This is a genomic window from Haloplanus sp. C73 (assembly GCF_051195115.1).
Taxonomy (GTDB): Archaea; Halobacteriota; Halobacteria; order Halobacteriales; family Haloferacaceae; genus Haloplanus.
Window position 1 is genome coordinate 107,910 of record NZ_JBNTJZ010000007.1, and the last position, 89,761, is coordinate 197,670.

Annotated in this window: 86 protein-coding genes (1 of these 86 running past the window's edge); 42 read left to right on the top strand and 44 right to left on the bottom strand. The window is 57.2% G+C overall.

Annotated elements, in window-relative coordinates; all coding sequences use genetic code 11:
- A protein-coding gene (locus ACQUSQ_RS13105) for a heavy metal translocating P-type ATPase (protein ID WP_004594578.1) crosses the window boundary here: on the bottom strand, window positions 1–1,884 show its 5' portion. The gene continues 489 nt to the left of window position 1, outside the view; 1,884 of the gene's 2,373 nt are visible here — the first part of the coding sequence; the start codon lies at window positions 1,882–1,884; its stop codon lies beyond the left edge, outside the window.
- A gap of 362 nt (window positions 1,885–2,246) precedes the next feature.
- Between ACQUSQ_RS13105 and ACQUSQ_RS13110 the strand changes: the two genes are divergently transcribed.
- Together ACQUSQ_RS13110 and ACQUSQ_RS13115 are read left to right on the top strand one after the other, a co-directional pair.
- Window positions 2,247–2,543 (top strand): PadR family transcriptional regulator, encoded by a 297-nt coding sequence (locus ACQUSQ_RS13110; RefSeq protein ID WP_004594579.1) that lies wholly within the window; start codon window positions 2,247–2,249, stop codon window positions 2,541–2,543.
- A gap of 68 nt (window positions 2,544–2,611) precedes the next feature.
- Complete coding sequence (locus tag ACQUSQ_RS13115; RefSeq protein WP_430506197.1) at window positions 2,612–3,499, top strand: hypothetical protein; 888 nt, start codon at window positions 2,612–2,614, stop codon at window positions 3,497–3,499.
- A gap of 321 nt (window positions 3,500–3,820) precedes the next feature.
- Here ACQUSQ_RS13115 and ACQUSQ_RS13120 read toward each other — a convergent pair whose 3' ends face one another.
- From ACQUSQ_RS13120 to ACQUSQ_RS13140, 5 genes are all read right to left on the bottom strand, one after another.
- On the bottom strand, window positions 3,821–6,103 hold the full coding sequence (locus ACQUSQ_RS13120) for a copper-translocating P-type ATPase (protein ID WP_099254158.1): 2,283 nt from the start codon (window positions 6,101–6,103) through the stop codon (window positions 3,821–3,823).
- A 131-nt stretch (window positions 6,104–6,234) separates the two neighbouring features.
- On the bottom strand, window positions 6,235–6,432 hold the full coding sequence (locus tag ACQUSQ_RS13125; protein WP_049938511.1) for a heavy-metal-associated domain-containing protein: 198 nt from the start codon (window positions 6,430–6,432) through the stop codon (window positions 6,235–6,237).
- Between the two features lie 145 nt (window positions 6,433–6,577).
- Window positions 6,578–6,973 (bottom strand): hypothetical protein, encoded by a 396-nt coding sequence (locus ACQUSQ_RS13130; RefSeq protein ID WP_430506194.1) that lies wholly within the window; start codon window positions 6,971–6,973, stop codon window positions 6,578–6,580.
- A 137-nt stretch (window positions 6,974–7,110) separates the two neighbouring features.
- On the bottom strand, window positions 7,111–7,386 hold the full coding sequence (locus ACQUSQ_RS13135; protein ID WP_004515576.1) for a DUF7521 family protein: 276 nt from the start codon (window positions 7,384–7,386) through the stop codon (window positions 7,111–7,113).
- Window positions 7,387–7,389: 3 nt separating this feature from the next.
- The gene (locus tag ACQUSQ_RS13140; protein WP_095638028.1) at window positions 7,390–7,740 is read right to left on the bottom strand and encodes an ArsR/SmtB family transcription factor; all 351 of its coding nucleotides are present in this window, start codon (window positions 7,738–7,740) and stop codon (window positions 7,390–7,392) included.
- 114 nt (window positions 7,741–7,854) lie between these two features.
- On the opposite strand from ACQUSQ_RS13140, the gene ACQUSQ_RS13145 reads away from it, so the two are divergent.
- On the top strand, window positions 7,855–8,415 hold the full coding sequence (locus ACQUSQ_RS13145) for a DoxX family protein (RefSeq protein ID WP_430506193.1): 561 nt from the start codon (window positions 7,855–7,857) through the stop codon (window positions 8,413–8,415).
- A gap of 30 nt (window positions 8,416–8,445) precedes the next feature.
- Window positions 8,446–8,844 carry an SHOCT domain-containing protein gene (locus ACQUSQ_RS13150; protein WP_430506192.1) on the top strand — a complete coding sequence of 133 codons (399 nt, stop codon included), beginning with the start codon at window positions 8,446–8,448 and terminating at the stop codon, window positions 8,842–8,844.
- Between the two features lie 11 nt (window positions 8,845–8,855).
- Here the strand turns inward: ACQUSQ_RS13150 and acnA are convergent, their stop codons facing one another.
- The 4 genes from acnA to ACQUSQ_RS13170 form a co-directional block, all read right to left on the bottom strand.
- Window positions 8,856–11,639, bottom strand: a complete 2,784-nt coding sequence (gene acnA / locus ACQUSQ_RS13155; RefSeq protein WP_435069749.1) for an aconitate hydratase AcnA — start codon at window positions 11,637–11,639, stop codon at window positions 8,856–8,858.
- 96 nt (window positions 11,640–11,735) lie between these two features.
- The gene (locus ACQUSQ_RS13160) at window positions 11,736–12,011 is read right to left on the bottom strand and encodes a DUF7521 family protein (protein ID WP_435069751.1); all 276 of its coding nucleotides are present in this window, start codon (window positions 12,009–12,011) and stop codon (window positions 11,736–11,738) included.
- Window positions 12,008–12,307 (bottom strand): DUF7521 family protein, encoded by a 300-nt coding sequence (locus ACQUSQ_RS13165; protein ID WP_123538928.1) that lies wholly within the window; start codon window positions 12,305–12,307, stop codon window positions 12,008–12,010. Before ACQUSQ_RS13165 ends, ACQUSQ_RS13160 begins: the two co-directional genes overlap by 4 nt.
- A 2-nt stretch (window positions 12,308–12,309) precedes the next feature.
- Window positions 12,310–12,660: a winged helix-turn-helix domain-containing protein gene (locus ACQUSQ_RS13170; protein ID WP_123538927.1), complete on the bottom strand. Its 351-nt coding sequence runs from the start codon at window positions 12,658–12,660 to the stop codon at window positions 12,310–12,312.
- A 164-nt stretch (window positions 12,661–12,824) separates the two neighbouring features.
- Here ACQUSQ_RS13170 and ACQUSQ_RS13175 point away from each other — a divergent pair, with 164 nt between their 5' ends.
- Window positions 12,825–13,439 (top strand): cupredoxin domain-containing protein, encoded by a 615-nt coding sequence (locus ACQUSQ_RS13175; RefSeq protein WP_123538926.1) that lies wholly within the window; start codon window positions 12,825–12,827, stop codon window positions 13,437–13,439.
- 24 nt (window positions 13,440–13,463) lie between these two features.
- Here the strand turns inward: ACQUSQ_RS13175 and ACQUSQ_RS13180 are convergent, their stop codons facing one another.
- The gene (locus ACQUSQ_RS13180) at window positions 13,464–14,030 is read right to left on the bottom strand and encodes a hypothetical protein (protein WP_276591981.1); all 567 of its coding nucleotides are present in this window, start codon (window positions 14,028–14,030) and stop codon (window positions 13,464–13,466) included.
- A 121-nt stretch (window positions 14,031–14,151) separates the two neighbouring features.
- On the opposite strand from ACQUSQ_RS13180, the gene ACQUSQ_RS13185 reads away from it, so the two are divergent.
- Window positions 14,152–14,889: a S16 family serine protease gene (locus ACQUSQ_RS13185; RefSeq protein ID WP_123538925.1), complete on the top strand. Its 738-nt coding sequence runs from the start codon at window positions 14,152–14,154 to the stop codon at window positions 14,887–14,889.
- Between the two features lie 55 nt (window positions 14,890–14,944).
- On the opposite strand, the gene ACQUSQ_RS13190 is transcribed toward ACQUSQ_RS13185, so the two are convergent.
- The gene (locus ACQUSQ_RS13190) at window positions 14,945–15,142 is read right to left on the bottom strand and encodes a heavy-metal-associated domain-containing protein (RefSeq protein ID WP_123538924.1); all 198 of its coding nucleotides are present in this window, start codon (window positions 15,140–15,142) and stop codon (window positions 14,945–14,947) included.
- 134 nt (window positions 15,143–15,276) lie between these two features.
- On the opposite strand from ACQUSQ_RS13190, the gene ACQUSQ_RS13195 reads away from it, so the two are divergent.
- The 8 genes from ACQUSQ_RS13195 (at window position 15,277) to ACQUSQ_RS13230 (ending at window position 22,187) form a co-directional block, all read left to right on the top strand.
- On the top strand, window positions 15,277–15,867 hold the full coding sequence (locus tag ACQUSQ_RS13195; RefSeq protein WP_123538923.1) for an AsnC family transcriptional regulator: 591 nt from the start codon (window positions 15,277–15,279) through the stop codon (window positions 15,865–15,867).
- 94 nt (window positions 15,868–15,961) lie between these two features.
- The gene (locus tag ACQUSQ_RS13200) at window positions 15,962–18,568 is read left to right on the top strand and encodes a heavy metal translocating P-type ATPase (protein WP_266088406.1); all 2,607 of its coding nucleotides are present in this window, start codon (window positions 15,962–15,964) and stop codon (window positions 18,566–18,568) included.
- Between the two features lie 17 nt (window positions 18,569–18,585).
- A complete protein-coding gene (locus ACQUSQ_RS13205; RefSeq protein WP_420841102.1) occupies window positions 18,586–18,810 on the top strand; it encodes a DUF7123 family protein in 225 nt (74 codons plus the stop codon).
- Complete coding sequence (locus ACQUSQ_RS13210; RefSeq protein ID WP_435069753.1) at window positions 18,759–19,808, top strand: DUF63 family protein; 1,050 nt, start codon at window positions 18,759–18,761, stop codon at window positions 19,806–19,808. Before ACQUSQ_RS13205 ends, ACQUSQ_RS13210 begins: the two co-directional genes overlap by 52 nt.
- 2 nt (window positions 19,809–19,810) lie before the next feature.
- Window positions 19,811–20,275 (top strand): hypothetical protein, encoded by a 465-nt coding sequence (locus ACQUSQ_RS13215; protein ID WP_266088402.1) that lies wholly within the window; start codon window positions 19,811–19,813, stop codon window positions 20,273–20,275.
- A gap of 5 nt (window positions 20,276–20,280) precedes the next feature.
- Window positions 20,281–21,012, top strand: coding sequence for a DUF1405 domain-containing protein (locus tag ACQUSQ_RS13220; protein ID WP_266088476.1), 732 nt, complete (start codon window positions 20,281–20,283; stop codon window positions 21,010–21,012).
- On the top strand, window positions 21,009–21,743 hold the full coding sequence (locus ACQUSQ_RS13225) for a CPBP family intramembrane glutamic endopeptidase (RefSeq protein ID WP_435069755.1): 735 nt from the start codon (window positions 21,009–21,011) through the stop codon (window positions 21,741–21,743). The genes ACQUSQ_RS13220 and ACQUSQ_RS13225 overlap by 4 nt, the downstream gene beginning before the upstream one ends.
- A 135-nt stretch (window positions 21,744–21,878) precedes the next feature.
- Window positions 21,879–22,187 carry a cupredoxin domain-containing protein gene (locus tag ACQUSQ_RS13230; protein WP_435069756.1) on the top strand — a complete coding sequence of 103 codons (309 nt, stop codon included), beginning with the start codon at window positions 21,879–21,881 and terminating at the stop codon, window positions 22,185–22,187.
- A 50-nt stretch (window positions 22,188–22,237) separates the two neighbouring features.
- Here the strand turns inward: ACQUSQ_RS13230 and ACQUSQ_RS13235 are convergent, their stop codons facing one another.
- A complete protein-coding gene (locus ACQUSQ_RS13235) occupies window positions 22,238–22,759 on the bottom strand; it encodes a metal-dependent hydrolase (protein ID WP_435069757.1) in 522 nt (173 codons plus the stop codon).
- A 387-nt stretch (window positions 22,760–23,146) separates the two neighbouring features.
- On the opposite strand from ACQUSQ_RS13235, the gene ACQUSQ_RS13240 reads away from it, so the two are divergent.
- Window positions 23,147–24,184 carry a formyltransferase family protein gene (locus tag ACQUSQ_RS13240; RefSeq protein ID WP_435069758.1) on the top strand — a complete coding sequence of 346 codons (1,038 nt, stop codon included), beginning with the start codon at window positions 23,147–23,149 and terminating at the stop codon, window positions 24,182–24,184.
- A gap of 506 nt (window positions 24,185–24,690) precedes the next feature.
- Here ACQUSQ_RS13240 and ACQUSQ_RS13245 read toward each other — a convergent pair.
- Window positions 24,691–24,984 (bottom strand): hypothetical protein, encoded by a 294-nt coding sequence (locus ACQUSQ_RS13245; protein ID WP_435069759.1) that lies wholly within the window; start codon window positions 24,982–24,984, stop codon window positions 24,691–24,693.
- Between the two features lie 780 nt (window positions 24,985–25,764).
- On the opposite strand from ACQUSQ_RS13245, the gene ACQUSQ_RS13250 reads away from it, so the two are divergent.
- From ACQUSQ_RS13250 to ACQUSQ_RS13275, 6 genes are all read left to right on the top strand, one after another.
- Window positions 25,765–26,400 (top strand): plastocyanin/azurin family copper-binding protein, encoded by a 636-nt coding sequence (locus tag ACQUSQ_RS13250; RefSeq protein ID WP_435069760.1) that lies wholly within the window; start codon window positions 25,765–25,767, stop codon window positions 26,398–26,400.
- 86 nt (window positions 26,401–26,486) lie between these two features.
- Window positions 26,487–27,050 carry a TATA-box-binding protein gene (locus ACQUSQ_RS13255; protein WP_435069844.1) on the top strand — a complete coding sequence of 188 codons (564 nt, stop codon included), beginning with the start codon at window positions 26,487–26,489 and terminating at the stop codon, window positions 27,048–27,050.
- 64 nt (window positions 27,051–27,114) lie between these two features.
- Window positions 27,115–27,405, top strand: a complete 291-nt coding sequence (locus ACQUSQ_RS13260) for an NADH-quinone oxidoreductase subunit J (protein ID WP_435069761.1) — start codon at window positions 27,115–27,117, stop codon at window positions 27,403–27,405.
- A 129-nt stretch (window positions 27,406–27,534) separates the two neighbouring features.
- Window positions 27,535–27,837, top strand: a complete 303-nt coding sequence (gene nuoK / locus ACQUSQ_RS13265) for an NADH-quinone oxidoreductase subunit NuoK (protein ID WP_435069763.1) — start codon at window positions 27,535–27,537, stop codon at window positions 27,835–27,837.
- A 315-nt stretch (window positions 27,838–28,152) separates the two neighbouring features.
- Complete coding sequence (locus ACQUSQ_RS13270; protein WP_435069846.1) at window positions 28,153–28,530, top strand: methyltransferase family protein; 378 nt, start codon at window positions 28,153–28,155, stop codon at window positions 28,528–28,530.
- Window positions 28,527–29,702 carry an NAD(P)/FAD-dependent oxidoreductase gene (locus ACQUSQ_RS13275; RefSeq protein WP_435069765.1) on the top strand — a complete coding sequence of 392 codons (1,176 nt, stop codon included), beginning with the start codon at window positions 28,527–28,529 and terminating at the stop codon, window positions 29,700–29,702. The genes ACQUSQ_RS13270 and ACQUSQ_RS13275 overlap by 4 nt, the downstream gene beginning before the upstream one ends.
- Here the strand turns inward: ACQUSQ_RS13275 and ACQUSQ_RS13280 are convergent.
- The 3 genes from ACQUSQ_RS13280 to ACQUSQ_RS13290 all read right to left on the bottom strand — a co-directional run bounded on the left by ACQUSQ_RS13280 (window position 29,691) and on the right by ACQUSQ_RS13290 (window position 33,113).
- On the bottom strand, window positions 29,691–30,686 hold the full coding sequence (locus ACQUSQ_RS13280; protein ID WP_435069768.1) for a universal stress protein: 996 nt from the start codon (window positions 30,684–30,686) through the stop codon (window positions 29,691–29,693). The two genes, ACQUSQ_RS13275 and ACQUSQ_RS13280, sit on opposite strands and share 12 nt — an antisense overlap.
- 256 nt (window positions 30,687–30,942) lie before the next feature.
- Entirely contained in the window at window positions 30,943–32,130 is a 1,188-nt protein-coding gene (locus ACQUSQ_RS13285; protein ID WP_435069770.1) for a cystathionine gamma-synthase, read from the bottom strand.
- Window positions 32,127–33,113, bottom strand: coding sequence for a PLP-dependent cysteine synthase family protein (locus tag ACQUSQ_RS13290; protein WP_435069772.1), 987 nt, complete (start codon window positions 33,111–33,113; stop codon window positions 32,127–32,129). Before ACQUSQ_RS13290 ends, ACQUSQ_RS13285 begins: the two co-directional genes overlap by 4 nt.
- Before the next feature lie 369 nt (window positions 33,114–33,482).
- Here ACQUSQ_RS13290 and ACQUSQ_RS13295 point away from each other — a divergent pair, with 369 nt between their 5' ends.
- From ACQUSQ_RS13295 to ACQUSQ_RS13335, 9 genes are all read left to right on the top strand, one after another.
- Window positions 33,483–33,977 carry a DUF411 domain-containing protein gene (locus ACQUSQ_RS13295; RefSeq protein ID WP_435069774.1) on the top strand — a complete coding sequence of 165 codons (495 nt, stop codon included), beginning with the start codon at window positions 33,483–33,485 and terminating at the stop codon, window positions 33,975–33,977.
- A gap of 52 nt (window positions 33,978–34,029) precedes the next feature.
- Window positions 34,030–34,401, top strand: a complete 372-nt coding sequence (locus ACQUSQ_RS13300) for a hypothetical protein (protein WP_435069776.1) — start codon at window positions 34,030–34,032, stop codon at window positions 34,399–34,401.
- A 7-nt stretch (window positions 34,402–34,408) separates the two neighbouring features.
- Window positions 34,409–35,290, top strand: coding sequence for a class I SAM-dependent methyltransferase (locus ACQUSQ_RS13305; protein ID WP_435069778.1), 882 nt, complete (start codon window positions 34,409–34,411; stop codon window positions 35,288–35,290).
- Window positions 35,291–35,635: 345 nt separating this feature from the next.
- Window positions 35,636–35,776, top strand: coding sequence for a YHS domain-containing protein (locus tag ACQUSQ_RS13310; RefSeq protein WP_435069779.1), 141 nt, complete (start codon window positions 35,636–35,638; stop codon window positions 35,774–35,776).
- Window positions 35,777–35,871: 95 nt separating this feature from the next.
- Window positions 35,872–36,465, top strand: coding sequence for an AsnC family transcriptional regulator (locus tag ACQUSQ_RS13315; protein WP_435069781.1), 594 nt, complete (start codon window positions 35,872–35,874; stop codon window positions 36,463–36,465).
- 12 nt (window positions 36,466–36,477) lie between these two features.
- A complete protein-coding gene (locus tag ACQUSQ_RS13320; RefSeq protein WP_435069783.1) occupies window positions 36,478–37,116 on the top strand; it encodes a MaoC/PaaZ C-terminal domain-containing protein in 639 nt (212 codons plus the stop codon).
- Window positions 37,117–37,463: 347 nt separating this feature from the next.
- The gene (locus ACQUSQ_RS13325) at window positions 37,464–38,087 is read left to right on the top strand and encodes an ATP-binding cassette domain-containing protein (protein WP_435069785.1); all 624 of its coding nucleotides are present in this window, start codon (window positions 37,464–37,466) and stop codon (window positions 38,085–38,087) included.
- Window positions 38,080–38,817: an ABC transporter permease gene (locus ACQUSQ_RS13330; RefSeq protein WP_435069787.1), complete on the top strand. Its 738-nt coding sequence runs from the start codon at window positions 38,080–38,082 to the stop codon at window positions 38,815–38,817. The genes ACQUSQ_RS13325 and ACQUSQ_RS13330 overlap by 8 nt, the downstream gene beginning before the upstream one ends.
- Window positions 38,814–39,566 (top strand): ABC transporter permease, encoded by a 753-nt coding sequence (locus ACQUSQ_RS13335; RefSeq protein ID WP_435069789.1) that lies wholly within the window; start codon window positions 38,814–38,816, stop codon window positions 39,564–39,566. Before ACQUSQ_RS13330 ends, ACQUSQ_RS13335 begins: the two co-directional genes overlap by 4 nt.
- A gap of 137 nt (window positions 39,567–39,703) precedes the next feature.
- Here ACQUSQ_RS13335 and ACQUSQ_RS13340 read toward each other — a convergent pair whose 3' ends face one another.
- The 8 genes from ACQUSQ_RS13340 to ACQUSQ_RS13375 form a co-directional block, all read right to left on the bottom strand.
- Complete coding sequence (locus tag ACQUSQ_RS13340) at window positions 39,704–40,432, bottom strand: plastocyanin/azurin family copper-binding protein (protein WP_435069790.1); 729 nt, start codon at window positions 40,430–40,432, stop codon at window positions 39,704–39,706.
- Window positions 40,433–40,692: 260 nt separating this feature from the next.
- On the bottom strand, window positions 40,693–41,046 hold the full coding sequence (locus ACQUSQ_RS13345; protein ID WP_435069792.1) for an SHOCT domain-containing protein: 354 nt from the start codon (window positions 41,044–41,046) through the stop codon (window positions 40,693–40,695).
- A gap of 6 nt (window positions 41,047–41,052) precedes the next feature.
- Entirely contained in the window at window positions 41,053–41,469 is a 417-nt protein-coding gene (locus ACQUSQ_RS13350; protein WP_435069794.1) for a DUF302 domain-containing protein, read from the bottom strand.
- A 100-nt stretch (window positions 41,470–41,569) separates the two neighbouring features.
- The gene (locus ACQUSQ_RS13355; RefSeq protein ID WP_435069796.1) at window positions 41,570–41,917 is read right to left on the bottom strand and encodes an SHOCT domain-containing protein; all 348 of its coding nucleotides are present in this window, start codon (window positions 41,915–41,917) and stop codon (window positions 41,570–41,572) included.
- A gap of 62 nt (window positions 41,918–41,979) precedes the next feature.
- Window positions 41,980–42,297, bottom strand: coding sequence for a hypothetical protein (locus ACQUSQ_RS13360; protein WP_435069798.1), 318 nt, complete (start codon window positions 42,295–42,297; stop codon window positions 41,980–41,982).
- A gap of 267 nt (window positions 42,298–42,564) precedes the next feature.
- Window positions 42,565–43,320: a DUF7546 family protein gene (locus ACQUSQ_RS13365; RefSeq protein ID WP_435069800.1), complete on the bottom strand. Its 756-nt coding sequence runs from the start codon at window positions 43,318–43,320 to the stop codon at window positions 42,565–42,567.
- The gene (locus ACQUSQ_RS13370; RefSeq protein WP_435069801.1) at window positions 43,295–43,888 is read right to left on the bottom strand and encodes a helix-turn-helix transcriptional regulator; all 594 of its coding nucleotides are present in this window, start codon (window positions 43,886–43,888) and stop codon (window positions 43,295–43,297) included. Before ACQUSQ_RS13370 ends, ACQUSQ_RS13365 begins: the two co-directional genes overlap by 26 nt.
- Window positions 43,889–44,013: 125 nt before the next feature.
- Window positions 44,014–45,408, bottom strand: a complete 1,395-nt coding sequence (locus tag ACQUSQ_RS13375; RefSeq protein WP_435069802.1) for a permease — start codon at window positions 45,406–45,408, stop codon at window positions 44,014–44,016.
- Between the two features lie 327 nt (window positions 45,409–45,735).
- Between ACQUSQ_RS13375 and ACQUSQ_RS13380 the strand changes: the two genes are divergently transcribed.
- Complete coding sequence (locus ACQUSQ_RS13380) at window positions 45,736–47,202, top strand: amidohydrolase family protein (RefSeq protein WP_435069804.1); 1,467 nt, start codon at window positions 45,736–45,738, stop codon at window positions 47,200–47,202.
- A 29-nt stretch (window positions 47,203–47,231) separates the two neighbouring features.
- On the opposite strand, the gene ACQUSQ_RS13385 is transcribed toward ACQUSQ_RS13380, so the two are convergent.
- A complete protein-coding gene (locus ACQUSQ_RS13385; protein WP_004048660.1) occupies window positions 47,232–47,756 on the bottom strand; it encodes an ArsR/SmtB family transcription factor in 525 nt (174 codons plus the stop codon).
- 201 nt (window positions 47,757–47,957) lie between these two features.
- On the opposite strand from ACQUSQ_RS13385, the gene ACQUSQ_RS13390 reads away from it, so the two are divergent.
- Genes ACQUSQ_RS13390 through ACQUSQ_RS13400 form a run of 3 tightly spaced genes read left to right on the top strand, consistent with a single transcriptional unit; the run spans window position 47,958 to window position 50,779 of the window.
- Window positions 47,958–48,173 (top strand): heavy-metal-associated domain-containing protein, encoded by a 216-nt coding sequence (locus ACQUSQ_RS13390; RefSeq protein ID WP_004048661.1) that lies wholly within the window; start codon window positions 47,958–47,960, stop codon window positions 48,171–48,173.
- Between the two features lie 4 nt (window positions 48,174–48,177).
- Window positions 48,178–50,097, top strand: a complete 1,920-nt coding sequence (locus ACQUSQ_RS13395) for a heavy metal translocating P-type ATPase (RefSeq protein ID WP_435069808.1) — start codon at window positions 48,178–48,180, stop codon at window positions 50,095–50,097.
- A 28-nt stretch (window positions 50,098–50,125) separates the two neighbouring features.
- Window positions 50,126–50,779, top strand: a complete 654-nt coding sequence (locus ACQUSQ_RS13400) for an FmdE family protein (RefSeq protein WP_092635479.1) — start codon at window positions 50,126–50,128, stop codon at window positions 50,777–50,779.
- Window positions 50,780–50,811: 32 nt separating this feature from the next.
- Here the strand turns inward: ACQUSQ_RS13400 and ACQUSQ_RS13405 are convergent, their stop codons facing one another.
- From ACQUSQ_RS13405 to ACQUSQ_RS13470, 14 genes are all read right to left on the bottom strand, one after another.
- A complete protein-coding gene (locus ACQUSQ_RS13405; protein ID WP_092635508.1) occupies window positions 50,812–52,047 on the bottom strand; it encodes a phage integrase SAM-like domain-containing protein in 1,236 nt (411 codons plus the stop codon).
- A 273-nt stretch (window positions 52,048–52,320) separates the two neighbouring features.
- A complete protein-coding gene (locus ACQUSQ_RS13410) occupies window positions 52,321–52,728 on the bottom strand; it encodes a hypothetical protein (RefSeq protein ID WP_435069810.1) in 408 nt (135 codons plus the stop codon).
- Window positions 52,725–53,543 (bottom strand): ParA family protein, encoded by an 819-nt coding sequence (locus tag ACQUSQ_RS13415; protein WP_435069812.1) that lies wholly within the window; start codon window positions 53,541–53,543, stop codon window positions 52,725–52,727. Before ACQUSQ_RS13415 ends, ACQUSQ_RS13410 begins: the two co-directional genes overlap by 4 nt.
- 356 nt (window positions 53,544–53,899) lie before the next feature.
- Complete coding sequence (locus tag ACQUSQ_RS13420; RefSeq protein ID WP_435069814.1) at window positions 53,900–57,535, bottom strand: UvrD-helicase domain-containing protein; 3,636 nt, start codon at window positions 57,533–57,535, stop codon at window positions 53,900–53,902.
- The gene (locus ACQUSQ_RS13425) at window positions 57,528–60,584 is read right to left on the bottom strand and encodes a PD-(D/E)XK nuclease family protein (protein ID WP_435069816.1); all 3,057 of its coding nucleotides are present in this window, start codon (window positions 60,582–60,584) and stop codon (window positions 57,528–57,530) included. The genes ACQUSQ_RS13420 and ACQUSQ_RS13425 overlap by 8 nt, the downstream gene beginning before the upstream one ends.
- Window positions 60,585–60,823: 239 nt before the next feature.
- A complete protein-coding gene (locus tag ACQUSQ_RS13430; protein WP_232590534.1) occupies window positions 60,824–61,096 on the bottom strand; it encodes a hypothetical protein in 273 nt (90 codons plus the stop codon).
- Window positions 61,097–61,295: 199 nt separating this feature from the next.
- Window positions 61,296–62,735 (bottom strand): hypothetical protein, encoded by a 1,440-nt coding sequence (locus ACQUSQ_RS13435; protein ID WP_435069819.1) that lies wholly within the window; start codon window positions 62,733–62,735, stop codon window positions 61,296–61,298.
- On the bottom strand, window positions 62,716–63,984 hold the full coding sequence (locus tag ACQUSQ_RS13440; RefSeq protein ID WP_232590532.1) for a hypothetical protein: 1,269 nt from the start codon (window positions 63,982–63,984) through the stop codon (window positions 62,716–62,718). The genes ACQUSQ_RS13435 and ACQUSQ_RS13440 overlap by 20 nt, the downstream gene beginning before the upstream one ends.
- 137 nt (window positions 63,985–64,121) lie before the next feature.
- Window positions 64,122–64,457 (bottom strand): hypothetical protein, encoded by a 336-nt coding sequence (locus ACQUSQ_RS13445; protein WP_232590531.1) that lies wholly within the window; start codon window positions 64,455–64,457, stop codon window positions 64,122–64,124.
- Between the two features lie 56 nt (window positions 64,458–64,513).
- Complete coding sequence (locus ACQUSQ_RS13450) at window positions 64,514–68,461, bottom strand: helicase-related protein (protein ID WP_435069821.1); 3,948 nt, start codon at window positions 68,459–68,461, stop codon at window positions 64,514–64,516.
- A 17-nt stretch (window positions 68,462–68,478) separates the two neighbouring features.
- Window positions 68,479–71,367, bottom strand: a complete 2,889-nt coding sequence (locus tag ACQUSQ_RS13455) for a DUF1156 domain-containing protein (RefSeq protein WP_435069822.1) — start codon at window positions 71,365–71,367, stop codon at window positions 68,479–68,481.
- Window positions 71,368–71,373: 6 nt separating this feature from the next.
- A complete protein-coding gene (locus tag ACQUSQ_RS13460; protein WP_066419074.1) occupies window positions 71,374–72,015 on the bottom strand; it encodes a DUF7680 family protein in 642 nt (213 codons plus the stop codon).
- Window positions 72,015–75,314, bottom strand: a complete 3,300-nt coding sequence (locus ACQUSQ_RS13465) for an ATP-binding protein (RefSeq protein WP_435069823.1) — start codon at window positions 75,312–75,314, stop codon at window positions 72,015–72,017. Before ACQUSQ_RS13465 ends, ACQUSQ_RS13460 begins: the two co-directional genes overlap by 1 nt.
- Window positions 75,307–75,534 (bottom strand): hypothetical protein, encoded by a 228-nt coding sequence (locus ACQUSQ_RS13470; protein WP_004594467.1) that lies wholly within the window; start codon window positions 75,532–75,534, stop codon window positions 75,307–75,309. The genes ACQUSQ_RS13465 and ACQUSQ_RS13470 overlap by 8 nt, the downstream gene beginning before the upstream one ends.
- Before the next feature lie 227 nt (window positions 75,535–75,761).
- Here ACQUSQ_RS13470 and ACQUSQ_RS13475 point away from each other — a divergent pair, with 227 nt between their 5' ends.
- From ACQUSQ_RS13475 to ACQUSQ_RS13485, 3 genes are all read left to right on the top strand, one after another.
- Window positions 75,762–75,947, top strand: coding sequence for a hypothetical protein (locus ACQUSQ_RS13475; RefSeq protein ID WP_232590525.1), 186 nt, complete (start codon window positions 75,762–75,764; stop codon window positions 75,945–75,947).
- On the top strand, window positions 75,934–78,435 hold the full coding sequence (locus tag ACQUSQ_RS13480; RefSeq protein ID WP_232590524.1) for an AAA family ATPase: 2,502 nt from the start codon (window positions 75,934–75,936) through the stop codon (window positions 78,433–78,435). Before ACQUSQ_RS13475 ends, ACQUSQ_RS13480 begins: the two co-directional genes overlap by 14 nt.
- A gap of 222 nt (window positions 78,436–78,657) precedes the next feature.
- Window positions 78,658–79,686, top strand: coding sequence for a Cdc6/Cdc18 family protein (locus ACQUSQ_RS13485; protein ID WP_435069827.1), 1,029 nt, complete (start codon window positions 78,658–78,660; stop codon window positions 79,684–79,686).
- Window positions 79,687–79,704: 18 nt separating this feature from the next.
- On the opposite strand, the gene ACQUSQ_RS13490 is transcribed toward ACQUSQ_RS13485, so the two are convergent.
- Window positions 79,705–80,391 (bottom strand): SOS response-associated peptidase, encoded by a 687-nt coding sequence (locus ACQUSQ_RS13490; RefSeq protein WP_435069829.1) that lies wholly within the window; start codon window positions 80,389–80,391, stop codon window positions 79,705–79,707.
- 182 nt (window positions 80,392–80,573) lie between these two features.
- Here ACQUSQ_RS13490 and ACQUSQ_RS13495 point away from each other — a divergent pair, with 182 nt between their 5' ends.
- From ACQUSQ_RS13495 to ACQUSQ_RS13510, 4 genes are all read left to right on the top strand, one after another.
- Window positions 80,574–82,019, top strand: a complete 1,446-nt coding sequence (locus ACQUSQ_RS13495) for a ribonuclease H-like domain-containing protein (RefSeq protein ID WP_435069831.1) — start codon at window positions 80,574–80,576, stop codon at window positions 82,017–82,019.
- Between the two features lie 273 nt (window positions 82,020–82,292).
- Window positions 82,293–83,237 carry a hypothetical protein gene (locus ACQUSQ_RS13500; RefSeq protein WP_435069832.1) on the top strand — a complete coding sequence of 315 codons (945 nt, stop codon included), beginning with the start codon at window positions 82,293–82,295 and terminating at the stop codon, window positions 83,235–83,237.
- Between the two features lie 2 nt (window positions 83,238–83,239).
- Window positions 83,240–83,545, top strand: coding sequence for a hypothetical protein (locus ACQUSQ_RS13505; protein WP_435069834.1), 306 nt, complete (start codon window positions 83,240–83,242; stop codon window positions 83,543–83,545).
- Between the two features lie 2 nt (window positions 83,546–83,547).
- Entirely contained in the window at window positions 83,548–85,716 is a 2,169-nt protein-coding gene (locus ACQUSQ_RS13510) for a type B DNA-directed DNA polymerase (protein ID WP_435069835.1), read from the top strand.
- A 139-nt stretch (window positions 85,717–85,855) separates the two neighbouring features.
- Here the strand turns inward: ACQUSQ_RS13510 and orc4 are convergent, their stop codons facing one another.
- The 3 genes from orc4 to ACQUSQ_RS13525 all read right to left on the bottom strand — a co-directional run bounded on the left by orc4 (window position 85,856) and on the right by ACQUSQ_RS13525 (window position 88,833).
- Window positions 85,856–87,088 carry a DNA replication protein Orc4 gene (orc4, locus tag ACQUSQ_RS13515; RefSeq protein ID WP_092893736.1) on the bottom strand — a complete coding sequence of 411 codons (1,233 nt, stop codon included), beginning with the start codon at window positions 87,086–87,088 and terminating at the stop codon, window positions 85,856–85,858.
- A 713-nt stretch (window positions 87,089–87,801) separates the two neighbouring features.
- Window positions 87,802–88,455 carry an HNH endonuclease gene (locus ACQUSQ_RS13520; RefSeq protein WP_435069837.1) on the bottom strand — a complete coding sequence of 218 codons (654 nt, stop codon included), beginning with the start codon at window positions 88,453–88,455 and terminating at the stop codon, window positions 87,802–87,804.
- Window positions 88,456–88,509: 54 nt separating this feature from the next.
- Window positions 88,510–88,833 (bottom strand): hypothetical protein, encoded by a 324-nt coding sequence (locus ACQUSQ_RS13525; RefSeq protein ID WP_010904196.1) that lies wholly within the window; start codon window positions 88,831–88,833, stop codon window positions 88,510–88,512.
- A gap of 138 nt (window positions 88,834–88,971) precedes the next feature.
- Here ACQUSQ_RS13525 and ACQUSQ_RS13530 point away from each other — a divergent pair.
- On the top strand, window positions 88,972–89,761 hold a 790-nt coding region (locus ACQUSQ_RS13530), incomplete at its 3' end, for a MarR family transcriptional regulator (protein ID WP_435069840.1).

The window sequence follows — 89,761 nt, forward strand, 5'->3', positions numbered from 1 at the left end:
CTGCGTGAGTGTGTCATCCCAACCTGCCCGTGGTTCGTCCCCCACGACGACGACGCCCTCTGCATGACCGTCACGACCGACGACGACCGGAAGGTGACCGGCCGTTCGTGCCTCTGCGGCACGCGTCTCGATCTGCTCGCTCACCGACCACCCAAGTTCCGCGAAGAGATCGAGATTCCCGACGAGAACGCGCGTGTCCTCGACGACTCCTTCGACGCCGGTCGCGTGGCTCGTGAATTCGGTGATGTCCGCTGCGTACTCGTGGTCACTGCCATCGGCAACCCCCCCATCGGCTCTTGAGCGATCGCCCTCCTGATTCCTTTGTGCAAACGTATTCACGATTGCGTCGGCCGCTGGGTGGGATGCTCGCTGTTCGAGGGCCGCGACGGTTTCAAGGAGATCCGACGGTGCATCCACCTCGAGGACATCCATCTGGCCGGTCGTGAGAGTCCCTGTTTTGTCGAAGACGACGACGTCGACGTTCCGAAGGCGCTCGAAGACTGTCTCGTCGAAGATGACGATGCCCCGCTCTACCGCTTGTTCGATACTGGTTGCCACCGAGAGCGGGGTTGCCAGGCCAAGTGCCCACGGACATCCCACTAAGAGAACTACCAGCGCCGTCAGGACGGCGACGGGAATACCAGTCCCCACCAGAAGCGACCCCAATCCAGCGAGTACCGCCCCACCGACGACGACCGGGATGATGACTGACGCGAGCTTATCGGCCTGCCGCTGGACACCGTGATCCCCACTCTGGAGATTCCAGACAGAGGTGACGAGGCGATCGATACTACTGGTTGTCCCATCGCTCACCGTGAGGACAGCAGCCCCATTTGTGACGACCGCCCCGCCGACGACCTCGTCCCCAGCTTGTTTCGATACCGGGAGCGACTCGCCCGTCACGATCGCTTCATCGACCGTGCACTCACTCTCAGCGAGAACACCATCGACTGGGATGCGTTCGCCCTCACGGACGAGAACCCGTTCCCCGGGTTCCAGACTGTGTACGTCGACCATCGTCGTCCCATCGGCGCCATACCGCCTGGCTTCGGTGACGTGGGAGATAGTGAGATTCGTCAGGCGATCCATCGCTCGCTGCTTGCTCAGTGATTCGTAGAAGATGGCGGCCACCACACTCGCGGCAACCACGATCGTGAGGTCGTAGAAAACGTCGAGTCGACCGAGGAGAAAGGCAATCGTGCTGTACACGTAGGCGCTCACCACGGTGATCGCGACGAGAAAGTCCGTATTCGGCTGTCGCATCTTCAGACTGACATACGCACCCTGTAACAGCGGCAGGCCGGTAAACACGAGGACGACACCCGTCAGAACGAGAAAGAGCGGGAGGATCAACAGGCCATCTCCACCGCCGATCCCGGACGTACTCGCGTACATATCGAGCGTCCCCTCACCAAAGAACGACGAGAGCTGCGCCGGATAGAGGAGGACCGCATATGGGAGGAGCATGAACGTCCCGAAAATGACGCCAGCAGCGTAACGGAATCCCAGCACCTCGTCAATCCCTCGTTCATTCGGCTCGTCCGACCGGCGCGACTGTCCGATTATAGTCGGTGTGTCATCGCTCCCTCCAGCACGGAGGGTTGCCGAATAGCCGAGTGTACTCAGGGTATCACAGAGAGTTTCCTTCGAGACGCGATCAGGGTCGTATGTGATACGAACCGTCTCGGTGACGTAGCTTGCTGCCACGTCTACAACACCCTCGCAGTCCTCGGCGACTGATTCAAGAAATGCTTCACACGTCGCACAGTGCATCCCGTCGACCTGAAAGAAAGCTCGTTCCTCAGACCCTAATCGAGGGGTATCCGCATCGCGTTCGCCCGCCCCAGCACCGGACTCGCGCATGGGGTCGTCTGTCGGGTCCATCCGACTGTGGACTCCATCGCCACCGAGTACTCGATGGACGTTTCGACATCCATCACAGCAGAAGACGGTGTCGTTCTCACCCACGACTCTATCGTCAGGGACAGCCCTACCACAAAGCGCGCACGTGGAAGATGAGGATTGAGATGAAGACACAATTGATTACCACCGGCTGACAGCTGACCGAGCACAGCCATGGAACCTCAACGGCGACCTCGGCCGAAGCGCCATTACCGGTGATACAGAGGCATGGGTATTAAGCGCTGTTTGGAGACGAGTGTACTGGTAGATATCCTCGATCCGAAGCTCTGCTTCTGAGTACCAGAGAGAACATATGCCATCCCTCAAAAATAGGGAGCAGACGGATGCACGATCTAACCGGGTTCCAGCGGGACGTCTTGTACGTTATCGCCGGGCTCGAGGAACCACACGGGCTCGCAGTAAAGGCCGAACTCGACGACTACTACGAACAAGAGATCAATCATGGGCGGCTCTATCCAAACCTCGACGACCTCGTCGGCAAAGGCCTCCTGGAGAAAGGTGAACTCGACAAACGGACGAACGTGTACACGGTCACACAACGCGGAGTGCGGGAGATCGAGGCGCGACGTGAGTGGGAAAGCCAGTATTTAGAGGACGTGAACGCACCCACTACGTCGTAGAACCAGGCGAGTAGAACTCAATATCAAAGCGGGACTGCTTTACCCACTTCCCACGAATACGCATTGAGATGGCTCGGCTCGTCTTCTATCATCACCCACAGGCCGAGAATTTCTCACTCAAATATAGCTCGGCATCGGTAGCAGAGATCCGGTCTCAGCAAGAGCAATCCGACGAGTCGACAAAGCTCATCGGGTACCCCTTCGAAGCTCCGGTCTATGTGCTCTATGAAGGCGATTCAGAGATCGAATCAGCGCAAGATATCGACTTTGATCAGGAATGGCTGAGCGATCGTATTCGTGACCTCCCCCGTGCTGGGCAGGTTGTCGCATTCCGATTAGTAGAGTTGCTCGAAGCCGCGGTCGATGTTCGAGATGAGGATGAGTTCCGGCTCTACAAGGAGTTCGAACCACAAAAGATCCAGCAGGCACTCGATCACGTCTCCTGGGAAGCACCGCTTCCGACCGTCGCTGGAGAGGTGATGTCGAATTTGATCCTCCGACATTCCCTCCCGAATGCGAATCATCGAACTGGCATCGCGATGCTGCAGTTCTGTATTGAGAGTGTGGACCCGGATTTTGAGATGCCACGAACGCACGTCGACGACGATTCCTGGCGAGAGTGGGTCGATCCCTATATCGTCGATTCCAAACGGCTCATTACTGTCCGCCGGAACAACCTCCGTTTCAAGCAACTCGAAGAGCTGGACGTCGACCTCGTCGAACGGAAAGATGGGATCCAAATCCGGTTAGCCGAGTTCGAGCTGGATATGCACTGGCGAGAAGCCCTCACAGAGTATGCTGGGCAGCACGAATCCCACTGTACGGACTTCGCGCAGGCAGTTCTCGAACGAGCAGGACGGGACGATCTACTTGACCGTCAAGGACCAACGAAACAAGAGTTCATCACGTATCTGGAGAACGGACTGGTCGAACGAGACTTCAGAGAAATGTTTTGATCAGTCGCGAAGCTCGGCGACCGACTGACCAACCTCACGGACGTGTTCACTTCGCTCGAGGTCGAGTTCCTCGGCGAGGTAGTCAACCGTCTCTTCGAGGCTCATATCGGAATGAAGTCCGTCTAACGGTATAAACCTAGTGCTGGCGCAACAATGTCGCCCATCAGAGGAAGCGTCTGTGTATACCAAACTTCGCACCCCTCGGGATAACTGTGGAATCGGTGACCGCATAGCGATACCCACCGAAATCACGCAGTGTCGCCATTTGCTGTCCATTAACCGAACTCAATTGAAAGAAGCTCCGAAGCGATCGGGAGCGTTTCAGTCTGCAGGTTGTGCGTCAGTCGCTGGTGTCCCGCTTGGAAGCTCGGGGATGGACAGGTCCACGCGGCGGAGCAGCTGAGCGTTGATCGCGACGATTACTGTACTCAACGACATCAGAAGTGCACCCACAGCGGGGGACAGCAGAATCCCAATCGGTGCCAACACGCCTGCTGCGAGCGGAATCGCGAAGACGTTGTAGCCGGCGGCCCAGACGATGTTCTCCTGCATCTTCCGGTAGCTCGCCTTACTGAGCTTCACCAGCCGAACGACGTCCATCGGGTTGTTCTGCACGAGAATAACGTCGGCCGACTGGACCGCGACGTCGGTGCCACTCCCGATCGCAATGCCGACGTCGGCTCGCGTCAGCGCCGGCGCGTCGTTGACGCCGTCGCCGACCATCCCCACGAGTTTGCCCTGGTCCTGGAGTTCCTGGACTTTCTCGTCCTTGTCTTGGGGTAGGACCTCCGCGAACACCGTGTCGATGCCCAGTTCGTCGGCGACAGCGTTGGCGACGTCCTGGGAGTCCCCAGTCAGCATCGCCACCTCGATGCCCAGATCGTGGAGGGCGTCGACGACGCGGAAACTCTCCTCGCGGATCACGTCGGCCATCGCGAAGGCGGCGATCAGCTCTCCGTCACGAACGAGATACACCACAGTCTGGGCGTTCTGACCGGCCTCGTCAGCGAAGTGCTGGAGATGGTCGGGAATTTCGCTATCGAGTTGGGCCAACAGGTTCGGGCCACCGACGTACACCTCGTTTCCGTCGACATTCGCCCGGACACCCTTGCCTTTAATCGCCTCGAAGGCTGTCGCGTCAGGAGTAGTTACATCTCGCTCGTCGGCGGCCTCACGGATCGCTCGGGCGATCATGTGTTCGGAGTCACTCTCGACGGCTGCCGCCAGCCCGAGCGCGTCGTCCTCGTCAACGCCGTCGACGGTCGCCATATCCACGACGCCGTGTTCACCCTCAGTAAGCGTCCCTGTCTTGTCGAAGATGATGGCATCCAAGTTCCGCGCGTCCTCCATCGCAATTCGGTCGCGGACGAGCATCCCGTTGCGCGCTGCAAGTGAGGTGTTGATCGCGACGACCAGCGGGATGGCGAGCCCGAGGGCGTGTGGGCAGGCGATGACGAGCACCGTCACGACTCGCTCGATGACCGTCGCGTCGAACGAGACTGCGACCGTCCACGCAATCGCGGTCACGACTGCCGCCCCGAGCGCGACGTAGAACAGCCAGCCGGCCGCCCGGTCGGCCAACACTTGCGTCTTGGACTTGCTCTGTTGAGCTTCCTCGACGAGGCGCATGATGCCCGCGAGTGTTGTCTCCTCGCCCGTCGCACCGACGCGAACACGGAGACTGCCGTCGCCGTTGATGGTGCCGCCGATGACCTCGTCGCCAGGCTCTTTCGAGACGGGCTTGGACTCGCCGGTGATCATCGACTCGTTGACGTCGGAGTCACCCTCCTCGACGGTGCCGTCAGCAGGGACACTCGCGCCCGGCCGGACGAGCACGAGATCGCCTTCCGAGAGCTCACTGACGGGAACTTCTTCGGTCTCCCCGTCGTCGGTGATACGCTCGGCGGTGTCTGGCATCAGTTTCGCCAGTTCGTCGAGCGCGCTGGAGGCCCGCCGGACCGACCGCATCTCGATCCAGTGGCCCAGCAGCATGATGTCGATCAGCGTGACGAGCTCCCAGAAGAACGCCGACTGCGTCGGGAAGACCACGCTCGCGAGGCTGTAGACGAACGCGACGGTGATCGCCATCGAGATGAGCGTCATCATCCCCGGCGACCGATCTTTCAGCTCCGGTACCGCCATCTGGAGGAACGGCATCCCACCGTACGCGAAGACGATGACCGCGAAGACGGGGTTGATCCACTCGCTGCCCGGGAACGCGGGGACGGAGAACCCGAGCCACTCCTGCAGCATTTCGCTGTATAGCAGGACTGGGATCGACAGGAGCGTCGAGACGAAGAAGCGCCGGCGGAACATCTGCTCGTGGCCCTTGTGCATCCCGCCATGCCCCTCACCGTGGCCCTCATGGGAACCGTGGTCGTGTCCTTCGCCCTCGTGTCCAGCGTGCTCGTGCTGCTCGTCGAGCACTGTCTCACTCTCCGCAGCAGGGTGTGCCTCTTCTTCCAGTAGGTCCTGTTCTACCCGCTGCTCGTCCGACTCGGCGTCCGATTCATCCTGCTCGCCGTGTTCGTGCTGGTGACTGCTGTCGTCCTGCTGGTGTTCCCCTCCAGGGAGATTCTCATTTGTATCTTTGTGGTCGTCCATAGCCCATATTCTCTGTAGAGGTGGATCCGCTGGCCCCCTGAATCTTCCCCACTGAACTGTACAGCAGGACCAGCGTAGCGAAGCTTCAAAGACAACGGTTGGCCGTTGTCTCGGAGTGGTCCGCGCGATTCTCAGGCGTAAGCGGTGTACCCGGCGTCTTCGACGGCCTCCACGAGAGCTGTGACATTTGCCTCACCATCGACGCTCGCCTGTTCGCTCTCCCTGTCGACGGTCACGTCAGTCACGCCGGATACCTCTTCGAGGGCCTCTTCGACCGTCTGCTCACAGTGACCGCACGACATTCCTTCCACGGTGATGGTCGTCGTCATACAGAGGTACATACGGCTCCCTCTCTTTAGCGGATTTCCCCTTCGATTATACTGGTCTCTTGGGGGTCAAACTTTAGATTCCAAGTGATACGTGCAGCCGAAACGAACCAAATTTCAGATTCAGCAACTGACGATGCGGGAAGACTCAGGTACCGTTGTGGCGCTCCAGATACGTCTTCGCCGCTAAAAAGACGTATAGTGCGCCGATAGCCCGAATACCCGAGCGGAATCGCTCGTTCCATTCGACCGACTCCGGACGCTCGTACAGGAACGCGGTGGCAAATCTTCGATACAGATCGGGAAACAGGAAGACGATAGCGCCGAACACACCGGTAAGATTCATCAGCCACGCGTATGCTCGCCCATTGAGGAGGGAAATCGCAGCTATCAGAACGCCCTCAGACCGGATAGCTGGGCGGACCCACCCTCTCACTGTTCCCTCGTCTGGATTCGAAATCGCGAGTTTCTCGAAGAGCTCGACGATTTCGTCCGGGAACAGCGCTGAGATAGCGCCGAGGACACCGACGAGTGTTCGAATCATACGATATGGTACGACCGATATGGATATAACTCCCACTGCGACGCTACACTATCGAGAACGAGGGGAGTCCGAACAGTAGCGGCTTCGAACCGGGCACGACGCGCAAAGGCCGCTTGTCGAATGGGCGTCCTGAATCCTTATGGATTCGGGGCATACAGGGCGTAGAGGATAGACAGCATCCCGGCTGCGGTGACGAGTGCTGCGACGAATCCTGCTTCGAAGATCGACACCTGGAGGAGTTCGAAGAGGACGCCTTCAAGGAGGCCGCCAAGCCCGACCAATGCGAAGCCGGCGGCGACGTACAGGAGTAACTGCGTGTGATGTCGTTGGTACCCGCGATAGGCCTGATATGCGATGACCAGTGCTAACGCGGTCGTGAACAGTTTGCCGATGACGAATAGCGTGTGTTCCATAAGTCAGTCTCCCCGCATCTCCTCGAAGATGGTCGTAATCCGGTCGGCGGGGTCCGCCCGGACATCGATCTGGACATCGAAGCCCTCTGCCTGGAGGAGGACTTCAATACGTTCGAGACGAGCCTCGTACTCGCTGTAGTGCCGTCCTCCGGGGTCGACGTGCGTATACTCTTCGAGGAGGCCCTGCTCGACGAGGCGGGTGACACGGCGCGAGACGGTCGGGCGTGACATGTCACATTCATCGCTGAGTTCCTTCGCAGACAGTCGGTCGGTCTTCGTCGCCACGAGGATGTCGCGAGCGTACTCGTCGTCGAGTGTAGCGAAGATTTCCGACGGGTCGGACTCCTCGGTCACACGTCTCTACTCGCGACAGGAGCGTAATATAGCCCGCCGATTTTCTGACTCAGAACGCCGGCTCGCCGTTATATCGTCTCTGCCTCCGTACTGATAGTTGAAGGTGCAATAACTATGTCCACACTCGACTCCGGCATGAATCAGCTCGAGAGCAAAATCGGCGGACTGACCGTTGGCGGGAAGGTCCACAGCCTCAGTGCGTGGTTCGTACTCGCGCTCCGCCTCATGATGGGCTACGCGTTCGCATATTCCGGGTTCACGAAGATCACCGGTGAGTTCGGGGCCGGCGGCTACCTGTCGAACGTCGCCGCGACCAACGGCAACCCCCTCGCGGGCCTGTTCGCGTGGATGGGGTCGACGCCATGGTTCGTCGAGTTCGCGAACGTCGCCGTCCCGTGGGGCGAGCTGTTCATCGGCCTCGGCCTCCTCGTCGGCGCGTTCGTTCGCCTTGCGGCGTTCTTCGGTGCGCTCATGATGCTCATGTTCTACTTCGGCAACTGGGACATGGGTCACGGGTTCATCAACGGAGACTTCGCGTACATGCTCGTGTTCCTCGCGGTCGCCGCGTTCGCCGCGGGCCGCATCCTGGGCCTCGATCAGTACATCGAACAGTACGACATCGGCGGCGAAGCGCTCGTCGAGCGCTACCCCCGACTTGAATACATCCTCGGCTAACCACGCCGAACTCTCTTCAGGAGTACAATTATGCAAAATCCAATTCAATCACGCGGTATTCGTTCCCTGGGACTCATCGTCGTCGGTGCACTGTCGCTGGCCGTCGTCGGCGGGATGGCCCTGACGCATGCGACTGTCCCGGATGCAGTGATGTGGGGGTGGCACGACGGAATATGGAATGACGGCCATATGACCGGGTGGGGTATTTGGGGCTGGGGAATGATGCTGGTCGGCCTGCTGTGGATGGCTCTCCTCGTCGCCTTGCCCATCTATTTCGTCTACTGGCTGGCAATCCGGTCACAATCGGACGGGAGCACTGAAGACAACGCGCTCGCGGTCCTCCAGGAGCGGTACGCCCGTGGGGAGATCGACGATGAGGAATTCGACCGCCGCCGCGCCCGTCTCACGCCCGACGACGGCCGTTACTGACCGCGCTGTCGTTACTGAGTGAGGAGTTGTCTAAGGACGTAGTGGAGGATGCCGCCGTGTTCAATATATGTCACGGCAGCCGGCGTTCCGACCTGTGCCGTGACTGGGAACTCGACAGTCGAACCGTCCTCACGCTCGGCGATAACGGTCAGCTCATCCATCACCTCGAGACCGTCATCGAGACCGCGGATCGTGAAGACCTCCGACCCATCCAGCCCGAGAGATTCCCACGAGTCGCCCTCATCGAACTGTAGGGGGAGAACACCCATACCGACGAGGTTGTCGCGGTAGATACGCTCGTAACTCTCGCCGATGGTTGCGCGGACACCGAGTAGATCCGTTCCTTTCGCTGCCCAGTCACGACTCGACCCTGTCCCGAGCTCCTCGCCCGCCATCACGATGAGTGGGGTGCCCTCCTCGCGGTAGCGTTGGCTGGCCTCGAAGACGGTGGTCTGCTCATCAGTCGGGTGATGAACCGTGTAGCCGCCCTCAACATCGTCGAGCATTTCGTTCTCGATACGGACGTTGGCGAACGTCCCCCGCATCATCACCTCGTGGTTGCCCCGACGCGCGCCATAGGTGTTGAACTCGTATGGCTCGACGCCATGGTCGAGCAGCCACTGGCCGGCAGGGAGATCAGACCCGAACGGGCCAGCAGGACTGATGTGGTCGGTAGTAACGGTATCGCCGAGCGTCAGCAGACAACGTCCGTCATCGATATCGGCGACACCGGGTTTCTCTACCGGGAAGTTCTGGAAGAACGGCGGTTCGCGGATGTACGTCGAGTCGTCGTCCCATTCGTAGACGTCACCGCTGGGCGCGTCGAGAGCAGCCCATCGCTCGTCGCCTTCGAACACGGAAGCGTACTTCTCCTCGAACATCTCGGGAGAGACGTTCTCGTGAATTGCTGCCTGCACGTCCTCTGCATCGGGCCAGATATCAGCCAGATACACCGGCTCACCCTCCTCGTTGGTACCCAGCGGCTCATTTTCAAGATCGATGTCCATCCGTCCTGCGAGCCCATAGGCAACCACGAGCGGCGGGCTCGCGAGATAGTTCGCACGGACCTTCGGGTGGATACGCGCCTCGAAGTTACGGTTCCCCGAGAGGACGCTCGTCGTCCAGAGGTCGTGGTCGTCGATTGCCTGCTCGATGGGATCGGGAAGCGGCCCAGCGTTACCGATACAGGTGGTACAGCCGTAGCCGACGACGGCGTACCCGAGCTCTTCGAGATACGGAAGCAGCCCCGATTCTTCGAGATACTGCGTGACGACACGGCTACCCGGTGCGAGACTCGTCTTGACGTACGGCGGGACGTCTAGGCCTTTCTCGACGGCGTTCTGGGCGAGCAGTCCAGCAGCGATCATCACCGACGGGTTCGACGTGTTCGTACAGCTCGTGATGGCGCTGACGAGGACGTCTCCGTGTCCGATTTCGACCGTCTCACCGTCGAGGTCGACCTCGACACGTTTGGTTAACGGGTGCAGTTCCGATTCGGGTTCGACCTGAACGCCACCGTCGGTCTCCGCATCAGCTGCACCACCCTCACCGAGCCACCGCTGCAAGGCGTCCTCGTCGACATCATCGAGGTCGTCCTCGAACTCCCCGTGGAGAAGTCCCCGGAAGCTCTGTTTCACGTCCCCCATCGGAATCCGGTCCTGTGGCCGCTTGTGTCCGGCCAGACTCGGTTCGACTGTCGAGAGGTCGAACTCGACGACCTCAGTATATTCTGGTTCCTGTTCCCCGAACAGCCCTTGGGCTTCGAGGTACTCGCGAACGAGGTCGACGTGGTCGGGATCACGCCCGGTGAGTTCGAGATACTCGAGCGTCTGCTCGTCGACCGGGAACATACTGATCGTCGAGCCCTGTTCGGGCGCCATATTGGCGATCGTGGCCCGGTCGGGGACTGTGAGATTCTCCACACCGGGACCGAAGAACTCCACGAACCGGTCGACGACGCCGACCTCGCGGAGTCGTTCGGTGATGTGGAGCACGAGATCCGTAGCCGTCGCGCCCTCGGGTAATTCGCCTTCGAGACGGACGCCGACGACCTCGGGGAGTTTCATCGTGACCGGTTGACCGAGCATCGCCGCTTCCGCTTCGATGCCGCCGACGCCCCAACCGACCACACCGATGCCACCGATCATCGGGGTGTGGCTGTCCGTGCCGACGAGCGTGTCCGGCAGGAGCCAGTTCTCGCCGTTTTGCTCGCGGGCGTGGACGACCCGACCCAGATGCTCGAGATTCACCTGGTGGACGATACCGGTTCCCGGCGGGACGACGTTGAAGTTCTCGAAGGCGTTCTGCGCCCACTTGATCGCGCGATACCGTTCGGCGTTTCGCTCGTACTCCAGTTCGACGTTCTTTTCGTAGGCGTCCTCGGAGTCGAAGTAGTCGACCTGGACGCTGTGGTCGATCACGAGATCAATAGGAATCTCCGGTTCGACCAGGGTAGGATCCCGGTCTTTGCGGTCGACTTCGGATCGAAGGGCCGCCAGGTCGACGACCGCGGGCACGCCGGTGAGATCCTGTAGGACGACTCGTGATGGAGAGAACGGAACCTCTGCGTCCGGTACGTCTGGCTCCCAGCCAGCAGCATTCCTGACATCCGCCGCAGTAACGGTTTCGCCGTTGGCGTTTCGGAGCACCGACTCGAGGAGGATACGGATGCTCACCGGGAGCGTGTCGAGGTCACAGAGGCCCTGTTCTTCGAGTGCTCGAAGATCGGCTATCTTGTACGTCGTCCCGTCGACGTCGAGTTCGCGGACAGCATCGAATGGGAGCGGATCAGTCACAGTAGTTGAATATGTGATAGGCAACGATATCAATCTCCCCCCGAATCCGATTCGATGGGAATCAGGATTCAGTTTTCTGTGAGGATGTCCCTGGACTCACCGAATAAAAGACCAGAGGAGGACAGTGAATCCACATACCAACGCGACGGATTCAGCGATATGAACCTGTGTGAGTGTTAATGCTGAAAATTGATAGAGAAACCCCACTATGAGGACGCCGAGTGTAATGAATCCGAAGCCGATCGTTGCATCACGTAAGTATCGAGTCTGTTCCTGACGATAGGCGCGAAAACTGATTGTTGTCGTCGCAACGCCCAATAAGAGGAGAAAGACACGGACTCCAATTAGCGTAACTTCCCACCCACTAGTCATGAGTCACCCCCTCCATCTGTCGGTTGAGACATTCGTCCGTATAACGAGTAGAGGATGATAAGCATGCCCACCGCGACAATAGCAGTCTGAATCGTCCCGGCCACGAAGATGGACAGCCCGACGACGTCGAAGAGGATGCCTTCGATTACGGACCCGACACTGATGAAAAGGAACCCGATAGCGACGTACAGCATCGGTTCGCTACCGTGGACTCTGTACCCACGAAACGCTTGGTACGTTATTAGCAGTCCCAGTCCGACTGTGACGAGCTTTGCGATGACGAGTTCGATGTGCATGATTAGGTGTCCCGGATGTCGCTCCAGATCCGCGAGAACCGCTGTGCGGCGTCCTCACGAACGTGCATCTTCACGGCGATGGTTCCATCTTCGACGTCGACGTTGAGGTGGTCGACGTTCGCTTCATAGACGCTATGATGGCTCCCGTCGGCCTCCATCTGTGTCCGTTCGACGAGCAGGTCGTGGGCAACCATATCCTCGACTCGGCGATAAATCGTCGAAAGAGCAACGTCGCACTCTTCACTCAATTCCTTCGCCGAGAGTGGTTCACGGCTCGTCGCGGCCAGAATCTGACGAACCCGCTCCTCTCCGAGGAGCTCCAACAGTTCGTCAGCGCTGTCGTCCGTGGACACAGCTATTCCTCGCAATACCAGATGCTTTCCCGCCGAGACGTAAGTAACAGCCAGATTTGCGTGGCGTGCAAAACAGGTCTTCCACCTTTTTCCACAGCTCTCATACGTCCATCTGTGAGGTGACCCACGCTATGACAACTAATTCAGGACTAACGCGTCGGCGGATGCTCCAATTGACCGGCGGTGCAGCTGTCGTTGGGCTCGCGGGATGTACCGGGACGCAAACAGACGATAGTGGCGGCGGGGCAGACAGTACCTCCACAAGTACTGAAGAGGGAAGCCACACCGAGGACGGCGGTGAATCGGGGCACAACGATGAAGGTGGCCACGATGAAGCTGTCGGTGCACCGAGCGATTCGGTTGATGTCTCCATGATCACCGAGGACGGGGGGTATCACTTCGAACCGCACGTCGTCCGCGTTAATGTCGGCGGGACGGTCACGTGGACCAATGAGAGCGGCAGCCACTCGACGACGGCCTACCATCCAGACAACGACCAACCCCAGCTCGTTCCTGATGGGGCTGCATCATGGGATAGTGGCCTTCGCTCGGAGGAAGGCGCGACGTTCGAGCACACCTTCGAGACCGAAGGTGTCTACCACTACTACTGTACGCCCCACGAGTCGCTCGGCATGCTCGGGAGCGTTATTGTCGGTGATCCGGACCCGCACGAACAGGTCGCGCTCGAAGACCCGCCCGCTGATAAACCGGAGACCGTCCGCGAGAAACTCACCGAGCTGAATGAGATAGTTCGGACGGCGCTCGGCGACGACCACTAATTACCACTTCGACTACGTTCTTTATTAGATGAGGAGATTGAACACGACGTGAGCCAGCCCAAGGACGAGATAGCCCCCCAGAAGTAAACCGAGAGTTCTCCGGGATAGAGACGGTAACCCAACGGTATCGGTTCCGTGGATTCGCTCGCCGAGTGTGTAAACGAAGCGTCCTGCCAGCAGCGCGAACGGAAGATGAACGAATAGTAGGGGGAGGAGTATGGAATCGAACTGGGCGGTCCTTTCGAGACGGGACAGATACTCGAGTTTGAGGACCAGTTCTAACCCACCAACGGTGAGTCCAGATGCGACAGTTGCAAGGAGTCCCTCAGTTTTTGAGAGCAATCGATCTCGGGCGTAGCTCCAGACGTAAAAGACGAGTATCAAAGGGAGCAATCTGACGAACGCTTCCTCGATGAAGCCAGCGAGCCACATCCAGAGTCGAGAAGTTGTCGCTGATAGTAGTACGAGTTCAACCCGATAGGCGATTAAAACACCGAGGGCTGTCACTAGAGCACTGAAAGTCGCGAGCCCGAAGAGCGACCGGTACCGAGCGGACACGCTCGACCAATAGCGGTCCAACAAGATAGTCATGGGGACTTTCTCGCAGTGACAGTTGTTTTGCCTCGGCACCCTGACGACACCACTCTTATACCCATACGCGTGTTACCTGTTACCACAGGATCTGTCATCTGCCACAATAAGCTATTCCAGCATGGGCTCCTCAGAACAAGGCGACACATGCGATTCCGCATCTGGGCCTAGTGGCGACATCGTTGATCGTATTGAGCGGGAGGTCCTCTCCCGACGGGCGTTTCTTGCTGGAGTTGGTCTTGGATCGATAAGCGGTGTCGGGGCAACAGTCACCCTTACTCGAATGGATACAGGCTTCCAGTCGCTGGCGACACTGGCAGGTGGGGCGACGACCCCGTTGGATACTCGGTACTATCTTCCAGCGGTGGACGCAGATGGCGCTGGCCTTGTCGTCGAGACCACCTTCAAATTCGCTGCTGGCGATGGTGAGTTGTTCGTCAATCTGAACGGGATTGAACTTCGACACGACCTCCAGCGCGCACTTGACGAAGCAAAGCAAACTGCGACTCGTCTCACCGGACGATCGTTGGCAGATATAGCCATACACGTATCGTTCGTGTCACCCGAGTCCGACACCCTTGCACTCCAGGGGAAAAGTTGGGAGGCTGGCCTCACAGTCGCACTTATCGCTGGTCTCCGTCAGCAGCCGTTGTCGTCTGAGACACTCATTACTGGAATCGTTGACGACAATGGACACCTGCTTCCAGTTGGCGGAATCGAAGCAAAAGCCCGGAGTGCTCGGGCGTTCGGAGCGACCGAATTAGTCGTTCCGAGCGGTGCCGATTCAGGCGGAACTATCGAGGGGGTTCGTCTGACACCGGTTGAATCGGTCTCAGACGTACTCGATCGACTGTTCTAACGGTATATTCCGCTGTGACAGAGTGTCGCTGCCCTTCAGTTGTGGCGTGGTCGGATTACGCAGACGCGTCGTATCCAGCGTCCTTGACGGAGCTGACGAGTGTATCTGAATCAGCGGACCCCTCGATCGTCGCAGACTCGGCGTTTCGATCAGCAGTCGCCGCGGAAACGCCCTTGACATCTTCAAGTGCGTCTTCGACGGTCTGTTCGCAGTGTTCACAGGTCATCCCTTCGACGGTGATGGTCTGGCTCATAGCCATCTACAGATAGAGGATGTGCTTCTATGTGGTTTTCCACTTAGAAGCAAATGTATTCTCCACCCCTAATCCCAACCTTCCAAAGTTTATAGTGCGTAACAATAATGTATCCAGCGTAATGAGGCAGTAGTATGCGCAATCTGGACGAAACCGATCTGGAGATACTCTCGTTACTGGCCGAAAACGCCCGCCGTCCATTCAGTGCGATCGGGGAAGAAGTTGATTTATCAGGCCCAGCTGTTTCCGACCGGGTCAAACGATTACAGGAAGCAGATATTATCAACAATTTCACAATCGACGTAAACCGGGCGCACCTTCGGGCCGGGGTTCCTGTGTTCATTCAAGCCGAAATCGAACCGGGATCACTCGAGGAGGCCCGCACGCGAGTTCGCGGATCGGATGGCATCGAACACGTCTTTGCGACAGCCGAAGGCGATCTCTGGTTCTATGCCCGTGTTGAGGCACAGAACGTCCGCCAGTGGGTAGACAGCCTTTTTGATGGTCTTGAGATATCGGGATATTCAGTCACCTTGATCGACGAAACTGAATGGACACCTTCAATTGACGGCGTCGAATTTGCCCTCACCTGTACCGAATGCAACAATACCGTCGACAATGAAGGTGAGACGACGCGCATCGATGGGGAGATCTATCACTTCTGTTGTCCGTCTTGTCTCGCACGATTTGAAGACCGCTATCAGCGGCTCGAAGAGGGAGTATAGTACGCTCTTTGGATTCCAAATTTCATTGGGGTCGATAACCACCATCTCGCAACAGTAAACCGCCTAAACATAGACCCCGTATAGTAGAACGAGCATGACAAGCCGAACAACTCATCTCGACATCACGGGGATGTCCTGCGCCAACTGCTCGGCGACAATCCAGGACACTCTCGAATCCCTTGACGGAGTATCGGAGGCGGATGCGAACTTCGCCACCGACGAGGGGTCCGTCACCTACGACCCCGACGAGGTATCGCTCCAAGAAATCTATGACGCGATCGATGAGTCCGGCTACGGCGCAGTCTCGGAGACGGTGACGGTTGCCATCTCCGATATGACCTGTGCTAACTGCGCCGAGACCAACGAAACCGCTCTCGAGAGCACACCAGGTGTCATTAACGCGGAGGTCAATTACGCCACCGATGAAGCGCAGGTCACGTACAACCCTGCGGAGGCGTCACTCGATGCGATGTACGATGCCATCGAGGACGCTGGCTACTCGCCCGTCCGCGAAGATAGGGACGACAAAGAGTCGGGCCAAGACGCACGTGATGCTGCCCGGCAGGCCGAGACCCGGAAGCAACTCAGACTGACCCTGTTTGGGGCAGTGTTGTCGGCGCCGCTGCTGTTCTTCCTCATCGACAGTTACCTCCTCGGCGGCACCATCGTCCCCGAGACCGTCTTCGGCGTGGAACTCGGCTGGGTCGAGTTCCTCCTCGCAACACCGGTGCAGGCGCTTCTCGGATGGCCGTTCTACAAGAACTCCTATAAGGCGGTGGTGAAGAACGGCCGCGCCAACATGGACGTACTGATCGCCCTCGGCTCGACCACGGCGTATCTATACTCTGTGGCAGTCCTTGCCGAGCTCATCGCGGGTGGGCTCTACTTCGACACGGCAGCCCTCATCCTTGTGTTCATCACCTTGGGTAACTACCTCGAAGCTCGGTCGAAGAGTCAAGCTGGCGAGGCCCTCCGGAAGCTCCTCGAAATGGAAGCCGAAACGGCGACTATTGTCCGCGAGGACGGCAGTGAAGAAGAAGTTCCGCTTGAAGATGTCACAACGGGTGACCGGTTGAAAGTCCGTCCAGGTGAGAAAATCCCAACAGATGGTGTCGTTGTCGATGGTCAGTCCGCCGTTGACGAGTCGATGGTCACTGGAGAGTCTGTCCCTGTCGAGAAAGAGGAAGGCGATGAGGTTGTCGGCTCGACGATTAACGAGAACGGGGTCCTTGTCATGGAAGCGACGAAGGTCGGCGAGGATACGGCACTCCAGCAGATCGTGCAGACTGTCAAGGAAGCACAGTCGAGCCAGCCTGATATCCAGAACCTCGCGGATCGTATCTCAGCGTACTTCGTGCCCGTGGTCATCGCGAACGCCCTCCTGTGGAGTATCGCCTGGTTCCTCTTCCCCGAAGCGCTCGCTGGCTTCGTCGACTGGCTCCCGCTGTGGGGGCAGGTCGCTGGCGGGCCCGCGCCGGTCGGCGGGACTGTTTCGGTCTTCGAATTCGCGATCATTGTCTTCGCGTCCTCAGTGCTCATCGCCTGTCCCTGTGCGCTCGGGCTTGCAACCCCGGCTGCCACGATGGTTGGGACGACGATTGGTGCGCAGAACGGCGTCCTGTTCAAAGGCGGTGATATCCTCGAACGCGCCAAGGACGTCGATACAGTCGTCTTCGACAAAACGGGTACGCTCACCGAGGGTGAGATGGAACTCACCGACGTGGTCGTCTTCGATAGCGATGGAAATGCGGTGACTGATGGAGGTGAGCCGGCACCAGATGGTGGACAGCTCAGCACTCGTGAGCGCCTCTCTGAGGATGATGTGCTTCGGCTGGCGGCGATAGCCGAAAGCGGCAGCGAACACCCGCTTGCCCAAGCAATCGTCGAAGGGGCTGAAGAACGCGGACTAGACGTGACTGAGCCCGACGACTTCGAGAACGTCCCCGGTCACGGCATCAAAGCAGTCGTTGGTGACAGCGAGGTACTAGTCGGTAACCGCAAGCTGCTGCGGGACAACGGCATCGACCCGTCTCCCGCCGAAGAGACGATGGAACGCCTCGAAAATGAGGGGAAAACGGCGATGCTCGTTGCCTATGAGGGCGAACTCGTGGGTGTGGTCGCCGACGCCGACACAGTGAAAGAAAGCTCCAAACAGGCTGTCACAGCCCTTCAGGAGCGCGGCGTCGACGTGATGATGATTACGGGCGACAACGAGCGAACTGCCCGTGCAGTCGCCAAACAGGTCGGCATCGATCCGGAGAACGTCCGTGCAGAGGTCCTCCCAGAGGACAAGTCCAACGCAGTCGACAGTATTCAAGACGAGGGCCGGCAGGCGATGATGGTCGGAGATGGCGTCAACGACGCGCCGGCACTCGCGGTCGCACACGTCGGGACAGCCATCGGCTCGGGCACGGACGTCGCCATCGAGGCTGCGGACGTCACGCTGATGCGCGACGACCCGCTCGATGTGGTGAAGGCGATCCGTATCTCGGACGCGACACTTAAGAAAATCAAGCAGAACCTCGTGTGGGCGCTGGGGTACAATACGTCGATGATTCCGTTAGCATCTCTCGGCCTCCTGCAGCCAGTGCTCGCTGCAGCAGCGATGGCGTTCTCCAGCGTGTCGGTACTGACGAACAGCCTGCTATTCCGTCGATACACGCCCGATCACGACTACAAGCTCCTCGGGTTCCTTCGCTAACCGCTACCTCTATATCAATGTCGAATATTTCCCGCAAAACCGTCCGGAGGTATCTCGTCGAAACGGCCAGTACAGAACCGACATACCTTCGGGCTCGTGAGATCGCCAGTGACATCGATGGCTCGCCCAAAGCTGTCGCACAGTATCTCAGCCAGCTCCAAGACGACCTCTCATCTGTTTCACTCGAACAATGGGGGCGCTCAAAGAGTACAACGTGGCGCTTGGAGGTGAACGAGTCGTGAGTACTGTCACGCGACGCGTAGAGACTGCCCTGCCGGAGACCGGCACACGTGAATGGTGGACACTGTATCTGCTCGCCCCGCTCGTCCTTGTCGGGGCGGGCCTCCTCGTATTCCCCACGCTGGTCTACGACCGGTTCATCTGGCAGTACCTCTGGGAGCCAGTCATCGCCGATGCGGCTAGTCAGCCAGTCACGCACGAGGGAATTCGTGCTGTCCGGGGATACAACGCTGTAAATACGGTGACCTATCTCGCGGCGGTCGTGTACAGCCTCCCTGGACTACGGGCATATCTCGACCAGCTCGATGTCACGTTCGACGCACGCCTGGCTTACGGATTCGCTCCGATCATTATCGCCGGCGGGGCGATGCGCGCCCTCGAAGACATTGGCCTGCTCGGGGACTACGCAGTGTGGTTCATCACGCCGTCGATTTACTTCGTCGTCACAGCCGTTACCGTCCTCGCGCTCGGCGTCGGTGCACTCGTGCGTGACATGGATGTCGCTTCGATCCCGCTAACAGTCGGGCTTGTCGGGTCGGTGTGGGCTGTCGGTGCCGTCGGGTGGGCAGTTTGGCACGGTCTCTCGACGTCGACCCCGCTCCGCCTGTGGGTTCCTGTCGCGACGACGGGGATTGCTCTCGGCGTGACCGCACTCTACTACTGGGGTGCGAGTTTCGCTAATGTCGCACACCTTCGAAACCCGCTAATTCTGCTGGCCGTCTTTGGCCAGGTGTGGGACGGGGCGCAGAATCTCATCGGTGTGACGTTCCTCGGCTACTCTCCCAAGCTGGTCGTCACGAATCTCGTGTACCAGGCGACTGGATTCTCCGGATCGACGTTCGTCCTTAAGCTCGTCGTGACTGTCGGCATCGTATGGTATCTCGCTGATGCGAAAGACGAGATGAATCACACGTGGTGGTGGCTTATGACGTTCTTCATCGGGGCGATCGGGCTCCCGATGGGTGTACGCGGGTCACTTCGGATGATGCTCGGGGTCTAACAATGGACTCGATGAATACGAACACTACGACACGGCAGTACGGTGCGGCAATCGCCCTAGTTTCGGGACTCTATTCGCTACTCTCGGTGACTGGCAGTAGCGGGATGATGAGTTCGAATAGTGGCCTCTTGATGGCGATCCTCGGTGTGGTTGTCGTTGTTCATGGTGTTGTGTTGCTGACGCCCTACGCAGACCGACTAGGAACTGCGAGCGGTCCGCTAATGATCGCTTATTCGCTGCTAATGTTGCTTAATCAGGTTCTGGTAGGAATCACCGGAAGCTCAAACTGGGGGATGGGAATGAGCGGCGGTATGGAATCAGGGATAAACGGTGGTATGGAGGGAAGCATGGGTTCGACGATGACCGCAGGAATGGGATGGGATCTCGGGATGGTCGCCCTGGCATTCCTGATGCTCATCAGCGGGCTCATTATGACGAATCGAAGCACAGACGATTCCGGGATGTGAACGTTATGTCATCTCCAACACGGTCAGCTCGTCTACCTGCCTACGTAGCACCACTCCCACAGCGTCTCGAGGACCTCGCACTCCACTACGCGTGGGTTATAGTGGCGATCAATCTCGCGGGGACCGCGTTCGGATTCTGGTACTATCGCTTCCAGTTCGCACAGACCCCACTCGTGATGTGGCCGTTCGTTCCCGATAGTCCCGGAGCGACGCTGTTCATCGCGCTCAGCCTTGCCGCGTGGAAATTGGACTACGATGTCGAATGGCTCCACATGCTCGCCTTCTTCGGAAACATCAAGCTCGGCCTCTGGACGCCGTTCGTCCAGCTGTTTCTCAATGGGGCGGGCGGCATCGAACCCTGGCTCTACTGGTTCCTCATTGTGAGCCATCTTGCGATGAGTCTGCAGTCGTTCCTGATCTATCGCTATGCCGAATTTCCGGTCGGTGCGGTCGCTGTCGCCACCGTTTGGTACGGACTTAACGACGTCGTGGACTACTTTGCGCCCCTCGTCGGAGAGTTCCATCACACGTTTCTTCGGGCCGAACTCGTCGGCACGACACTTGACCATTCACTACGAGCCCACGATCTCGCCGCAGCGGCAGCAGTCACGCTTACACTCGCGGCGACGTTCCTGGCCCTCGCCACACGGGTGAAGAAAGTCGAAGTTCAACGGTCTCCCGCCCCGCTTGGAGGCGACCCACCAAACGACAGACCTGACGGAGGGGGTGAGTCATGACGACACTGCAAGAACGGCTCCGTGCCGTGGGAGTAACCATCGGGATCGGATTCGGGAGTCTCGTAGCTGGAGCGCTGCTCCTAACGGTCGTGTCACAGTTGCTCTCTCTGGTCGGAGTTCAGCTCCAGAATCGACCAGCGTTGCGTCTCGGCCTGAGCACGGTATTACTCCAGGGGGTGGCGTTCGGAGGCGTCGCGCTCATCTATTTACGGATCAGCGAACGAGGTGTAGGCTTCATTCAACTACGTATTCCGACACGACGAGATATCGGATGGTTCATCGGAGGACTCATCTCGCTACTGATTACGGTTCGCGCGCTCTCAGCGATTATCGCGTATCTCGGATTCGAGCAGGCCACCAATCAGATCATCGAGGTCGGCCAAGAAGCCCCAGCTGTCTTCCTGGTACTGATCCCACTCTCGTTCCTGTTGGTCGGTCCCGGTGAAGAACTTCTGCACCGAGGGGTCATCCAGGGGACGTTGCGAGAATCCTTCCACCCGGCTCGGGCAATCATCTTGGCCAGCCTCATCTTTGCGATGGTACACGTCTTCTCCCTTCAAGGAAACGGGAAATTCGTGTACATCGGTGTGGTCTTCACCCTTGCACTCGTGCTCGGGGTGGCATACGAACTCACGGATAACCTCGCTGTCCCAGCCCTCATTCACGGGGCGTACAATGCTGTACAGTTCGGCATAGCATATTATACAGTCACACAGGGTACTGCGTTCTAGAAGCGACTCATGGCACTGAACGCACTCTCCAGACGCACTGTGCTCCGTCGAAGTGGCCTAGCTATCGGGGGAGGAATGGTAGCCCTCTCGGGATGTCTCGGCGGACGCAGCGGTTCCTCAGGACCGACTGTGACGATGACCAGTGACCTACGGTTCGACCCAGCAGAAGTAACAATCGAATCCGGAGAGACCGTCACGTGGGAAAACGACAGTAACGTTCCTCACACGACGTCAGCCTACAAGCAATCACTTCCAGAGGGAGCGGCGTATTTCGCCAGTGGAGACTACGAATCGGAACAGGCTGTCCGTCAAAGTACATCGGCACGCGGATTTCTCGAGCGGGGCGAAACGTACCAATATACATTCGAGGTTTCTGGGACGTATCGATATTTCTGCCTTCCACACGAGGAGAATGGGATGATCGGAAATGTAATTGTAGAGTGATTCGAGACTCGCGAAGATACCCGATAGACGAGAGCAGAAATTCCACGATTTTATCGGCTTTCAGCCTGGTTGGAAGGCAGACCTGGTTTCCCGTCGTAAACCCACAACCCAACGCCAAGGACGGTGAGCAACATCTGGAGGATGACATATGGTGTCGGTCTAACCAACGCTAGTAATCCTCCGATTGAATCGATATGATGGTAGTCCGTAATCAGCGGCCAGTAGACAAACACGACCGGTTCTTCATGAATAATCTGTGAGTCGACGAGGTCTGCACCGATATGTGAGAGATATCCGAAGACAGACGCGGCCCCGAATTTCCACCGATTTGCTCGGCGTGTGACGTAGAGAATCACCAGGCTAACGAGAGCCACCATGAAGAATGAGTGTGCGACAGAGCGGCTCGGTAGCGATGTTACCACGAAGGAAAGCGGCTTATCGACGATATCAGGGAGTAATGCAGCCCCCACGACTGCCAAAACATCGATATCGCGAGGTCGGTCAGTAGAACCAACGGCGAGAACACCTCGGTACGCGAGATAGGCAACTGCAGCGTGGACCCAGAAGAGCACACTCAGACCTATCGCCGGAGGTATTTAACGCTTCGAGCGTGACCGCTCATTTTCATCGTATGAATCAGCCTTGGACTGAATAGTTTCCCACTCAAAGTAGAGCAGTTCGAGTCCAAGAACGGCGATCGTTACGACAAGAACAACACTAAACACGGCAAGTTCCATCATCGAAAGACTACAGGAAGTTACCAATGGATACTCCACACCAATCTCTGAAATCATTAAATCGCGACCAATGGCTGGCGATAGATGGCTGCTGGGTTTTATTGACGATGGTGTCATTTTCTATACCGACGGAACGATTGCTTCCACCCCCAGGGTTAGCATAAACCACCGTATTCAGACTCAGGTAAGACGTTCACAATTGGACGCTGGACTAAATAGAACATGATTGCAGGGACCAATTCGAAACTTGAAGTCGCTGTCCTTGTCAGTGACGAGTATATCGAGAAGTGGCAACGGAACGCGTTAGCTACGCTTGTATCGGAACCAGATATCGATATAACTCATATCGTAATTAACGATCGGAAGAAGGCTCCCGACTACAGATGGGAGTGGATGACGTTCACCTGGAATGCACTCGAACAAATCCGCGCATATCCACTCTGGTCGCTTGTTGGTGTTGCCCGACTTCTAACGCCAACCCCCGATTATAAACGACCCGTCCACATCGACTCAATCGAAGGGCTCTCGAACGCTGAACGACTCACCTGCTCGCCTCAACCTGATGGTGAGTTTTGGAACACACTCCCGGAGGAAACCGTAGACCACATCGAAAACGTCGACATCGTCGTGCGGTTCGGCTTCGGGATGATAAAGGGACGAATACTTACAGCACCAAAGTACGGCGTTCTCAGCTACCATCCTGGAGACATCCGCAAGTATCGCGGTCAGCCTGGTGGTTTCTGGGAGTTTCTCAATGATGAAGACGAGATGGGGGTGACGGTACAGCGGCTTAACGAAACACTTGATGGCGGTGAGATTGCTGCGCTAAAGCGTATTGACATCAGTGGAATGAATACATGGCAGGAAATCAAAAAGGAGGTGTACTCCACGGCAGAGAGTATGTTGGTCCCGGCCGTTCGGACGCTCACAGACCCCGACAAGACCGTCGAACGGCCTGATCAGATCGGAGCTCTATATACGATCCCAGAGGGATGGGCCGTGTTAAGATACATGGTTAAGAACACTCGCGGACGAATACAGAGCTATATCGCCCGAAGGATGCCGTCACCCAGCCGCAAGTGGCGTCGTCCGGGTTTCTTAACCTCTCTATTACTCGCTGGGCTACTAGTCGTTGGAACGCATCCACTTTTCACCCACCACGACGTCGTCCCCATCCATATTGAGCAGATTGTTGGACTTGTGATTGTTGCGCTCAGTACTGTTCTACTCTTTAGCAACGACCATCACCAGATCACATAACTCAGGTTTCGTTCAAGCCATCAAGCGGACCTTGCTGCGGGGGTAAGAAACTACTCCGTTCCCTCGCCTTGCGTACCTGCGCCGTTCGCTTTTTTGGAAATGTATACTTGAACGAGACTTCCCCTGTTGTATCACAAGACGGGAGTGGGATGAGGTTGCTTTCTCACGGTTTGACGGCGTCAACAGCGTAGTCTCGGGGTCAGAATATGCAGTAGCTGTAGCCGCCGATGTTGTGTGAATAGTTAGATATATTGTATTTTCTCTTGGGTAAGTAACTATATCGATGCCTCTCCTAGATACGTCCTAAAAAAGGGGCAAGCGGCGAGCCCTAACTCGCCGCCTGCGTTAGGTAATGCACGATGCATTTTCGAGTGAGCTCCCGGAACTTGCCATGCTCAGTTCTCGCTCATCGTCTCAATCCTCGATCGATTCATTTAGGCTACTTGTCATTGGGGCCAAAACAAATCTGATGCGGAACCGCGACTCAAACGAGTTGCTGCTCAGATTTAGAAGAGCGAGTAGAACCACGCTTCGGTATCCGGGTGGAGACCACCCTGAACGGCGTGGACCGCTGCCGCTACCGAAACAGCAAAGACTGCGTGAACCAGATGCGTCGGAGCCCAGTCAACCAGTACTGCACTCGTTCCAACCACTACGGCCCAGAGTGCTCCAAAGCCGATTCTGAAAAAGAACGGACGCTGAATCACCAATACAACGTCTCGATAGAGGAGCGCATAGCAAAAGAGCGCAAGCCAACCAGCGACGACTATCGAGAGGAGTGAAAGCAGTAGTACGGTCATCGCAGCTCTCCTCCCGAACATCCAAGTCGGGGATGAATGTATCCGAGTCTGCCGATTACTGCTGCTATACCGAGAATAGCCCCTGTTTCAATCGTGGCAAACAGGCTATGCGAGAGCGGCGTGAGCATCCCGAGATGAGCGAGCCCGAACAGGAGGCCAGCGAGTGGGACACTAACGAGTAGTCGACCATATTCTCCCCTGTACCGGTGCCAGATTGCGGGTGTTCTCACCGCAATATACACAGTACTCACGAGAATTACTCCCATCGAAACAGCGCCGCCTGACGAGCTGAGCATATGTCTACCTGCTCCAGCTAACTTCAAATCTGTTCCCCCTCATCGGCGACGTGCGAGCTCAGGTTTTGATAGTAACTTCAAAACGCCCCAAATGGGTGAAAGTTGATTTTCTGACAGCGTATTCATATAGGGGGAACCTTTCGGATTGAAGCTTCCATACCAACGGAACCTGACACCAACAGGCCAGATGAAGGCAAATTGGATTTTTTCGTTGTTCCGCTTCTCACACATCATTCGACTCCACTGATTGTCCGATATCATAGCCGAACTATCGAAAGACCACGCCCTCTGAGTCTGATATTTCCTAACAGAAATCCGAATGAACAGGAAGCACGTATATTGATGTAATAATGCCCATCCACTCTGCTGGTGGCCAACCCAAGCCAGAAAAGCCGTTATTGACGCCACAACGCGCTCTACGAATGGATTGCCTTCCCGAAGCCGCCACCAATAGCCTAATTATAAAACCCATCAGGATAGAATAATGAACCGTCGAACATTTCTACAAACAGCAGGAGGGGTCGCAGCAGCAAGCACCCTCGCACAACCGACCACCGCACAAGAAGCAAACACGGTCCAGATCACGATGGACGGTGGAAACTTCTTCATCGACCCGGTTGGTCTGTATGTTGAACCCGGTGAAACAGTCACGTTTGAAATTGGTGCGGGAGCACCGCATTCCTCGACAGCCTACGAAGATCGCATCCCGAGTGATGCAGAGGCTTGGGACAGCGGATTACTACAAGAAGGGGAAACATTCGAACACACATTTGATGTTGAGGGAACGTACGATTACAACTGTTCTGCACACGTCTCGTTAGGACAGGTCGGTCGCATTGTCGTCGGTAGTCCTGGCGGTCCGGCTACGGAAAGTGAGATTCCAAACACCCCTCCGAGCGGACAAGTGCCAGACAGTCAAACGGTCGTTGATCAAGGGTCGATTGCGTACCCGTTTACTGGCACCGCAAGTGGTGGTGGTGAGAGTGGTGGTGGACAACCAGCACCGCAGGTGCCGGACAGCGCAAAAACCCTTGGTATCGCAACATTCGGTGCAATGGTGAGCACGCTCGGATTGACTTACGTCTTCATGAAATACGGTGGTGATTATGGTGTTGAGTAGAATCGCACCTGACTCGAGCACGTCCTGTCGAGGATTGAGTGAGCTTAGTGAGGGGAGTAGAAGCTACTGTGACAAGTCAAAAAACCATGTCTGAATCGAAAGAAACGCTCGAAATCCAGAACGTGGTAGCTTCAACCGAACTAAGTCAGGAACTGAAGCTAGAGCAGTTAGCCGACGATCTTCCCACTACAGAATATCGGCCAGAGTCCTTCCCGGGGCTGATCTTCCGCACCCAATCACCCAAAGCAGCCACGCTTATTTTCCGTTCCGGGAAAGCTGTCTGTACTGGTGCAAAAAGTGTTAGAGACGTTAATAAGGCGCTAGAAGTCGTTTTCAACGAATTACAAACACTCGGAATCACTATCGAGAGTAGCCGTGAAGTACAAATCCAGAATATAGTTTCAAGTGGGGATCTCGATCATCGACTGAATTTAAACGCTATCGCAATTGGAATCGGGCTGAAGAATATTGAATACGAGCCGGAACAGTTTCCTGGTCTTGTTTACCGACTAGAGACACCAGACGTCGTAATATTACTGTTTGGAAGCGGAAAGGCAGTGGTCACGGGGGCAACCAGTATTGGGGAAGCTGAGCTGGCATTCGAGACTGTAGAATCGGAATTACAGGAGTTAGACCTGATAAACAAATGATGGCACCCAAAGAATCTCAGCCAAAGTGGTCGCGTCAATATAGCAATTGCTGGGGTGGTGATAGATGACCCAACATCTCGAACTGCTTGTGTTCGTGTTTTTCGCATTGGTCACTCTCGGAAGTGCCCTTGCGATGGTTCTCGTTGAGGATATGTGGCACTCCGCGTTACTAATGGGGATAACACTTCTGAGTATTGCAGTACATTACGTGATGCTCCAGGCTGAGTTTGTCGCTGCAATGCAGGTCCTCGTGTACGTCGGCGGTGTACTCATCCTGATCAGTTTCGCTGTGATGCTCACACGAAAGGGACCAACGTCTGAAGTTCAATCTCGAGGTGCTAGCAACGATGACTAAATTGCTCTCTTTCCAAAATGAAGCAGGTCCTTTCAAACGGGGGCGATCTCGAGGTATGGTGGCCCAGAACCAGCAGTTGGCCTCCCGTCGGTGGAAAGCAGTTCGAGACATAATGTGGGTGATGTACTAATGATTCCAGTTCAATACTACCTATTACTGTCGGCAGGACTGTTCAGTATCGGATTATTTGGGATTTTGACCCGGCGAAACGCGTTAATGTTCTTGATGTCCGTCGAACTAATGCTTAATGCAGCTAACATAAATTTTGTTGCCTTCTCATATCAATGGGGGAATCTCACAGGGCAAACGTTCAGCCTCTTTGTCATAGCCCTCGCTGCTGCGGAGGTTGCCGTCGGACTTGGAATCATTCTTGTCCTGTATCGGAATTTCAAGGGTCTCGATGTCACAAAGGCGGCAACGATGCGTTGGTAATTTTCAAAATATATGATTCATAATATACCGAACTGGAACGGGACGATTGCCCATTCTGGAGGGTGGGCAATCGCGTTGATCGTTATCGTGCTAGTTTCGTGGGTATTCTATCGCTATTTCGCACCGCAAAATTGGCGGGAATGGGCTGGTGCTGGAGTTGTACAGGCCTTCGTAATCGCGTTGTACGCTGAAATGTTTGGCTTCCCATTGACAATTTACCTACTGATTCGCTACTCTGGCCTAGATCGCGAGTATGTCAGCGCAAATCTCTGGTCTACATTGGTTGGCGTAGGTGAGACCGGTATGATTATCTCTATGACACTGGGATATGGGCTGGCATTCGTTGGAATTGGCGTCTTCATTCAAGGATGGAGGCAAGTCCATCAGGCGCGACAAGATGATCAGCTGGTTACTAATAGCCTATACAGCGTAGTACGACACCCACAATACACTGGCTTGTTCATTGCTCTTTTCGGTGAAGGAATTATTCACTGGCCAACAATATTTTCGGTCGGTTTATTTCCTGTTATTGTTCTGACGTTCACATGGTTAGCACGAAAAGAGGAACACGAAATGTCCGCCCAGTTTGGAGATCGCTACCGGACATATAAACAAGACGTTCCGATGTTCGTTCCCCATATTGGACAGTGGCGTCGGTTTCTCAACGAATCACGATCAGGACCTAACCAATGACCCAATCATCCAGAACTGCGATAATAGGAGGGGGAATGGCCGGACTTGCAGCAGCAGCAGGATTTGACGACGCTGGATTCGACGTCGAACTGTATGAGCGCCAGTCCTACGAGAGCAAACGCGTTAATTGCGGAGAAGCGATGACAGTAGTATCAAAGATCCCGCTCGAGCCGACTGTAGAGAACGGCTTTCTCAATCCGCTGCCAGCGATGGAAGTGGAGGTGTATGACGGAATCGACGCCGATCGCCGACGCATTGGAACCGGCACTTTTCCCGCTTCGGATACATATATAACGGACCGAAATACCGTTGAGCAGTCGTGGGCAGAACAACTCTCAGAGAACGGTGTTAGCATTCATGAAAACCAGTCAATCACCCGGGCAGATTTCCACGAGTTCACTGAAGAGTATGATCTTGTCGTTGATGCAACCGGTCAGCCATCACTATCTAGCAAAGCGCTCGGAACAACTGACGAGTATTCAGGATATATGGTTGCGCTCAACAGTGACGTTGAAGGAGACTTTACCGAGCTATACCCGAACAGCCGGATTGTTCTAGAGAACTATACCGGGTACTCGTGGGCATTCCCGAAGACATCGCAACGAGCCAACGTTGGTATCGGCTGGACGGTCAGTGATCGGCCTCGTGATTATATGAATGCTTTTAGAGAAGCGTGTGAGCGGAATGGGTGGCCGATCCCGTCGCAAGAACAGACGAACGTCGCCATCATCCCGGAGGGACCCAGTCTCGATCCCGACAGAACCTATCTACCGGAGCATTCCGTCGTACGGGTTGGTGATGCTGCGGGGATCGCAAACCGACTCACTGGAAAAGGAATTTCACAGGCCGTTGAATCAGGATATTTGGCCGCAGAGCTGGCTAAAAACGGCCAGTTGCACAAGTATCCCGACAGCTTATATCAGAGGATGAAAACGGAGTATGTATTCGCCACTGTTGTGAGATATTTTCTTGAAACTCGAAATTCGAAGGTTCTGGGAGCAGCAATTCGTGCCGCTGCCGGGATCGATATTGAAAACGTTGACCGGTCTCCGAGCACAGTTCTACTGCGTCTCCTTCGCCACCCTGGTTTATTCGTTTGTATCTTCTCGAGACGACGAGTTTTAAACCGTGTCTATGGGGGAATGACCAACCAGTGGGAGTTAATTGATTGACTTTCTTTTCTGGTTGGACTTCCGAAGAAACGTGTACGGATGCTTTTTCAATTCCGCTGTCGGGCGGTTAATCGTCAACACAGGGCAATCTGCTTTTTCGATCACTCGATCTGAAACACTCTCCTGTAATAGTCGGTGAATGCCAGTCAATCCTCGTGTCCCCATTGCAACAAGGTCGATGGTATTCACCTCTGTATATTCGAGGATCTCCTGCTGAGGTCGACCATAACTCAACGTAGTTCGGACAGGAACGTCCAAGGTTGCTGCCTTCTCCGCAATGTCATCTAAGAGTCTATTTCCCCGCTGTTCCCAAGCGTCAGTAACCTCTCCCCACGTGAATCCAGGGCGACTCACATAGGACTGTTCGTCAATAACAAGAAGTCCATGTAGGGTCGCATTATGCCGTTTGGCAATTTGTAGTCCATGTTTGAACGCAACAGACGCCTCATCATACCCATCCGTAGGCACGAGAATATCGGTGAACTGGCTGGTAAATGAACCCCCAATCGGATCAGAAGTGTCCTTATCAGGTATCGTCAAGACAGGAAGAGGAACATTTTGAATAATATGACTTGAGACGTCTCTCCGAAGAACTCGTGCTAATCCACTTTGTTCAGATTTCTGGTGTACAAGTAAATCAATATCATTCTCTTCAGCGTACTGCTGAATAACACTTGGAGGGCGCCCACTATCTACTGCTGGTATCACATTGAGTCCGAACGAGTGGGCCTGATCCACCACGGGTTCAATTACCGCTGCTGCGTCCCACTCTGCTTGATTAGTGACTTGTTCGGATTCCAGTTCTGTGCGGTCCTCATCTTGAATAAATAGTACGTGGAGGGCCGCATCATATGCTTTTGCAAGTGATAGACTGTATTGGACCACTGAGTCCACGACGTCAGTTTCGTGGAGTGGAATGAGTATCTGGTCGTACAGGTTGATATCCGGACCTTCTCGAACTTCTAGACGGGTGGTGGCGCTCATATATATCTATACGTAACGACGATTTACCGCGTTTTCTGTTAAGAATCGAAACCGCGTGAACAGTCTCCAAGGTGAGGGTTCGAGACTTTTATTTTGGATAACTCGCCTTGATATCCTCCTCCGGCTCAAGCCGGAGGAATCCTAAGCGTTGGAATATAACACTCCTATTTGATAAAGGTGCGAGATCAGGAATATCTGACGCACAGAAATACAAGAGGAAGCCTACAGCCCCACAATAGCAGTATCCGCTAAGAAATCACGACTGCTCTGCGGCTGCGAAAGCCTGTTCGAGATCGGCCCGAAGGTCGGTAACGTCTTCGAGGCCGACGCTTATGCGGACAAGGTCGTCAGTGATACCTGCGTCCTGTCGTACCTCACGAGGCACTGACGCGTGAGTCATCGTTGCAGGCTGTTCGATAAGACTCTCGACGCCCCCGAGGCTTTCCGCCAGCGTGAACACCTCGGTCGCGGAAACAAGTGTCTCCGCCATCTCCAGCGTGCCGTCGAGTTCGAAGCTCAACATCCCCCCGAAGTCGTCCATCTGCGTAGCGGCGAGGTCGTGTTGCGGGTGGGAATCCAAACCTGGATAGTACACTCGGTCGACAGCTGGATGGGCGTCGAGCCACGCCGCCAGGTCGCGGGCGTTCTCACAGTGTCGCTCCATCCGGACGGAGAGAGTCTTCGTTCCACGGAGGATAAGGAAACACGCGAACGGATCCGGCGTCGCCCCCACGCTGTTCTGATAGAATCCCAACTGCTCGTCCAGACGCTCGTCGTCGGTTACGAGCGCGCCGCCGACAACATCAGAGTGGCCGCCGAGGTACTTCGTCAGCGAGTGAGCAACGATATCCGCGCCCAACTCTAGGGGGCGCTGGAGATACGGCGTTGCGAACGTGTTGTCCACGGCACAGAGAGCGCCGCGATCGTGAGCAATTTCCGCGATGTCCGCGATATCGACGACCTGCATAAGTGGATTCGTGGGCGTCTCGAGCCACACGAGTTCCGTCACCGGGGTGACTGCCTCTGCGACTGCGTCGCGGTCGGTCGTGTCGACGAAGTCGAACGCGAGGTCGTAATCCTCGTAGACCTGCGTGAATAGCCGATGGGTCCCGCCGTAGACGTCTTCGCCGACCACGACGTGATCGCCTGCTTCGAGCAGATTCAGGACAGTGTTGATCGCGGCCATCCCGCTGGCGAACGCCCGCCCGTACGCTCCGCTTTCGAGGCTGGCGAGGTTGGCTTCCAGTGCTGCCCGCGTCGGGTTGTCGGTCCGTGAGTACTCGTAGCCACGGTGATCGCCGGGCGCGTCCTGGGCGAACGTCGAGGAGGCGTAGATGGGCGTCATGACTGCCCCGGTATCCCGGTCCGGACGCTGGCCTGCGTGGATCGCCCGCGTGTCGAACCGGCCAGCGTCGTGCGTCTCGTCCCGCTGGTCGTCGCTCATGCTTTCCCCTCCCAGGTCTCGAAAGAACCGTAGATGTGCTTCGAGAGGTACCGTTCGCTGCCATCGGGAAACACCGTAACGACAGCCGGTGCTGGGAGTTCGAGTTCATCAGCCGCGGCCTCCTCGGCGACCTCGCGTGCAGCGACGCTCGCCGCACCCGAACTGGAGCCGACGAGATGCCCCTCCTCAGCGGCGAGTCGGTTCACTTCGGCATGTGCGTCCCGGTCGCTAACCGTCCGAATGTCGTCGATCGCATCTGGATCTAACAGTTCGGTCACGTCCGGGTCGTGTGTGCCGATGCCTTCGGTCTTGTATGGTGTCTCTTCGCGTTCTCGGTTCAGGAGTTCGCCAAACGTCGAGCCCTCCGGTTCGACGGCTACGACGTGGACGTCGGGGACACGCTCGCGCACGGCCCGAGTGATTCCCATCAGCGTCCCGCCGGAACCGACGCCCGCAACGATTGCGCCGACGTGCTCGCCGAGCGTATCGAGGATTTCCTGGCCCGTCGTCTCGTAGTGGGCCTCTACATTCAACGGCGTCGAAAACTGCTGCGGAACGACAGCATCCTCATGTTGGTCGGCTATCTCGTTGGCCGTTTTGGCCGCTTCGCTCATCCCCGCATCACCGGAGACGTGAACGATCTCCGCACCGAGCGCGGCCATCAGTCGTTCTTTCTCCTCGCTGAACCCGCGGGGAACGACGAAGATCGTCTCGAGGCCGAGTCGAGCGGCGGCAATTGCCATTCCGATGCCGGTGTTTCCGGCTGTGGGCTCGACGATCGTGCCGCCAGGTGGAATATCGTCGCGTTCGAGGAGTCGTTCGAGGATGTGCTTGCCGAATCGGTCTTTCACGCTGCCGCCGGGATTGAACGTCTCCAGTTTCGCGTAGACGGAAACGTCGCTAGGCGTCGCGTCGAGTTCGACGATCGGGGTGTTGCCGATTGTTTCGAGGAGCGATGCGTCGGAGTCGGTGTGACGAGTCATCTCTCTGGGTCATATGGGGGCACTCTGTGGCCGGTACGCTCGCTGACGGAAATTCGTCAACAACAGCAACAGCCCGAAGACCCAGCGCAGAAACAGTCCGCGATGATCGCAGTACGAGAGTGCAGTCGCTGTGTCACCCGCCGCTGCCGGCGGGACGCCGAGCCGTGATCGCGGGCACGCCATGATAGAACGGTCACGGCAGTTCCCTCGACCGATGGGGCTCGCCTCATAAGAAGGACTATGAGGCGCTGTCTTTTGTGGTTTCCTCTTTGAAACTGAAAGTCAGCACCGCCGTCCTACCCGAATCCGTTCTCAATGCGCAGGAAAGGTCGACGTACAATAAACACCCCCGACCCAAGTGACGAACATATGGAACGGGCCGTACCTCGCCGCGGACTACTACGGGTCGGTGCGACGACAGTCGCACTCGGAATCGCCGGCTGTTTAGGATCATCGAGTGAGGATGAGTGGGATATCGAGGGAACACTGTCAGTGACGAATGCTCAGCAATACTCTTCACCAGGCTGTAGCTGTTGTGGACGATATGCATCGTATCTGCGTGAATATCTCGACACGACACTCAGGGAAACCGAAACCGAGGACGTGACGGATCTCAAACGCCAACACGGTATTCCATCGGATTTACAAAGCTGTCACACACTCGTCCTCGACGAGTACGTCGTCGAAGGACATGTCCCTGCCGGGGCTATCGCGACGATGCTCGATGAAGAGCCGCCGATTGACGGTATTGCGTTGCCCGGTATGCCAGCCGGATCGCCAGGAATGGGCGGAACGAAATCCGACACATTCACCGTCTACAAACTCGGCGGCGGAAAGACAGGCGACGTGTACACCAAAATCTGAGCAGAATACATCTGGTCAAGATACTTTGGGACGGCAGTCGATACTCTGAACGATGATTCGACGACTCCTCCATGATCTCGGGTATGTGCTCGCGCACGTGCTTTTTCTCGGCGCGAATACACCGGACTCGGTCGTCACCCGTCTTCGAGTCGCGTATCGTCTCGTCGGTGTCCGGATTGTCGAGACGCCACAGGTTGATTCGGTCGAACGGACAGTCTTCCTGTGTCCGTACCGGAATCTGGGCACCACCTGGTTCGGGGAGAAGTGGATTTGTCACGATATCTTAGACCGCGTTGACGACGGCTACGTGACGTATCTCCGTCGGCACAAGGAAATCGACTACCAGCGTCCTCGCGGATGTGCCGACCTCACGTACTGCGACGAGTCCGAGTACTGTTACTCGGAGGTTTCCAAACTCAAGTAGGTGACTGATGGATCAGAATACAATCCGCGAGCGCATCACCGACCAGTTCTCCTACCGCGGCGAGCGAGCTGATATCTGGCGGGCGTTCGACCTCCTGCTCGATACTGACGAGTTCCTCAATCTCGGCTACTCGGAGTGGTACCAGCCACATATTGTCGGCTCGAGTCAGCGCCGCCTCGTCACGGAAGTCGGCTCAATGGTCGCGGCGTACCTACCCGCAACAGACGGAGTACAACTTCTGGATGTCGGCTGCGGTCGGGGGGGTCCAGCCCTCCACCTCGCCGATCGGTTCGGCTTCCACGTTACTGGTATCGACCTAGTTCCGTACAACGTCCAGATGGCAACCGAGAACGCACGCGATATGCATCTCGATTCCCAGTTCGTCGTCAGTGACGCGACACAACTCCCGTTCACGAGGGACTCGTTTACTGCGTGTACGGCAATCGATGCGCTCGTATACCTCCCCGACCGGAATCGCGTTTTCGCTACTGTTGCAGATACTCTCAAACCCGAGGGGGTTCTCGTAGTCTCCGATCTCGTGATGCAATCTGACGTGACTGAAACGGAACGGAGATTGGTCGATTCATTTGCGGATGCGTGGGATATGCCGTCGTTAGGTACTGTTGAAGAATACAAAGCCGCTCTCGACGAGACGAGTTTTGAGGTCAAAGCGGTCGAGGATATCACGAAACACAGCGTCGGACGCTTCCGAAAGTGGACGACGCTGTACCTCCAGCTACTCGCGAGTCCGCTTCGGACCCTTATTGAACGACTGTTGGGAGCGTGTGATCTCGATCCCGCAGCGACTACCGAACAGGTAAGGGAGGCTCACCACGCGCTGCCGTTCCTGCGACACGTTATTTTCGTTGCGGAAATAGAGGCAGCTTGACTGCTGCGCACACTGTGCGAGAAAGAACCGAATCGTCACGTTAACGCTTGAACGTGCCACAGACGTAGGTTGACCTGAGGAGCCTTCGCTGCCCGTGATTGTCGTGAGTTGGATTGGGAACCATAGATTAGGATTGGTCCATACTCCGTTATATAGGACGCAGATAGGAATCCGTTGGTACACTCGAAGGATAGTTCGGGATTGTGAGTTACCGATCCTTGATTCAGAGGGCGGAAAAGACAAACCATGCAATACGGCTCAAATCGCTCGGTACCTCGACTTTGGATTGCTAAGGACAAATTGCTTGATTTAGGGGCTCATACGTACAACGTGGGGTGAACCCGAATGGCAACTGATCCGGTCTGTGGAATGGACGTCGATGAAAGCGATGCAGCGGCTACAGCTGAGTACGACGGTCAGACGTACTACTTCTGTGCCGAGGGCTGCAAGGAGACGTTCACCTCGACACCAGAAGACTACGTCTAACCGTCATAGTCGTAGAGGCACCCCACACCTGCGTCGTAGCTCCCCCCACACACACCCCCCGTTTCCCTGATTCCCTTCCCCCTTTCCGCCTTTCGATGACCCAACCAGAAATTGACGACACGAATCGAGAAATCCTCCGTCTCTTAGCGGAGAACGCAAGGCAGCCATATAGCAATATTGCTGAGGCAGTAAATCTTTCAGCACCCTCCGTTTCAGCACGCGTCCGTCAGCTGGAGCAAGAAGATGTCATTCGTCGGTTCACTGTTGATCTCGACCTCACACAGTACGAAAACCGGATACACGTCATGGTGCGGCTCCAGTCTGAACTCGGGAAGACAGATTCACTTCGAGAATCGATCCTCGAGACCCCATACGTAGAACACGTATTCACAACTGCTGAAGGCGAGATCGTGGTTGTTGCGACACCACCGCGGACTTCGATCGGAAACTGGGTACAGCAAAGTCTACCACTGAGTGACGTGCGGAGTTACGACGTGCAACTGCTGTCGAGCGCGACCCGCTCAGCCTATTCCACCAGAACTGCATCCGTACTTACCTGCGCACACTGTGGAACCACTGTCGGCGAAGATGGACTAGCTACCCGCGTTGATGGGTCACTCCAGCAGTTCTGTTGTAAAGACTGCGAGACCGCGTTCAAAGGAGAGCACGAGAAGCCTCAAGAAAAGTAGAATCACAGATCAATGCCTGTTGACCCCGTCTGTGGGATGGAAGTCTCACAGGAAACCGCCGAACCGACTATCGAACACGACGACGACGTGTATCACTTCTGCTCGGAAGACTGTCGAGCGTTGTTCGAGGAAGTTCCTGAGAAGTATACCGAAACGCCACATCCGCATCTCATTGAATCGGGAGGAATGACGCTCCCTCGGGTGCCATACGGTCGAGCCGCTGGAGAGTTCGATCTCTCGATTGCCGACCCGTCTTCACTTAGCACGGGAGATAGCGTTCGCTTCTCGAAGACGATCACAGACGAGGATGTCAGGAATTTCGCAGAGGCGACCGGGGATACAAACGCGGTCCACCTCAACGAAACCTTCGCTGAAAAGACCCGGTTTAGCCACCGTATCGCTCATGGAACGCTCGTATCGGGAATGATTAGTGCTGCACTCGCGTGTTTCCCCGGATTCACGATATATGTTTCCCAGAGCCTGGAGTTTCGTCGACCAGTCAGTATCGATAACTCTCTGACGGCCCGGTGTGAAATCACCGAGGTTCTCGACACCGACCGGTACGAACTTACAACACAAATCGAGGAGGAGAGTGGAACCCTCGTTCTCGATGGGTCAGCCACAGTTCTGGTCGATTCGCTACCGGACTGAATCCGACATGACTGTCGTTGCTGGCCACGGCGAAATTACCAGATCTTCGTGACTTCGGTTGTAGGCCAACTCGGAGACCCTTCTTATCGGAGCGAGTGTTCGATTCGATAAACCCGAAAAACACGGCTATCACGGAGTAATTCGAAGGAAGTACTACTATTCAGTATCTCGATGATAATCTCATTTTGGATTTGAAAGAGTAATCGCGGTGAATTAGAAGCGTGTACAATTGGCTGGCTATGGGAGCATCCACAACTACTGCGCCAGAAGGGAACAGTACTGAGGTACTCGTTCGTGCGGAGGGAATCGAAAAAACGTACGGGTCGACACTACCATTCACACGATCTGTGACTGTCCTGACCGGTGCCGACCTCAAAATTCGGACGGGAGAAATCGTCGGGATTGTCGGCGCGAACGGGTCAGGAAAATCCACGCTTATGAACATCCTCGTTGGTGTGCTCGAACAAGATGGCGGAACAATCGAACGGACGGGCACGGTCGGCTGGTGTCCGCAAGAACCACTGCTTTACGACCGCCTGACAGTCGCAGAGACGTTCCGACTGTTCGGTGCCGGATACGGAATGACCGCCGAAGAAATCGACGAGGCCAAACACCGCTTCGCATCGAAACTCGAGTTCGAGCAGTACCTTGACTACCGAATCGACCAACTCAGCGGTGGGAACCGGCAGAAAATCAATCTCAGCATCGCTCTGATGCACGACCCGGATGTCCTCATGCTGGACGAACCCTACACCGGGTTCGACTGGGAGACGTATCTCACGTTTTGGGATCTTGCCGAGGAACTTGCTGCCGACGGAACAGCTGTCACGATGATCTCACACCTGATCGAGGAGCAAAGTCGTCTCGACCGCATATACGAGGTTCGTGACGGACAAGTCTACGACGTGACTGACCAGGAGAGCGCGACCGCAGTGACGACCGGTGAACAGAAGGAGGAGACCGATGAATAGGGTTCGAACCGGGATCCGGGCGAACGTCTCCACCTTCCTAAGAACGCCTCTGAATGTCGTCTTGGCACTTCTCCTTCCGATTGTCGTTATCGAAGGCTGGGGACAAGCAATGGCTGGGTTGCCAAGTATGCCGACAGTCGAGGCGATTCCAATCGATCTAGGTCGCCTCCTCGGCGCGATATTCGGGGTCGCCATCATCGCCGGCCTAATGGGCCTCGCGCAGATGATTAGTGCGCGTGCAGCCGATCGGCGACTCGTTCAGACAGGCTATCCACCCCGAACACTGCTTGCGACTCGATTAGCGACGCTCGGAGGGGTCACCGTCGTCGTGGCTGCCGTGAACTACGGCGTGCTCTGGCTGACGATTTCACCGGAAGCCCCTGTCTTGACGTTCGTATTCCTCGTCCTTGCAGGCCTCGTCTATGCGTTTCTCGGCGCACTCGTCGGGGCGCTCCTTCCGCGACTGTTCGAAGGGTCACTTGTCGTGGTGTTCCTCGCGATGATGGACGCGTTTCTCAGTGGCGACAGCCCGCTGGCCGCCGACGTTCCCGAGTTCGTGGAATACTTCCCGCTCTATCATCCGAAGGAACTCCTTCAGGAGGCGATGTTCCAAGGCACATACGCGACGGGTGATCTCGCCTTCGTCGGCGGTTATCTGCTAGTCCTGCTCGTGCTCGTCACCGCAGTGTTCGGAGTGACGATGCGCACCAGTGGTGGGTGGTCCGCATGAACCGCACGACAACGGCGTTCTCAATCGGTATCAAAGAACAGGCGCGTAACTACGTCCTCGTCGCGCTGCTGGTCGTCTTACCGGTCTCGTTCATCACGTTAGCGTTCGCAGTCACCCAAGATGTCGAGATGCCGGTTCGAACGCTCGTCAACGGTGAGACGGCGACGGTGATGAGGGGGATGCCGGAGGTCCACGGCGTGATTATGACGCCGATCACGAGCGCCCTCATCGCTGGACTCGCCGGGTTGTTCCTAATGCGAGAAGCCAAGGACACGGACGGTCGTCTGGCAGTCGCTGGCTATCATGCACGGCAGGTCATCGCTGCGCGGTTTGGGGTCCTCACAGCAATCACGCTCATTGTCACCGGCGTCTCAGTCGGTGTGATGCTCATCGATTTCCAGCCTGAGCATCTCTGGTGGTTCGTCGCAGCGATGCTCGTCGTCTCGGTCATATATGGTCTCATCGGGATGCTCGTGGGGGCCGTCTTCGACCGCCTAGCCGGGATGTGGCTGATGCTGATTGTCCCGATGCTGGATATCGGGCTGTTCCAGGATCCGCTGTTCATCCAGTCCGAGCCCGAATGGTGGATAAAACTATTCCCCGGCTATTGGCCCGTCCGTATGATGGTCGATACCGGACTCACAACGGACGTAGATACGGCTCTCGCGATGGTGTGGGCTACTGGATACCTCCTCCTCGTAGCCGCCCTCACAATCGGCGTTTACTACCGGGCCACACAGGGGAAGTGACTACAGGAAAAATCGTTCCCAAATCGAGCTGGGCCAGTATTATGAAGTCGTTAGGAACTCGAAGATATCCGTGATGACGAGACCTCCCAATCCGCAAATTGCTTGACTCAGATCAGTTCATCCTCTCTCGGTAGGAATTAATTGGAGACGTCCTCATCAGCTGCGTCCAGTCGCTCACGGCGGCGTCTATATTCTTCCTCGTCAATCTCGCCTCTAGCATAGCGATCCTGAAGCACTTCTCTGGCTGAGTGGTCAGTACTCGAGCGAGCGCTGCTTCGATTTCGAAGCCAGTAGAGTGCGCCACCAAGAAGACCCAGCATTCCGAGCGCCCCACCAACAACTGGAGGCCCTCCAATCCCTCCTCCACTGCGGCCGTTCATCATCCCGTGGCCGCCCGGACCCATCATTCCACCACCAGTGTTCCCGCTCCCATCAGTGCTCGAACCGTAGGCTACGGCTCCCTGCTCGACGATTGATTCATTCGATGGGACCTCACCATCCGGGATCGGACTCTCCTCCGCTGGCCCACCAGGACTCCCAACAACGATCCGCCCGACCATACCAATCGACTTGTGCGGGATGCAGTAGTAATCATACGTTCCCGGAGTTTCGAACGTGTGTTCGAAGCTTCCGTCCGAGATCGTTCCACTATCGAAGGCGGAAGCGCCGTCCGGAATGCGATCTGAGTACGCCGTGGCGGAATGTGCACCACCCGCGAGTTCGAATCGAACAGTCGTCCCGGAGTCGACACGCAAACCGATTGGGTCGAAGTAATTGCTGCCCATCTCCACGACGGGGGTCTCCTGTGCGTTCGCTGTCCGAGTGAAGCCCGTGCTGGCGACTGCGCCGGCACCGACGATTCCCAAGAATTGTCGTCGACTATGATGTGTCATGATGGCTGGATCGTTCTATGAGTGGTTAGCTACACGCGACACCGATGCGAGGGCAGATTCCGTACGTATCTTACTACGTGCTTGTCGTTTACCCTCCTTACTACTCACATTCATATGCTGAGACGGGTGTCATACATTCGATTCAAAAGGTTTTCTCCTGTCGAATATTTGGCTTCGACACCGTTCGTTCGGTCGACAGGTGCTCGAACAGGCGAACGTGGTTTAGGGAGTGGTCACTCTGATTGTTCGAGTCTCGCCCGTCGGGCTTCGAACTCTTCGTCCGTGAGATTGCCACGAGCGTACGCTTGACGTAGCTCTTCCATCGCGGGATTGTGAGACGTCTGAGTGTCGTTCGCCCGCCGGAAGATGAGATAGCCACCGCCCAGAAGTACAAGGACGAAGGTGAGCGGGATTAACATCCCGGCGAACGGCCACCAGCCGCCTGTACTACCGTACTGGCCCATCATGCCCCCGTATCCCATCATCCCACCGAACCCAATCCCCATCATGAGCAAAGGAAGGATGATGAACGCTCCGAGTACGAGGAGCAGTAACGTCGTCGTGTCCAGTTGATTCGATGAAACCATCGGATATCATGCCTCCGACGCGGATCCGAATTCGTCTGTAACGGCTGCCAGTACGCGGTCGAATCGTTCGTTGACCTCGGTCGCGATGGAGTCAAGCGCGTCGTTATCAGCGATCCCGACCAGCTGTTCCGGGTCGACCGCACTTACCACAATATCACCGTCATCATTCTCGTAGACGATGACGTTACAGGGCAAGAGCGTGCCGAGTTCGGTTTCCGCACTCAACCCTTCGTATGCCAGCGGGGGATTACACGCACCGAGGATACGATACTGACGGAACTCCTCGCCGAGTTTCTCCTTGAGCGTCGCCTGAATGTCGATGTCACAGAGGACACCGAATCCCTCATCTTTGAGTGCACCGTTCGTTGCATCGACGACATCGTCGAACTCACCAGTAACGGTGGTCTGTATTGTGTATTCCATGGAATATCGTACTCCGCTAACGGAGTTAATCGTTTGGTCTCGCCGCGGCAGTTGGCGGGAGTGTTTCCAGACGGGACTCCTTCTATGTCGGTCATGTGAACTACTCGAGTTGCTTCCGTCGACGGTCGAACTCTTCGTCGGAGAGTTCACCGCGGGCGTAGCGCTCACGGAGAACCGCAAGCGGCCGACTATCATCTCCCCCAGAATCGCTGTTGAGGAGTGAGTAGGCGAGATAGAGCGGGACGGCAATCAGGAGCCCCATCCAGAGGAGACCCCAAAGCCCCATTCCACCGCCGAAGAGCCCCCAGCCGCCGCCACCCATCATACCGCCACTGTGGCCTCCACCACCGTGAGCGGCTGCGGTACCCGATGCCGCAATCAACAGCGGAACCGCAAACAACGTAATCCGACGCGTCGTCCGTCCGAGAGTGCTGGTGTCGTGTGTCATTGTGATCGTTGGTTCAGTAAGTCGAATATCTATATACTAGACGTGTGGCAGGATAGGGATTGTTAGCAACCGTGTCCCTGTCCGTTCATCCCTGCAGCGGTGTGATTATCATCCGCCATGTCTTGGGCCATCTCATCAACAGTCACGCCCATGTGCGCTTCCATCTCGTCAACGGCACCCGGCCCCATGTGGTCAGTCATGTGACCGTCCATCCAAGCCGCCCAGTCCGCTGCATCACCCTCGGCTGGCATCTCATCAGCTGCCGTCTCGTTCCCCTGGGTCGGTTCGTCACCGTGTGCGCTAACTACCGGGGCAGCGAACGCGAATCCGACGATCGCGAGCGCCACGAGCAGCCATCGTCCGAGGTTTCGGTTGGTCATTGTCTTTCGCCTCACGTAGTGATATGGTGGGTTCGAGGTTAGATCCGTGGGTGTAAACCCAAACATCAGACCGTTCGAGAGTGTCTATAACGCTATCTAAACGTTTTCTATCGACAGGATCGTTCATACCTGCCGAATTCAGGGAGATCGGAGAAAGTGAGGGTGAATGGGAGCCGCTAAGACATATCACCTTATTTCGGCTAACTAACATAACTCGGTTCGGGCGGCGAGTGAGGCTCGGCTATTGCTGACTACAAACGAAATAGCTCAGTCCGTTCGGAACTGGTGATACTGCCTCGTGAGTGCTTGGCGATGGTAGAGAATTCCAATCGTCACGAGGAACAGAACGGTCGCAATCTCGTATCCATACGCACCAAGCAATAGCATCGTTGAAGAACCACTCAGTCCGCCTGCAAGTAATACGGCAAACAACGGACTTACGCAGGCAGGGCACGCTACGATTCCAATAATTCCTCCGATTGCCGACTGCGAGAAATCAAGCAACGCATCGTAGACGAGATACGCCAACGCAAACAGCCCAACCGCTTGGTAAGGAATGAGCGAGAGCGTGATCAGGTCACCTGTATAGACGAAGACCGGACTCCACCCCAGAGATCGACCCCATGTTATTCCGAAGCCGCTTGGTCCAGTGAGCGCTCCGAAATGAGAGGTACTCGGTCCAAGTAATCCCGAAAAATAAAACATCACGATGAGGTATAGAGCAACGACAAGTGCAGCACCGAGACGATACGCTCGACGTGTCGTCCCAGGTCGGGTATGCCAAATCACCCAGAGTGAGGCGGTGAACCAAATGAACGGAAGGACGAAATGGGTCCACCGACTCCCCATATCCCCTGTGAAATATGCGTACACCAGTCCGGCGATCAACTGTGTAGCGAGGAGGAGATTGAGCAACGTACTTGACTTGAGAAGTCGGCTAACATGATCGCTTTCGAGTGTTGCTTGTGACATGATGGGGTAGTGTTTGTATGAAGTTCTAGGTCTGTTGGTTCTGTAGGTCATCACTCGGATACACGCGATAGGTCCGACCCTGTCGTTCCCGGTACAGCAACCCGCGCTCTTCGAGTGAACTCACAGTCTGGCTCACTTTGCTCTTCGAGAACTCAGATCGATCCCGAAGTTCGATCTGCGTAATTCCAGGGGAGTTCAGGACGGGTTCGAGGACGCGTCGTTCATCATCCGGTAAGAGATCAAGAACCCGCCCCTGTGGGTCCGATTCAGGATTGATAGACGTCGCCGGCGAGGCTTCATCGTCCACCGACGTAGCCGTTGCCGACGATGTCTGTGTGGGATCGACAGGCGCCGTTGTGCCGGCCACTTCCGGATCAGTGAGTTCTCCCCGAACCACGTAATAGACGCCACCGATAACACCTGCGACTAGCAGGGTGCCAAGCACGTACCAGAGAGGGTCTGGGCCGTGCATCGTCCCCATAGATGAATCCATCATCGACCCCATCGATTGCTCGATAGCCCGCCGCTGTTGATAGGACCGCCAGCTGAGTGCCCCGCCGGCCAGGAGAACGAACCCGAGAAGCACACCGACGACAGTATCTGCTCGACGGCGATTCATATGATGGCCCCGAATTGCGAGACTTGACTATTCATACCGTCTATTTGGGCGCGTCAGGTGTGACAATTGCGGATTGAGACTGTGTTGGTGAATCCCTTCTCAGCGGAATAACCACAGTGCGATTATCAGTGGTCATGGTCGTGATCGTGACTTGATATCTGTGGGCTTTGATCAGCAAATTCCGTTGGTTCTTCTTCGAACGTGCGCTTGCAGGTCTTCGAGCAGAAATAGTACGTCGTCCCATCGTGGGACGCGCTCGGGCCCTCATCGTCGGTTCGCATCCCGCACACCGGATCACGATACTGACCCGGTGCGCCGAGTCCCCGCCGGTAGACATACAGAAGGAACCCGGAGAGCGCGAAGGCGATAATATTGAGGTAGAAGGTGTAATTGAGCTCGAAGTACGTCTGCTCGGTCGCCGTCTCGCCACCTGCGAGGTCCGGGACGATGCCGAAGGCGTCGAACAGCAACTCCATGAGGAAGCCGGTGAACGCCATCGTCACGAAGAAGACGCCGAGAATGTACAGCATGATCTGCCAGCCGTAGTACTTCCGGTAGACGTTCAGCACGGGCACGGTGATGAGGTCGGCGTAGACGAACGCGATGATCCCGGCGAAGCTGACGCCACCGCCCCACAGCGCGACGGCGAACGGGACGTTTCCCATACTGCCGACGAAACTGAGGACGGCGATGATGACACCCATGACGGCGTTCTCGGCAGTCACGAGCAGGCCGTCGCCCTGAATGAACAGCGTGTTCCACACCCACTGCGGGACGAAGACGATGACAAACCCAGAGATAAGGAAGCCGGCGACGATGTCTTTCCAGATCATCGACCACTCCTTGCGGTACTGATTCCCGACCTTGTACCAGCCACCCCATGACAGCAACTCGTCACGCCACCCGCCGCTACTCGACGTCTCCTGGCGGTAGGTCTCCAGACAGCCCTCCGAGCAGAATTTGAGCGTCTCCCCGCCGTCGGTCGTGAGCGTGTACTCGTCTTTGCCTTCCATCCCGCAGGTGGGATCTTCCGTGACGCCCGCTGCGTGATCGCGCTCGTTGAGCGTTTCTCGGACTTCGTTAAACAGGTTCTCGGGGAGCGTCAGGTGAACGATGACCGCCATGACGGCGATGAGGATGAGGCCGCCGAGTAACTCCGCGAGGAGGAATTCCCACCCGAGCAGGATCAGGATCATCAACCCCAGTTCGACGATGAGGTTGGTCGACGCGAACATGAACGCGAGGAAGTTCACCGCGTGCGCCCCCTTCTTGAACAGCCCCTTTCCGATGGCGACGGCGCCGAAACTACAGCCACTGCTTGCTGCTCCGAACACAGTCGCCTTGGTAAGTCCAGTTAGATCGCCCTCACCCAGCACCTGTGCCATCCGCTCCTTCGAGACGTAGACCTGGACCAGACTCGTAATCGTGAGGCCCATGATGATCGCCCACGCTGCCGTCCAGAGAAATCCGACGCCGATACGGAGAGACTCGAGAACACCATCAATTATCGTCGCCTGCATAGGTGTATCATTGTAGGGATCATCTATTGCGGTTTTGATTAGAAAATGCTGCCTATGAGGGTATCTGTACTATGGTATCGTAACCGACGACCATAGATAATCTATTGTGAAGAGGGAAAACCTTGCAGTCCTCCACAAGATCCGTGGAATCCGACTTCAGATTCAAAAGGGGAATCTGATTAAATCACGCCGACGTATTAGAGGCTAATGGGACCAGTAGAGACCGATGATATCCCAAATGAGGGGAACACCATCTGGAGGAACAGTGCTCGCCGGCCTGCTCGGTTGTCCAGTACGGTTACTGTCACATCCACTTCCTAATTTACGATGGCTGTCGATCTGGCAATCCATGATGCACTCATTCTCACAGCCGACGAGCGGAACCGGCTATACGAGCGCGGCACAGTATGCATCACCGATGGCTGTATCGAAGAAGTCCGACCATCACGTGCAGGAGACGGAGAAATTGAAGCGTCCACCGTAATCGACGGGAACGGGAAACTGGTGATGCCGGGGTTGGTGAACGCCCACACGCACTTGGAGATGACACCGCTCATCGGTGCGTTTAGCGAACTCGAGCTGACGGAGATGCTTGGGAGTGGGACGGCCTTGTTTAACAGATTAGGGAACGGCGAATTCGAGTACCTCGTCGAGGCAGGCGTCGAGCTCGCAGCGCTCAATTTCCTCTTGGGCGGTGTCACGACCGTGAACTCGATGGACGCACGGCCTGCCGCAGGTGCAGAGGCGTTCGGGGAAGCAGGGCTCCGCGGATTTTTCGGCCCGGCGATCTCGGACCTCTTCTGGGACCAACCAGTCGATCAGCAGTTCTCCCGTGCTCGCGAGTTCGTCGAAACGTACCACGACACGTACGAGGGCCGAATCAGGGCGACGATCTGCCCGCACGACGACTGGTCGTGTACCAGGCAGCTGTGGGAACGGACCGCGTCCCTCGCCGCAGAGTACCCGGACCTGCTCGTCCACACGCACTTGCTCGAACTCGAGGAGAGTAACACGATGGCACGAGCGAACGGTGGCGAGGACTCGGTGGGATTGCTCGACGACGTTGGACTCCTGGACGACCGACTGGTCGCTGCTCACTTCCGCCTCGCCGACGAAGAGGACATCCAGCGAACCGCCGAGGCGGACGCGGCTGTTGCGCACTGCCCGTCCGTCTTCTGTTACTGGAATCCGGACGGGGAGACGCAGTGGACGCCCGTTCCCGAGCTTCGAGCCGCCGGCGTCGACGTCGGAGTAGGGATTGACGACCACTACTGGCACGACTCGTACAGCATGTTCGGTGAAGCGCGGCAAGCTCGGCTGGCGGCAAATCTCAAGCGTTCAGCCGGGCAGTTCGACTCGATGGAACTGATACGAATGCTCACTATTGAAGGCGCACGCGCGCTGGGGATGGGCGACGAGATCGGCAGTATTGAAGCGGGAAAGCGCGCGGATATTATCCTCCTCGACGTCGACAAACCGAAGTTCACGCCACGGACCAATATTCCTGCACAGGTCGTGAACAACGCGGTGCCGGCCGACGTCGAGACAGTGATCGTTGACGGCGACGTCGTCCTCCGGAATGGTGTGCCCGAGACAATGGACTCGGACGACGTGCGACAGCGAGTAAATCAGGCTGTCGAACGCTTCATGGACGAGACAGGCTGGGAGTTAGACATTGGTGGTAGTGAACCGCCGACCAGCATCGAGACTGTACGGGACCTCCCAAAGCGTGGCCCTGCGCGACTCCTGACTCGCCTCGCGATGCAATCCGCGCGTGATCGGTTCTCCTTCTAAGACCCTGCCAGCGTAGGGGTGGTTCCCCCTCAGGAATTTCTGTGGGCGCGAACGAACGCACGTCGCAGGACGGTCAGAAGAACGTACGTCTCGTACTTCTGGGTCTGGCAGTGCTCGCAGGGCTGCATATCCTCGACGATCTCCTCAATAGCGTCGTCGTACTCGTCGGTGAGCGTAGTGAGCGCGTCCGTGATCTGGGGCTGGGCAGCGTCGATCATCTCCTCGACGGCGGCGTCGGCCGAATCTGGTAGTGAGTACGAGAGGACGATCGTGTTCGCGTGGTAGTACTTCGTCGTCCCACCACGCCCCTCCTCGAAGCGAACGACGTCGACGAGGCCCGCATCCCGGAGCTCGTTGATGTGATGGCGGACCGTGTTCTCCGTCCGGTCGATGCCGCGATCGTCGAGGCGTTCGTGGACCTCGGTCGCAGTTAGGGCTTCCTCGGACAGAATGTCGAGGACCATCGCCCGCATCGGCTCGTCGATGGCGTCCGAAATCCGAGTGTCTCGCACCGCGATGTCGTCGAGACGGTGGTCGGTATCGGAATCACTCATACGAGAACTGAGCGCGAGCACGCGGGAAAAGGTAGCGGGGCAGGAGTCGGGTAGGTGTCTGTCGAGGTATCCAGTACAGGATGGACCCGCGATAGCGAAAGCCCTAGACGACCTGTTTGACTGTTCCAACGACCCGTATCCGAATTCAAACATATCATCTAAAAAATACTTATTGAGGTACGGGCACTATCTCAAACTGTAATGAGCGACACAACCCAATTCCGCGTCCTCGACTTCGACTGCCCGACCTGCGCGAGTACCGTCGAACGCGCCCTGTCGAACGTCGACGGCGTCCAGCACGTCGAAGTCCACTACGCGACCGGCCGCGTCGAGATCGAGTACGACGACAGCGTCACTGACCCCGACGCCTTCGCAGAGACCATCGAAAACCAGGGGTACACTCCCCAGCCCGCCTAACACTATGAACAAACAATCGATCACGCAGTACTACCGGAACCACCGGAAGGCCATCGTCACGGCGACGAGCGGCCTGCTGTACGGCGGTGGCTGGAGTCTGGGCTACCTCACGAGTTTCGAGATGGCAAGCGCCGCCATCCTCGTCCTCGCGACGATCGTGGGTGGCTACGACATCGCCAAGACCGCCTACCACGAGGTCACGAACCGGACACTCGGCATCAAGACGCTGGTGACGCTGGCCGCTATCGGGGCCATCGTCATCGGGGAGTACTGGGAGGCTGCCGCCGTCGTCTTCCTGTTCAGCCTCGGCAGCTACCTCGAGGGCCGGACCATGCGGAAGACCCGGACGGCCCTCCAGGAGCTCCTGGAGATGACGCCCGACACGGCGACCGTCCGTCGCGACGGGGAACTCCAAGAGGTTCCCGCCCGGGAAGTCGAAGAGGGCGAGGTCGTCGTCGTGAGGCCGGGCGGGAAGATTCCGGTCGATGGCGAGGTCGTCGACGGCGAAAGCGCCGTCAACCAGGCGCCGGTCACCGGCGAGAGCGCCCCCGTCCACAAGGCCGACGGCGACGAAGTCTACGCCGGGACGGTCAACCAGGAGGGCGCGCTAGAAATCCGGACGACGGGTACGGGCTCGGACACGACGCTCGAACGTATCATCCGTCGCGTCGAGGAGGCCCAAGAGGCCCAGTCGCCCACGGAGAGTCTCATCGACCGGTTCGCGAAGTACTACACGCCGGCCGTCATCGTGCTGGCCATCGGCGCATATGCAGTCACGCAGAACGCGATCCTGTCGTTGACGCTGTTGGTCATCGGCTGTCCCGGCGCGCTGGTCATCGGGCCACCGGTCAGCATCGTCTCGGCCATCGGTAACGCCGCTCGGTCTGGCGTGCTGATGAAGGGCGGCGAACACCTCGAACGCGCCGGCAAGATCGACCTCGTCGCTTTCGACAAGACGGGGACGCTCACGAAGGGCGAGACCACCGTCGCCGACGTCGAGGGATTCGGCGTCGCCGACGACGAGGTCCTCTCGCTCGCGGCGACAGCCGAGAAGAAGAGCGAACACCACCTTGCCGACGCCATCGTTGACGCAGCCCGCGAGCGCCCGACTGCTGCGACGGACGGTGGGGCGGCGGTCGCCCAGGCGGACGATACGGACGCCAGCCGCCAGTCGATTTCCGATCCGGACGACTTCGACGTGATTGCCGGCAAGGGCGTCATCGCCAATGCCGATGGCCATGAAGTTGTCGTCGGCAACCGCGCACTGCTGGACGACCGCGACATCGACGTCCCCAGTCCGGTCGCCGAATACGTCCGCGAGCGTGAGGGGCGCGGCGAGACGGTCGTCCACGTCATCCGCGATGGGGACATCATCGGCGCAATCGCGCTGCGGGACGAGCTCCGGGAGGCAGCTCCTAACGTCGTCGCGGCGCTTCAGGACGTCGGCATCGAGACGGTGATGCTCACCGGCGACAACGAGCGGACGGCCGCCGCCGTTGCCGAGGAGGTCGGCATCGACGAGTACCGCGCCGAACTCCTCCCCGAGGACAAGCAGACCGTCATCGAGGCCTACCAAGCCGACGGACACGTCGTCGCGATGGTCGGCGACGGCATCAACGACGCGCCGTCGCTGGCGACCGCTGACGTCGGCATCGCGATGGGTGCCGCCGGGACGGACACCGCCATCGAAACGGCGGACATGGCGCTGATGGCCGACGACCTCGAACGCATCCCCTACGCGGTCAAACTCAGCAAGGCGACGCGCTGGAACGTCCTCGAGAACGTCGGGCTCGCAGTGTTGACCGTGACCGTCCTGCTCGCGGGCGTGCTCACCAGCTACGTCACCCTCGCCGCGGGAATGTTGGTCCACGAGGCCAGCGTCCTCGCGGTCATCCTCAACGGGATGCGACTGCTTCGCCACTGACCACTAGATACGATCATCACCACCACTCATGACATCAAACTCGACTGCGACCGCCGAGACCCAGACGAGAACCAATTGGAAGGTAGACTACGACGTCGATCCGATCGAAATTCGCGACCCTGTCGCGGAGGCCCTCGGCGTTCTCGAACCGGGTGACCCGTTCGTCATCACCTATAGAGACGCGGTGAAAGAGGCGGGACATTCCTGTCCGACTGCCTCGGGCGCCTACCGGATCGTCCAGTTGGGGCTCGACGCCCTGTATCCCGACGACTATCCAGTTCGGAGCGAAATCGAGGTGCAGGCGGCCGGCCCGCAGGACGATGCTGCGTATGGCGTGATGAGCCGCATCATCTCGTACGTTACTGGCGCGACCGAAGACGACGGATTCAGCGGGCTCGCCGGCGGCTACGGCGGCCGCCGCGACCTCCTCGTCTTCGACGCGTTCGACCCGGACACGGCAGAGCCGACGTTCCGGTTCCGGCGAACCGACACGGACGAGACCGTCGAAGTGACCTACCACGTCAGCGACGTTCCTGACGGTGGACCCGCAATCGGGAACCTCCAAGGGATTCTCGACGAATCGGCAACTGAACAGCAACGAGAGGCTTTCACTGACGCCTGGCACCGCCGGATACAGGTCGTCCTCAGTGACGACTCGCTGTTCACTGTCAAAGCGGTTTGACGCGACGGTCTACCCCTCTCACTCGAAATAAGTTACTGCGGTACACTATCGATCTCCTCGAGGGCCTCAGTAGCGACATCACCTAACTCACCAGCCTCGATATGCGAGTACCGCTCACGAACCATCTCCTCAGAATTATCGAGATATCGGGCCGCCACAGTATATCCGAATGCCCGGACCAGAACCTCGCCCATGCCACGACGGCCACCGTGCGGAGCAAGATAATCGTGTTTCGGATGGTCGATGTCGATCTCCGCGGCCTCCGAGAGTCGTTGGAGAATCGACCGTGCGCCGTCCGTCGTGATCGACGGCGGCCGAATATTCTCATCGAGCGCCAGCAAGAGGTCCCGGGCGTGTGCCTCACGTCGCTCGTCGATTACTTCTGGGTGTTCCCCTCGTTCGGCTAGCTCTTCCCGGACGAGCTCTGCGAGCGTCCGTTGGTCGAACGTCGGAAACACCGGCCAGCGGTCCGTCGGCGGGTCCACCAGCTGACGGTAGCTCCGCAACGGAGAAATCACCGGATCGGGAAGACTCGCGGCGTCCCACTGCTGTTTCTTCCGGTAGACGTCCATACTCCCGTCGTCGAGGGAAAAGTCCTCCCAGCGAACGCCGCGCCGGCGTGGGTCATTCGGGTCTCGTAGGAGTTCCCCGACCCGGACACCTGTGTACGCGAGAACGAACACCAGAGCTCGGTTACGAGCCGCCTTCAGCGCCGCGTAGCGCGCTCGCTGCTTGTCGAGGGGGTCAGTATCCTCCGGGAGTGTCGTGTACGCCTCGACGGCGTCGCGGGCCCGTTCGTCGACGTGGCGGGTGAGGGCGTGGCGCTGTTCGGACGTCCAGGCCTGCTGGTCGCCGGGCTTGCGGCCGTCGTCTTCCGGCAGCGGCGCCATCGCACTCGCCCGCTGAGCGTAATGCGCTTCGAGATATCCCTCGTTGACACACCACCCGCACCACGCAGAGATATAGCGGTAATAGGTTTGTACTGTGTTCTGCTTGAGTCCCCGATCTCCCCCGAGATGCCGAGCGTACTCCCGAAACACGCGTTCGTCGAGATCGTTGAAGGTGGGCTCCCGGTCGACGTCGTCTGGGACGATCCCGGTCCAGTCGTCGTCGCCGCGGTCGCCGGCGGCCCACTCGGCGAACCGCTCGAGCTCGCGTGCAGCGTTTCGTCGATAGTTCCCACCGTCCCCACCGCGGCCTTTCCCTTTGTCCTGGAGGTAGCGCTCGAAGCTGTCGTCGAGCGGCGTGGAAAGCGCTCGATTAGGCATCCACCGGCCCCCCACCGTCCTGCGGGCCTGGTCTCGGTGCCTCTACCCCGGGGGAAGCGTCGTTGTGAGGCGGTTGCAGCATTCGTGCTTCACCGACGGCGGCGGGGTACTTCAAAGTGGTCGTGATTACGGGCATAATCAGGACCACTTGTTGTATTCGGCTCATCGGGAGAATTCGGAGGTCTAGAGTCTCTTAGTACCGGAAATCCGTAATACAGTAGAATGTATATCGTATATCGCTATACAAAATTCCGAGCCTCGCTCTGCGCAAGGTCATTCGTCGCCGAGTTCCGAGAGCCGAGCCTGAATTTCCTCAGAATCCGCACCAGAGAGCGCCTCAATACCGAACTGGACGAGTAGCGGGTAGAAGTGGCGGTTCTTCTTGAACTCGTCCTGGCCCGCCTTGCGGAGCTTCAGCTGGGACTCGAGGTAAGTGTCCTCCATCTCGTCGAGGACATCGTCGGGAATGTAGATCGTGCGCCCATTCCACTCGTCCTTGATGTTCGTCTTCGTTTTGCTCGTTTCGTTCGTTTCACTCGTTGAAGTCGATTCGGTCGATTCGGTCGATGAACTGGTTTCCACCGTTTCACTCACCTCGCTCGTTTCGCTGGAATCAGCCTCGTCGTCCTCCTCTTCGTAGTTGCCCTCGATGCCGGAAGCATCACCCCAGCCGTCGGTCATGCTTCCACCTCCTCAGGCGCAGTCTTCTCAAACGTCTCGTCGAAAAGGTCCGCGATCTCGTTGAACAAATCGCGTGCATCCTCTACGCGCTGGTTCTCCTTGCCGAAGCCGAAGACGGACACACCCTCGCCAATCGACTGAGAGAGGTCGGTCCGCTTCGGGATCTCGAACACCGGGAGGGAGTACGCCGACTTGATCTCCTCGATGGTGTCGCGGTGCTCGGCGTTCTGCTCGACGCGGTTACAGACAATTGCGAGCCGATTGATGTCTCCGTACGCCTGTTCGAGGGAGCTCAGCTGCTTTGCGAAAATCTGGAGGCTGTTGGCGTTGAGCTTCTCGGGAATGACGGGGATGACGACGTTGCCGGTCGCGACCAGGGCGTTGTCGGTGAGGACGTTCAGGGATGGCGGCGTGTCGACGATGATGTAGTCGTAGTTCTTCTCGAGTTCGTCAAGAGTCATCTCCAAACGCTCGCGACTCTTCGGCGCCTCAAGCAACGTCTGGATGTTCTTGTTGTTCGCGAGCTTCTCGCTGGCGGGAAGAATGTCGAATTCCTCGTGCTCGACGATGATGTCGTTCACCGACTCCATCTGATCGAAGTCGAGGACGTCGAACAGCGTTGTGCGGTCGGTGTCGTAATACAGATCGTTGTAGCCAAGCGAGCAGGTGAGCCCTCCGTGATAGTCGATATCGACCAGGAGGACGTCGTGGCCTCTGGCGGAGAGTGCGCCGCCAGTATGAATGACGTCGGTTGTTTTCCCCGCGCCTCCTTTCTGATTTGCCACCGTGATTCGTGCGGTATTGGTGTCGGTCATTATCTTCGTTTCTCTCGTTATGTTCGTTTCGTTCGTTTTGGTCGTTTAGTTCGGTGCGTTCGGTGAGGGTGTTTCACTCGGTGAGAGGATTACTACGATGTTAAAACCAACTGTTCGTTCCACTCGTTGAAGAAGTTTCGTTCGTTTTCATCATATTGTTCGTTTCTCTCGTTTTCCTCGTTTCGTTCACCGAGCACTCTGTTTCAGCGTCGGTTCGGCGCTTTCCAGTAAATTCATTCATTACTCGAAATACTCTCGTTGAGTTCGTTTCGTTCGTTCTATTCGTTTCTCGAAGGCTGCCACCAAGAGCTTGTCCTGACCTATCGCAAGGTGGGTGAATTGGCGAAAACAGAGGCTTAATCCACCAAATCCACCATTGAGCGTAGTTCAGATTCCATCTCCGTCATCTGATCCGACACCCAATGGAACCGCTCCTCTATCCCCTCGTCAGTAAACCGGAGTGAAGATCGTACGTCACGATTCCGGTCATGTTGGAGGAGAGCGAGAGCGTACGCGAGCATCTGCGGTCGATAGTGTTCCGCGAGCTCATCCGATGTCGTAGCTGAGAGATCGTTGGTCTTGTAGTCGATTATGTGGAATGCGTCTGGCGTGACGAGCAGCCGGTCGATATCACCGACAATCCGCGACTCATCGATTCGAGCGACAACAGAGTACTCGTCGTAAACCTCCTGAGGCTGAGTATCAGACTCGATGTGATCAACAAATTCGACTGCATCAGCAGCGTGGTTGACAGCATCACGGAGGTCCGATTCTGTCGGCTCCTCACCAGCCATCTGACTCAAACGACGGATCAGGGTGGTCCACTTGTCTCTCGGTGGACGAAGTTCGTTGATCCGGTGGACGACCGTCCCAAACGTCGTTGGACTCAGGCCGGCCGACTCCTCACGCTGAGAGTAACTGTGACCGTCTGGAGACGCATCCGCCACCGCATTCACGAGAGTCGTCGCCGCGATCCGTTTCGCCGGCGCTAACGACGGCGGTGAGGGGATCGATATCTCCGGCGCTGAATCAACAGCATCGTCGTCGGTGTCCCAGTCTACTGGGCGCGGCGGCCTGCGAACAGTATAGCTGGCTCCATCTATCTCACAACGGGCCTGTCCGTCACGAACCGCCTCGGCGACGAGTGCTCCGTCGAGGAGGGCTGGCTGTAACCAGTCGCGCCACCGGTCTGCGTCGTCGAAGGCTACAGGCTCGCCGAGTTCGATTGTATCGGACTCGTCGACGTCAATGTCGTGCGTGCCGCAGAGAAGGAGGTGATCCCGCATTCGTGTACACGCTACGTAGAGGAGGCGTTTCGACTCCGCCCGCTCCTGTGGACGCGACCGTCGGTCGGCGTACTCGTGGACGGCCGTCTTCTCGATGGAGAACGCATCGCCCGGATTCGGCCCGCCGACCGCCGGGACCGGCGGCGCGTCATCAGTTCCGTCCACAAGTCGAACGTAGCCATGGTCGTCGACGGAGCGACCGAAGTTGAGGTCACTCCCGAGATCGGGGACGGTGACGATCGGGAACTCGAGTCCCTTCGCAGAATGGATCGTCATAAGCCGGACGCCCTCGGCGTCACCGGGAATATCTGCCTCCCCCTCACGAGGGTCGATCTCGGCTTGGCGGTCGATCCGGTGGAGCAACCCGGCAGCTGTGTGAACACCGTTCTCGCTCCAGGTACGGACCTGGTCGCGGAACTTCTCGACGTTCGCGACGGCCTGTCGACCGCGTTCATCAGCACTTACACTCGCCAGATACCCCGTGTCATCGATCACTCGGGACAGCAGGCGGTTCCACGGGAGGACGCCATCTTCGGACGGCGTCGCACAGCCGCTGAGGGTCCGCCACGTCGTAAGGAGGTCGAACGCGTCCGCGAGGTGTGGATCGTCCGCCTCGGCGAGCCCATCCCATACTGAATCAGCTTCTGCGACAGCCGGTGCGAGGCGATCATCCGCGAATCCGAACAGCGGCGACCGAAGCACCCCGTAGAGAGAGACGTCGTCCTGTGGATCACCGAGTACTCGAAGCAGGTTCGTGAGCGCCTGGACCTCAGGCGTATCGTAGAACCCGACGCCACCGACGACAGTGTAGGGGATGTCGTACTCCTCGAGAGCGCGCTGATACCGATCCAAATGGGTTCGCCGGCGGAGGAGGATTGCCGTGTCGTCCGGCGTAGCGTCGCGATGAGCACCCGTATCGGGGTCTTGGACTTGCGGCGGATCATCGAACAGGTGGGTCAGTCGAGCAGCGAGCGCTTGCGCCTCGGCCTCGATGGTGTGGTCCAGCGCACCTTCGGCGACCGGATGGTCGTCGCCGAAGAGCTCTGCCGCCGTGTCAGCGTCGTCGGGGACAGCGAGATACTCGACACTCCCGGACAGTCCCCCGATGTCCTCGATACGGTCGCGTTGTGTGGTCAACTCCTGCGGTGGCGCTTCGTGGGGCTCGTGGCTGTCACCCTCCGGCTGGAACAGGTACTCGAAGAGCTCGTTCAGGAACGACAGCGGCTCATCCAGCGTCCGGAAGTTCCCGGAGAGTTCGAGGGCGGTCGGACTCTCGGCATCGCTGTCGGGAACGTCGTCAACCCCACGAGCCTCGTTGACGGTCTGGAGTTCTCTGCGCGCATCCCCGAACGTCGTCACGTCGGCCCCACGGAATCCGTAGATGCTCTGTTTCTCGTCGCCGACCAGGAAGACGTTCGACGCCGCCTGCTCGTCAACGCCCGTGAGGAGCTTGACCAACTCCCACTGACGCGGGTCCGTGTCCTGAAACTCGTCGACCATCACGGCCGCAAACTGCTCTCGGAGCCGCTCCGTGACGGCATCGTTCGCTCGCAGGAACTCAAGCGTTGTCTCGATCACGTCGGGGAAGTCGAGCGTATCGCGGCGCTCCTTCTCGTCGGTGTAGGTTGCGAGGACGTCGTCGAAGACCCGTATCAGAGCCAGCGCGTAATGGGCGCTGTTTGCTTCAAGCTCACCGGGTGTCGTCTCGACCGCATCCGCGTGCGGTTCGACGGCATCGATGACCGTGTCGATGGCGTCTTTCAGATCGTCGTAGACGTCACCGTACTCACCCCAATCGTCCCGATCACCGACGACGTACCCCGAACTGCTGTACAGGCCACCGTTCTTCTTCTCACAGGCCTCGTAGAGGTCGAGGATTGCCCGTTGACAGTCGCGAGGATCGCTTTCCTCCGGGTCGGCCGAGAGTGTGGTCGCGACTTCGGTGAAGGTCCGGTAGACTCGAAGACCGTCTTCGTCGGCGATAGCGCCCTCGCGGTCGACACGGCCCGCAACCGTGCGTAGCTGCTCAAGGAGTCCGTCCGCATACAGCGTCTGTCGGGCGTCGGCGACGTCGAGATCACAAACGACCTCCCAGCAGATATCGACGTAGTCGTTGACCTCCGCATCACGCCACTCCTCGAGGACCGCCTCGCTCTGTGGGCGCTCATCGAGTAATCCAGCGAGTACATCGACCAGCTGGTCATGACCCCAGAGCTGCGCGAGGAGCGCGACGTCATCATCGTCCTGGTTACGTTCGAGGAACTCCGTCACGACTTCGCGTTGGAGTGTCGCGGCGCCGTCTTCGTCAAGCACGTCGAAGCCGAGCGGGACCGGAGCCTCGACGGCCCGTTCTCGCAAGAGCCGCGTACAGAACGCGTGAATGGTGTGGACGTAGCCATCCTCCAGGTCGTCGAGGACGTTTCGCCAGCGGTGGTAGGCCTTTGGTGAGTCGACAGCCTCGAGCCGGTCGTACACCTCCTCCCGAACGCGCTCGGTCAGTTCGGCAGCGGCCTTTCGCGTGAAGGTGATCGTGACAATGTTCTCCGGCGTGAGTGACGGGTTCTCGGCCAGTATCGTCACGTACCGCTCGGTGAGCGTTGTCGTTTTCCCCGTCCCAGCGCCGGCAGTGATCGCGACGTTCCGGCCTTGGACGAGCGCGTCCTCCTGTTCCTCTGTGAGCTGAATCTCCTCGGGATCCTCAGTCATCACTCATCACCGCCTCGATGTCCTCGTCGTCGCGAACACGGAGCGGAACGTACGCGGCGTCGTCCTCGTGGACCTCGTCGACGAACTGCCGCTTGCGGTGATGGCGGACATCGCACGCCCGACGGTAGTCACAGTATCGGCAGTTCGCACCCCGAGCGGACAGGAGGGTCGTGTGGAACCGACCGTTGCCGATCGCCTCGTCGATCTGGCCTAACCACTCCGGAACGACATCGTTCAGGAACCGGCGGAGTTCGGCCTCTGAATCGAACTTCGATTCGACGCCGCGTGGAACCTTGAGGTCGTTTGGCGGTCGAACCTGATAGTACGTCGCTGAAAGCGATCCCTGCTCGAACAGGTCACCGTCGACGACCTCGGCGGCAGCGAGCAGATAGATGGGGAGTTGGAACTTCGTGCCGCCGGTCGTCTTCGTCATATACGGTGCTCGACCAGTCTTGTAGTCGTAGAGCGTGAGCGTCGGTTGTTCTCCATCCCGGTTCACGTCAACGCGGTCGATGTAACCCCGAATCGAGACAGTCGAGCCGTCCGGTCGCTCAACTGTGAACGGCCCAGCATCCGAGTCGGGAAGTCCCTCGCCGAATGGGGCTTCGAACAGGTGTGGGCGGCCGGCGCCGTCCCGCGAGAGCTCGTTGTCGAGGAACGTAGCGAACAACCCCTGTTCCGGTGCGTCGTGAGGTTTGCTCCCAGCCTCGTACGGAGCGCTCACGCCGTCACCCAGACCCGCGAACAGCTCCGCCTTCCACCGTTCGTAGAACAGGCCGTCGTACTCGAAGTCAGCCTCCCGGAGTTCGTCAACGGCGATCTCGCGAAGGTGCGTCGCCAGGTCGTCCCAGTTAAACTCCGTGAGATCGAAACCATCCTCGGTCTCGTCCTGCAGATCCGCGAAAAATCGTTCGAGAACGTCGTGAACGTACGATCCGGTTTCGAGGGGCGTAGGGACGACCTCAACGTCGTCGGGATCCTCGATTCCGAGCACTTCGTCAGCGTAGAACTTGAACCCACACTCGACGTAGCGCTCGATTCGACTCGCGCTGTAGGGTTCCCGCTCCGACAGAGGGTATACCTCATCGACTGTCCCAGGTTCTAACACCCCGTCGTGTTCGGAGAGGCCAGCCGTTCCCCTGTTGTCCGCACAGTGGAGTCCCCGATCCGTGCGCTTGGTCTGCTTGGGTGAGAGGTCACCTCGGTCGCCGGCGAGGCTTACTGCCGCACGCCGGTCGGCCGTTGCAGCGACGTGGCGCTGGAGATCTTCGCGAGAGCCCACGCGGTCGTCGACGCCGTCTTCGGGTTCGATGCCGGTCACGCGCTGGAGTTCGTCGAGGACCGGCGACCGGACGACGGCGGACTCGTCGTCGCCCGTCTCTGGTGTGGTGATCGTAAGTTCGTCGACATTCGCGAGCAGCGTCGCGAAGAGATAGCGACCACGGAGTCGTTCGTCGCCGGTGTCGAATCGCGGATGGGCGTCGGTCATCTCCTCGAAGAAGGCCGGGCGTTCCGGCGTCACCGGGAAGTGCTCGCTCGTCAGTCCCACGAGAAACACCTTCTCGAACGAGCGCATCCGGGCGTCGAGCAACCCCATCACTTCGACGTGACCGCCAGCAGCGCGCTGCGGAACCCGGATCGGAACACCATCGAACGCACGGGTGAACAGTGCCAACGGGGAGAGATCGCTATTGACCGCCGCCAGCGACTCGAACGAGGAGAGGACCTCGTCTACGAGGTCGTAGGCTCGCTGTTCGACGGCTTGCTCGGCGCCGCTGGCGTAGTCCTCCGTCGCCCCCTCCAGGTCGAACCGTTCGTCCAACAGTGGTCGGAGCGTCTCGGTCGCATCCACGATCTCACCTGTCCGGAGCGTCTCCAGCGTGGCCAGCAGCTCCTCGATCAGCGCCGCCGCCTCGCCGTCGACGTCATCGAGCAGGGGTGACACAGAAACCGTGTCACGCCGGCGAGCAGCTGCCGTGACGGCGTTGGCTTGGCCGGTGTCGACGACGTCGACCAGTGGATTCGAAAGCAGCGATGTGAGGTCCTCGGCCCGCGGATCCGGTTCGGCGAGGTTCAGGAGGTCGTGTACAACGCTCCCGGTGAACGTCCGGTTCAGCTGTGAGGCGGCGGTCGTGACGTGCGGGATGTCGAACGTATCGAACGTGTCCTCGACGTACCCCGAATAGGCCTCGGTCCCCGGGACGACGACAGCCAGGTCGTCGGGATCGCGACCATTGGCCAACTCAGTTCGGAGCTCGCGAGCGACGAATCGAATCTCGCGCTCGGGCGTCGGGAGTTCCCGCCACCGGAGTGCGTCTGGAACAGGGGCGGTCCCGGGGTCCGGGCGGTAGAGCGACTCGGTGATCGTTCCAAAGGCCCGCCCTGACTCGTCGACGGGCTCGAGTTCTACTGCCTCAAAGTCAAGTGCTTCGTAGACATCCAAGGCGTCCTCCGCAACGGCGTCGACTCCGCTCCGGCCATCCTGGTGGAGTGGCAGCAGTGCGATCATCGGAAGTTCGTCGGCGAGGCGTTCGATGAGGCGGCGTTCGACGGGACGGTACTCGTGATACCCGGAGAGAACGACGACATCCAGTTCCGGGGAGAGCTCCGATAGTGACTGCTCCGCCGTCGCGACGGCGTCGAACATTTCTCCCCGGGTACAGACCCACTCGTCGACGTAGTCAGCGTGGAGATTCCGGTAGTGTCGGTACGCGTCGACAGTGGCTTTCGCAATACGGTCATCGAGGGCTGAACCCTCGAACTCCGCTACGAGCGCGTCAGCGGTACCGACGCCGGCGTCGTCGAAGAGCGAGAAGCGGCTACTGAACGAATCAGCGAGAGCGGCAGAGGCAGGTTCGCCGGCGAGAGCGCCATCTGTCTCGGCTGTCGATTTGTCCAGAGCGTACTCCGCCAGCCGGCGGTTCAGCTGCCCGGCGAGGGGTTGAATCGGACCGTGGAGATGCTCGTACCACTCCCGAACGACCGCGTCAAGCGTCTCGGCACGAAGACGGAGAGGTTCGTGGGAAACGGCCCAGTTGTCCTCGACCATACTCCGGCGAGCGTCGTTCCGCGTTATGTAGAGAATACTCCCCAGCGAGTCGGTGGCAATGTCATCCGCCAGCTGAAATGCCCGTCGTTCCAATCGGGCGTGTTTCGGGCCGGTGAGAAGCGTTGAATCCATCGAACACTCCCTACCAAGATATCGGTCTCACTTCACTCTTGGCGAGACTGACAGCTTAGGAGTGGCTTACCGAGAGCGGCCAAAATAAATCAGAGAGGACTGAGAAGTCAGCCGACGGTAGCTAGCACCCGGACATCTGTATCCGAGTGTCGTTCACGCTGAGTTCGAGCACCCCGTTCTTGCAGGAAGTCCTCGATCTCATCGGCCAGCGTATCGGCGTCCTCTCTATCGACGTGTACGATCAGTGTTAGCTGGTCTGGATCGTTGTTGTCGATGACAAGCGATACGTCTTTGAATTCGTCCGGCTGTCTGTACGCCTCGAATTCTTCGGCGACCTGGTCAGCCAGGTCGTCTAATACGTCAATTGGATTCTCTGTCATAGATCAGATTTTGGGTTTGGAGGGTTATGCCATCGCGAACGGGTGAAAAACAGAACTTGGCTTTCAAAATCACCTCCATCTACCAAACTCGAATGGAGCCTTCTCACACCGATGGTTTACCGAAATGAAGACCGATCAACAGAGGGGACAATGGCCAGAATTCTCGCAGATCACTACCGATGACACTCACAAAGAACCTCTACTGAAAATACCTGTTCAAGATCTCCTCTAGCTCTGTTGGACCCTCGATGAGGGTGTTGAAATGTTCGATGACTACGTCCCGGTTGATAACCATCAGACCTGGACGCTCGAGGAGTTTCATCCTATATTCCTCTGGCTGCTGGCCGACTTCCCTGAACACACGACGAAGATGCACGAACGGCTCGGAATTATACGTATCTCGATGGAAGAGCGGATAGATAGCGCGATTGAAGCTGGCAGCATTGAGTTTTAACTCGTTCGACACGACGCTTGAGAGATAGGCGGAAAATATCGTGATAAGAGCATCTAGCGTCAGGACGATCATGTACATATTTTCCTCGTAATCGTCCTGCATCCGGTCGTAGAACTTGATCTCTTGTTGGCCATCGATATCTAAGACCAAGAAGATATGCCCCACAGAACCGTGCTTGAATGATATTTTCCGAGCTCCCTCCACATAGTCATCGTGCTTCCCACGGACTTTCTCCTGGCCAAAATTCGCCTCCTGTCCAGACTTAGTGTCGACTAGACCAAGAATCGGCTCATAGTCAATATGCCCGTAGCTCCCTTCCTCCCAGAGATAGAACACATTATCTGGCAAATTTGCGCCGGAATCAGCTTCTCCCCCACGTTCTGGCTGGGTCGGAAAGAGATGCATAAACACAGCCTCAGCAGTGTTCTCCAGGAGTTCACCGCTCCCGCGACCAATCTCCCCGTTCTCCCGAAGCATTCTAATGTTCGAGAGGATGGAGAGGATGTATTTTGGATTTGCCTTGACTTTTTTCCGCAGTTCTTCCACGTCCTCCCCGAAGCGCCGCCTCATAACGTTCTCGTCAAGCTGTTCAACTTGTAGAGCGGTGTCGGCGTAGTCGGAAAGGAGTCCGCTCTCATCTATCTTTTTGAAAGGAACAGCTTGCACAAGGTGGCCCGTGGAGAAAAGGAACTGAAGTTCCACGATGTCTGAGATAGTATCTTTCGGCGTGATGAGGATTGATGGGTTTCCCCGCTCGATCGCATCTTCATAGATGTCCTTGACGGTATCCTCGTAGTGACGCGGTGAGTACACGAGGTAAACGAGGAGATCGCGTGAAGTCTCCCCGATGACGTACCGCGGAAGATTACTATCGTCTGTCGTGATGAGATCGGTTTTCAGTTTGCCAGCGATGTCCTGTAAAAATCGGTGAAATGACGGGAGATATCGGATCCGATCGGACTTCTCGACCGTTCGAAAATGGTTCGAGTGGCATCGAATTTCATAGGTGTCTTCACTCTCGTCAACGATGATTATCCCATTATTACAGGTCGGACACTCAGTCGGCTCAATCAGTCGCTCCTTAACGTAGTCAGTGCCTTCCAGTTGGTCCGGGACCTCTTCACGTCGTACTGGTTGACCGGATTCAATGAATGAGTGGAGTGGGTCAATCAGCGTCTGGGTCATTCATATCACTGAGAAGGATCTCAAGAGCTTCCTTGTTCCCGGCCGTGATTCGCGAGCCACGAAGCGGCTCCCAGTCACCAGCATTCAGTTGCACCAGTTCGTTCTGAATCTTGAAGATCAATTGGATGTTATCCTCTTCTGCCTTCTCCAGGTAGTCTTCAAAGCTGAGTTCTATCCCCTCAATAGTGCCGAATACATCGTTCAGGTTATCTGCGATAATTGTGAATTCATCGGTGCTGGTAGCTTGGTCGTTCGAAATGGAGTACCCGACCAGTCTGAATGTCTCAGCCCGCTGTTTGAGATCCTCTTTCGCCTCGTCCGCCTCGTCTATTTCTTCTATCTGTTTAGTCGCAGCCTCCTTCCGCTGTTCCACCGCTTCGTGAACTGTGTCGGCCGTATCTGTCGACTCATCTTCTACCGCGGCCATAGTATCCTGCTGGATTTCTTCCACACCGGGAGCACGCTTCTCCTCAAGTTTGTCAAACAAATCTTCGACTCCGAAAACATCATAAAACAAATCTGAGAGTGTATCTTCCCAGTTATCCGTCGATTTGGAGAACGTGATAACGGTTTTACCATCCTCAGGCTCGACACCTATACTGATGTTTCGCAACGGATAGAACGATGTGCCACCAATAGATGGATTGACTGGAGCGTCTTGATTACCGAGGGACTGTCTGAACTCGAACTCGTTTCTATACTTTCGTCCGTATTCTTGTTGGATATCTATTGCTATGGATGACTCATTTTCGTCGACGGAGATACGGATTGGGTCAAGATTCTGCTCCTCCACGTTGGCCTTTCGGAGAAATTCCCGCACACGTTCTTCTACACCCTCAATATTGAGTTCCTGATCGAGTAAGAACTCGCGTTCGTTCTTGACAGCGAAGAGTTCAGAGCGGATAATCATAGACTGCAACTTGTCGCGATACCCAGTCTCATAGAGCACCAGAAGGAGTTCATATCGCCCGTTGACATCCAGTTCCTCTCGGCTTATCCCGAGTGATTTGTTGAGGTACTCCTCGGCATATCGTCGATTCACATCTCGGTCACTCAACCTCTCATAATCCTCGAGAAACTGTTCCACCTGATCTGCGTGTCTATCTGCGAGGATTTCTCTCAATGTCGATCGATTGGCGTCGATCGACTCGTCAGCAAACACTTCATAGAGTCGTTCCAGAAACCATAACGGGCGAGGTTCAAGTTCTGAAACCAGTTCAGGATCAGGATCAAGGGGATCTACTGACACGGATTAATCCTAACAAGACATTCGTATTTCATAAATATATCTGCCTGAGCGGTACACTGGCGAATTTATCGAGGGTCACTGACTGTGACCGTCGGAGCAGTCGAAACAATTGAAATGGAACGATATCGATGTGACGACTAAAGCATAGTGACGCCACTATCGTCGCTGTCACCAGATTCTGTATTCAAAACGAAGCCTGTCTGTTGGCCCTCAACCACACCAATCCAACCGGCATCATGAAGAGCATCAAAGACGCCTGGCCAAGAAGCACTGTGAAGCGACGTTTGTTCTCCCATCTTTTGAGCCAAGTCTTCTCTTTCGACAGGGCCATTCTCCCGTAGTTCGACAAAGAGCAGTTTTAGATCCTCAAACAGGTCAATTAGTCCAATAAGACCATCATCGTCTAATTCCTTGGCGAATTCGACGGCTTGTTCATCGATGGAAAATGTGACCTCTACTGTATCTTCTGTCATACAGAATGCTTCTCGGCTTTGCTTATAATAGATGGGGCAACCGATCCCGTCTACAATTATGACTTCTTTGTTGATTTCTCTCGGTTGGTGAGGAATTGATCACACCACGTCGGAAGGGAATCCATCGATCCGTTTTCAGTTACTGTTCCATCGCCTGCAATCCGGGTGAACACGCCGTCTCGTCCCCACGCACACACTACTGGCTCCTGGTCTTGGTCGGGTCGGGTCACGATTCGCTGTTGGAATCGCGACGGCTCCTCACTCACATCCTGCAGTACTGTGAGGAGCTGTCCTAGGAGTGGATGACCTGGCGCAAGATGCTGCACTGATGGGAACTCGTCAGCACACACAGCTGAGAACGTCACCGCCACTTCATCAGCAGCAGTCGCAATTGACTGTGCAATCGTCTGTTCCCCATCCCCGGCTGTGACCTCAATCGGTGCGTCACCTACTGAGAGGCGATATGTACTGTCCGCAAAGTCAAAGTCCCCGTCATCGTACTCGAAGTCAATCTCGTGAACCGGGGTAAATTCGACACCGGCGTCGGCGAGAGCGTCGTTATCGACCAATACTGACTGGAGGCTTGGTGTCTCGAACGGAGGTTGATACTCGTACTCCTCCTCGCCGACGTCGACGAGATCCGGGTGACTGTAGGACTGCCACGCATCAAGTTTTGCTTCGTCGACGACGTCCTGAGCGACGAGGTCGTCGACGTCCTCGAGTGACTCTCCGACATCGACGCGGTCGCCCTTATCGCGTTCTTCGAGTTCTTCAGAGAACTCGCGGTCAGCTGATTCGACCGCAGACTGGTCGTCAGCGCTGTCGGCGTTCAAGGTCGCATCCCGAATCTGTTGGCTGACGCCGGAGAGTATGGGTTGCATCTCACCGACGACGTTTTCGAAGAGGCCAATCCGGTCGTCAAGGCGATCGTAGATGTCCGTCTCAACCGTATCCTCGTAGCTGTAGTTGAGAATACGAATCTCGTCGAATCGTTGGCCGATACGGTCAATCCGACCGATACGCTGTTCAACCCGCATCGGGTTCCACGGCAGGTCGTAGTTGATGAGCGCCCCACACTCCTGGAGGTTTAGCCCCTCACTCGCGGAGTCGGTACAGACGAGGATATCGACCTGCCCATCATCACGTGAGAATTCACGCTTCACGCGCTCTTTCCCGACATGCTCCCACGTTTCAGAATCGGGGTCGTACAGCTCGCCGCCACGACCAGAGTACGTCGCGATTGTCGCTCCTAGAAGGTCCGCGAGACTGTCCCGGATGAAGTCCATTGTGTCCGCGTACTGCGTGAAGACAATCACCCGGTTGTGGCCAGCCCGGTCCAGCTCGTCGAGGTCGTTGTACAGCTGCTGAATCTTCGGGTCTGTATCAACCAAGTCTAAGTCGTTCACGAACGCTTCCAGAGCCTCGATTTCTTCCTCGATAAGCTGTTTCCCCTCTTCAGTCACGCTCGGGATGAGTTCAGAGAGGTCCAGGTCGTCGCTACTAGCGTCGAGTTCATCCAGAACGTCCCCGTCGTCAAGGTCCGCATTTTGTAGCGTTTCGAGGACGACCTGCTCCGCATCACCATAGTCCCGGTCACGAGCGCGCTCCCGACCGGCGAGCACGGTTCGTTGCGCCCGGAGTGTCTCAAGCCGGTGTTTCAGGCTCTGACTGATCGCATAGACACTCGACGTGAGTCGCTGTCGATACGTGGTCATCACGAACCCGATGGCGCGTGTTTGGGCTTCGTCAGTCTGCTGGGCTCGCTTGTAGAACTCACGTGTGTACTCGTCGATCTGGTCGTAGACCGCCCGTGTCTCCTCGGTGAGTTCGATTTTCCGTTGTTCGGGATTCCGGTTCGGAACGGTCGTATCGAGGAGACCGACCGCCTCGTACTTCCGGAGTGTATCCCGTGTATTCCGATGAATGAGCGCGTCGACGGGTGTGGACTCCGCGAGAACATCGCGGATGACTCGCCAACCACCCGGGGAAAGTTCGTCAAGTGCGTCCTGTCGGTCGCTACGGGACGCCATCAACCACTCGTCGGCGTCTTCAGGATAGAGGAGCCGTTTGAGTTTCGTATCCTCGCTCGCCTCGAAGCGGTCGATGTCATAATCTGCCATCGCATCGTCGACATGGTCGAGATAGCCGTCGTAGGCGTCTCCATAGGCTCGTGCGAGCCGGCACGCGGTCAGCACACGCTCTTTGGCAATGGCACGGTCCTGTCCGTCCTCATTGATCTCGAGTTCGTCTGCAAGGTGCTGGAAGACTTTTGAGGAGAATGGTCGGTCCGTCGGGAGCCGATCTTGGTGTTCCAGTCCATCGAGCGTGGCCTGCGTATCCCAGGAAGCCTCCGCTTCGTCGGACTCTGAACTCGGGTTGTCGAGAACCTCGTTGAGGGCCTGCGACAGCCCGTCTCGAGTTTCGAAGAACTCCATGAAGGTATCCCGGTTATCCCAACCACCCGGAAGATCCAGCAACTGCATCAGGTCGTAGAGTTCGCCAGAGTGCAATTGCATCGGGGTGGCAGTCAGGAGGTAGTAGGCGTGCGTATAATCGCGAAGCTGTTCGAGAAGAGCGTAGAAATTACTGCCACGCCGGGCGTTGTGCGCCTCGTCGACGATGACGGCGTCCCACACGCCCATCCGGTCTTCCGTATCGTGGTCGCGTCCGCGACAACTTGCCGGAATGACGTTCCGAGACCGGTCGGATACCCGGTCTAAGGGAGCGACCTGATCCCACCGGTCGTCGAGACGAGCCGTGTGCCAGGACATAATGACGACAGTCGGCCCATCCAGCGGCGACGATGCATCGGCATCAGTCGACTGCTGTTCGTAGAGGAACCGCCAGATGGGGCTGTCCGCCCATTCGTGCTCCCCAGTGAGGTCGAGGTCCGTTGCCGATGGTGGATAGTGGTCGCGACCGCGGACGTCCCGGAATACGTGATCGCCCGCTGTATCCCGGTCGAATCGGACGGCGTTGATGTTGAACTTCTCCCAGAGCTCTTCCTGCCACTGCCGCTGCAGACTCGCCGGAACCAGCAACAGCCCGGTTTCAAGCTCCCCGGTGAGTCCAAGCCGGGAGAGTGTAAGACCGGCCTCGATCGTCTTCCCGAGTCCCACCTCGTCACACAGCAAGAAGCTCTGTGGATATGTATTGACGAGTGTGTCCGAGACAACTCGTTGATGTGGCCACGGCGTGATCGTGCTCGCTTCCTCGGCCAGTGCGAGCCCACCGGGCGAGAGCGGTCCATCCTGAATGATGTTCGCTTTGTCGCGCTCCGTCGGCGGAGCTGTACCGTTCGCGATTTGAATCGCTTCCTGGAGATCGCTCTCGGTGTCTGGGGCTTTCCAGTCGATGATGTCCTCTTCGATCGCTTCGGGGAGGTCATACACTTCGACGAAGGGGTGTTCATCACTCCACAGTCGCTCGAAGGTCTCCTCGTCGCCGGCGACGTAGTCCGCCTGTTCAGGAACCCACGAACGGTGGACTTTGAACCGCTCGTAGTTGCGAGCCCAGCCGCCGACCGTCTCGTTGACGCTGCCCTCGAACGAAATCGTGTTTCCGTCGCTATCGTGGAAGAGTCCAACTTTCGGATGGAAGATCTCCCAATCGTGAGAGGGAGAGCGTGGATAGGCGACCTTGATGTGGATCCGCCCCTCGCGGAGGAGACGCGCGAGAATACGGAGATTCGCATCCAGGCGTTCGTCATCGAGGTCCTCGAGGTTTTCCTCGAGGCGGTCGGTGAGCGTCTCTAGAACCGGACGGTCTGACTCGTAGAGTTCGGTGCCGACGATGAGACGCATTTCACCATCGTTCTCGACGAGGGCGTGAATGCCGTTGGCAGCAGCCGCGAGTGCCGTACTGGAGAAGTAGCCCGCAATCCGGTCGTATTGCTGGCTGCGTTCCAATGCGGGCTCGTAGAAGTCCTTGACGAGATGGGCGCGTCCCTGCTCGGGTTTGCTCTCGTAGATGGACTGCCACTCGCGGTCACGTAGATTAGTCATACTAGAGGAGTTTCGAGTTAGGCGTGGTCACCGAGTTCGGTCTGTTCGGCCCTGTCTTCCGAGACGTCAGTGAAATCAGTGGGGGTGAATTCGAGACCAAGTGCATCGTGGGTCCGACCTAAGGCGAGGTCGCGAGCGGCTTCCCATTCCGAACTCCTCTGGGGAAGAACTTGCAAGAGAGCTTTCAGTGTTGCCTTGAACCCCGCGTCTGTGTCGAAGTTGCGTTCTTTGAGCCAATCAATCGCGACGTCCTCACCCTGTTTCTCGTAAACGTGCATAGCGGCGTGAACCGCATCGAGGGCGATTGTGAAGGACAGTGCTTCGGGATCGACGGGCGTCCGGTTGGATCTCTCTTCGGGGGGCAGAGTGATATCTTGGACGCGGTCCTCGTGAGTCTTCAACTGAATGTCACCACGTTTCTTCCCCCAAATTTTCGTAGAGCGTTTGATTTCGTCGATATCGACGCCCACGCCGAGGCCCAGTTGGTGGCCGTCATCGTAGTGGAAGGTGTCGGATTCATGAACCAGCCAAGAGAGGATATACCACTCAGTAATGTCGTCCAAGTCTCCGAGTCCTTCACCCTCAAGATACTCCTCAACAAGGACCCGCGTCACTGCTTCACGAGCTTCTTCAAGAGCGCGACGGGGTGGAACCTCGTTATCTTGGTCATCAACAACTGGATAGGCGTCAGCGTATACTTTCAAAGTTGGTCCGAATGCAGAGATAATCACGTCCGTTTTTGTAAGTGAAAGACCCGAATTAAGGAGTTCGCGGGCAGCATCCTTAGCAACGTCTCGTGTATCTGTACGAACATCACTCCAAAGGGTCGGGGTCGAGTCCGTCTCGTGCTGATTAGCATCAACGGGTTTGCGGCCCGTGAGGAGTAACGTGCTGTCGGCTGACCCGCCACCTCGGGTATCGGTCCTCTGTGGCATTTCACTCGTGATGGGATGTGTCGAAGTTACAGTAAATCCAGATCTGATGAGTGATTTAGTGAGAGTATCCCACGCGCTGGACTCCTTATGCGTGAACATGACGGTCATTACTCCACCAGGCTCAAGCACTCTGTAGAGTTCCTGAAAAATCTCTGCCATTTTATCTTCATAATCTTCAGAGGCGAACTCCTTTTTGGACTTTGAGCTATCTGCGACTTCCTCGTACTCAGCGACATTCGCCACAGCCTCGTCGTCCTTATCTGAGAGTTCACCAGTGAACATCTCGGGGAAAGTGTCCCCAAGGTATTCTTTCAACCAAACGTAGCAAATATCCGAAAGTTCGGAATAGATAATGCTGTCGTAATATGGCGGGTCAATAACAACCGCCTGGACGGTGTCAGATTCAATATCCAAGTCGGCTGCGTCACCGACTAGAACCTCCGATTCGGGATCTTCGATATCTTGAAGATATGAGACAAGCTCCTCGTAGGAGTCGCGGACACGATTGAAGTTATCTTCCCATGATTGATTTCCTGCACAGAGGTTGTTATCAACGAACGACCATTGGAGTGTGAAGTGCTTCCCGCCAAGAGCATTTGCGGGGTATCCTTTTCCAGTGTCGAGTGGTGCAAACCGTGTATTTCGATCAATAGCCTTACTGGATACAAGAGAGAGTATCGTGAGGATAGCTTCTGCCTCCTTCTCTGAGTGGCTTTCGCGGATTTCGTCTTCCACTTCCTCAAAGGCTCGAAGATACTCATAATGAGTGACGAGTTGGCGATCAGTAAACGCATCTCGCCATTTACTGACTCCGTACGGGCCAGCTCGATCCTCATCACCGATGTACCGATCTTGAGTGAGAATTGTATTCAGTCGGAAATCAGATTCCGTACGCTCAGAGGCTTTTTCACAGGCTTTGTAATCCTCCTTGGTCGGGGCCCGCCATCCAGAACCATCGTTGACATACTTGACACCGTAGATTGTCGTGTCATACTCGCCATTCTTAAAGGCTGTACGGATATCATCTGACTCCATCACGACAGGACAATTCAGACATTCTGCGCCACTTCGGGAATGAGGGCCATTCTGAGGGTTGAACTCGTTTTTCGATACCTCATCAGGAAGCCGTACACAGTCGTACTCGACACTTTTCGGTTCTTCATTCAGACGCGGGCGGGCAGCAACGCCGCTTGTCGACGACTGTTTCTGAAGCCACCACTTCTTCACTAGTGGTATTTCGAATCCACAGTCAGGGCAAGTGACGGTATATGTACAAGCATAATGGGATGGACTACGGCGGTCGTTCTCACTAGGGAAGTACTCTTCAAGCCGCTCTGAAGCGAGCTCATCAACTTTGTCACTCCACCGGTTCAATTCGCTCTGCAGAGAACCCACCTTCGGCGCGTACTCATTCATAACCTTGAGCATTAGCGACGGGATGGGATTCAATTCGTTTGCGATCGTTGGGAGATCGTACCGGAGTGCTTCAAATGGAATTACACCGCCACCAGCTGTTGGATCTAGAACGGTAGGTAGTTCTCCGTCCCATTGACGCCGAAGAAGTTGGTGAATCTCATTTCGTTCGTTCTCACTCGGTGACTGAGTGAATGGACGGGGGTAATCGTAGTGGTCTTGTAGTGTTCCATCCCGTTCATCCTCAGTACTCTTCTTTCGTGCGACGTATTCTACAATACTCTCGCCGTCTGTTCCTTGAGATGGGCCAATCTGCATCCACCGGAGCATATCGTCAGCATCAACCCCCGAAGGTAGAACAGAAGCTAGGACGGCAAGTCGGGAGGCGGGAGTTGGTCGCCGCGCAAACCAAGGATGGAGATACCGGTGAGGCGGCATATGTTGGGGGTTAGCCTCTTTTAGATTCTCGATTCCAACTGCCTTGAGCGGGAGATTCCCCTCAATAGCAAGCTGATCTAAATCGGATTGCTCATCGATATCAGGGTTATTTTGAGTCATGGAAAATCACTTGATATGGTCCGTCAGCAACACTCGAAGGGCCTTTTCGCCGTTCGGACTCGACGGAGACCGACACTTTGCGTACCAGTAGTAACACTCCTCATCGCTCATCCGTGCAACGCCTCGAGCCAGCGACCGCATCCGATCGATACGTTGGATCGGCTTCACGCCACGGAAGGCAACAGCAAGCCGGACGCCTGCCGTCTCGGGTAGGAACACGAACCCAGCCCCGCCAGTGAGAACTTCTGATGAATCTCCTGGCGTGCCCTCAATCGCCTCCCTGACGACGTCCTGGAGCGCACGGACGCGGGTCGGGTCAAGCCGTGCGACCTTTGCGCCGGCCCACTCATCCCACGTCCAGCCATCGAGCTTGGAAAGGAGGTCGTCCCCAGCGATGTCCGAGACGAGATCCTCGACTGGTGTGATACTCAGCGAACGACCATCCCGCTCCAGGCGATCACGGCGGGCTTCAGCCTGTTCGCGAGGGAGTAGTTCATGGAGCGTCCACTCTCCGCCACCGTCTGTCTCCCGTCGGACGAGCGTGAACGTTGGGCGGCCACCGAACATACTCGTCCCGTAGCGGACCAGCCGATCCTCCTCTGTTCCCTCGGCGGGTGAGGTCTCAAATTCCGAACCGCGACTCGCCATCAGACCGTCACCTCCGAGCTCGCCTGAATCGGGCCACGTCCTTCGACCCTGACGTCGATGTTGCCCGCATCGAGGTCATTATCGAGGGCAGCGAGGAGGTCGTCACCCTCGTCAGTAATCGGTTCGGGCTCGTCAAACTGGAAGCGGAACTGAATGGTCTCTCGATCATCGCCGAACGAGCCGGGCTGGTCGATCACGTCACGAAATCGGCTCGGTGACCCCGTGAATTCCGCGCTGTACGTCCCGTCGTCAGTCCGAGTTTCGTACTGCATTCGAACCGTCACCGAGTCTTCGCGGGCTTTGAATCCGGGGCGCTGACTGATGAACTTGGCCGCTTGGAAAGGTTCGTCCCCACCGACCTGGATGGTCACCTCTTCAAGCAGCGGCGTCCGGTCAGTTCCGGCCTTCGATTCCGCATCGCGACGAACCTCTGAGAACGCCCGCGAAGCGGACATCATCTTCTTGCTCGCCTCCCAGGATTCCTCGGGCTGGCATTCCTCGCAGCGTCCGCGTGCGTCCAGCAGCTGCTCGCTAGCGACCTCTTTTCCGCAGGAGCTACAGGTCGTGTCGGACTGGTGTTCCTCACAGTAGTAGGGTTCGCTTCCTTCTGGGTTTTCAACCTCCGCCCCACACTCGGCACAGGTAGCAACCGTCTGTTCTGGCCGGTCGATTTCGTCGAGGTGGTCGTCGACGAGCGCGTCGATATCTCGATAAACGACGAAGGCACTCCCGATTTGGACATCGCTGTCCCGAATCGAGGTCTCGACATCGGGAGATTTCGCGAACGGTTCCGGATGCGGCCACGTTTCAGGCTCCGTTGTCCCGACCCAGTACGCTGTCCCAGACTCGCCATCCCAGTATGCGTACCCATGGTCACTAACGAGGGAGGAGACAGTCTCTCGAATCGGTTTTGTGCTGAAGAGGTAGTCCAGCCCCGGCTTCTTCGCGTATTGGTTGACCAGCGCTTCGGTGGACATAGCGTCCTGGGTCTGCTGCCAGAGTTTCTGTTGGACGTGAGCGGACCCACGAGCGCCGGCGTCGCGTTTCACGATCTTATCCTCGAGCGTTGTCTGGACAGCGTCGACCAGTGTCGTCCCGCCGTTGGATTCGGTCGCACCGATGGTGATGTGAGTAAGCCCGTCCCGGTCAGGGTAGTAGAGGTGCCGGTAGACGTTCCGAACGAGCTCTCCGAGCATCAGCTGTGCCTCGTCGCTCCGTTCTCGAAGCTCCTCGATTTGTTCCGAGGAGAGGTCGGCTTTCTGTTCAGGGCTATCAAGCAGGGCCTCTATAGCCTCGAGACGCCGAGCCTCGTCGATTGCAGCATCCATTCGATCAGCGTCAGGGGCGAGGAACAGAGCGTAGTTCTTGTAGATTCGCGTCTCAGTCTCTCCCTCGTGTTTTGCAGCTTGCTGCTCGTAGAGCTGAGTCACACGATTTGGCGGCGTATCGCCGCCGTCTTCGACAGCAGCGGTGTCCGGATGCATCACCGCGAGCTTCGGCGTATCCGGGGTATCCGGTAAGTCCGCCGGCGATTCAGGGAACTCCACCGGCTGGAAGCCACCATCGCCGATTTCCTTCGAGGTGAGACGGTTCTGGAAACGCGAATGAGCGCTTGCTTCGGGGGTAGACTCGATCCGCTGGTCGATGATCCGGATCAGATTTGGTTCTTGCTTGAATCGGAGGCGCTCTTCCTCGTAGAGGAAGTAACACGCGACGTCCATATCGTCGCCCCGAAGTGCGGATAGAGCGGCATCGTAGTCATCGAAGTTCAGATCGGGATGGCCGATGGCGAGGTTCAGATCGGCGTGAGTTAGGCCTGCGGCCTGTTCACCGTATGCGAGGCTGTGCCAGAGAACTGTTGTCGTCAGATGGGTACCGAGAGGCGGGAGACCGTTTTCGGTCCATTTTCTGTCCTCAAGCTGGGCGTGCGCGGTACCATCGTCGTCGTAGATGTCGGCAGTCACTGCGGGACCGAGATCGACGAAGTCGAATAGGCGCTCACGAAGGATCGTCTGAATCCCACCGCCAGGATCGTCGTCGGCGACTGTGAGGTCGTAGATCCGGATCCAGTGGCGGTCGTAACTGTCGGGCTGGTGATTCCAGAGGTAGTAGACAGCTCGTGCAAGTAAGCGGAGGGCGTCACGCGTGCGCTGGAATCGAGGGATCGTATCGATCTTGTCCGTGAGAGCGTCGATTAAGGAGGGATGGAAGGGGTACTCGCGAGCGAGGACATCCACGTAGCCAGCGTCGGTGGCTTCCTGTGGATACTGCCGGTCTTCCTGATCATAGAATTGGAAGTATGAGTCAGAGGCTTCGCTCGCGGCGTTTTCTGGAACTTCCGAGAAGAGACGGTGTTGAAGGACTTGTCCGATCTCGTTTTCGTCGGTCGGTGTGACCGTCTTGTGCTGTCGCCGGCCGATCTCGTTGACCTCCTCAATGTGATCACGGACGCCATCACGAACCCGGTCAGCCTGTTCACCAAACGCTGTATCCGCGATAGAGTAGACGACCGTGACGTGCTCCGACTCGGCAGCCGCTTCGAGGAGCGCCATCACGAACGAAAGCGTCTGATCGGCGAGCGTCTTGTCGCCGACAGGCGTGCCCGCGGCTTTGTTCATGTAGTCGGCGATTTCGTCGATCAGGATGAGGGCCGGCTGGTCGTGCTGAGCGAAGAGTTTCGAGAGCGTCCCCTCACCGGGGGCGTCTCGGTCTTGGTCGTAGTCCTTGAGGTACTCGTAGCCATCGAGCCCATAGAGCTGGTACGCGAGTTCACCCCACATCGTCCGGGTATTCGGAGCATCCGGATCGTCGTCGGCATGGCGGGCATCCTTGCTATCAGCCTTCGTTCCGATGAAGACCCCCGTCGCAATATCGAGGCCCTCTGCCACCGCATCTTGATAGTCGGCCGCAAGCTCCTCGTCGCCGTCCAGCAGGTAGTGCGAGAGGTCGTCAATATCTACGGGGTTCTCAGCAAGATGGTAAGAGGCGATAAGGTCGTGCGTTTTCCCACCACCGAACCGTGTGTCGAGACAGAGAATGCTCGAAGTATACGAGCCGGGGTCGTACTTTGTGGTCGCCAAGAAACGCCCCGTGAGATTGGAGAGCAGCGTGCGGAGACCCTCCGTGGGATAGGTCATATCGTAGAACGAGTCGGGGTCTCGATAGACTGGTGCTGCCTTCTCAGGGTTGTGGACGACAGTCGAGAGTTTCGCAGCGAACTGTTCCTCCTGGAGCGAGCCGTCTAAGACGTCGTCTCGTGGCTGACAGCTTTCGAAGAGAGAGGGATACTCACTACTCATCGATTTCCTCCGTGGGTGAGGAATCAGCTTCTGGTTTGGATACGATTACGAATTCACACTCCGTGCTGTTCTCGATGATCGCCTTGGCGATCCCCTTCGACTCCGCGACATCGACCTTGATAGCGTCCCCAACCTCCGCATCAAATTGGTCGAGTTCAGGGCCCGACAGATTCACCCGACCCGATTGGCCGGTGTTCTGTCCAATTGTCTTCTGAGTCATCTGGATACTCACATCACCTGACGGGAATGTTATAACCTTTACTTAGTCTAAAGCGAGTGATGCCCCAATTTTTGATTTACCATCCTACAGAGATAGATCTCGATTAACTCTATCAGTGTGTAGATGTAGTCATCGGTGATGATTGACTCACTATTGAGACCTTCGAACAACCCCATTACAGCTGGGTTGGAAAAGGAATATACCCTTAGCAATCACCAAGTGAATCTATGACGAAAGAACTCAATAGCCTACATAGGGAGATTCTCTCGGAGTTCAAGCGACGAATTGAGAACGATGAGGATATTCCAGATGCCGTTATCGCTGCTCTACAAGACGAAGACGACCTAGGACTAGAATCGGTCGATCTCGTAAAATCCGCAGTAAGTAAGGGAATTACTGATGAGACTGAGTAGTCTTAAGATCAGAGAATTTCGGGGAATCCGCTGTCTTGATATCAATTTTTCCTCCGACGGAATTCTCATCTATGGACCGAATGGAGTCGGTAAGAGTAGCATCATTCAGGCGATTGAGTTCCTACTCACAGGAGAAGTATCGAACGTAACGGGCACCGGAACTGGCCGCAAGTCACCAACTGATGACATTCACCATCGAGAAGCTAGTCCAGAGGAGTGTGAAGTAACCGCTACCTTTGAAACAGAAGATATCGAAGTTTGTATTCAGCGATGTCTTGAAGACGGTGAACTCACACTTGTATCCAGAAGTGACGAGAAAGACGACGAAGGACTCCCCCAATCTATTCGAACTCTTCAGGCAGCGACGAAAAGCAGGCTGAATTTCCTGACTCGTGAGGACTTGCTAAGATTCGTCGATGCTCCAGACAGCAAGCGAGGAGAGGCATTAAACGAAATGCTCCGGCTGGACAGGATTGATCAGTACCGGAAAACGCTCCAACGGGCCGAAGGAGACTTCGAAAGCCAACGGAGTCAGACTGAAGAGGAAATGGACGAGGCGCGTAGAGAATTTTATGACGAATTAGAAACGGGAGCAGAGGAAATTCTCGGCAAAGGAGCTCCTGCCGTGGCTTCCGACACGACTGCGCTGGAGGTGGTAAACGCACTTCGAGCCGAGTACGACGCAGATCCAATAGATGATCTTGGGACGATAGAGTTCACCGACGGAATCACCGAACCGAGCCAACCCTCCGTTCATCCACTTGCCCGCACCAAGACCGTCGACAGGCTCGGTGACGTCGCTTCAGGCGTAGACGATATCCGAGAGGATATAATAGAACCCTTCGAGGATTTGATAGGCACAATTGAGAAGCTGGATTCCCGCCCAAAACTAAGACGGGATATCCAGGCACAAAGCCTGATTCAGCAGGGACAGAAGCTCGTTGATGACGATACCGACCAGTGTCCACTCTGCTTGGATGACTGGAGCGACCGCGACTTGGCGGGGTTACTAGATGATCGGCGTGAAAATGTTACCGAGGCTGAACATCTGCGAAACCATATTAGCGAACGGATTGACAATCTACAGAGCGCCTTTCGTGATCTGGAGCGACCTCTGGAGTCGCTTATCAAAGATCTTGAACACGAGATTCCAGAAGATTACGAGCCCATCATATCAGAACAGGAACGCTTGGTAGAATTCAGCGAACAGCTGGCAGAGACACGGAATGAACTCACCTCAGGGGATCTCCTTGATATTCCCCACATAGAAGTGGATTCTACAGAACTCGAAGCTTCGTTGATTCCAGCAGACATCAACGAGACGCTCAATCATCTCCAGAGGATTTCCGAGAAAGTTGAAGAACCCGATAATCAAATGGCCGCCTATAGAACGCTTGCAGTAGCGACCGAGCGCTACGAGAAATACAAGCAGACTGTAGAAACTCTTGATGAAAAAGAGCGCCTCCATAGGATCGCCGAAACGGTCTTCACAGAGTTTCAGAGCGTCCGACAGCAGCTTATGGACGACACGCTGTCTGAAATATACAATGAGTTCGTATCTCTCCTCGATACTTTCTCCAGTGAGTTGATGGTAGATCCGGATGACGGGACGTTTCAATCAACAGATGCCGGAGTTGAGTTCCGAGTCCCGTTCCACGACGGCGAGACACATCGTCCGAACCTGCTGTTCAGCGAGGGTCAGCAGGACATCATTGGGTTAGCGCTGTTCCTTTCAATGACCCGTGCCGTCACCCCGGAGTCGGTTGATCTTGTGCTACTGGATGACGTTCTTTCTTCCGTTGATGCCGATCATCGAGCAAACGTGGCCCGCATTCTAAATTCTGAATACGGGGACGAGTTTCAGTTCCTATTCACGACTCACGATTTGGTCTGGAGCCGCCATCTCCGACGCAGCGATCACATCGACAGTGAGGAAAACGTGGTTCATTTGAGTAGCTGGAGCTACCACGCTGGCGTACACCAGCACATCGATATCACCCAGCCTCGTGAAAATATCGAATACCATCTCGAGAATAATGATCTAACGGCAGCAGCAGCTTGGGCACGGAAGATGTCCGAATACTATGTTGCGAGGGGATGCGAGAATTTCAATGTAGAAGTTAGATTCGACAAGATACGAAATCTTTCGCTAAGTGACTATCTTAATTCGCTAATGCCCGTGCTTTCCGATCGACTAAGAGAGGGGGAAACAGACGACGAGACTACACTAAATGATGGAGAAGTTGATGACTTGCTCGATACGATCGGCAACATGCAGATGTTTATCGATCAGAATCTCTGGGGAATGAATAAGAATGTCCACTATTCTGAGCCAGAGGCTGCGTCATTCACTAAAGGCGAACTTCAGTCAAACATAGAGGCTTTCGAGAAAATCTTCGAAGTAATTCACTGTGATGACTGCGAATCCTGGCGAAGTGAGAGTGACACAGGAATTGAATGCGATTGTTCGATATTATTGAAAACGTAGCTACCAGACATCCACCGAGATAACCCTATCACATAGAATGACCGTTAATTCCGACTGAAATGGAATGTGAGATCAGATGGTTCCGGAAATCCTATACTTCTATTGGTCAAACCAACACACAGCGCGCGGATATTGCCTCTCGATTTACTGCTCAGGCTGCTTTCCGGAAACAACCCGATCAGGCTTTTATTATCTGACCTAAAACCAGTCTATCAAGCAAAGATGATCCGCGATGCTCGCGTTCTCCGCGCCGGGTTCGTCCCTCGGGAAGTTGAGCATCGCGACGCCGAAGTCAACCATCTCTCTAGCGTCCTCGAGCCAATCACGAACGGTGAACCCGCCGACACGGCTATCGTCACCGGACCCAGCGGCGCCGGCAAGACGTGCATCTCGCAATTCGTCACCGAACGCCTACGTGAGGAGGTGCTCGACGTCGAGGCCACCTACGTCAACTGCTGGCGCAACTACACGCGGTTCCGCACGCTCTACCAGATCCTCGACGACCTCGGCGCGACCATCGACATCCACCGACAATCGACGCCGCACGACGAACTCGTCGACCGCCTCCAGCAGCACGACGGCCCGCGAACCGTCGTCATTCTCGACGAGGTCGACCAACTGGAGGACCCCAGCGTCATTTACGACCTCCACAGCCTCCCGCAGTTCGCGATCATCTGCATCGCGAACAAGGAAGAGGAGCTGTTCAGCCGCGTCGACGACCGCCTCGTGAGCCGCCTGCGCTCCAGCGAACACGTCCGGATGGACAAGTACCACGACGAGCAGCTGTACGACATTCTGAGTGCGCGGGCGAAGTGGGGCCTCGATGAGGACGTCATCACCGACGACCAGCTCTACCGGATCGCCGACGCGGCCGCCGGCGACGCCCGCCTCGCAATCGGCATCCTCCGAACAGCCGCCGGCAAGGCCGATCGCGAGAACCACGAGCGCATCACCGACGATATTCTCCTGGACGCCGCCGAGGATGCTCGGGCCCAGATCAAGCAGAAGAGCCTCGACTCGCTCACGCCGCACCAGCGCGTCGTCTACGACATCGTTCGCGAGCACGGCCCGGTCGGGCCGAGCGAGATTCACGAGCGCTATTCCGAGGCCGTCGATGATCCGCGGACGAAGCGGACTATCCGCACGTACCTCTCGAAAATGGAGCAGTACAACCTCCTCGAGGCGGAAGGGACGAGTCGGGACCGAGAGTACTCGCTCGTCGATTCAGCGGCGGCGTCACCGATGCAGTAACGGTGACCCCGTCAGCTTTCAGGAACTGAACTCGCCGAGGCCCGATTGCTCGTGGTCCAGCGGCTCGATGACCTGGGGGTCGTCGTTGCCGGGGGTGTTGACCCGCGTCGAGATCTCGTAGGCGTCTAGATCGTCCTTCGGGTACGGTTGGCACAGTTCCTTGCGGGTGTCCGGGTCTGCGGCGAGCCAGTCGGACTCAGCGTCCTTCGGGAGGACGACCGGCATCCGGTCGTGGATTGAGTTCATCAGGTCGTTCGGCTCCGTCGTGAGAATCGTGACGCACGAGATCGTCTCGTCGTCGCCCTCCCAAACGTCCCAGAGCCCGGCCATCGCGAATGCGGGGTCGTCCTCTCTGTAAATCCGGTAGGGCTGCTTCGACCCGCCGTTCGGCGATTTCCACTCGTAGAACCCTGACGAGGGGACGAGGCAGGGACGTGATTCCCACGCCCGCTCGAAGACGCGTTTCTCGTCGGCAGTCTCGGAGCGAGCGTTGATGATGCCCTCCTCGGGTTCATCCGCCCAGAACGGAATCAGCCCCCAGTGGTAGGCATCGATCTCGTCTTGAGCCTCGTTCGTGATGATGTGGAGGTCGTCACCAGGTGCGATGTTGTATCGGGGTGTGTACCCGCCGTCTGTGACGACCTCGGCGTCGAAGCGAGCCTCGAGGTCGGCCTGGTCGATGAAGAGCGAGTTCCGGCCACACATACCGAGGAGTTCGGAGGGAAGCATCTTCAACGTGGTCGCACAGGAATCTCACCGTTAACCAACAGATTGTCCCGATAAGCCTGCGTTGTTGGTTAACGACAACGGGGCGAAGAATCTCCTAATGACAAACGGTACACCTAAACAAACGATAGAAGAGGCTACACTAACTACGCTCAACCAAAATGACCCACATTCTCGCTGTATCTGACTGGCGCTCTCAACCTATTGACGATCTCTACACCATTCTCGAAACTGTAGAACCAACTCCAGATCTACTACTGTATGCCGGCGACGACCTTTCACGTTTCAAAAACGCCGATACTGACACAGATCATCTGGCAGAACTTGCTCGCCTCACGAAGCATCAACAATCGCTCTATGTCCGAGGGAACGACGACTTCCCTCCGTCAACTGGTCCGCAATTCGATTCGGAATTTACCACCGACCTCCACAGGACACCATACACCTACGAGGGTCTCGTGTTCATCGGCCAGGAAGGATCAACCCAGGGACCTGGTCTCATCACCTATACCGAGGACGACGTCCAACGGCACCTTTCCGAACACCGCACCGCTTGTGAAGACAGAACTCCGATTCTTGTCACACACACTCCTCCCTTCGGCATTCTCGATATCGGGAAGCGATTCGGGCAACAACATATCGGGTCGAAGGCCGTCAGGAGCTTCATAGACGACATCCAGCCCCCAGCTACCGTCTGCGGTCATTGCCATCAATTCGGAGGTAGAGCTGAAACCCTCGAGTACGGCACGGTGATCAACATCGCATCCCACGACGGAGTAGACGACCCAGGAAGATACGCACTCATCACCATCGACGCCTCGAAGGAGTCAATCGAATACGAGTTCTACGACACTCGCCATCTGCTAGGCAGTCGCCTGACTGATCTCGTCCAGGTCGGGAGAAACCGAGTAGAACAGTTCAGTGAGTTAGGGATCACTAACCCAGATGAAATTACCGAAGAACGGCGTGCCGAACTCGAAGCCCTCCCTGGAGCCTCGTCATGGCACGTGGACCGGTGGATTGCTCATCGACAGGCTTTCGAAAACGATGAGGTCGTGATTCTAAACAAGTCCGCCTTCGACGACCTTCACGATACGGAGCCTCTCCTCTTGGACATAGAAACGGATCTTCAGCAGGAGCGGATCTGGCTGGTCGGCACCTACAGTTACCAGAACGATGCGTACCGACAATTCTTCGGGCCTGACGACGAGTCAGCACTTCTTCAGGATCTGTCTGAGTACCTTGATGATCATGGCTCCGAGCCGATCATCTACTACGGAGGGAACTACTTCGACGAACAGTGTCTCAGTCGCAGATTCGACGAACACGGCATTACTGAGGGGATCGACCATCTGGAGCGAGCACACGACCTCGGGATTACTGCCCAACAGGAACTCTTTGGGCCCTTCAATCGGCATAAATTGGACGTCGTAGCGAGCGCACTCGGCTTTGAATATCAAGACCCGACTATCGACGGGTTTGTGGTCGGGAGCAAGTACACGCGATATCTCCTCGACGGCGAAGAACCAGACTGGGATCGACTCAAACAGTACAATAACGACGATGTAACCGCGCTGAGAACAATCGTCGATCACATCAGATCGTAGGCTCGGGGGATATGCGGGGCCGTCAACAGAATTACGTGAGGGCGAGATCGCCATACGTTCAGGAAGTCTTAACCAACAATCGAGTTGGAATCCCCGGTCTGTTGGTTAATTCGACGATACTGTCTGCCTTCCTCTCTGGAAACGTTCTCGGAAACGGTCGAACGATGGCAGAAATCCGTTGCCTGAGTCCGGTTCTACATACCTTCCAGCCCTTCCCTGAAACGCGGAAGCGCCACGCCGCGGCTTATCGGGAACGTAGACAACTAGTCGAGTATGGGAGAACATTCAACATCGAACCGATTGGCGGTGGACCAGCCGACACGGGGAGCTGACCGCAATCGGTCCCTCGCTGACCAGGCCGATCCGGCTACGGACGAGATGCTGCTGCCGCAGCTCGACGACGGCATCACCCTGCTCGACGTCGAGGGAGGCCGCGGCGTCCCGATCCTGCAGTCGCTCGTACTCGACCATCTCCTCCTGCAAGACGGGCCCGCCTTCTGGGTCGACGCAAACGGACACGCGACGACGACGACACTCGCCCAAATCGCGCCCAGTCAACGGTTGCTCAACCGAATTCACGTTGCCCGCGGATTCACCGCCTACCAGCACTACGGCGCGGTCTGTGATCTCCCGTCAGCGGTGAATAAGGTAATCCAGACGTCCACCGCCGATGCCGGGGCGGCCGGTCGAGGGCAACCAAGTCGTGACGAGGACACGTCGCCCCACACACCCGCCCTCATCGTCGCGCCGGCCGTCGACGCCCAGTACCGCGCCGACGATACCCTTGGCGGAACCCACGCGAAAACCCTCCAGGCTCGAACTCTCGCCCGGTTGGCGACCTACGCCGATGGGTACGACATCCCGGTGCTCGTTACGCGAAACGAACGAAACGAATTCACCGAGCCAGTCGCGACGGTCGCCGACCATCACCTCGAGTGCGAGCAAACTCGGATGGGCCCACGGGTCGTCGGCGAGGACTTCGAGACGCTCGTCTATCCCGTCGACGACGGCGCGTACTACCAGACGACGTTCGCGTACTGGCGGCAGCTGCTCGCGGCACGCGCCACGCAGGTCGGCGTGGAACCGACAACGCCGACGCCGTCGACGCCGACTCCGGAGGGTGTCGGGACAGGCGTCACAGCTGACGGTGAGACGGTGGCGCCCACTGCGGACCCCTTGCTCGATGCGTGGACCGCGACCGGGACAGGAGGCCGATAGCGATGGGGCGCACAAACCCGACGTACCGGGATGCGCTCCGGGCCATCGAAGAGCGGTGGGCGGAGTTCCGCCGGGCACTGCGGCGTCGCGACCAGCCGCGCTTCGACCGGCTGTTCGAGTACGCCCGCGAGCACGCCGACGCGAGCGGGCTGTTGAACCACCAGAACCCGCTGCTGCCGGCGCTACTCAGCATCGATCTCGAACAGGAGGCGCGCCTCGACGACCACGAAGAACGTCTCGAGGAGCTCGAAGCCGCGGTCACAGCGAGCGATGACCAGGAGGCCGCTCCACCGGACTCGAACCCGTGACAATGCCGTTCAGTATCGACTTTCTGGACGACGGCCGCGTCCTGGAGTGGGAGGCAACCGCCGACGGCGCCGTCGCGACCGAGCGCGATGACTACACCCCACGCTTCTACGTCGCCGCTCGCGACCCAGCGTCCGACATCGACCTCACGACACTCCAATCGGTGTACGACCAGCACCCGGATGTCGTCGCGACCGAGATGGTTGCGCGACGGCCGGGCTTTCGACGAGACGAGGAGACTGTTCTCGCGGTCAACGTCGCCCACATCGACCGCGTCACCCCACTCGCCCGGCAAGCGCGCCAGCTGTCGGACTATCCAGTCGGGGATCTCGCCTGCTTCAACGTGGACTTTTCGCGAGAGTTCCGGTACTGTCTGGAGACCGGTGCCGATCCGACGCCGGCGAGCGAACTGTCGACGCTCCGGCTCAGCGTTCCGGTGACCGAAACGAGCAACGACGTCTACGAGAAACTGTCCGTCGCCGGCGACGCCGTCACCGGCTCGCCAACGGATATCCTGACCGCCGTCCAAGGGGCACTCGAAGCGCACGATCCGGACGTCCTGGTCTGCTCAACCAGCGAGATCGTCCCGACCCTGTACGAGATGGCGACGGACGCCGGCGTCGACGACTTCTCGCTAAGTCGGTGGCCGGGTGTCGACTATCAGCAGCTCGCGAGCCGGTCGACGTACTCGAGCTACGGCCGTGTCGGTCACTCGCCGGCGCGGTACAACGTGCCCGGCCGGGCGATCATCGACGAGTCGAACACGTTCTTCTACGGGGAAACGAACCTCGACGGCGTCCTCGACCTCGTGTCGCGCTCGAAAAAACCCGTCCAGGAGCTTGCGTGGGCGTCGATCGGGAACGTGCTCACGGCGATCCAGATCTGTGAGGCCCACGACCGCGGCGTCCTCGTCCCCTGGAACTCCTGGCGCCACGAGTTCTACAAGCCGATGGGGACGCTCCACGACGCCGACCGCGGTGGCTTCATCTTCGCACCCGAGGTCGGCCTCCACGAGAACGTCCACGAACTCGACTTCTCCTCGTTGTATCCGAACATCATCTGCACCCGGAACGTCTCGCCGGACGTCATCCGGTGTGAGTGCCACAGCGACCGCGAGGACGTCCCCGGCCTCGGGTACTCGATCTGCGACGACCGGGGCTACCTCGTCGACGTGCTGCAGCCGATCATCGACGCTCGCGACGAGATCAAGGCGGCCATCCGTCGCAAGAAGGAACGGGACAACCCCGACGAGGACCGACTGGCAGAACTCGAGGGGCGGTCGGGAGCGCTGAAGTGGATCCTCGTCGCCTGCTTCGGCTATCAAGGGTTCAGCAACGCGAAGTTCGGCCGCATCGAGTGCCACGAAGCAATCAACGCGTTCGCTCGCGAGATCCTACTAACGGCGAAACAGCGACTGGAAGCTGGCGGCTGGCGCGTCGTCCACGGCATCGTCGACTCCATCTGGGTGACGCCGGACCCTGACGTCGACGACGAGGACCGCGAGGACCTCGGAATGCTTGCGACGGAGATTACGGACCGCGTCGAGATTCGGCTCGAACACGAGGCCCACTACGACTGGGTGGCGTTCGTCCCGCAGCGCGAGAGCGACGCCGGCGCGCTGACGAAGTACTTCGGAAAGGTCGCCGGCGACGACGACTTCAAGATAAGAGGTATCGAAGCCCGACAGCGTTCGACCCCGCCGTTCATCGAGGACGTCCAGCGGGACTGTCTCGACCGGCTCGATGCCACGCGGTCACCGCACGCGGTGCTCGGACGGCTCGAACGAGCAATCGACGAACTGCAGGCGGGCACCGTAGCAGTAGAGCGACTCGTGGAGCGGAATCGTGTCTCCAAGCCGCTGGAAGGCTACTCACAGAATACACAGAACGTGGCCGCCTTGAAACGGGCTCGCGAGCAGGACCTGGCAGTCCACCCGGGCCAAGATATCGAGTACGTGGTCGTCGACGACGAGAAATCCTCGCGAGACCGGGTCGCCCTTGCCCACGAGGAGATCGAGACCTACGACGCCTCGTACTACGAGACGCAGCTGGTCAGAGCGGTCGAGAGCGTGCTTTCACCGCTTGGGTGGGATCGGTCCGACATTCGCCGAGAGCTCTCCGGTGAGAGGGACGCCGTTTTGAGCTCGTTCGGAGCCACCAACGAACTGTCGTAGTGGACCCCACCCCTGGTTTCCGTCGTTTCGATCCAACCCCACGTTTCCGACGTAATTTTCGACCCCCCTCGTTTCCGTCGTTTCCTCACGCCCCACCCCAGATTTCCGTCGTCCGCACCCACTCAGTAGTAGGGGGTCACTACTCGCGAGTCCAGTCCTGCATCCGGCTGTCCTCGAGGATCGTTTCGCGGACGACCTGGGGATCTTCGATGAGTCGGTTCTGGAGGTGGATGCCGCCCGCACTCCCCTTGTTGATCTTCTCGATTTCGACAACCCCGAGGAAGGCTTGCTCTTTCAGGATGTCGCGGAACCGGCGGACGGAGAGGATATCCATATCGAGATGGTTGCAGATGCGTTCGTACTGGTCGTACACCCGGCTCGTGAGGAACGCATCGTCATTGCTGTTGACACTCAGTTCCGTGAGCGCCAGCAACGCCGCTTTCGCCTGCGTGGGTGCGCCGTTCACGAGTTCTCTGAACCGGTCCTTTTCGGCGTGCTGCTGTGCCTGGCGGACGTGTTCCTCCGTCACCTGCTCTGCTCCGGCCTCGTAGGCGACCTCCCCGGCGTGACGAAGAATGTCGATCGCCTTCCGAGCGTCGCCGTGTTCCTGCGCGGCGAAGGCCGCCGAGAGCGGAATCACGTCCTCGGAAAGGACGCCGTCCTGGAAGGCGTCCTCACGATTGAACATGATCTCCCGGAGCTGGTTGGCGTCGTATGGCTTGAAGAACAGCTCCTTGTGCTGGAAGCTGCTTTTCACGCGCTCGTTCACGTTGTCGACGTACTGGATCTTGTTGCTGATCGCGATGACACCGACGCTACAGTCGATTTTCCCCGCCTCCTCAGCGCGTGAGAGCTTCATCAGCACGCTGTCGTCGTTCATCAGATCGATCTCGTCGAGGATGATGATCACAGAATCGAATTGAGCGTCGAGCGTCTTCCAGAGGAGTTTGTAGTATTTCGACGTACTGAGGCCGGTATGGGGGACGGAGATTCCAGTTGAAGGTTCATCGTTCAGCTTCGCGGCCAGTGAGGAGATTGCTTGGGTTTCGGTATTGTCTTCAGCACAGTCGATATACGCTGTTCCAATCTCGACGCCATCCTGAGCGGCATTTTGAGCTCGTTGACAGACGTGTTTTGAAACGAGAGATTTGCCGGTCCCCGTTTTCCCGTAGATCATCACGTTTTCCGGGGAGTACCCGTGGACAGCACCGTTGAGACGTTTCGCGAGCTTCGAGATTTCCTCGTCGCGACCGACGATCCGGTCAGCCTCCGGCACGTGGCCGATTTTCAGGAGATCCTTGTTCGCGAAGATTCGATGCCCGGATTCAAAGAGTGGATCGTCGACAGAACTGGGTGAAGAGTCGGGCGTCATTGAATATCACACGGTGTGAGCGGGGGGAGTATAAATCTAGTGGAGAACGCCACCCCACGTTTCCGACGTTCCTTGTCCGATATCAGCCGGGAAATGCCGTCATTCGGTGAAATTGGATTGCTGACAATATAGCCGCGTTTCCGACGTGAGAGAGGAAACCCGTAGACGGAAGCATCGCCTCGATGTCGAATCCCGAACCCACACACCCCACGTTTCCGTCGTAATCACCGAACAGGTGGGGAGGGGACTCGAAGAAGACGTCCACGACGAGATACCAAAGACGAGAGCGGCCTATCCGTCCAATACTGGCCGTCTACAGAAGCAGCTGGAAAGGATTGTTTCATCTGAGGGGGCGAAGTACTTCGCCTCCTCATTGGTTGAAGTACACTTAATGAGCGTTTCTCAGCTATACCACTTTAATCTATGTGTTGCAGAAGTTAGTTCATCTCTAGATTGGTTCTAGGTCAACAGAATTAGTGGCTGTATAGCACTATCGTAGCCTCTCCCTACGCCGTCGTGGAGAAACGACGGAAACGCGGGGGGTGTGGTCCCTTCGAAATCAGCGTCACCCCCTCCACCAACATCCAGTTACGACGGAAACGTGGGGTGGGTGTCCTCCATCATCGAGTTTTACTCGTCCGGATTGATCGGGCCATCCATATCCTGCGGCATCTCGTCGAGTTCTGTCCTGAGCAAGGTATCTTCCTCCGGACCTATTCTAAGAGCAATTTCGGACGAAGCGGGACGCCTTCCCATCTGGTGTGACAAGGCTCACAGAGCGAGACTAGATTCGATGGATCGTGAGCAGCTTCGACCTCATCCTCATCGAACTCCGCGAACGGCCGAATATGATGTACTCGCGGCGTATATCCGAGTTCGTTTTCGCTACGGCCACACCCCTGGCAGGTTCGATTATCTCGCTCTAAGACCTGTTCACGCCGCTCTTTCCATAGCGGTCCATAGTTCGGGGTTGATTCCCAATCGTAGGTAGCTGTCTCCTCCTGCCATTCCCACTGACAGTCTCGACTGCAGAAATGGCGATCAGCTGATTCGATATCGTACTGAATCCGCCCGATTGTCTCACCGCAGTTTGTACATTCTGTCTGTGGACGATTTTCTATCTGCCATCGTCCCCTACACTCGTTGCTACAGAACTGGTTTGTCTGATCGTCTTTGAGATTCCACTCGTATCGTTTGAAATCCGTCCCACAGTAGTCGCAGTGGAGGGTGACTCTGTTGTCGTTTTGTTCAGACCGCCAATTCCCCTGACAAGTCTTATCGCAGAAGTGGTGCTCTGCACGCTCCACTACCGACGGAGGTCTTGAGATTGTCTCACCACAGAAATCACACTCAACTTCGATGGGCATGGGTCGGCCTCTCGCCGCCCATTAGCAACCGGCATCACTGATGAATGTCCGGGGCTATTCGTCCGGGTTGACCGGCCCTTTATATTTGGACTTCACTGAATCGCCCTCCCGCCACTGCCAGTAGTAGTAGCGATTGTCGTTGATTTCTTTGATCGTGATCGTCGCTTTGGCAGGGACGTCGTCCGGGAGATCGTCCGGTCGCTCTTCGACCTCTTCTTGATCTGCCGACTCCTCGAGTCGGGCCTCTCGTTCCTTGTGCTCGGCGAGCGCTTCAGCGTACGTCGCAACATCTCGGAGCTGCTCCGGGTCCGACTCGTTGAGCGTGTTGACGATCTCCGTCGGGAGGTTCGCCGGTGGGGTCGGGGGTTCGTAGGACATCGGCTACTCTCGTGTTAACCAACACGACCCACGAATCCATAGTTTTGTTGGTTAAGACGATGGAGACGACTCTCGTGCCTGCTGACTGTAACACTACTCGAAACTTCTTTATATACAAGTTTCGTACTATGTTACACCGTGCTCCGGCGTATCGAACTCGAGGTCCTCGCCACGGTCGACCGCGGCGACACGATCTCCGAACTCGCGACGAAACTCGACCACAGCGAGAGCTACCTCTCTCGTGCCGTCGCCGACCTCGTCGAAAAGGGACTCGTCTACACGGAACGCGACGGGCGGCGAAAACGAGTCGTTCCATCGGATGCTCGCGCCGTCGAACTCTACCGGGACCTCGTCCACCAGCACTCCCATATCGACTTCCCCGAGCTACTGACCGGCAAGGCACTCGAGGTGCTGTACTACCTCGACCAGCCGCGAACCGTCTCTGAGATCGCCGACCGGAGCGATAACTACCGCAACACGGTCAACCGCGTCCTCAAGCGGTTTCGCGACCGTGGGCTCGTCGGGACGGCCGACGGCCGCTACGAGTTCAACGCCGACTTCGACCGCCTCCACGAGTTCGCCCGTGAACTCGCACACCAGCTGCATCGTCAACGCCTCGAAGCCGCTGCCCCGAAGGGGACGATTCTCTGGGAAGACTACGACGAATTCCTCGCCCAAGCCGAGACGGAGATCGATGCGGAGGCGTTCCACGAAACAGGCCTCTCCCGGTTCGCGGCCTTCGACCTCCAGTTCCTGCTCACCGGCCATCGCTACTACGTCTACTCCGAGGATCTCGACGCAGTCTCGCCGGCGGAGGTCTGCTGTCACACACTGTTAATCGACGACGGCAGCCGCCACCGCTCGTACTGTCTCCTTCTACTCAGCCACGTCGACGTCGACGAGGCGGACCTCCGAGAGCAGGCGGCGA

Bases quoted from the DNA above. Each gene is read 5' to 3' on its own strand.
- ACQUSQ_RS13110 (WP_004594579.1), top strand. From the start codon at position 2,247: ATGCACGATCTAACCGGGTTCCAGCGGGACGTCTTGTACGTTATCGCC.
- ACQUSQ_RS13115 (WP_430506197.1), top strand. From the start codon at position 2,612: ATGGCTCGGCTCGTCTTCTATCATCACCCACAGGCCGAGAATTTCTCA.
- ACQUSQ_RS13120 (WP_099254158.1), bottom strand. From the start codon at position 6,103: ATGGACGACCACAAAGATACAAATGAGAATCTCCCTGGAGGGGAACAC.
- ACQUSQ_RS13125 (WP_049938511.1), bottom strand. From the start codon at position 6,432: ATGACGACGACCATCACCGTGGAAGGAATGTCGTGCGGTCACTGTGAG.
- ACQUSQ_RS13130 (WP_430506194.1), bottom strand. From the start codon at position 6,973: ATGATTCGAACACTCGTCGGTGTCCTCGGCGCTATCTCAGCGCTGTTC.
- ACQUSQ_RS13135 (WP_004515576.1), bottom strand. From the start codon at position 7,386: ATGGAACACACGCTATTCGTCATCGGCAAACTGTTCACGACCGCGTTA.
- ACQUSQ_RS13145 (WP_430506193.1), top strand. From the start codon at position 7,855: ATGTCCACACTCGACTCCGGCATGAATCAGCTCGAGAGCAAAATCGGC.
- ACQUSQ_RS13150 (WP_430506192.1), top strand. From the start codon at position 8,446: ATGCAAAATCCAATTCAATCACGCGGTATTCGTTCCCTGGGACTCATC.
- ACQUSQ_RS13160 (WP_435069751.1), bottom strand. From the start codon at position 12,011: ATGACTAGTGGGTGGGAAGTTACGCTAATTGGAGTCCGTGTCTTTCTC.
- ACQUSQ_RS13165 (WP_123538928.1), bottom strand. From the start codon at position 12,307: ATGCACATCGAACTCGTCATCGCAAAGCTCGTCACAGTCGGACTGGGA.
- ACQUSQ_RS13175 (WP_123538926.1), top strand. From the start codon at position 12,825: ATGCTCCAATTGACCGGCGGTGCAGCTGTCGTTGGGCTCGCGGGATGT.
- ACQUSQ_RS13180 (WP_276591981.1), bottom strand. From the start codon at position 14,030: ATGACTATCTTGTTGGACCGCTATTGGTCGAGCGTGTCCGCTCGGTAC.
- ACQUSQ_RS13185 (WP_123538925.1), top strand. From the start codon at position 14,152: ATGGGCTCCTCAGAACAAGGCGACACATGCGATTCCGCATCTGGGCCT.
- ACQUSQ_RS13190 (WP_123538924.1), bottom strand. From the start codon at position 15,142: ATGAGCCAGACCATCACCGTCGAAGGGATGACCTGTGAACACTGCGAA.
- ACQUSQ_RS13195 (WP_123538923.1), top strand. From the start codon at position 15,277: ATGCGCAATCTGGACGAAACCGATCTGGAGATACTCTCGTTACTGGCC.
- ACQUSQ_RS13200 (WP_266088406.1), top strand. From the start codon at position 15,962: ATGACAAGCCGAACAACTCATCTCGACATCACGGGGATGTCCTGCGCC.
- ACQUSQ_RS13205 (WP_420841102.1), top strand. From the start codon at position 18,586: ATGTCGAATATTTCCCGCAAAACCGTCCGGAGGTATCTCGTCGAAACG.
- ACQUSQ_RS13210 (WP_435069753.1), top strand. From the start codon at position 18,759: ATGGGGGCGCTCAAAGAGTACAACGTGGCGCTTGGAGGTGAACGAGTC.
- ACQUSQ_RS13215 (WP_266088402.1), top strand. From the start codon at position 19,811: ATGGACTCGATGAATACGAACACTACGACACGGCAGTACGGTGCGGCA.
- ACQUSQ_RS13220 (WP_266088476.1), top strand. From the start codon at position 20,281: ATGTCATCTCCAACACGGTCAGCTCGTCTACCTGCCTACGTAGCACCA.
- ACQUSQ_RS13225 (WP_435069755.1), top strand. From the start codon at position 21,009: ATGACGACACTGCAAGAACGGCTCCGTGCCGTGGGAGTAACCATCGGG.
- ACQUSQ_RS13230 (WP_435069756.1), top strand. From the start codon at position 21,879: ATGACCAGTGACCTACGGTTCGACCCAGCAGAAGTAACAATCGAATCC.
- ACQUSQ_RS13240 (WP_435069758.1), top strand. From the start codon at position 23,147: ATGATTGCAGGGACCAATTCGAAACTTGAAGTCGCTGTCCTTGTCAGT.
- ACQUSQ_RS13245 (WP_435069759.1), bottom strand. From the start codon at position 24,984: ATGACCGTACTACTGCTTTCACTCCTCTCGATAGTCGTCGCTGGTTGG.
- ACQUSQ_RS13250 (WP_435069760.1), top strand. From the start codon at position 25,765: ATGAACCGTCGAACATTTCTACAAACAGCAGGAGGGGTCGCAGCAGCA.
- ACQUSQ_RS13255 (WP_435069844.1), top strand. From the start codon at position 26,487: ATGTCTGAATCGAAAGAAACGCTCGAAATCCAGAACGTGGTAGCTTCA.
- ACQUSQ_RS13260 (WP_435069761.1), top strand. From the start codon at position 27,115: ATGACCCAACATCTCGAACTGCTTGTGTTCGTGTTTTTCGCATTGGTC.
- nuoK (WP_435069763.1), top strand. From the start codon at position 27,535: ATGATTCCAGTTCAATACTACCTATTACTGTCGGCAGGACTGTTCAGT.
- ACQUSQ_RS13270 (WP_435069846.1), top strand. From the start codon at position 28,153: ATGACACTGGGATATGGGCTGGCATTCGTTGGAATTGGCGTCTTCATT.
- ACQUSQ_RS13275 (WP_435069765.1), top strand. From the start codon at position 28,527: ATGACCCAATCATCCAGAACTGCGATAATAGGAGGGGGAATGGCCGGA.
- ACQUSQ_RS13280 (WP_435069768.1), bottom strand. From the start codon at position 30,686: ATGAGCGCCACCACCCGTCTAGAAGTTCGAGAAGGTCCGGATATCAAC.
- ACQUSQ_RS13285 (WP_435069770.1), bottom strand. From the start codon at position 32,130: ATGAGCGACGACCAGCGGGACGAGACGCACGACGCTGGCCGGTTCGAC.
- ACQUSQ_RS13290 (WP_435069772.1), bottom strand. From the start codon at position 33,113: ATGACTCGTCACACCGACTCCGACGCATCGCTCCTCGAAACAATCGGC.
- ACQUSQ_RS13295 (WP_435069774.1), top strand. From the start codon at position 33,483: ATGGAACGGGCCGTACCTCGCCGCGGACTACTACGGGTCGGTGCGACG.
- ACQUSQ_RS13300 (WP_435069776.1), top strand. From the start codon at position 34,030: ATGATTCGACGACTCCTCCATGATCTCGGGTATGTGCTCGCGCACGTG.
- ACQUSQ_RS13305 (WP_435069778.1), top strand. From the start codon at position 34,409: ATGGATCAGAATACAATCCGCGAGCGCATCACCGACCAGTTCTCCTAC.
- ACQUSQ_RS13310 (WP_435069779.1), top strand. From the start codon at position 35,636: ATGGCAACTGATCCGGTCTGTGGAATGGACGTCGATGAAAGCGATGCA.
- ACQUSQ_RS13315 (WP_435069781.1), top strand. From the start codon at position 35,872: ATGACCCAACCAGAAATTGACGACACGAATCGAGAAATCCTCCGTCTC.
- ACQUSQ_RS13320 (WP_435069783.1), top strand. From the start codon at position 36,478: ATGCCTGTTGACCCCGTCTGTGGGATGGAAGTCTCACAGGAAACCGCC.
- ACQUSQ_RS13330 (WP_435069787.1), top strand. From the start codon at position 38,080: ATGAATAGGGTTCGAACCGGGATCCGGGCGAACGTCTCCACCTTCCTA.
- ACQUSQ_RS13335 (WP_435069789.1), top strand. From the start codon at position 38,814: ATGAACCGCACGACAACGGCGTTCTCAATCGGTATCAAAGAACAGGCG.
- ACQUSQ_RS13345 (WP_435069792.1), bottom strand. From the start codon at position 41,046: ATGGTTTCATCGAATCAACTGGACACGACGACGTTACTGCTCCTCGTA.
- ACQUSQ_RS13350 (WP_435069794.1), bottom strand. From the start codon at position 41,469: ATGGAATACACAATACAGACCACCGTTACTGGTGAGTTCGACGATGTC.
- ACQUSQ_RS13355 (WP_435069796.1), bottom strand. From the start codon at position 41,917: ATGACACACGACACCAGCACTCTCGGACGGACGACGCGTCGGATTACG.
- ACQUSQ_RS13360 (WP_435069798.1), bottom strand. From the start codon at position 42,297: ATGACCAACCGAAACCTCGGACGATGGCTGCTCGTGGCGCTCGCGATC.
- ACQUSQ_RS13365 (WP_435069800.1), bottom strand. From the start codon at position 43,320: ATGACCTACAGAACCAACAGACCTAGAACTTCATACAAACACTACCCC.
- ACQUSQ_RS13370 (WP_435069801.1), bottom strand. From the start codon at position 43,888: ATGAATCGCCGTCGAGCAGATACTGTCGTCGGTGTGCTTCTCGGGTTC.
- ACQUSQ_RS13375 (WP_435069802.1), bottom strand. From the start codon at position 45,408: ATGCAGGCGACGATAATTGATGGTGTTCTCGAGTCTCTCCGTATCGGC.
- ACQUSQ_RS13380 (WP_435069804.1), top strand. From the start codon at position 45,736: ATGGCTGTCGATCTGGCAATCCATGATGCACTCATTCTCACAGCCGAC.
- ACQUSQ_RS13385 (WP_004048660.1), bottom strand. From the start codon at position 47,756: ATGAGTGATTCCGATACCGACCACCGTCTCGACGACATCGCGGTGCGA.
- ACQUSQ_RS13390 (WP_004048661.1), top strand. From the start codon at position 47,958: ATGAGCGACACAACCCAATTCCGCGTCCTCGACTTCGACTGCCCGACC.
- ACQUSQ_RS13395 (WP_435069808.1), top strand. From the start codon at position 48,178: ATGAACAAACAATCGATCACGCAGTACTACCGGAACCACCGGAAGGCC.
- ACQUSQ_RS13400 (WP_092635479.1), top strand. From the start codon at position 50,126: ATGACATCAAACTCGACTGCGACCGCCGAGACCCAGACGAGAACCAAT.
- ACQUSQ_RS13405 (WP_092635508.1), bottom strand. From the start codon at position 52,047: ATGCCTAATCGAGCGCTTTCCACGCCGCTCGACGACAGCTTCGAGCGC.
- ACQUSQ_RS13410 (WP_435069810.1), bottom strand. From the start codon at position 52,728: ATGACCGACGGCTGGGGTGATGCTTCCGGCATCGAGGGCAACTACGAA.
- ACQUSQ_RS13415 (WP_435069812.1), bottom strand. From the start codon at position 53,543: ATGACCGACACCAATACCGCACGAATCACGGTGGCAAATCAGAAAGGA.
- ACQUSQ_RS13420 (WP_435069814.1), bottom strand. From the start codon at position 57,535: ATGACTGAGGATCCCGAGGAGATTCAGCTCACAGAGGAACAGGAGGAC.
- ACQUSQ_RS13425 (WP_435069816.1), bottom strand. From the start codon at position 60,584: ATGGTCGAGGACAACTGGGCCGTTTCCCACGAACCTCTCCGTCTTCGT.
- ACQUSQ_RS13430 (WP_232590534.1), bottom strand. From the start codon at position 61,096: ATGACAGAGAATCCAATTGACGTATTAGACGACCTGGCTGACCAGGTC.
- ACQUSQ_RS13435 (WP_435069819.1), bottom strand. From the start codon at position 62,735: ATGACCCAGACGCTGATTGACCCACTCCACTCATTCATTGAATCCGGT.
- ACQUSQ_RS13445 (WP_232590531.1), bottom strand. From the start codon at position 64,457: ATGACAGAAGATACAGTAGAGGTCACATTTTCCATCGATGAACAAGCC.
- ACQUSQ_RS13450 (WP_435069821.1), bottom strand. From the start codon at position 68,461: ATGACTAATCTACGTGACCGCGAGTGGCAGTCCATCTACGAGAGCAAA.
- ACQUSQ_RS13455 (WP_435069822.1), bottom strand. From the start codon at position 71,367: ATGACTCAAAATAACCCTGATATCGATGAGCAATCCGATTTAGATCAG.
- ACQUSQ_RS13460 (WP_066419074.1), bottom strand. From the start codon at position 72,015: ATGGCGAGTCGCGGTTCGGAATTTGAGACCTCACCCGCCGAGGGAACA.
- ACQUSQ_RS13465 (WP_435069823.1), bottom strand. From the start codon at position 75,314: ATGAGTAGTGAGTATCCCTCTCTCTTCGAAAGCTGTCAGCCACGAGAC.
- ACQUSQ_RS13470 (WP_004594467.1), bottom strand. From the start codon at position 75,534: ATGACTCAGAAGACAATTGGACAGAACACCGGCCAATCGGGTCGGGTG.
- ACQUSQ_RS13475 (WP_232590525.1), top strand. From the start codon at position 75,762: ATGACGAAAGAACTCAATAGCCTACATAGGGAGATTCTCTCGGAGTTC.
- ACQUSQ_RS13480 (WP_232590524.1), top strand. From the start codon at position 75,934: ATGAGACTGAGTAGTCTTAAGATCAGAGAATTTCGGGGAATCCGCTGT.
- ACQUSQ_RS13485 (WP_435069827.1), top strand. From the start codon at position 78,658: ATGATCCGCGATGCTCGCGTTCTCCGCGCCGGGTTCGTCCCTCGGGAA.
- ACQUSQ_RS13490 (WP_435069829.1), bottom strand. From the start codon at position 80,391: ATGTGTGGCCGGAACTCGCTCTTCATCGACCAGGCCGACCTCGAGGCT.
- ACQUSQ_RS13495 (WP_435069831.1), top strand. From the start codon at position 80,574: ATGACCCACATTCTCGCTGTATCTGACTGGCGCTCTCAACCTATTGAC.
- ACQUSQ_RS13500 (WP_435069832.1), top strand. From the start codon at position 82,293: ATGGGAGAACATTCAACATCGAACCGATTGGCGGTGGACCAGCCGACA.
- ACQUSQ_RS13505 (WP_435069834.1), top strand. From the start codon at position 83,240: ATGGGGCGCACAAACCCGACGTACCGGGATGCGCTCCGGGCCATCGAA.
- ACQUSQ_RS13510 (WP_435069835.1), top strand. From the start codon at position 83,548: ATGCCGTTCAGTATCGACTTTCTGGACGACGGCCGCGTCCTGGAGTGG.
- orc4 (WP_092893736.1), bottom strand. From the start codon at position 87,088: ATGACGCCCGACTCTTCACCCAGTTCTGTCGACGATCCACTCTTTGAA.
- ACQUSQ_RS13520 (WP_435069837.1), bottom strand. From the start codon at position 88,455: ATGCCCATCGAAGTTGAGTGTGATTTCTGTGGTGAGACAATCTCAAGA.
- ACQUSQ_RS13525 (WP_010904196.1), bottom strand. From the start codon at position 88,833: ATGTCCTACGAACCCCCGACCCCACCGGCGAACCTCCCGACGGAGATC.